We start from the raw sequence: 114,212 nt of genomic DNA on the forward strand, positions 1-114,212 counted from the left end.
CGGCATGGTCGCGTAACGGCCTCTTGTGAGATGCGTTGGAGCGGTCGCCGGCAGTGGAGGCATCCCCTGCATCGCCCGGCCGACTCGCCTCACAATGGTGGGGGCTCGCCGCGCCAGAGTCCACGCCGCAGCCGCCGATCGGCCGCCTCATCCTGCTTTTCCCCAAGCGACCCGCTTGGCTAGAGCTGCGGGATCACAGCTGCGGGATGACTTGGGCCCAGATCGCGATCATCCCGACGAACAGCGCGATCGACGTCAGTGCAGCGGCTTCTTCCACGAAAATCCTGAACATGGCTTGCTCCATCACCAGAACGTATGAAGAACATTGTTCTCATTTCGTTCCGGGGAGTCAAGCCGACTCAGGTGCTTCAAATTGAAATGGTTAACTCGCTGAATTCGCACAACAAAAAAGCCCCGGCGTAAGGCCGGGGCTTTCGATGATCGCCTCTCTCGAAGCGATCAGTCTCGGTACTTTGCTCAGTACTTCGCGATGATCGGGCCGCCGAACTTGTAGTTCAGGCGGACGAGACCCATGTCGACGTCCTGCTTGATGTGGTCGGTCTGGACGCCGGTGAAGGTGACATCCTTGCCCGACAGGAAGATGTGGTTGTACTCGACGCCAACCGACCAGTTTGGAGCGAAGCCGAACTCGAGGCCAGCACCGACGGTGCCGCCCCAACGGGTGTCGTTGACCGAAGCAAACGTCGCGCCGGCAGCGCGCAGCTCGTTCTTGGTGCCAACCACAGCCGCACCGCCCTTCGCGTAGAGCAGGACGTTGTTCCAGGCGTAACCGACCTGACCGGTGAGCAGACCGAACGAATCGATCTTCGAGCGATCGGTGAAGCCGGTCAGAGCGCTGAGATTATCGCCGGAGAAGTCAGCCCAGTTGCCCTGGCCTTCCAGACCGAACACCCACTGTGCCGACTGCCAGCGATAGCCGACCTGACCACCGACCGTGCCGCCCGTGGCGTTGTGGGAACCCTCGCCGCCAACCAGCGGAGCGGTCTGATTCCAGGTCGTGTGCGCGGAAGCGCCGCCGCCGTTGATACCGATGTAGAAGCCGCTCCAGTCATAGACGGTCGCGATCATCGCCGGCGCCTTGGTGTAGGGCCGCGCAGCGAGGTCAGCAGCCAGCGCCGGTGCAGTCGCGCTGATCGCGACGAGGCTCACAGCAGCGAGCAACATGTTCTTGTTCATATTAATCCCGTTCCAGTTTCGTCATTAGGCCCCCGGGCCATGGCGTCGTCATAACAGCGATCGTCGGAATTGCTGTAACCTCGACGCCACAGTTCACCTCAAAGGGCCGCGCTACATTAATGAAAGTTTAGCGAGGCGTGCGCGGAAACCCTTTGAAACAAGACTCTTCAGCAGTTCCAATGTCATCGACGCGACATGCACTGCGAACGCGCGAAACAACGTCGCGCGCACAATCCTGTGATCAGAATATTGAGGAATGCGCACTGCGTTTGCATTCCGCATTGTCGCCACATTCTCACGCGCGATCGCCACAGTCGCGTTCATGTTGGACGCAAGCGCTCCTGCGCACACGCCTCTCTTAGAGCCAGGGCGGAGCGCTCAACGACGGCGCGATATCGACGGCGCCCTCCTCGCCCCGCTGCGCCAGACCATCCCAGAGCAACAGAGCGGCCTCATCCAGCTCGAGATGCGGTTCGCGCGCCGCACGCCACGTGTCCCATGGCGAGATTTCCTTCTTGGCGAGCGCGAGCAGATCGCGCGCCAGGTTGACGCGCGCGAAGAACAGACCGGAGGTCGTGCCATGGCCGAGCTGCGCGGGATCGATCGCGCCGGTCCGGCATCGTTGCCACGCCTCGATACCGGTGATGAACGCCGTACGCGGCACATCGGTTGGCTCAAAATCGAATTTGAGAAGGTTGCGATGCGGCTCGTCGAGCTCCGCATCGACCAGGACCCAGCGTCGTTCATCCCGCGCCCAATACTCGCACACCCAGTGATCGTGATAGGGATGCCCTGTAAAGTAACTGCCGAAGCCGCAGCGGACGCGGGCTTGCACGCCGTGCTGGCGAAGAACGGCGCATAAGATCAACGCGAAATCCCGGCACGTCGCCAAGGCTCTCGACTCGCCCGGTCGCGCGATCGTCAGCGGTCTCGGGTCGATCGCCAGAAGTTGATCCAGACGTTTGGACACAGGCAGCGTGGCACGGCTTTGACCGGCGAACGCAGCAGGGTCGAAGCCCTGCCTCTCGATCCAGGCCTCATGGATCAGCAGTCCGTGCAGGATGCGACACAAGGCTGGGATATCCAGCGCGAGGCCGCCAATCAAACTGGCGTAAGCGCCGGGATCGGTAAGCGCACTGTGGCCGGCGTAATAGTTGGAAGTCGCAGGTTCACGCATCACGGGCCTGTCGGCGGCAAATCCATGCGCGGGCTCGTCAACGGAAGGGATCGATCCCCGCTTGTGACACAATAAGCTCGCGGCCTCCCAACATGCCACTAAAAGTTGTGACCAATCCGATCATCCTGTAACGTCGGCACGTATCTTTCACTGCGTCTGGTCCCGTCAGTTCATGCTTGCCCGCATTTTGCTCCTCGTGGCCGTGCTCTCGCTCCCCGGCACATCGCGTGCAGAACCGACACCGGCCGAGATCGCGGGGTTTGCCTCCAGGCTGACGATCTACCTTGCCAAGGGACCCCAGGACGCGTGCGGGCCGGGCTGCGATCGCTGGATCGCGATCGAGGGCCAGGTCGACAATGACGCGGCATCCCGCGTTCGCCGCTTCCTCGCCGGCGTCAAGGACACGCAGCGTCCGATCTATCTCCATTCGCCGGGCGGCAATGTGGAGCAGTCCTATGTCATCGGGCGGCTGCTGCGCGCCCGCAAGGCGGTCGCACGGGTCGGCCAGACCATCGCGACGGCCTGTGCAGCGGGCACGCAGGTGGACGCCGCATGCCTGAAGACGAAGAACGCAGCCGGCGAAGTCGAGGCCGAGCTGACCACCTACCATGCGATGTGCAACTCGGCCTGCGGTTACCTCTTCCTCGGCGCGACGTCGCGCGAGGTGGCCCCTGACGCTGCGCTGGCGGTCCATAACTCCAGGCTCGTCTTTGCCATTCACGGCCATCCGTCCCCGGAAGTGATCGCCGAGTTCAGGCGGCGTCGAACGGCAAGCGGCGACCGCGACCGCACCGCCTATGTTGCCGCGATGGGGATCAGCCGTGAGCTCGATGATCTGATCCGGACCGTGAAGTTCGAAAACCTGCACATGCTGACGCGCGCCGAACTGTATCGGTTCGGGATCGACACGCGACCGCTTGCCGAGACGATGTGGCGGCTGGAGAAGGGAGCCCGGCCTTACATCAGCAAGTTCGCGACGCTGAAGAACGACAACGGCCCGCCGTTCCGAACGATGGAATGGCGCCTGTATTGCAACAACAAGAATCGCGTGCCGCTGATGTTCGCGGCCGAGATCGATGAGGCCGCGGTCGGCAAACGCACGATCATGATGGCGGCGGACGCGGCTCCCAACGAGGAAGCCGGAGGATTATCGGTGCGGGCCGGCAAATACGAAATGTGGAGCGGCTCGCTCGATTTCGGCACGTTCAGGGCGATCATGGCGTCCCGCTCCCTGCATGTCCGGGAGACCCTGCGGCAGCCGGACGAAACGGCGGACACGACCAAGTTCGACATCGACATGACGGGCCTGGCAGCGGCATGGACGCAGCTCGAGGCAAATTGCCCACCGGCGACGGCCGCCCCGAAGAGCCCCTGGCCATCGGTGCCTCAATCAGGGCGCGGCAGCTAGGGTCGCAGGCGCGTCGATATCATCGACGGCCTGACGTGACGATCGCGGTCCTTTCGAGAGCGCGTCGCGCTCAGCCTGCGGCTGCGATCTTCGCGCGGAACGACTGCTGTCCCTCGACGATCTTGTCGATCAATGCATCGAGCGCCCAGAAGCGCTCGCGAATGTCGAAATCGACCGCCCGGCTCTCGATGCAGGAAAACGTGCCGAGCCGCTGATGATAGAGCTTGGCCAGTTTCGGATAGCCCATCGGCTCCGCCATCGCGGCCAACGCGAGATAGACTGACAGCTCATTCGCCAGCGACGGATGTTTCTGGTGCTGCGTCAGCAGCCATTTGTAGAGGTCGGGGTGGAAGTTCGTGAACACACCGGTGAATCCGGGAGCTCCCGACTTCATCGCGTCGAAGGCGATCGCGGCATTGGCGTTGACGATCCGGAGCGGCGAGCCGTTCGTCAGCTTGACCCGGCGCTGCACGGTCGGAAGGTCACACGAAACGTCCTTGAGAATTGCGAAGCGGCCGCTGTCGGCGCAAAAGGCCAGCTCATCGTCGGAGAGAAGCCGGCGGAACGGTGCCGGGCATTCATAAAGACCGAGGGTCATGTCCCTGGGCAGCCTGTCGAGCAGCCAGGCCACATTGTCGGTGAAATTCGCCCCCGCCAGATCGAGGGACGCGAGACGGTTGGTCACCAGCACCAGTCCATCGACGCCCGTCTTCGCGATCGACGTCAGCTCGGTGAGCTGGTCTTCCCTGGATTCGCTGATATGGCCGGACGCGATGACGGGAAGCCGGCCGGCAGCCGTCCTGGCGACGAACCGCGCCAGCTCGACGCGTTCGTCCAGCGTCAGGAACTGCATCTCGCTCGACTGGGCGACCGCGAACAATGCGTCGGCACCGTTGGCGATATACCACTCGATCAGCCTTTCGAGGCCGGAATAGTCGATCGTCTTCGCCTCGGTGAATGGCGTCAGCATCACGGGAATGATGCCCTTGAGAGCGATGGTCACAGGCTAGCTCCAAAGAGTGGCGAGCATGGCAGCGGTTTCGCTGCCCGCTCGCGAGTATAGATCAATGGCAAGGGGGAGTCCGCAGCGGCAACACGCGCTGCTGCGGACGCCAGACGTCATTCGCTGACGATCTTCTTGATGCGGTCGATCATCTCGTCGACGGCCTGTTCCGGCGGCACCTTGTCGAGCACCACACGGATCGTGGCTTTCGCCCAGACGTTCTCGTTGTTAACCGTGGTGAACTTATAGTTCCGCGTCATCTCGTAGCCGCCGACGCCGGCTGCGAACTGGTCGCGCAGGATCTTGCGGTGCTCGTCGCCGTTCCAGAACGCCGACTTCACGGCGGCGGTCTTCACCGGGAACCAGCGGCCCAGCGCGCCTTCGACGTACGGCTGGAGGTTTTCGTCCTGAAGCAGGAACTGCACGAACTCCTTGGCGCGCGCCTTGTTCTTCGCCTGCTGGAAGATCACGCCGACCACGACCGAACTGCGGGTGTGCATCGGCGTACCGTCCGGCTTGCTCGGCCAGGGCAGCGTCCGGATGCGCTCTTCGTAGTTCTTCTTGGCCTCGTCCCGCTGCTCGGCGGTCAGGGTCTGGTTGGTCGAGTCATCCAGCCACTTGCCGGGGATCGAGATGGTCGGGTTGAAGGTCATCACCGTCGTCTTGTTGTGGAAGGCGACGTTGTTGTCGGCATCCTTCCAGCTCGTCGCGGAGGACGGGACGCAGCCCTTCTTGTAGATATCGGTGTAGTCCCTCAGCGCGGCAACGAGACCGGCCTTCATCTTGGGATCGTCGAGCAGCAGCTTGCCGCTGTCGTCGACCATGACGACGTTGTAGGCCTCGGCGAAGGTCAGAAAGCCGATCAGGCTGTCGCTGCTGTCCACGCCCATCGGCAGACCGATGCCGTAGACGCGCTTGCCGCTCGCCTTGCGGACCGCTGGCTGCGCCTTGTCGCACCAGAATGACCAGAAGCCTTTCCAGTCCTTCGGGATGTCGCTTTCCTTGAGACCGCCCTCTTCGAGCATGTCTTTCCAGTAGTGCAGATGCAGCGTCGCCTGCTTGACCGGGAAGGCGTAGTAGCCCTTGCTCTTGGTCTGCTCGTTCTGGAGCATCACCGTCTCGAGTGCGGTCTTGTCGAACTGGTCCTTGAGCGGCGTCAGCACGGAGCTGAGGTCTTCGAGCTTGCCTTCGGCCGCCCATTTGCCGACGCTCTGGAAGTTGAAGGTGTCGGCATAGGCGACATCCGGCACCGTACCGGAATCGAGCGCAGCGACGGTCTTCGGAATGATGTCCTGCGTCGCATATTGCGACAGCTCGACCTTCACGCCGGTCTTGGCTTCGAATTTGTGGATCGCCTGCAGCAGCGCGTCCTCTTCGGCCGAGTAGAAGCCCTTGTTCCACCAGACCACGAGCTTCTCTTCGGCGTGGGCCGCCGGCGACGCCGCGAAGGAGCTCAGCAGAAGCGTCACTGCGACCGCGCAGCCGTTCAATGTTTTCGACAGACCAACCCGCATTCCCGCATGTCCTCCCGTGGCGCTTCCCTGCGAAACGCTCGTTACGCTTATGGCAATGAGCCGCGGCTTCTGTAAGCGCTTACATGCGGGGTGTCAATTTTGCCGAAAGAGCCGTTTTCCCCTGTCTTTCAATAAGATACTTCGGCTTTAGCTTCGTGCAGACCAGCCATCTCGCGAGCCCACCAGCGGGGCACCCTTCCCCGGCCGGAGATTACGCGCGCTCTTCGGGCCACCTGCCGGAACTGTCCCTCACCTGCAGCACGGGAACGACCTCTTCGGACTGCGGGCCAGCCTGGCGGCCGGCAACGACTGCGAGAAGCTGATTGGCGGCCAACGTGCCGATGGCCTGGTTGTCGACCTTCATGGTGGTCAGGCGCGGGGCGAAACGCGACGAGATCGCGAGATCGTCGAAGCCGGTGATCGAGAAATCCCTGGGCGCTGTCAGGCCAAGCGTGTTGGCGGCCATCAATGCGCCGAGCGCGATGTTGTCGTTACCGCAAACGATCGCCGTCGGTCGCGACTCCCGTTCCCGTGTCATCAAGTGCGAAAAACTCTCGGCGCCGAATTCCAGGGTCGACGGACCGATCAGCAAATTGTCGTCCGACAGTTGCAGACCCGCTGCCGCCAGCGCATCCCTCACGCCGGCAAGCCGTGCCGCGACACGATCGTTGTTCGCCACCGGCTGGAAGATGCCGGCGAAGCGGCGATGGCCGAGCGAGAGCAGATGATCCGCAATCCGGGTGAAGGCGGCGCGATTGTCGAACCCGATGCAGGGGTGCTCGGACAGCTTGCTGTAGGAGTATGTGACGACATAGGGAATGTCGCGCGCCTTCAGTGCCGCGAACAGCTCCGCGGGATGGTTCTCGCCGACGAGCGCGATCGCCTCCACGCCCCGCGCGAGCATGGCCTCCGCCTGCCGCAAGCCTTCGAGCGGGTCATAATTGGAGCAGCCCAGAAACAGCGTGAAGCCGGCATTGCTGAAGACGGCCTGCATCCCGCCGATCTGACGCGCGAAGATTTCGTTGTCCAGCGTCGGGATGATCGCGCCCATGATGTGCGTCCGGCTCGACGCCAGCGCCCTGCCCGCGGCATTGGGAATCCAGTTGAGCGCGCGCGCCGCCTCCTTCACGCGCTCCCGGATCGCTTCGGACACCTTGTCCGGCTCGTTGAACACCCGCGACACGGTGGCCGTCGAGACATTCGCAGCACTTGCAACCGCCTCGAGCTTGACCCGGCCGCTTCCCTCACGCGTTCGTTTCGTGCCCGTCACTATCCAAGCCCACCCCGGTGTATCCGATGACGAACCTACTCCGAAACTTCATCGTTTCGCAAAGCGGTTCACCCGACCCTATACCGGCGTGTAGATCACGAGCTTCAGCGCGGGATCATCATTGGCCTGAAAGCTGGTGTGCTCGAAATGCAGCACGCCCTTGGTCGGATGGGTCATGGTCTTGCGGCCCGACAAGGTGCCGTGCACCTCATGCGCGCCCCACCATTTGACGAATTCGGGACTGCCTTCGCGCAAGCGCGTCAGCAATTCCGCAAAGGCGGGATCGCCGGCCCAGACGTCGTGGGTGGCGCGAAACATCGCGACCATGCGCTTGGCCACATCGGCCCAGCCCGCGCCGTAGGATTTTCGCGTCTTCTTGTTGGTCATCATCTGGAGTAGCGTGTTGCGATCCCCTTCCGGCAGCCGGCCGAACGCGAAGATCTCCTCGGCGGCCGCGTTCCACGCCAGCACATCCCAGCGCCGCCCGGTGATGTAGGCCGGATGCGGCAGGCTTTCGACCAGGCGCAGAATGGGCGGCGTCACAATCTCACGGGTGAACGCGCCCCTCGCGCCGTCGCGCGCGAGATCCTTGAGGTGCGCATGCTCGGTCTTGCTCAGGCGCAGCGCGCGCGCCAGTGCATCGACCGTGGTGACCGACGGGCTGACGGTGCGCCCCTGCTCCAGACGGATGTACCAGTCGACACCGATGCCGGCGAGCTGGGCCACCTCCTCGCGGCGCAGCCCCGCGGTGCGCCGCCGCTGGCCCGCGGGAAGACCCACCGACTTCGGCGACAGCTTTTCGCGGCGGGAGCGGAGGAAATCGCCGAATTCGACGCGGCGTGGGTCGGCCATGGATGTGTCCCCGCGGATGGAGGGCTTATCGAGTACTAGGATAATACCAGGCCTTCCCGGCACGCGACAAGCGGTCCATATGCCCATCACCCCACAATGAGGTGACCACATGAAAGCTGCCGTGCTCAAATCCTTCGGATCCCCGCTCGCGATCGAGAACGTGCCCGACCCGGTGCTCGGCACCGGTGAGGTGATCGTCGATATCGTGTCCACCCGCGTGTTGTCCTATACGAACGAGGTGTTGAGCGGCGAGCGCAAATACGCCCTCGACCTGCCGGTGGTCCCAGGCGCCGGCGGCGTCGGCCGCGTGCGCGCGTTCGGACCGGACGCGACCAAGCTTGCCGTCGGCGACTGGGTGCTGTGCGATCCAACCGTGCGCTCGCGCGACGACGCAATTGCGCCCGACATCACGCTGCAGGGCGTGAGCGCGCGCGGCGACGGCGGCATGCGGCTGCAGAAATATTTTCGCCACGGCTCCTTTGCCGAGCAGATGCGGCTGCCGACTGAGAACGTGAAGCGGCTCGGCCGGGTCACGGACGCCGAAGCCGCACAATGGTGCGCGCTCAGCACCATGCTCGTGCCTTATGGCGGCTTCCTGGCCGCAAAACTCCAACCCGGCGAGACCGTGCTGGTGAGCGGCGCGACCGGCAATTTCGGTAGCGCCGCGGTGGCGGTGGCGCTGGCGATGGGCGCGGCCTGGGTCGTGGCGCCGGGGCGCAACGAGAAAATGCTCGCCGAGCTCGTGCGTCGCTACGGCGAGCGCGTCAAGCCGGTGAAGCTTTCGGGCAACGAGGCCGACGATCGCGAGAGCATGAAGCGCGCAGCACCCGGCCCGATCGATTGCGTGTTCGACATCATGCCCCCCTCGGTCTCGACGAATGTGGTGCGCGCCGCGATCATGACGGTGCGCCCCTACGGGCGCGTGGTGCTGATGGGCGGCGTCAACATGCAGGGCGGCCCGGGCCTGGAGCTGCCCTACAACTGGATCATGCGTGAATGCATCACCATCCACGGGGTCTGGATGTATCCGCCGGATGCAGCCATCCGCCTCATCGCGATGGTCCGCGCGGGGCTCCTGCGCCTCGATCAGTACGAGACGAAGGCCTTCGACCTCGACCACGCCAACGAGGCCGTCGCCTATGCCGCCGCCAACGCCGGCCCGTTCAACATGACGGTGATCAGGCCGTAACCGGCCTGCCCGCCGCGGCGATGCGCCGCCGCAGCGGGCGAGCCAAAACCAGGCTGGAGAATTGATCCCGTCGGGACTCTCGAGACCCGCTCTGCATGGCTGCGCTCTCTGGCGCGCTTCTAGCATCGTTTCGCATCATCAAGCGACAGAAAGCGAAATTGGCTTGGAGGTCGCGAAAGACGATCTACGAAGACAAGTCATGCAAGCAAGGCCGACACTATGAAGCCGACGACAGAAGGGGCAACGCGCGCATCGATCGGGATTGTTGCGGGTTCGGGCCCAGAGGCCGGAATCGATCTTTGGAGCAAGGTTCTTGCCCGCAACCAGACGCTTTTTGGCGGCGATTTCCGCGGAGACCTCGACGCCCCGCGCGTGGTGGTCTTGTCGGAGCCCACGCTGGGCCTGTCGATGGACCTCGAAGAAAACGAAGAAATCGTCTGGCACAGCCTGAAGCAGACGATCGCCGCGATAGCGGTCCAGGCGGATGCCTATACCATCGCCTGCAATACACTCAACTTATTCGCTCCGCGCATCCTTTCGCTCGGCCTGCCGGGAGAGTTCGTGTCATTCCAATCCGCGCTCTCCGCTTGGGTCGCACGCCACCGCGTCGAGCGCATAGCCCTTCTGGGTGCCGCCCCGGTCACGAGCCTTGGACCGTGGTCTGCCTACCAGTCGCTCCAGGACATCGTCGCGGTCGAGACCCCGTCCAACGCCGCGGAGCTGCACAATCTCATTCTCGACGTGAAACGTCTCGGAAGTCGCGATCCCTCGCTGCGGCCGCGCCTCCAGACCCTCGTCGAGGGGCTGAAATCGGATCATGTCATTCTTGCCTGCACCGAACTGCCGCTGATCTCGGATATCGAAACCGGCAAGAAACTCATCGACGTCACCGATCTTGTCGCGCGCGAGCTGGTTGACCGTTCGCTTGCGGGAAGGCGCGGCGTGCCTCGACCGGGAAGTGCCGTCGCAGGCTTCCAGGCATGATGTCGGGCACACCCAGCAGCACAGGCGGCTCGGCATCGACGAAGTTGGACCAAGATCGCCCAGCCGGGCTCTCGGACAAACGAAGCCCCCAAATCCTGCTCATTCATACGGGCGGAACGATTGCCATGCGCGGATCCGCCGACGGACTCGCACCCGCCGCCGGCGTCTTGGAGGACGCCGCCGCCGCGCTTGGACCGCCTGGGGCGCGCTTATCGATCTGCTCGTTCGACCCCCTTGTCGATAGCGCCGACATTGGCCACGAGCACTGGAACCGGATCATCTCACGTCTCGAAGACTGGTCGGGCGACGGCGCTGTCGTCACGCATGGCACGGACACGATGAGCTTCACGGGAGCTGCACTCAGTCAGTCTCTGGCGGGTGCACCCTTTCCGATTGTTCTGAGCGGTGCGATGCGCCCGCTCGGCACGGGCGGGGACGCTGAATCGAACCTCGAGCTCGCATTGCAATCCGCCCTCACCGCGCCTCCCGGTGTCTGGCTTGCCTTCGCCGGGCGCACGGTCGCTGCGACCGGACTGGTCAAGCGCCATTCCAGCGCACCGGACTCCTTTCGCGCCGTCACACCGCCGATCGGCGCTGCGCAGTTTCGCCCTCGACGTTTCGGCGATGTTCGCGTGGCGATCCTGACGATCTCACCCGGCATGCCCGCCAGCATGGTCTCGGCGGCGCTCGCGGAGCTCGACGGCGCGGTCCTGCGGCTGTTTGGACCGGGCACGATCGTGAGCAATGCCGCTCTCCTTGACGCTTTCGATGCTGCACTTCGAAGAGGATGTCGGTTGCGCGCAGTCAGCCAGTGCGAGCAAGGCGGCCTCGCACCTGGCGCCTACGCGGCCGGCGCGCCACTCTGGCGTCTCGGCGTGGAAAATGGCGACGCGGAAACGGCCGAGGCAGCGCTCGTCCGGCTTTGGCTGGAATTGTCGGAGGCGCGCCCGGAACAATAGTGACGGGCGGCAAACGCCTTGAAGTCGCAATCGGCGCCGGCGTCGCGAGCCGCGCCGGCTACGTCATGCATCGACCGGGTAAAACAGCGGCGCACTCGGCTGCATGGTGTTGTCGATCATGTCCCGTATCGAACGCGGGATCGTCGGCGCATCGGGCGCAAACAGCCCGCAATTCGTCAGCGCGGGCCGGACTTCGATCTCCGCGCCCAACCATTCGAACACCACACGGGAGCAGGCAATTCTGCGCTGGCTTCCGGACGACACCCCCATGATCAGCCCGGTCAACCGGGCGATCTTGTTGCGCCGCGAAGGAAACAGGATGGTCTGCGTGACCTCGTTGCCGGTCAGCGTCTCGTAGTCGATCAGAAATATCCGATCCTGGAGAAACAAGGCGGCGCCGGAATATCGGCACTTGTAGGCCGCGCCCCTCCGCTCCGGATCGGAGAAATGTTCGATACGCCGATAGTAGACCTGGTTTTGGTGCGTAAACAGGTGCGTGAGCCCGCGCAGGATCATTCCCGGCGAGCTCATCGAATAATAATAGACGTGATAGTAGCCGACATAACCGCGTAGCGCCGGAAGCGATGCCGCGCGCAGCCTGTCGATGCCATCCGCATAGGGTGGACGCGGCTTCGACGTCCGTCGCTTGAGCGCTATGATGCGCGCAAACTGCGCCGGTGCGAGATGGAATTCCGACGCCTCAACTCCAAAATAATCACACAAGCGATTGAGGATATTGGGCGACGGACGCGCCGCCGCGCGCAGATAGCGGTTGAACTGCGTACGGTTGATGTCGAGACGACGACAGACCTCCGAAACGGACGGTGCGTAGCTACAGGCCAGACGGAGATTCTCCGCAAAGGATCGCTGCATCTCGCTGGCGGAGTCCTCCGCCGATTTCGTAATGACTTTCGCCTGGACCATTCGCCCCTGACGCTATTTGATGCTCCAGAAGCATATTATGGAAACGCCGCCGAGGCGCAAGCGGAGGCCCCCATAATCCGTGATCCCCCAGGCGTCATCGCGCCGATCTGGATGCCCGACCGACGGGGATGACCCCGGCAACAGAGCAGTGGCCGCCGAACCCGCACCGTTCCTGATCGCGACGCACAACCGAAATGTCCTTTTTTTAAGCTGCAAATGCCGCTCTGATCGGCAGGACAATCGGACGTCCTCGAACGTTGGCAATCACTCGCCGCGCCACATCCCGAGCTAGCCCGCCGCGCTGGTCCAGCCGCGGGACAGACCGGGCCTCCGCCGACCCAACCTCGGAATCCCGGACCGATGGTCAAGGCCTTTGGCCCCGACCATACGTTTCTGGTGCTATCTGATGCTGCGTGAGCATAAGCAAACGTCATGATGACGCAAGCCGCCAAATAGCCAGCGTAAATCCCCCAATCGATGATCCCTTCCCAGGCGTGTTTGTTCCGATCTGGGTGAGCCGATCGGGCGCTCTCGAGAAGGGGGAAGTCACCATGACATTGATGAAGACTCTGGCTGCGGCCACCACCGGCCTGATGCTGCTTTCCTGCGCAGCGACCGCTCAAGACAAAGGTGCAATCAAGATCGTCACGCAGTCGCCTCTCTCGGGACAGCAATCCGTCGCCGGCGAAGGCATCATGCTTGGCGCCCAGCTGGCCGTCGCCCAGTTCGCCAAGCAACTGACCGACATGGGCTTCCAGCTCTCGCTCCAGCCGGAGAACGATCAGGCCACGCCGAACGTCGGCGTTGCCAACGCCAACCGGATCCTCAACGACCCCGCCGTGCTCGGCGTGGTCGGCCACTACAATTCCGGCGTGGCGATTCCATCCTCGGAAGTCTACGCCAAGGACAATCTCGCGATGGTCTCGCCGGCCAACACGAACCCGGCGATCACCGATCGCGAGACGACGCGCGCCATCGCGAACCGCATCTGCGGCCGCGACGATGTTCAAGGGCCGGCAGGCGCCAATTTCGCGACCGATACGTTGAAGGCGAAGAAAGTCTACATCATCAACGACAAGTCCGCCTATGGCTCCGGCATCGCCCAGACCTTTGAAGCGGCGATCCGGAAGAGCGGCGCCAACGTCATCCTGTCCACCGGCATGGACCAGAACGAGACCGACTTCTCTTCGATCCTCAATCGCGCCCGCGTCGACCAGCCCGATCTCGTCTACTACGGCGGCACCTACCCCCAGGGCGGCCTGATCATCAAGCAGATGCGGCAAAAGGGCCTCAAGGCCGCCTTCCTTGGTGGCGATGGCCTGGACAGCGGCGATCTGCAGAAAATCGCCGGGCCCGAGAATATGACCAACGCCTATTTTACGACGACGGCCTTGCCGCTCTCGCAAATGCCGGCCGCCGCCGCCTTCGCGCAGGCCTACAAGGCCAAGTTCAACAAGGATCCGGAGGTCTACTCGGCTTACGGATACGACAGCGCGCGCGTGGTCATCGAGGCAATCGTCGCCGCAGCCAAGGCCAAGGGTGGCGCGATGCCCAGTCGCGCGGCGGTGGCCGCGGCGGTTCGCGAGGTCAAGTTCGACGGTGTCACCGGCCCGGTCGCCTTCAACAATCGCGGTGACATCGCGAGCGCGAAATACGTCGTGATCGAAGCCGGCAAGTCGGCTGACGCCAACAAGATCGTCAAGGTCATCGACGTCGCAGCCCCCGGCGGGTCCTGAACCGCTGCGATCGCGCTTCATGGCGGCCGCGGCGCCCTGCGCTCCGCGGCCCGATAACCCCGATCCCTGCCTCACACCGGGCGCCCTCGCCGATTGCGCCTTCGGAAAGCTGCGACATGTCCTTTCAGCTGGTCCTCGAATTGCTTCCATCGACGCTGGCGGATGGACTCATCCTCGGTTTGCTCTATGCCACCATCGCGCTTGGTTACACGATGGTCTACGGCGTCCTCGGCCTGATCAATTTTGCCCACTCCGAGATTTTCATGGTGGGCGCCGTCGTCGCGGTCGAACTGCTCACCTATGTTCTGGCCGGCTCCCCGCTCCACCCCGTCATACAATTGGTGCTCGCCATGATTGTCGCGGCCGCTGTCTCGGCTGCACTCGCGGGCCTCGCGGAGCGCGTCGCCTACCGGCCCTTGCGGCGTTCGAATGCACCAAAGCTGGCTCCGCTGATCACGGCCATCGGCATCAGCCTTTTCCTGCAGGACGCCGTGCGGTTCGTCGAAAGCCTGTTCGGCCAGTTCATCCGGCCGTTCCCGTCGATGCCGTTCTTCGATATTCCGCTGCCGCTGACGCCCAATGACAGCGTTCCGATGAAATCGCTCGTCATCCTGATCGTCGCCGGAGCGATGCTGGCAGGGCTCCGATATACCGTCACCCATACGCGGCTCGGCAAGGCGATCCGCGCGGTCGCAACCGACCGCATGGCGGCCAGCCTGATGGGCATCGACGTCAACCGCATCGTCATGCTGACGTTTGTCATCGGCGGCGCGCTCGCCGGCGTCGCGGGAACGCTTTACGCGCTACAGTTCGGACGCGTGGATCCGTTCTCGGGATTCATCCCTGGCCTGAAAGCGTTCACCGCGGCGGTCCTTGGCGGCATCGGGTCAATTCCCGGCGCCATGGTTGGCGGCATCGTCCTCGGCTTGATCGAGATGTTGATCGGGACGTTCGTTCCCATCCTGACGAACAACGCCATAGGCACCGAATACAAGGATATTTTCGCCTTCGGCATCCTCATTCTCATCCTGATCTTCAAACCTACCGGCCTGCTCGGGCGTCCCTCCACGGAAAAGGTGTAGTTCATGGTCAGCCGCCCGTTTTCCAGATCTGCGTGGCTGATTGCCTATACGCTGGTCGTGACCCTGCTGTGTATTTTCGTCTTCACGGGCAACGGCCTGATGGACACGGTGGCGTTCGTCGCGTTGCTTGTCCCGCTCTTCCTGGCAAGCGACTTCGACAAGACCGATCCGCGCGTCGGTGGGCTCGTGCTGGCCTTCGTGTTGCTGTGTGCCCTGCCCGTCATCGGAATGCGCAACACCTTCTATCTCGACGTCGCCATTCAGGTCGGCATCTTTGCGGTCCTGGCGCTGGGGCTGAACATCGTGGTGGGTTTCGCCGGTCTATTGGATCTCGGCTTCGTCGCATTCTTCGCGGTCGGCGCCTACCTCTGGGCCATTGTCAGCTCTCCCCACGGAGCCGCGTTGCTCGGCGCGGGATTCCCGCTGCAAGGTGATGCGTTCTTCGTCATCGTGATCGTCGCCATCTTTGTCGCGGCTGGCGCCGGCGCGTTGCTCGGATTGCCGGTGCTGAGGTTGAAAGGCGACTATCTCGCCATCGTCACGTTGGGCTTCGGCGAGGTCATCCGCGTTCTCGCCAACAACCTCGACAAGCCCGTGAACATCACCAATGGCCCGCAAGGGATCGCCGGGATCGCGCAACCACTCACCGAGGCCGCCCGCGTTCTCGCAACCGACACGGCGGTGGCCACCTTCAGATGGCAGGCACTGATCTATTACGCTGTCGTGCTCGCGCTGGTGCTCGTGGCCGTGCTCGCCAATCGCAGACTGGACAGCTCCAGTATCGGACGCTCGTGGGTCGCGATCCGCGAGGATGAGATCGCCGCGCAGGCCATGGGCGTTCCGCTGGTCAGGACCAAGCTGATCGCCTTTGCGACTGGAGCGGCCTTCGCGGGCACGATGGGCGTCCTCTTTGCCGCGAAGCAGACCTTCGTCAGCCCCGAAAGTTTTGATTTCAATCAGTCGATCGGCATTCTCGCAATGATCGTGCTGGGTGGGCTCGGCTCGATACGTGGCGTGATGATGGGGGCCGGGCTCGTCACGATCCTCAACCTGCAGATCCTCAAGTCGCTTTCGGCCGGATTAAACCACCTGCGCGCGACCGGATTTGAGATTTTCGGCTGGTCCTTCGCCAACCTGCCGACGCAGTTCGAACCCTCCAAATACGAACGGCTGATCTTCGGTCTCATTCTCATCGCCATGATGCTGTACCGGCCGCGCGGGCTGGTCCCTGCCGAACGGCGTCCCATTTCAGCAAGAGACGCCGGGAGAGCCTCGTGACCAGCAATCTGCTCCTGGATGTGACGAACCTGCGCAAATCGTTCGGCGGCCTGACCGCGGTCGATAACGTCACGCTCAAAGTCGCGCGCGGGTCGATCATCTCGGTGATCGGGCCGAACGGAGCCGGCAAGACCACGTTCTTCAATCTGATCACCGGGATCTACCGGCCGGACGTTGGCGTGGCGCTGCTCGACGGCGTTGACCTCGTCGGCCTCCGGCCCGATCAAGTCGCAGCCGCAGGCCTTGCGCGGACGTTTCAGAATATCCGCCTGTTCGCGGGAATGACGGCCCTCGAAAATGTCGTCGTCGCGAGATCGATGCATATGCGTTCGGGCTATTGGGGCGCCCTGTTCCGCACGCGCGCCTATGCAAATGAGGAGCATTCCGCGATTGCGGACGCCATTCAACTGCTTGGGTTCGTCGGCCTTGCCGACAAGGCGGACGTGCCCGCCGGCAGTCTTGCATATGGCGAGCAGCGCCGCCTTGAAATCGCCCGCGCGCTCGCCACGAGACCGAAGCTCCTGCTGCTCGACGAGCCGTCCGCCGGCATGAATCCGCAGGAAACGGAGGACGCCAAGGCGCTGATCCTGCGGATCCGTTCGGACCTCGGCATAGCTGTCGTGCTGATCGAGCACGACATGCGGCTGGTCATGACCGTTTCCGATCACATCGTCGTCCTCGACTACGGCAGCAAGATCGCGGAAGGCGGAGCAGACGATATCAGGACGCACCCCAAGGTGATCGAAGCCTATCTCGGACGCGGCGTTGCGGCGCGCACGGCCACATCGGAGAGCGGAAAGACGTCATGACGAATGCATCGGGATCGGCCGGACGGCCTCTGCTTGAGGTCAAGAATATCGACGTGTTCTACGGAGCAATCCACGCGATCCGCGATCTATCGGTGATCGTGAACGAAGGCGAAATCGTTACGCTCATCGGCAGCAACGGCGCTGGAAAGACGACAGCGCTTGGTGCGATCTCGCGCCTGCTGCCCATCCGCTCCGGCGAGGTCCTGTTGGATGGACGCTCCCTCGGATCGGTTCCGCCGCATGACGTCGTGCGCCTTGGGCTCGCCCATGTCCCGGAGCGGCGCCGCATCTTTGCCGATCTGACCGTGATCGAGAACCTCGAAATGGGCGCCTTCACGGTCAACTCGAAGGCCGATATCGCCAGCCGAATGGCCGAGATGCTCGAGCTGTTCCCGCGCCTTGCCGAGCGACGCAAGCAGTTCGGCGGTACGCTGTCGGGAGGTGAACAGCAAATGCTCGCCGTGGCCCGCGCGCTGATGCAGCGCCCGCGGATACTCCTGCTTGACGAGCCATCGATGGGACTTTCGCCGCTCTTCGTCGAGCGCATCTTCGATATCATCGAGACGATCAACAAAAGCGGGGTCACGATCCTGCTTGTGGAGCAAAACGCCCATATGGCCTTGGCAATCGCCGACCGCGGCTACGTGCTGAAGAACGGTACGATCGTCGATCAAGGCAGTGGTGCCAACCTCATGTCGGACGAGAGCATACAAGCGGCCTATCTCGGCGCGCACTGACACCCGAGACAATCGTCGCTACCGGTGCTTACAGGCGTTGACCTGGATCAAGGAAAGTCGCGACCTGCTCAGGACGCCGCCTTATGCGGTGCGAAACTAGCCACGCCGCGGCCTTTGTCGCAGCTCCCTATTGCTTGAGCTGCTTGATGAGGTCTTCGATCTCGCGATTGCCCTGCATCAGGCGTGAGAGCTGTTCGGCGTAGCCGACGGCAGATGCGGAATCCCCTCTCTCGCGACTCAGCGTGAGCGCCGCGGAAAGCATATCGCGATCGTTGGGATGCATCTGCAAACCGTTCCTGAGCACAGCAATCCGCAGCCTATCGACACCCCTCGGTTCAATCCCATTTTCACGTTCCGATTCCATCAGCGACTCCATCACCAGCTTCGGCGATGTGATCCCGCAGTTCGCCCTGCGCTGGAATGCCGGCGTCAACAACTACATGACCTACATCACGGGCGACATCCCGGTCGGGGCTTACCAGTCGGGACGCCTTGCCAATCTCGGGATCGGGCACGGCACGATCGATGCGGGCGGTGGCTATACCTATTTCAATCCGCAGACCGGACATGAGTTCTCCGGCGTGCTCGGCTTCACCTACAATTTCGAGAACCCGGACACGAAGTATCAAAGCGGCGTCGACATGCACTTCGACTGGGGCGCCTCGCAATTCCTGAGCAAGCAGGTCCAGGTCGGTTTGGTCGGCTACGTCTACAAGCAGCTCGGCTGCGATAGTGGCTCTGGCGATCGCGTCGGTTGTTTCCGCTCGCAGGTGGCTGGTATCGGCCCGCAGATCGGGTTCATTTTTCCGGTCGGTGACATGCAGGGCTATCTCAACTTCAAGGCCTATGGGGAATTTGCTGCCGAAGCCCGACCAGCGGGCTGGAACGCCTGGGTGACATTTGCAATCTCGCCGCCCGCGCCTCCGCTAGCGGTCACGCCGACGAAGCACGTGATCACAAAATAACCGGCTTCCAGCAAGCCGCGACGATTGATGATGCGCGACTTCCCGCTCGAACCGAAGATTTTGGTTCTTCGAACAATGAACCGGCCCGGCCCCGCACTGCAGCAGGCGGAGCGCTGGTTGATCTGAATCAACACTCGCCCGGAACACTGTGGCTCCCTGCAAACGACGTTTACCGAATGCAGGAGAGTGTAAGTGTTCTTCAATGCATCGCGCGTCCTCACGCTTGCCGCTGCGGCTTTCGCAATAACCGGCACTGCAACCGCCCAAACAGCTGCGCCGCAGATGACGATTGACGCGGGCACGCCCGAGGTGGTGCCATCGCTCTCCGTCCGCTATTCCAAGAGTGCCGCGCTGCAAAGTGCCCAACCGGTGCGGGCCGTAGTGCCACCGAATGCGATCGTCTTCGCCGGTGGCTGCAAGAGCAGCTTCGTCTGCCGGCAAGACCTATTCGATCGCAACAGCAGGAATAACCTGCGGTCCGATTGGCCCGCTCCGCCGGCTCAACCAGGTCAGTTCTGACGCGGCGCCTTTCGGTGCGGCGAAGCAGTTCAATTGCCAGTACTTGAAGGAGGTTGAGATGAAGATTGCGGCATTATCTGCAGCGTTTCTCGGAAGCCAATTGTTCGTGATACCCGTTTCCGATCGCGTCCCCGAACTGAAGGTCGAGGCGCAGTGCCAAGCCACCACCGCGACCGACAAGGCGATGGGTCTCTCGGAATCCCAGAGTTTTGCCGACTGCATGCGCGACGAAACGGACGCGCGGCAGCAACTCCAGACGCTCTGGACGGCGACCCCAGGGCCCGTTCGCGACAGTTGCCTGGGCGAAGCGACAGGCGAAGGAAGTCCGAGCTATGTCGATCTTCTCACCTGCATCCAGATGCGGCAAATCGCCAGTGCGACTCCGACGGACACGGCGCCGAAATTGCGAGGCGCTAGCAAGAACCGAAACAAGCAACAATAGCTCGCCAGGGTGGGAAGGCCGGCAGCTCCGTCAGCGCCGCCGGGGTTGCGCGTCGAACCACGCGGCGAGCGGTTGTGGGAGGCGCGGCGGTTGGGGCGGCGTTCCGATCGAGGTGGAACTCCCGCAGGGCCCATGCCGCGACGATGGCATCATCTCACTGTTTTGCCCGACGGGTCAAATCGATTCGCAAAATACGAAAACACCTTTGAGCCCGCGACCGGGCCGCGGGCTACTGTGCATGGGGTTGTTTTCGCGTTTTGTTATTCGAGCTCGACCACTTGGCCGTTCGACAGCGACACGCGCCGGTCCATCCGGCCGGCGAGTTCCATATTGTGGGTCGCGATCAGCATCGAGACCTTGGTCGCCTTCACCAACTGCATCAGCGCCTGGAACACGTGGTCGGCGGTGTGCGGATCGAGATTGCCGGTCGGCTCGTCGGCGAACAGCACGCGCGGTGCATTGGCGACCGCACGCGCAATCGCGACACGCTGCTGCTCGCCGCCCGACAGCTCCGCCGGACGATGGGTGATGCGGTCGCCGAGACCGAGATAGCCGAGGATCTCCTTGGCGCGTTTGACGCTCTCGGACTTCTTCAGGCCGCGGATCATCTGCGGCATCATCACGTTCTCGAGCGCCGAAAACTCCGGCAGCAGCCGGTGCGACTGGTAAACGAAGCCGATATCGGTGCGGCGCAGCTGGGTGCGCTCGATGTCGGGCAGTTGCGAGGTCGGCGCGCCGTTGACATAGACCTCGCCGGAATCGGGCGCCTCGAGCAGGCCGGCGATGTGCAGCAGCGTCGACTTGCCCGAGCCTGACGGCGCGACCAGCGCGACCGACTGGCCCGCCCACAGCGCGAGCTTGGCGTTGTCCAGGATAGTCAGCGCCGCCTCGCCCTGCAGGTACTGCCGCTTTATCTCGTGGAGATAGATGACCGGTACATCTTCCGCCCCCTGCTGCTGCTCCATCAGCCCCTCACTCGTACCGCAGCGCTTCGACCGGATCGAGGCGCGCGGCGCGCCACGACGGGTAGAGCGTCGCCAGGAACGACAGCGTCAGCGCCATGATGACGACGGCCGTGGTCTCGCCGACGTCGATCTCGGCGGGCAGTTTCGACAGGAAATAGAGCTCCGGCGAGAACAGCTCGGTAGAGGTCAGCCAGGACAGGAATTGCCGGATCGATTCGATGTTGAGGCAGATCACAAGGCCGACGAAGAAGCCGACCAGCGTGCCGACCACGCCGATGGAGGCGCCCGTGATCAGGAAGATCCGCATGATCGAGCCTTGTGAAGCGCCCATCGTGCGCAGGATCGCAATGTCGCTGCCCTTGTCCTTCACCAGCATGATCAGGCCGGAGACGATGTTCAGCGCCGCGACCAGGACGATCATGGTCAGGATCAGGAACATCACGTTGCGCTCGACCTGGAGCGCGTTGAAGAACGTCGAGTTGCGCTGCCGCCAGTCGACCAGGAACACCGGCCGGCCCGCGGCCTCCGTCACCGACTTGCGGAAGGCGTCGATCTTGTCGGGATTGGTGGTGAACACCTCGATCGAGGTGACATCGCTGCTGCGGTTGAAATAGGCCTGCGCTTCGGCGAGCGGCATGAAGACGAAGCCGAGATCGTATTCGGACATGCCGATCTCGAACACCGCGACGATCTTGTAGGGCTTGATGCGCGGCGTGGTGCCCATCGGCGTCACCGCGCCCTTCGGCGCCACCAAGGTCACGCTGTCGCCCGCATGCAGCGACAACTGGTCGGCGAGCCGCCGGCCGATCGCGACGCCCTGCCCGTCGTCAAAGCCCTCGAGCGAGCCCTGCTTGATGTTCTTGGCGATCGAGGTGAGGTTGTTCAGGTCGTCGGAGCGGATGCCGCGCACCAGCACGCCCGAGGCGTTCCAGGGCGAGGACGCCAGCGCTTGGCCGTCGACGACGGGGGCAGCGAGCCGGATGCCCTGGACCTGGCTGATGCGCTCGGCGACGTCCTTCCAGTCGGTCAGCGGCGATTCCAGCGGCTGGACCAGGATGTGGCCGTTCAGCCCCAGGATCTTGTCGAGCAGCTCTTTCCGGAAGCCGTTCATCACCGCCATCACGATGATCAGCGTGGCCACGCCGAGCATGATGCCGAGGAAGGAGAACCCGGCGATGACCGAAATGAATCCCTCCTTGCGCCGCGCCCGCAGATAGCGGGCCGACAGCATCCACTCGAAGGGTGCGAACGGCGCAGTTTGAACGGTTTCGGTCATGGTTTCATCCATCGCTCGATAATCCCATGATTCGGGGTCAATTGTGGCCGGATTGGCGGCCGGGATATCGGGCGATGAACAATATTCAGCCGACCAGCCTTATCAGCCCACGAGTCTTGCGACCGCGTCCGCTGGCGACATCGTCTCGCGGGAGCCGTCACTGCGCTTCTTGATCTCGACCTTGCCCTCGGCCAGCCCCTTCGGCCCGATCATGATCTGCCAGGGGATGCCAATCAGGTCGGCGGCCGCGAATTTTGCACCGGCGCGCTGGTCGGTGTCGTCATAGAGCACGTCGACGCCCTTGGCCTGGAGCTCGGCATAGAGCTTTTCGCAGGCCGCATCGACCGCGGCATCGCCCTGCTTCAGATTGAGGATCGACACGCGGAACGGCGCCACCGCCTCCGGCCATTTGATGCCGGCATCGTCATGGCAGGCCTCGATGATGGCGCCCAACAGGCGCGAGACGCCGACGCCGTAGGAGCCGCCATGGATCGGCACGTCCACGCCGTCCGGGCCCGCCACCATCGCCTTCATCGGCTCGGAATATTTCGTGCCGAAATAGAAGATCTGGCCGACCTCGATGCCGCGAGTGTTCACGCGCTTGTCCGCCGGCACTTCCTGCTCGAACCGCGCGGGATCGTGAACGTCCTCCGTCGCAGCATAGACCGAGGTCCACTGCTTGATGATCGGGGTCAGGTCGCCCTCATAGTCGACATCCTCGCCGGGCACCGGCAGGTCCAGCACGTCGCGATTGATGAACACGCCGGATTCGCCGGTTTCCGCGAGCACGATGAATTCGTGGCTGAGATCGCCGCCGATCGGGCCGGTCTCGGCGCGCATCGGGATCGCCTTCAGCCCCATCCGCGCAAAGGTGCGCAAATAGGCGACGAACATCTTGTTGTAAGCGACGCGCGCGGCGGCCTCGTTGAGATCGAAGGAATAGGCATCCTTCATCAGGAACTCGCGGCCGCGCATCACGCCGAAGCGCGGACGCTGCTCGTCGCGGAATTTCCATTGGATATGATAGAGATTCAGCGGCAGGTTCTTGTAGGACTTCACGTAAGCGCGGAAGATCTCGGTGATCATTTCCTCGTTGGTCGGCCCGTACAGCAGCTCGCGCTTGTGGCGATCGGCGATGCGCAGCATCTCCGGGCCGTAGGCATCATAGCGGCCGCTCTCGCGCCAGAGGTCGGCGAGCTGGAGCGTCGGCATCAACAGTTCCAGCGCGCCGGAACGGTCCTGCTCCTCGCGCACGATCTGCTCGATCTTCTTCAGCACCCGGAAGCCCAGCGGCAGCCAGGCATAGATGCCGGCCGCCTCCTGCCGGATCATGCCGGCGCGGAGCATCAGCCGATGCGAGACGATCTCCGCCTCTTTCGGATTTTCCTTCAGAATGGGCAGAAAGAACCGCGACAACCGCATGGGAATACTCTGGGAATCAGTGATGGCCCGCAGTGAAACCGGATTGGGAGCGAAAACACAAGGCCGGGAATGAGGAAAAGCCGCTAACGCGGCGGAATTCCTGTCATTTTTCCGTTGCCTTCAGGTTCGACATGAACCGTGTTCGCCTTAAGGCGGTGCGACCTCGAGATCGTCCTCGAGCGTGATCTTCTCGAAATCGGTCACCAGCGCGTCGATCCGCACATGCCAGCGGCCGGCGAAGGGCAGCTCGACCTTGCGGACGTGCCAATAGCCGTCAGGCCCGAGCTTGGCGTCGCGCTCCATCGGTTCGATGCCGCGCTCGGGCAGGCTAAGCGTCAGAGTAGCCTCCTTGGCCTTCAGCGGCGTCGCCTCGCCGGTCATGAGCTGGAGCACGAAATCGTCAACGCCGGCCTTGCCCGGCGACACCAGCACCTGGAACATGGCTTTGTCGGTGTGGATGTGGATTGCCAGTGGCGTCTCCGGCACCATGGTCCGCGGCGGCGGCGTGAAGCGCCAGCCGGCGACGACGGCGAAGATACCGAGCGCGGCCCCACATTCGAGCAGGATCGAACGCTTGAGCGCAACCGCCGCACCCTGGCCTTTCGCCAGCGCCGGCGTCAGCCGAGTGCGATTGAGCCCGGCGAGCGCCAGCAGGGACAAGACCAGCGCCAGCTTGACCGAGAGAATGAGCCCATAGCTGGTCTCGACCAGCGCAGAAAGCTTTTCCAGCTGGATGATCGCAAGCGTCAATCCGGTCAGCGCCAGCGCTGCGACCACCGGCATGGCGATGCGCGAGAAGCGGTTCAAGAGCGGCAGCACCGCCGGCGTCGGCTTCGACAGCAGCGCCGCGAGCGGTGCCAGCGCGCCGATCCAGAAGGCAACGGCGAGGCCATGGAGAAAGATCGCCGGCCGCGTTAACACCTCGGGCGACGCCGTTGCCGCGTGCCCGGTGATGGCAAGCGAAAGCCCGACGCCGGTGAACGCAATGACCGCAAGAGCGCGCGCATACCACGCGCGGCCCAGCGCCATCAACGCGAGCAGCATCGCCGCGATGGCGACAAGCAAGGCGGGGCCAGCGCTGGTCGCGAACGCGATTTTCCAGGGGGCCCCCGTCGTGATCGATGCCGGCGGCAGACCGAGGAGATCGAGCCCAAGCGCACCGAGAGAGACAATTGCACTCGGGAGGCCAACAAGGAGCGCCGCGCGGGGCACGCTCATGCCCGTCATCGACCACGAGATCCAGCGGGCAAAGAATACGCCGCCTACACCGACAAACAGTCCGAGATAGAGACCGATCCGCGACAGCCAGATCAGCGCGTTCAACCGGCCATCCTCATTGGCCGGAGGCTGCGTCGCCGTCGGCCTGCCGACCGAGAAGATCACCGATCCCGCGACGGGATGACCGTCCTGCGAGATTACCCGGTAGCTCACGACTGCGGTGCCCTGCGGCAGGTCCGGCGGCATCGTGATCGAAACGCCCTCGCCTGATGTCGTGACGGTTGCGTCGTCGCGAGCCCTCCCCGCGCCATCGATCAGCTGGATCGCACCGGGGGTCACCGCCTCGTTGAAGCGCAGCTCCACCGCCTTTGGCGCGCTCGCCAGGATGCTGCCACTCGCCGGCTCGACCGAGATCAGCGCCGCATGCGCCAACGCGCCGGTCGAAGTGCCGGCGACGACGAACAGCATCACGAGCGCAGCGAGACGACGCATTACGGCTTGGGCAGAAGCTTCACGCCTGGCGCCGGCGACTTGTCCTCGTGCGAACGCGCGGCCCCTTCGGCCGGAATTTCGATCCAGCGGCTGACGCCTTTCTCGCATTCCTGCACCACCGGGAAATACAGCGTGGTGTCAGGCTTCAAGCTGTCGGTGAGGAAGCTGCTGACGACGAACTCGTCGTAATTGTGGTCCGGCAACTTGCCGCCGGACCAGACCACTTCCTTCACGCCCGAAGTCAGCTTGTTGCCGTGATAGTCGTAGGCGCTGGCATACTGCCCCTCGACGACATCGACGTTCCAGCCGGCCTTCGGCATCGGCTTCACGGCGATGACGCCTTCCGGAATCTGCACACGGATCTTGACCGTCGGCGAGCCGGAGCAGCCATGCGGCACGGCGAAGACGGCCTTGTAGGACGCACCGACCGTGGCCTGCTTGCCTTCCAGATAGACGTGGGCCGCCGCAGGCGATGCGGCAAGCGCAGCCATCACGATCAGCCAGATTCGCTTCGACATGTTTAGCCTCTTCGACACCGTCACTTGATCAGGATCGGTGATTCCACGTTGACATGATCAGCCTCGGAGATCGCAATTCCGAGGCCCAGCATCCAGCGCCCCGGCGTCAATTGCGCGACCTTCACGCGCCAGCCGTCCTCGCCGTTGCGCCTAGCTTCGACCGGCGTGAGCTTCCGACCCGTCTGCGTGTCTACCAGTGTCACCGACACGGCCTTTGCCGTGAGCGGCGCCTCGTCCGTCGTTTCGAGTTGGATGGCAATCTCGACCGGACCGGCGCGACCGGGCGAGACCGTAACATTGGCCATCGCCTTCTCGGTATGCAGATGGGTAAAGAAACTGTCGTCGTCAGCCGCAACGGGTGTTGCCGCGGCCGACAACAATGCAGCCGCTCCGAGCACCAGGCTCGTGATGGTTCGACGCAGGGTCATCTGGGACTTGATCAGCTTCATCACATCTTCATTCCCGAATGATCGGGCATTTTCTTCATCATCATGCTTCCGCCACCGCCGGGAGCCTGCGCACCGACACCCTGGACGTCGAGCGACACCACGACCTTGCCGGCTTTCTCAAACTCGAGCGTGACCGGCACCTTCTCGCCCTCCTTGAACGCGCCCTTGAGATCCTGGAGCATCAGGTGATAGCCGCCCGGCGCGAGCTTCACGGTCTTGCCGGGCTCAATGACGAGCCCCTTGTCCAGCGGGCGCATCTTCATCACGCCATTGTCCATCGCCATCTCGTGGACCTCGGTCTTCCCGGCGATCTCTGCGGTCACTGCGACGAGCTTATCGGGCGCCGAGCCCTTGTTCTCGATGGTCAGGAAGCCGCCAGCGACCTTTGCGCCGCCAGGCGTCGCCCGGCTCCAGGCCTGGGAGATCACGAGATCGCCCGCCTTGACGTCGTCGGCGCGGACGGGAGCCGCGATGACAACGGCCGAGAACGCCGCAAGCGTGAAGATGCGTGAGAGTTTGTTCATATCGATTGCCTTTCTTGTCGCCATTCAGAGTCTACCACCCGTCAGAACGTGTACTTGCCGGCGAGAACGAAAGTTCGTCCCGGGAACGGATGGAACAGGATGTATTGCTCGTTGAAGAGATTATCGATGCCAAAGTCGAACGCGAAATTCTTCGTCGCGTTGTAGTGGATCTTCAAGTCCACAACGAAAAAGTTATCGAAGGCGCCGTAGACGTGCGGGATGATATCCGAATTATCCAACGTCGAATACTGCTTGCCGCTGTAGCGCGCCGCAACCGTATAGGCCCAGCTATCATTCGGCCGATAGGTGACGCCGAACTTGGCGCGCCAGTCAGGAACGAAAGGTACGCGCTTGCCGACGACGCTGGTCGGGCCCTTCCAGTTCGGATCAGAGATGATTCTGGAATCGACGTAAGTGACGCTGCCGAAGACTTGCAGTCCGCTTACCAGCACATTGTCCTTATCAGCCGACAATTCGACGCCCTGCATTCGGATCGCCGCGACGTTGCCAACCGCCGTCTGCACCGATTGCGCCCCGCTCGCGTCCGTCACCGTGGTTGATTGCGAGATAAGCGCATTGTTGGTCCGCTCGCCGAACACGGTGAGCCGCACCCGCCCATCGACCCAGCGCCGCTCGAGATTGAGCTCGCCGGTGAAATCCTGCTCTGGCGACAGCAGCGGATTAGCGAGATAGGTGACACCGCCGACGCTGATGTTCTGGTAGAGCTCGGTCACCGTCGGATAACGGTAGGCCTCACCGAAATTCGCGGTGACATTCCAGTCCTTGTTGGGATCGAACGACAACGATGCCTTCGGCGAGAAATTGGTCGAGGACAGGCCCGGCTGCCACGTCGGCACCGCGGACGTGATGACGCCGGCGCTGGTCGTCGTGGTGTTGAGATTGAAACCCTCGACCGCCTGCCAGCTCTCCAGCCGTCCACCGAGCGTCAACTTGACCATTGGCGTGATCTTCCAGGCATCCTGTACCCAGAGAGCTTCGGTGTGCGTCTCGCCAACACCGGTCGAATAGAGCTGGCCGTTGCCGGTCGAGGGCGCATTGAACCAGACGGTCGAGGCATAGACCGGGTTTTCAAGCCGGTAGCGGTCGCCGTGCAGGCCAAAACTGATCTCGTGCGGACCATCGATTCCGAACGGACGCCAGATGCCCTTGGCGTCAGCGTTCTGCCAGTTGGTGCCGTCCATCCGCGTCACCTTACCGTTCAACGAATAGCCAAGGCCCGGCGGCGCCACCACCGTAAAGGGATTGACCAGGGTATCCTCGAGATAGTTGTAACTCGAGGCCGCAAGATCGAAGTCGAACACGCCCTTGGTATCGCTCTTAAGCGAGACAGCGTTGCTCATATGGAGCTGATCCCAGGTGTACTTGCTGCTCGCAAAGCTGCCGATGCCGCCGAACGTCGGCAAGCCCGTTGCGGTCGATCTGAGATAGGTCTGCGGGTCGGAGGTCTGGTGATTGTTCCAGATGCCGAGCGAATACGTCGCCTGCACGAGCGGCGTAATGTCGTAGGCGAGCCGCAGATTGCCGGAGGTCTGCTGCGAATGCGCCAACGTGCCGGTGCCAACGACGTTGGCAGCGCCGCCCGTCTTGTTGAGCGCGGCAAAGCCGCCTGTCGTGCCAGCCGGGAACGTCGCATTGGTCGTGTACGTCAGCGGCTGCTGATAACTGTCGAGATGATTGGCGCTGACGAGCCAGGACAGCTTGCCGTCGCGATTGCCTGCAGCAGCGCTCGTCTGGCTGGTGACATAGGTGTCCTTGGTGCCGTATTGATTCCACGGCATCACCGAGACGGTTTCCTTGGCCACCGCAAAGGGCTTGTCCGGCATCTTGGACGTGATCAGCAGAACGCCGCCGATGGAATTGCCGGGATAGGCGGCCGCGAACGGACCGTTGAGGAAATCGACCCGCCCGATCGCTTCGGGCGAGATCAGATTCCATTTCGGCGAAGCGCCGGAGTTGTTGTTGCCGATCAGCGCCGAAATCAGCAGATCGTCATAATAGATCAGCGTCCGCGCACTCGAGTTCAGGCCCCAGCTTCGCGTCGCGAGCACCGCCTGATTGTCGCCGTCATTGCGCTTCCGCACGAACAGGCTCGGCATATATTTGACGGCGTCCTCGGGGTCCTTGAGGTTGATGGTCTCGTCGACCTGCTTTGCCGTGATGCTGAAGGACCGCTGCGGCAGTTGATAGCGGGCCACCGCCGCCGGCTGATCGAGCGACGCACGGGCGCTGCCCGCACCCTGCTCATTGGTTGCAGCCACCGAAGCCGGCTGTTCGGCCACCGGCTTTGCCGAATTCCTCCTGGCGCCTGCGGTTTGCATGGCCGGCTTGCGCGGCTTGGGTTTCACCGTCGCGGGCGCATCGACGGTCACCGCAGGCAGTTCTCTGGGGCTGCTCTGGGCGAAAACGCCGCTCGACGAGGCAAGCAGCGCGGCCTGAACGGCAACGAGGCTCACGCCGCAGCGGGCATGACGAGGTAACATGGGGACATTCCTGACGCCGGCTTTCTTTCCGGCCATTCGACAGCATCAATCGCCAACGGGTGAACCAAGGCGATCACGAGAGGTCGTCAGGAGAAGTGGGGAGGCCCCCGCGCCTGAGCGCTTGAGCCTTTATGGGCGGCGAGAGCGGACGCATCCGCCTCATGCCACACCACTCGCGCGGCGTGGCGCAAGGGAACGGAGAGCGTCGCGTGCGGCGGCGAATCGAAGGATGCGTTGGCCTGCGCCAGGCAACACAGCGCGCAGGCACCGGCATGCGCGGTCGGCGCTCCGTTCTGGTCGTTGGGTGTACCCTGCTCGCTGACGCTGTGGCAGATGACCCCCGCGCCAAGCGGATCGGCAACGGCCTGGCCGGCCGCCCAGCAGGCGGCGATCGGCGCCAGCACCTGCATCGCCAAAGCGAGCAGGACAACCGGTAAGAATTTTTGCAGCCGAGCGCGCATCCGCCGAACCATTCGTTCGTCTGCTAACTAAACACTGCGCCCGCTCCGAGTCGAGATCACATCGCCGCCTTGGTTGGGGAGGCGCAAACTCTCAAAAAATGTGATCAGCGGACCCCATTGAAGGCGGACCTCCAGCATTTGAGGCAGTTCGGCCACCCTCGCCGATCCGCAGATTTCTTATATTTGTCATATGCTTATGGGGTAAAAAGCCCGAACATTTCGTCAACTGCTCGAATTTTGAACAATCGTTGCCGAAAATGATGACAAGTGAGAAAAGTTGATCTAGCATCCCTCTTGCTCAGGCTAGCCGCGAGGTCAAAGTCTGGTGGTCCAAGTCTCGGGAGGAGCCCCTGGCGCGCAAAACGCAGCGTCGCCCCGCCAATCAAGATCAAATCTTAGAATCGGGGATAATAGGGTCGACACAATTTTTGAGCGGGGCTAGGGCCCCGCTCTTTTTTTGTCTTTCGCGGCTGATCGGCCGATGAGTGCTTCTCCCAACCTGATCGAGCAAAGTTTTGAGCTTGCAGCCTCGCGCTGCGCCGATCTCACGCCCCTCATCTATCAACGGCTGTTCAACGAACGTCCCGAAACGCGGGCGATGTTCCGTTCGCAGGGCAGCGAGTTGGTGATGGGATCAATGCTTGCCCTGACCATCGAGGCGATTCTCGACTTTGCCGGCGAGCGCCGTGGCCATTTCCGCCTGATCGCCTGCGAAGTCGTCTCGCACGACGGCTATGGCACGCCGCGCGAGCTGTTCATCGCCTTCTTCGCCGTCATCAGGGATACGCTGCGCGATCTGCTCGGCGACGAATGGTCAGCCGAGATGGCGCAGGCGTGGGACGCGCTGCTCGCCGAGATCGAGGTCTTCGCTGGCATCGCAGCGTAGCGCTTTGCGCTGCACCAACACGTGCCGCGACGATACCGACGTTGATTGTACGTTGAGTGGCATCAACTCTTGTGAGACACTTTCCGCCTCGGTAGCGCAATCAATGACGCGCCGACGATAAAATATATGGGAGCGAGCGATGTCCGGGACGAAAGATTTCTCGACGACGAGGCGCGATCTTCTTCAGGCGGCAGCAACCGCCGGCGCCGCGACTGCCATCCTCGGCAGCATGGGCATAAATCCAGCACTTGCAGCCGAAGTCGGACGATCCGAGAAGCCGCTGAAGGCGGCGTTCTCCAACGCAGGCCTCCAGGCGACCTGGTGCGCACAGGGCAAGCAGGCGGCGGAATTCTGGGGCAAGCTGTTCAATGTCGAGGTCACCTGGTTCGACGGCCAGCTCGACGCCGTGAAGCAGCGCGCGGCGATCGACAACATGGCCTCGCAGAAATGGGACTTCGTCGCCATCCAGGCCTTCGGTATCGGCACGCTCACCCAGCCCGTGCAGAAGATGATCGACGCCGGCACGCCTGTCATCGACATGGACACGCTGATTGCGCCGCTCGACCAGATCAACGTCCACTCCTTCCTCGCCCCCGACAACGAGTTCATGGGCGCCTCGGTGACGCAGGCGCTGTGCAACGCGATGGGCGGCAAGGGCAAGATCATCATGACCCAGGGCGCGCTCGGACACACCGGCGCGCAGGGCCGCGCCAAGGGCTTCAACAACGTCGTCAAGCAATTCCCCGGCATCGAGGTGCTCGACACCCAGCCGGCCGACTGGGACGTCTCCAAGACGGCACGGCTCTGGGAAACCTATTTGACCAAATATCCGCAGATCGACGCGGCGTTCTTCCACAATGACGACATGGCGCTCGCGGCCGCCAACATCATGAAGGCGCACAACCGCACCAATATCCTGATCGGCGGTGTGGACGCGATGCCGCCGGCAATCCAGGCGGTGAGCGAGGGCCGCATGTTCGCGACCGTCCGCAATCCGTCCTGCCGCATCCATGGCGGCGCGATCATCGCGGGCGTCGCGGCCGTCGCCGGTGGCGAGAAGAGCGGCCAGGGCATCCCCAAGAACGTCGTCACCGACGGTCCGGTCGTGACCAAGGCCAATGCCGCCGGCATGCAGTGGATGCAGGATCACTTCCTGATCTGAAATCCTCCAAGATCTGATCTTGCATGCCTGAGGGTCAACAGCCCATCCTGGAACTCCAGGGCATCACGAAGAGCTTCGGCGGCGTCGAAGCGCTTCGTGGTGTCGACTTCGCGCTTCTTCCCGGCGAGATCCATGGTCTTGTCGGCGAGAACGGCGCTGGCAAAAGCACGCTGATGAAGATCATCGCCGGCGTGCACACCGAATTCTCCGGCCGCTTCCTGGTCGACGGGGCGGAGACCCATTTCCGCTCGGCCCGCGATGCGCATGCGGCCGGCATCGCCATGGTGCATCAGGAGCTCTCTGTCGCGCCCGATCTGACGGTCGCGGAGAACGTCTTCCTCGGCAACCAGCCGACCAACCGCCTCGGCCTCGTGCAATGGCGGCGCATGGCGCGCGAGGCCGGCGAGCAGCTTTCGCGATTCGGCATCGACGTCGATCCGATGTCGCGGCTCGGCGATCTGCCGATCGGGCTGCAGCAGCTGATCGAGATCGCCCGCGTGCTGTTCTCCGGCGCCCGCATCGTCATTCTGGACGAGCCGACATCGGCCCTCTCCCCGCCGGAGGTCGAGCGGCTGTTTACGACGCTGCGGCGGCTGCGCGAGCAAGGCACCGCCATCGTCTTCATCTCGCATTTCATCGAGGACATTCTTCGCGTGTCCGATACGGTGACCGTGTTCCGCAACGGGCGGAAGGTCGCGGAAACGGCAAGCGCCGCGACCAGCAAGGGCGCGCTGATCGAGGCCATGATCGGCCGCGGCGGCGAAGCGCTCGAGCACAGCTACACGGACGATCTGATGCTGCCCAAGCCGAGCGACAGCTCGGTCGTGTTGAAGGTCGACCAACTGTCGCTGGCGCGCAGCCTCAACGACGTCTCCTTCGAGGCCCGCGCCGGCGAGGTGCTCGGCATCTACGGCTTCATGGGCTGCGGCCAGCAGGAGCTGTCCCGCATCCTGTTCGGCAAGCTGAAGCCGGACGCCGGAACGCTCGCCGTCGACGGCACGCAAAAATCCTTCGCGAGCACGGCGGCGGCGCGGCGCGCGGGCGTGGCGCTGGTGCCGGAAAGCCGGCGCGCCATGCTGTTTCACCAGGAGCCGGTCTTCAAGAACATCTCGATCAGCATCCTGGACCGCATCTCCTCGCTCTTGCTGAAGCCGGCGCAGGAGCGCGACATCGCGCAGCGCCAGGTCGAGCAGTTGCAGATCAGGCCGCCGGTGGTCGGCCTCGATCTCGGCATGCTCTCCGGCGGCAACCAGCAGAAGGTCGCGCTGGCGAAATGGCTCACCTATCCGCCCAAACTGCTGGTGCTGTGCGAGCCGACCCGCGGCATGGATGTCGGCGCCAAGAATGACGTCATCAACATCGTCCGCGACCTCCGCGCCAAGGGGCTCGCGATCATCGTGCTGTCGACCGAGCCGGAAACGGTGCTGTCGCTGGCCGACCGCATCCTCGTGCTCAAGCGCGGCGCGGTGGTGCGGGAATTCAAGAACGAGCCGGTCAGCAAAGACCGCCTGCTGGAGGCGGCGTGACGGAGAAGCACCATGGCGAGCAGTGAGACGGCACCAGCGGCGGGTCACCGCGCAAAGGGCCTTGCGCCCTTCCTGCGCTCGCAGATGCGCAACATCGCGCCGTTCCTGACGCTGATCTTCCTGTCCGCCTTCTTCGCCTTCGCCAGCCCCTCCTTCGCGACGATCGACAATCTCGGCAACATCCTGACGCAGGTGTCGGTGACCGGCATCATCGCCGTCGGCCTCACCTTCGTGATCCTCTGCGCCGAGATCGACCTGTCGATCGCCAGCATCGCCAATGTCACGGGCATCGCGGTCGCCTACTTCACGCTGCAGGAATCCTACGTCAACATTCCCAACATCCCCCTTCCCGGTGTCGCCGCGATCCTGCTGGCGCTGCTGCTCTGCGCGGCTCTCGGCCTCGTCAACGCGCTGGGGCTGACCGTGATCGGCATCCCCTCCTTCATCATGACGCTCGCCATGATGCAGATCGCGGCCGGCATCTCGGCGCTGCTGGTGCGCGGCCAGATCGCCTACAAGGTGCCGGGCCTGATCTCGACGCTCGGCTCCGGCTCGATCGGCGGCATCCCCTGGATCGTCATCGTCGCGGCCATCATGCTGCTCGGCGGGCACCTGGTGCTGACCTACACGCGCTTCGGCCGCTACGTCTACATGGTCGGGGGCAATCGCGAAGCGGCCGAATATTCCGGCCTCAACGTCAAGCTCATCCTCGGCGCCGTCATGGTGATCTCGGCGGTGTGCTCCGGCATCGGCGGCATGCTTGGCGTCGCCCATTTCGGCAGCGCGCAGCAGAACGAGTTCGACACCTATCTGCTCGACTCCATCGCCGCCGTCGTGGTCGGCGGCACCAGCCTGTTCGGCGGCCGCGGCGGCATCGGCAACACCATCGTCGGGCTGTTCGTTCTCGGTGTTCTCAATAACGGCCTCGACCACGTCAACATCGACAGCTTCCTGAAGATCCTGATCCGCGGCGTGATCCTGCTGGCGGCGCTGATCATCAACGTCTATGCGCAGCGCTTGCGAGATAAAGCGGCGGACTAGACGCCTTCAACGCAAAAGCGCGAAAACAACCCCATGCACAGTACGGATCATTGGGGACTTTCGCGTGGAGCAACCTGCGCCATTTCCGAAATTCAATTTGACACGTCGGGCAAAACAGGAGCACAATTCCATCATCGCGCCGATCGCGTGTCTCGGGAGCACTGAGCTCAAGCCGGGGACGAGCGGCTCTGTGGTTCGAGCCGCACGCGTCTCCTCAGGAGCTTGAATCACGGCTCGACGACCAAGCGGACAACACGCAGCCCCCAAGACCTCGCGCGCCCTCCGAGTTCGACGCGCCGTCTGGTGTGGGTACCCACCTGTTGTAGCCCGGCGGAGCAAAAAGCAGGTGCGGCGCCCCCCACGACAGGCGCGCCACGTCTGTCGTTCTGCTATAGTGTCATGATGACGATCGGGATTTCCGGACCCGAACGGAAGGCACCAGGGCGAGGCGCCGTGGTGGGATTCATCATCGCGGCCATCATCGCCGTAATCGGCCTGATCCTGCTCGCTCTCGCCGGCGACGTCCTGGTCGACTGGATGTGGTTCTCGTCGATCGGCTACAGGCAAATCTTCTGGACCACGATCGGCGCGAAAGCCGCCGTCTTCCTCGTTGTTTTCGCGGCGAGCGCCACCATCTTGTGGACAAACGCGCGCCTTGCACTTGGCCTCGCCGGGCGCCGACGCCGGTTGCCTGCCGCCTTCGCCCCGACGTTTGCGGCCGTCGTGACGCCGCCCGATCCGTTGGAATTCCTGCGCGAGCGGCTGCCCTGGCGCATTGTGATCGGCGCGGGCAGCGGCCTCTTCGCTCTGTTCGTCGCCTGGGGCGAAGTCGGCAGCTGGAGCACTCTGCTGCGCTTCATCTATCAGGTGCCCTACGGCACCAACGATCCCTTGTACGATAAGGATATCGGCTTCTACCTCTTCTCCCTGCCCGCCTTTGTGGCCGCGAAGAATTGGGCATTGCTGATGCTCTTCACGAGCGCACTGTTCGCCGGATCGATCTACTGGGTGTTTGGCGACATCGAAGACAGAGCCCAGCATATATCGCCGGCGGCGATCTCGCATGGTTCGGCGCTTCTCGGCCTCTTCTTTGGCGTGAAGGCGTTGTCCTACAGTCTCGACCGCTATCTCCTGCTGTACGGCGACAATGGCGTGGTGGTCGGTGCGGGCTTCACCGACGTCAATGTGGAGCTGCCGGTCCTGTGGCTGCTGATCGCACTTTCGATCGTCGCCGCCTTGGCGGCATGCGCGAACCTGTGGGTGCGAACCTACCGCCTTCCCACCGCCGCGATTGTGCTGCTGTTCGGCGGCGCCTTGCTGCTGTCGGGCATCGTCCCCGCGGTATTTCAGCGCTTCTACGTCGGGCCGAACGAGCTGGAATGGGAGCGACCCTACATCGAACGCAACATTGCCCTGACCCGCGAAGCCTACAATCTCAATCGGATCGTTCCGAAGCCGTTCCCTGCGGAACAGAACCTGACTTTCCGGACACTCGAGGCCAACAAGGCTACCATCGAAAATATAAGGCTGTGGGATTGGCAACCCTTGGCCGACACCTACGCGCAACTGCAGGAGATACGCACCTACTACAAACTGCGCGATCTCGATGTCGATCGCTACTGGTTAGGCGATACCTACCAAAGCGTGATGATCTCAGGCCGCGAGCTGAATTCCGCGCTGCTGCCATCCAACGCGCAAACCTGGGTCAACCGCCATATCCTGTTCACCCACGGCAATGGCGTGGTGATGAGTCCGGTCACCCAGAAGAGCGGTGAAGGACTTCCGCTGCTCTATCTGCACGACATTCCTCCGGTCGCGCACGGTGGTCCCGCCATTCATGAACCGCGCATCTATTACGGCCAGCAGACCGAGGACTACGTCATCGTCAAGGGAACCGTGCCGGAGTTCGATTATCCCAAGGGAAAGGACAATGTCTACGCGTCCTATGACGGCTCCGGCGGCGTGCCGCTGTCGGGCATGGTGCGGAGACTGATCTTCGCCCACCATTTCAACGATGTGAACCTGGTGCTGTCAGACTACATCGGCGACGACAGCCGGATCATGATCCGGCGCAACATCCAGAAGCGGGTCGGCACGATCGCCCCGTTCCTCGCGCTCGATCGCGATCCCTATCTGGTCGTCAGCGAGGGCCGGATGTTCTGGATGCAGGACGCCTACACGACGAGCGAATATTTTCCCTACGCACAGCCTGCGCCCGGCCTCAACCTCAACTATATCCGCAATTCGGTGAAGGTCGTGATCGACGCCTACAACGGCACCGTCGACTTTTACCTGATGGACCCGGCGGACCCGATCGCCGCGACCTATCGACGAATCTTCCCGGACCTGTTCAAGCCGTTCGCGGCCATGCCGTCCGATCTTCAGAAGCACATTCGCTATCCCGAAGACCTCTTCCTGATCCAGGCGCGGCTCTTCCAGACCTACCACATGGAAGCGGCCGATGTTTTCTATAACCGCGAGGACCTCTGGCAATTTCCGCGTCAGCCGGCCGGTGACGGCGTCTCTTCAATGGACGGCATCACCGCGATGGCCCCTTACTACATCATCATGCGGCTGCCCGGAGAGGCACAAGCCGAGTTCTTCATCATGATCCCGATGGTGCCGAGCCGTCGCGACAACATGATCGCATGGCTCGCCGCGCGCTGCGACGAGCCCGGCTACGGCAAGCTGGTCGTGTACGAATTTCCCAAGGAGAAGCTGGTCTACGGACCGTTCCAGATCGAGGCGCGAATTCATCAGAACACCGAGATCTCCCAACAGATATCGCTGTGGAACCAGATGGGGTCGCGGGTGATCCGGGGAAATCTGCTCGTGATCCCGATCGAGAATTCGATTCTCTACGTGTCGCCGCTGTATCTGCGGGCCGAGCAAGGACATTTGCCGGAGCTCAAGCGGGTGATTGCCGCCGATGGCGAGCATGTCGTCATGAGGGAAACACTTGCTGAGGCCCTGTCGGCACTCTTCGTGGACGACGGAGCTGCGTCGGCGCCGGCTGCGACCGCGGAATCGCCCGGCGATGAGGCCGCGGCAAGGCGCGCGCAGGAGGCGCTCGATCACTACAATCACGCCATGGAGCGGTTAAAATCCGGCGATTGGACAGGCTTTGGCAAAGAGATCGGCCTGATGCGCGGCATTTTGGAGGATATTCGCCGGCAATCGGGTAGCCGCTGATTGACCCATCAGCGGATTTTGGGCCATCCGTGCACTTGGAAACGCCCAAGAGTTGCAAAGTGTTGGACGCTCGTTGCAAGTCCAACCGCTGCATGCCAAGCTCTGCCACGAGGGGCGCCCTGCACCATCCATTTGCACGGCTTCGCGCGATAAAGTTTGCCGCGTTGCGAACATTGGCTCGACAACGGGGTGTTCCTCGATGAGCGAGGTCGTAGTAGCTTGAGACATTGTTCAATCAGGAGTGGATTTCATGGCTAAGGAAAAGGACGAGGGCGTTCCTCTCGCCAAGGATTTTGTTGCGGTTCGTGTCAACGTGACCTCGTCGCAACTGGACCAGGTCCTCTCGGCGCTCGGCATTGCAGCGAAGCATAGGGCCAGTTTTGCTGCCGGCAGCGTGTTCATCGTGCAGAAGAGGAAGCCTGCGGCGAAAAAGAAAGCGCAGCGGCGGCCAGTGAAGAAAAAGAAGTAGGCGTGACCGAAGTTGACAAGTGACTGGAAGCTTACGTCGGTTCTTAGACGCTCGGGATCGTTCAAACGGTCTCGATGGATCAAGCGCCCAGCCTTTGAGGGAGATGTTGGCGCGTTCAAGCTCCTCGCAAGTGAAGCGCCCATCTCCCTGGAACACCCATCCGGCAGGTCGATGGCGGTCCTGCCGGGTGACATTTTTGTTGCGACGCCCGGTCATCGCGAGTCGACCCGATGGGTGGTCGGTGGCGTTCCCAAGGAGGGCCTCCTTCCGGACAAGGAGTATTCGGTCCTGTCGAGCTGCGGCATTGTCGGCGAGTTGATCGGTTCGTCTTCGCAACGGAAAAGCCCGCTCGGCAAGGTCGAGTTTCTCGGAACGTTGGGATCGCAAAAGGCGAATATTCGGGATTTTTCGGCTATCAACGACGAAGAAGGCTCTGACAAGGGCGCAGAGCTCTATCTGATCGTGGGCACTTCCGCAGAAGTTGGAAAAACGACGGCCGGGCTCACAATCCTACGGTCGCTTCTTCATCAGGGTCATTCGAAGATCGCGGTCCTCAAGGCCACCGGTACCTCGTCCATCGTCGAGCTTTTAACCTACCGGGATTTCGGAGCTTACACGACGATGGATTGCGTCGACTTCGGCCTTCCCACGACGTATCCCTCCGAGAGAAGCGATATCGCGCCGGTATTTGATCGCGCCATCCGGCATATGCTCGGATTGCCCGCAGAAGCCGTGTTGATCGAGTGCGGCGGCGACATCCTGGGTGCAAACGTTCCTGTCTTCCTCGAACGTCTCAAGAAAGCGCGCCCCGTTGACAAGCTCGTGCTCGTCGCGCCGGATTCACTGGCGGCCTTTGGCGGCCTCCGTATCCTGGATAAGATGGGCTACGCGGTGGATCTGCTGACTGGCCCCTGTACCGACACGCCGACCCTGCTGGAAAGGACACAGAAACTGTGTGGGGTCAAAGCGATGAATATGCTGGGGCCACGTCCTTGATGGTGGGTTCGGGCTCACGCGCCAAGGCGCGACGATCATGCTTTAGTCACGCGCCTTCACGCGCGCGCTGACCGCCCAGAAATGTCTAAGTCGAGTTATGCGTACGCGATCGCAATGTTCCGAAAGCGAGTGCCTTAGACCATCATCGTCAGGATAATTCTTGACGATCTCATAGAGCACGTCGTCCTTGCCCACCCTGATCTCATATCTATCTCCAGATCGATCATGCCTCGACATCGGGTTCTTCGCCGCATCCTTGCGATAGGCCTCATCGACGAGCAGGAGCTTTGCGCCCGGCGCAAGTCGCGACAAGAATTGCGCGATGAACCTGCCCTGCTCCTGCTTCTTCAGATGTGACCACCAAAGCACCGCGATCCCGACTTCGAATTGGGTCTCGAATGCGGGCAGGCGGAATGCGTCCGCTGTTACGAACGAAACCTCCGAACCGAGGCGCCGTCCGGCTGCAACGGCCAATGTATTGGCATTGTAGTCAGTGGCGACGACCAGCCTGGCGGACCGGGAACATACCTGTGTCCAATAGCCCGTGCCTGCGGCTATCTCCAACACCGTCTTTCCGTTGACGTGCCGCGTGACCCATCTGCGCAGCCAGGCAAGGTCTGACTGACGCCGGCGCAGTTTGTAGATGTCATCGTACTCGAACGCTCGATGCTTGTAGTATGCCTTGAGCGCGCCCGAGCCTCTGCGGATCATGACTCCGCTCGATTTCAGCATAGGAATGCCTCAGCCCTCTGAATGATTCTCGGACAGGCACGGCGCGCCGATGACGGCCGTTATCTGCGCGAGAAGCTCTGAGGCCACCCTGAATTCCGACATCGATTGACCTTCGGTCAAGCCAGCCAAAGCTGGCAAAAGAACCTCGTACGCTGCGTCGACTCTTCCTTCGGCATGCCAGCATCTTGCCTGAGCGGTGGCGGCCCTCAACTCCCAGAGCCTTGCTCCCTGCTTCCTGGCTATCGCGATGGCTTCGGCGAGCCACAGATCTCTTTCGCCGACCTTTGCGGCGCAAACCAGAGCCCGCATTCGCATGATCTCGGACTTGCACCAAATCTCGCCCGTCTGCTCCACCAGGTGGAACGCTCTCTCCAGCAGCAAGGACGCCTCGGCACCCTGTCCCTGCTCGTGGTGCACTTCCGCGGCCGCCGCCATGAACAACGGGAGGATGACCGAGTGGCCAGCTTCGTGCAGCTCCGCAATATGGCTCCGCATGGCTTCCAGATGAGTTGTGGAGGGTTCCATCCGCGACAACGCCCACGAGTGGAAAAAGCCGCCTTCACGCGACCCGAGGAAGGTTTCGTGGTCCTTGTTGACTTCCAGAAGTCGTCCGGAAAGCGCTGCGCAGCCCTCCACGTCCCTCCACATGATACGCTGTACGCAGGCTCTCCTGACGGCGAGCACCAGCGTTATGACATGATTGAGCGATTCCGCATGCCTCACGCCTTTCATTGCCGTTTCGCATCCGGATTCAGGATAGCCCATCGCGGTCTGCGACATTCCGACTATCGTATACATGGACGCCTTCATGTCCCGACTGGCCAAATTGGCCTCAGGGCCATCCCGATCGACCTCGTAGTCGGTCAGTAATCTGGAGAGGACGTCGCAGGTCTCGCTGAATTCTCCGCGAATGAAATGAGCCAATCCGGCGGCCCGGAACGACATCATCCGCGACTGGGAGTCGGCCAGTCTTGCGTCCTGGTGAAGCTCTCTGATGTCAGCGGCGCATCGCGCCAGGCTGTCCGCATCGGAATGAGTAAAATAATGATTGATCAGACCATCATGGACTCTGAGGAGAGATATCGCATCACCGGTCTGAAGGCTCAGTTTGCGAGCTCGCTCATAGCAGGTGAGGACCTCCTCGCTGCCAGATCCACGCAGATCTATCAGTGCCCGCCCGAGCTGCAATTGCAAGAACAGCTCCCGTTCAGCACTCTGTGCCTCCGACGGAAGCAGGTCTTGCTGACGAAGCGCATTCTTCAAATGGCTGGCTTTCTCGGCCAGCGCGGAGCGACCGGATGCTTTTTCTGCAGCGAGCAAGTAGTACTTGATCGATCGGTCCGGCTCGCCGGCTTCTTCAAAATGAAACGCCAGTACCTCCGCGTTCGTAATCGGACTATGCTCAGCGGCTTTCTCCAACACTTCGGCAAGGCGTAGATGCAGCTGGCGTCTGCGAGTACGTAAAATGGAGTCATAAGCTGCGTTCTGAACCAGGGCGTGCTTGAACGAATAAGAGCTGTCTGGCACGCGCCCGCGACCATGCACGAGCCCCGCCGCAGTCAACTCGTCCAGCGCGGCAATCAGGGCGCCCTCATCCAGGTCACCGATGCTGTTGAGGACGTCGAACGAAAACTCTCGCCCGATCACCGAAGCAGTCTGGGCCACTTCCTTGGCACTCGGATAACGATCCAATCGCGCGGTCAAGGAGGCATGCAGCGAAGGAGGCACCAAGGACGTATATCCCGCACCACCCTTGAGCTGGTCCAGCTGGCTCTCCAAAACCGACTTGGTCAACTCCTCGATATGCAACGGCACGCCATCAGAGCGGGATATGATTTCATCGATGACTTCTGCCGGAAGGGCGTGCTCGCCGGATACGGCATCGACCAGCAACGCTGCATGCCGCCGATCAAACCCGGTCAAGATCAAGTCGGTGACCTGCGGACGGGTAATCCAGGGCGGCCGGAATTCCAGACGACTGCTGGCAATCAACATCAGGGGAAATTGATCGATTTCGTCGATCAACCTGTCGATCAGATCCAGCGTAACTTGATCCGCCCAATGCAGGTCTTCAAAGACAGCCAACCTGGCGGATTGAGACGCCTGCATTCTCAGCAGCCGAATGATCGACGCCAGGGTCATGTCCCTTTTCCTGCGCGCCGGCAAATCGGGCGGCAGTCCTGGCGTTGGCATCGCAATCGAAAGGAGGTCGCCGATCAGAAAAGCATCGGCTTCCGTAGCACCATATTCATCGAGGAGACGCGCCAGTTTCTCCGCCCTGACCGGCATGGAATCTCCGCCTTCGATCTTCGCTGCGAGCTCGATATGGCGGATGATCGGGTAAAGCGGTGCGTCCTGTTGGTGTGGTGAACATGAGAACTGCAGCGGCGGAAATCGATCTCCTTCCTGGCTCGCACGCTCAAGGACTGAAATGAGTCTGGATTTTCCGACGCCTGCTTCGCCGATCAAGAAACAGACCAGCCCCTGACCGGCGACGACCTGCTCCCATCGACGCAGAAGCAGGCCCTTTTCGTCTGCTCGGCCGATGAGCGGCGTCTCGCTTGAACGGAGCGCCTTGAAACGGCTCTCGATGACATTTTCCTTGGTCACCGCCCAAGCGGTGACCGGACCCTTCAGGCCTTTCAGATCCAAGGGGCCGACACGTCGGTACTGAAACATCTCACCGATAAGTCGACGCGTAGCCTCGTCGATAACCATCTCACCTGCCTCGGCGACGGCTTGTAGCCTGGCTGCGAGATTGGGAGTTTCTCCGACCGCAGTCTGGGAATCCCTATCCCCCTCCACGATGGCGCCGATAACGGCTATGCCCGTTGCGATTCCAACGCGACAATTAAGCGAACCGGGAGGTCCCGCAGGGCTGCTCAGATGATGAACGGCCTCAACCGCAAGCAAGCCGCTTCGCACGGCGCATTCGGCATCGTCCTCGTGTGCACTTGGATAGCCAAAATACGCAAGGATGCCATCGCCAATGTAGCGAGCGACGTATCCTCCGTTTTTCGAAACCAGGTTCGTGACACATTCGTGGTGAGCGGAGATCGCCTCTCGCAAATCTTCCGGATCGAGCCTCGTTCCAAGCGATGTCGACCCGACCAGGTCAACGAACATGACCGTCAGCCGGCGCCGCTCGACTTGGGGCTTTGCGACGGCTTCGGGAGCACCTGCTCCGCGATCTCCAGAAAATTCTTTGGCGCTCGTCTGACCGCATTCAGAGCAAAATCGCGCGCCCGCAGCGTTCTGGTGTCCGCATGAACCGCATTGCCACGAAAGTGGCATGCCGCAATCGCGGCAAAACTTCGAGCCAGCAGCAACACGCAACCCACAGCGGGAGCAGAGCATATCAACCTGCTAATCCGATCGGTAAAAGGCCTGACCCTTTCCAAAAGTCTAGATTCCAGCAGACCTGCTGTCACGTGTCAGGAGAAGCGTACGGAGACAATTATGCAATTATTACGCCTCGGCAGCACCGCGTACTAAGGCGCGGGCTGGGCTTGCGCTCCGTCCGGGGGATGACCGCTTCCCTTCGAGACCACCGCCACCTGCCCCGCAATCTCCTCAGCTCGCCAGCACCGCACCGCGTGCCCATCCTGCCGCGTCTCCAGCACCGGCCCCGGCTCTCTCCGACACACCGCCTCCGCATACCGACATCGCGGGCTGAAGGCACATCCGTTCGGCGGATTGAGAGGATTGGGCAAGTCGCCGCCAGTCGTCGCCAGCGGTGCATGGTGCAAGGGATCGGGGATGGCCGCGATCAGCGCTTGCGTATAGGGGTGCGCCGGGCGTTCGAAAATTTCGCGCCAGTCGCCGTTCTCGACGATGCGGCCGAGATACATCACGGCGACCCGGTCGCTCATGTGCTCGACGACGCCGAGGTCGTGGCTGATCATGATGTAGGAGAGACCGAGCGTCTCCTTCAGCTCCAGCAGCAGATTGATGATCTGGGCCCGGATCGAGACGTCGAGCGCCGAGACCGGCTCGTCGCAGATGACGATCCTGGGGTTGAGGATCAGCGCGCGGGCGATGCCGATGCGCTGGCGCTGGCCGCCGGAGAATTCGTGGGGGTAGCGGTCGGCCTGTTCGGGTCGCAGCCCGACATGGCGCAGCATGGTCGCGACGCGGTCCTCGATCTCGCTTCTCGCGGTCACGCCATGCACGCGCAGGGGATCCTCCAGCGTGCGACGAACGGTCTGGCGCGGATTGAGGGAGGCGTAGGGATCCTGGAAGACGATCTGGACGGTCCGGGCGAGCGATTTGCGGTCGCCGGATTGCCTGTTGGTCACAACCTGCCCGTCCAGCACGATGCGGCCGCGCGTCGGGGTGAGGAGACCAAGGATCGACAGGGCGACCGTTGATTTGCCGGAGCCGGACTCGCCGACAAGGCCGAGGCATTCGCCGCGCTTCAGCTTGAGATCGACACCGTCGACGGCACGGAGCACCCGCCGGCCGCGGCCGAGCAGGCCGCCGCCAATCGGAAAATGAACCGCGAGATCCTCGACGCTGAGGATGAGATCGTCGTCCGCCCTTCCTTCGCCCGGTCTGCTCTGGGGTTCATGCATGGTGATGACACCTCACCAAACCGCCCGACTCCAGAACATCCGCCGCCGGCACGACGCTCCTGCAAATCTCGGTCGCGTTGGCGCAGCGCGGATTGAACCGGCAGCCATCAGGGAAGTTCGTGATGGCCGGGACGACGCCCGCGATCTCCTTGAGCCTGCTGCGGCCAAGTGCTGCGCGGCTGCCGAGCCGCGGCAGCGAGTCGACCAGGCCCCGCGTATAGGGATGCGAGGGCGCCCGGAAGATCTCGGCGGAGCCGCGCTCCTCGACGATGCGGCCGGCATACATCACGGCGACGCGGCGGCAGACATTGGCGACCAGGCCGAGATCGTGGCTGATCATCAGGATCGCCGTGCCGCGTTCGGCGCAGAGATTGCGCATGAGCTCGATGATTTCGGCCTGCACGGTCACGTCGAGCGCGGTGGTCGGCTCGTCCGCGATCAGGAGATCCGGACCGCAGGCCAGCGCAATGGCGATCATGACACGCTGGCGCATGCCGCCGGAGAGCTGGTGCGGGTAATCGTTCACGCGCCGCTCCGGCGCAGGCACGCGGACGCTGGCCAGCGCCTCGACCGCGAGCTGGTTGGCCTCCCGCCAGCTCTTGCCCTTGTGCAGCACGAACATCTCGGCGATCTGGCGTCCGACGGGCGAGACCGGGTTGAGCGCCGTCATCGGCTCCTGGAAGATCATGGCGATGCGATTGCCGCGCAGGTCGCGCTGGGCGGCCGCGGACAGGTGCTGGATCTCGCGCCCGTCAAACCGGATGACGCCGCTTCCGATCGACAAGGGCGGCCGCAGCAGGCCGATCAAGGCCAGCGCCGTGATGCTCTTGCCGCAGCCGGACTCGCCGACCAGGCCAAAAGTCTCGCCGCGATCGATGCGGAACGAAATGCTCTCGGCCGCCGCAACGCGTTTCGTTCCATCGTCGAGATCGATGCGGAGATCCTCGACTTCGATCAGGGGCGCGCCGGTCATGTGCGCCGGCTCCGCGACTGGGGATCGAGAATGTCGCGCAGGCCGTCGCCGACCAGATTCAAGCCGAGCACCGTCAGGAAGATGGCCAGCCCCGGGAAGATCGAAAGCCACGGCGCCGTCGTGATCTGGTCGCGGGCATCCGACAGCATGCTGCCCCAGCTCGGAAACGGCGGCCGAACGCCGAGCCCAAGGAACGACAAGGCGGCCTCGGAGAGAACCGCGCTACCCATGCCGAGCGTGCCGATGACGACGATCGGTCCCAGCATGTTCGGCAGCAACTGCGTGATCATGATGCGGAGATCGCCGTAGCCGAGCACGGTGGCGGCCTGCACATAGCCCTGGCTTCGAAGCGACAGTGCCGAGGCCCGCGCGATCCGGCAGGTGAAGGACCAGTTGGTGAGGCCGAGCGCAATCAGGAGACTGGTCAGGCCGGGGCCAAGCACCGCCATGATGGCCAGCGCGAAGATCAGCGAGGGGATCGCCAGCATGACGTTGGTCAGGGCGTTGACGACATCGTCCCACCAGCCGCCCCAATAGCCGGCGCTGAGGCCCAGCGCGACGCCGATGACGCTGTTGATGAGCTGCGAGACGATGCCGACCGTCAGTGAGACGCGGGCGCCGTAGACGACGCGGGAATAGATGTCGCGGCCCTGGTCGTCGGTGCCGAACCACCAGGTCCAGCTCGGCGGCTCCTCCGCATTCATGAGGTTGGCGTCCAGGACCGGATCGGTGTGCGCCAGCCAGGGCGCGAGCACGCCGACCAGGATGGCGAGCGCAAACAACGCGCCGCCAATGATGAGGTTGGCGCGCAGCTTCATGCGTATCTGATCCTGGGATCGATCACGCCGTAGAGCAGATCGATCAGCAAATTGATCGCGAGGAAGGCCAGCACGACCACGAGAATGGAGCCCTGGACGGCGGGAATGTCGCGCTGCAGGACGCTGTCGACCAGCAGCGAGCCGATACCCGGCCAGGAGAACAGCTTCTCGACGACGACCGCCTGCCCCATCAGCCCGCCGAATTGCAGGCCGACGGTGGTGAGAATGATGACGAGCGCGTTGCGCATGACGTGCCACTTCACCACGCGCGTCTCGCTCATTCCCTTTGAGCGCGCGGTGCGGACGAAATCAGCCGTCATGATCTCGAGGACGGCGGCGCGCGTGGTCCGGGCAAACAGCGCCATCGGCGAGACGCCGAGCGTCAAGGCCGGCAGCAGCAGATATTTCAGGCTGCCATCGCCGTAGCCGAAACTCGGCAGCCAGCCGAGCTTCAACGCAAAGACGTACATGATCACCAATCCGAGCCAGAATTTGGCGATGGAAAGGCCGGACACCGCCACGACCATTGCGAGCGTGTCGACGAGACCGCCCGGCCGCAATGCGGCGACGAAACCGAGCGGCACGCCGAGCAGAACCGCAAATGCCATGGCCGTGAAGATCAGCTGCAACGTCGGCCAGGCCCGCTTGGCAATCATCGATGTCACCGGCTCGCGCGTCCGGAACGAGGTGCCGAAATCACCGGTCGCCAGCTTGGCGATGTAATTGCCGAAGCGCACATAGACGGGATCGTTCAGGCCGAGCTGCTGCTTCAGGCGCAGCTCGACCTGGGGATCGACGTCGTCGCTCATGGTCGAGGCGATGCTGCCGGGAACGACGCTGAACAGCACGAAGACCAGCAGCACGACGGCCAGCACGGTCGGAATGGTCTGCAGGAGGCGACGGATCAGGAAGGAGAGCATCGGCACTTTCTTCCCTCCCTTCATCGCTCATGGCGATGAAGGGAGCACGAGAACGCGTGTTACTTTGCCGGCGAGGTCTCGTCGACCCAGAGCTCCTCGACGTTCTGATGGGTCAGCTCCGTCGCATTGAGCTGAACGCCGTGGAGCCAGGGCTGCACCGCCATGACGGCCTTGTTGTAGTTGAAGAACCAGACCGGCGCCTCCTCGTAGAGCAGCGCGTTGGCCTTTTGCAGCAGCTGGGTGCGCTTGGATGAATCGTCGGCCTGCCCTGCCTCATCCATGATCTTGTCGAACTCGGGGTTCTTGAAGATCATGTAGTTGCAGGCCGATTGCGGCGTCGACGAATGGAAGCATTTCAGCGCGGCCTGGGGGTCCGGGCCGGTCTGTTGCGAGTAGATGTAGGCCTGGTAGTCGCCGGTGCGGACCACCTCCGACAGCACCGCAGCCTCGACCTGCTTGACCTTCACCTTGATGCCGACCTTGTCCAGCATCGGAATGACGGCCGAGACGATCGGCAGGCCCCAGCTTTCGTTCTGGCTGGTGGTCCATTCGAATTCGAAGCCGGAGGCGTAGCCGGCGTCAGCGAGCAGCTGTTTGGCCTTGGCGGGATCGTAAGCGTACGGCTTCATCGTCTTGTCGTAGGCGGTCGAGGTCAGCGGCAGCCAGCTGGTGGCGCGATAGGCCTTGCCCTTGACCAGCTTGCTGATGATCAAATCGGTATCGATCGCGTAGTTGATCGCCTGCCGGACGCGCTTGTCGGAGAACGGCTTGAAGTTGGGGTTCATGCCCATGTAACGCGTGAAGACCTCGGCGACCTCGGCGATGGTGCCCTTGAGATTGGGGTCGGTCTGATAGGCGACATATTGCGCCGGCCCGAGCACGGAGGTGTCGATCTCCTTGTTGCGGAAGGCGACGTCGCGGGCCGCCGCCTCGCCCATGATCGAGACGATCAGCTTGTCGGCGTAGGGCTTGCCGGGCTTGTAGAACTTGTCCCACCGCTCCATCACGATGCGCGAGCCCGGCACGTGCTCGACGAACTTGAACGGGCCGAGGCCGATCGGATGCTGGATGAAGCTGTCCTTGGCGGCCTCGTCGGCGGGGTAGATCGAGGTCAGCGCCGTGAAGAAGTAGAAGCCGGGCTCGACCTTCTCGGTCAGCTTCATCTCCACCGTGAAATCGTCGATCTTCTTCAGGCCGGAGATTTCCTTCGCCTGCCCTTTCTCGACCGCGGCCGCGCCCTCGATGACGCGAACATAGCGCGCACCGGGATAGGCCTTGGTGCCGTCCATGATGCGGTTGAACGACCAGATCACGTCGTCAGCCGTCATCTTGCGGCCGTTGTGGAAATAGGCGTCGTCGCGGAGCTTGAAGGTCTGAACGAGCCCACCGCTGGAGACGATGACCTCCTTCGCGAGTTCAGGGACCGGTTTTCCTTCCGCGGAGTCCCAGATGTAGAGCGAGCGATGCAGGCCCTTGGCGTAGATCTCGTCCTGGGCGCGCTGGGTGGTGTGAATGTCGAGGCTGGTGAAGCTCGAGCCGTAAGGCGCGGTCATGCGGATGGTTCCGCCCTTGCGCGGTGTCTGGGCCTCTGCCGGGGCGGCGAGCGCCAGTCCCAGGCCCGCGACGATCGCCAACATCCTGAACATCATATGTCCCCCAATGCAGGTATTCCGATCAGGGATTTGATCATTCACAGCCTGTCGAACGCAAGCTTCGTTTTGCGTCCCCGGCGATGCAAGCCGCCGATTGACGCGGTGCGTCATCGCGCAATGGGAACCGTGAACATTTTTCGCAATCGACGCGACCAAGCTCAGGATCGTTATCTGAGCCCCAGGGATCGCGGAAAAAATGAAACGCCGAATGCTAGGTATCCTGCTCGCCGGCAGTCTGGTCGCCGCGACAGCGGCGATGGCGATCCCTGTTACGCCGGATCCGGGCCCCGCTGACGGCATCGACGTCGGCTGGTATCGCAGCACGGGCCTGGACACGGCCGTCGACCAGACCTGGTGGGCGACCAGGAACCGCTGCATCCCGGACACTCTCGGCGAACGCCTGATCTGCGGCGCTCTCGGGTATTTGGCGCGGGCCGCAGGCCGGACCTTCGAGGCCAAAATGTCCGACGACGCTGGTCTGCCGCTGCCGGCCGGCTGGGACCTGATGACCACGAAGAACGCGTCCTTCATCAGGTCGGCGCATGTCGAGACGCCGCTCGATCTCGCAGCCGTGCTCGACTTCTATCGCGCCTCGCTCGGACAGCGCGGCTGGACCGAGACGAACGGCGCGGTGATCGCGCCCGACAGGGCCGAGATCGCCTTCACGACATCAGACGGACCGGCGACGCTCCGGCTCGTCCGCCAGGACAACAAGACCATCGCCGACCTTTCCCTGCGCAAGCGGTGGAGCGTGACGGCCGGCATCGCGCCAAAACCGGGGCAAGTGAAATTGATGCTCGGCAACGAGACGGATAAAGCGGCAGTTATCACCGTCAATGAGCGAACCGTCAGGCTGGTGGCGCACGCGGGAGAAAAACTGACCCACACCGACGATGCGGCGAGCGAAAAGTCCGATATCCCAAAGCTCGATCTGCCGCCAGGCAAGCACAAGATCACTGTCAAGGCCGAGGGCAGCGCTGCGCGGAGCCGGGAGCTCGAGATCGCAGCCAACGAGACCTGGGGCCTGCTGGTCGGCCCGGATGGCGCGCCGCTGCCGATACGGCTGTATTGAGCCTCCGTCAGCCCGACAGCTCCGGCTGCCAATCCCCCAGCTTCCGCGCAGCCCCCGTGATGTCGGCGATGGTTCGAAACGCCACCGCCTCCACCATCATCCCGCGCGCGAGCCGCACGGCGCGGGCCTCGCTCACCGCCCGCACCTTCGGATCCTCGATCAGCTCGAAATCGATGTTGTGGGCAAGGCCGAAGATGCGGCGGATGGTTTTGGCGGCGGCGAATCCGACCGTGTCGGTGAACAGGCGCTGCATGTAGGCCTGCCGCTCGGCCTCGAGGCGCATCGCGCCCTTCTCGCCGGCAAAGAGCGAGACCGGATAGGCATCGCCGCGGGCTTCCGACCGCCAGAGATCGAGGAATTTTCGCGAAAACTCATTCCAGACCTGGTCGACCGTCTCCAGCACCCAGCCCTCGAATTCGCGGCGCTCGCCCGGCCTGCGCTCGTGGCCGGCAGAGGCGAAATAGGCCATCAGCAGATTGGCCAGCACCGCGCCGACGTCAAAACCCATCGGGCCGTAGAAAGCGAATTCCGGGTCGATCACCCGCGTCTCCGACGCCGTCACCATGATCGAGCCGGTGTGGAGATCGCCATGCAGCAGCGCTTCCGGGCTCGCCATGAATTTCAGCTTCAGCCGGGAGATCGCGACATGCAGCTCCATGTCCTCGCGCAAGGACGCGGCCAGGCCGTCGAGATACGGCGCCGTCCAGCGGTTCTGCTCGGCGATGCGATAGGGATCGGTGAAGATCAGATCCTCGGTGATCTTGCACAGCGCATGATTGCCGGCGAAGGCGGCGATGGCCTCCTTCTTCTCCGCGGCCGTGAGCGCGAGGTCGGAGGTGTGGAACAGCGTCCGCGCCATGAACGTCGTGATGTCATCGACGAAGCGCGGATAGGACGTCGCAGCCACCAGCCCCTTGCGCATGATGATATGGGGCTCGAGCAGCTCCATCACCGTGAGTGCCAGCGTCTCGTTGTGGTGCAGCAAGGCCGGCACGAGGCCGGGCGCGAGCTGGGCCTGCCGGGACAGCGCGAGATATTCGTAATGGGCCCGTGACAGCGGCAGCGGCCAGCTCTCGCCGACCAGGCGAACGTAAGGCAGCGCCTGCTTCACGGCGATGCCGCCGCTGGCGCCTTTCACGATGAAGACGAGGTTGAGATTGCCGTCGCCGACCTCGGTGATCCCCCAGGACGCCGGAGCGCCGCCAAGCAGTGCCGCGATGTCAGGCAGGCCCGCGAGATAGTCCCGCAAGGCCGCTTCCTGAAGAATCCGGTAATCCCCCGCCTGCCCTTGCGCCATGACGATCCCATCCCATGCTCGATGGCCGGATCGTTACTCCCGCTCCAGGAAGCTCGAGCCGATCTCGGCCTTTCTTTTGATCGGATCGTAATCGCAATAGACGTTGTCCGCCACCAGCGTATAGCTGGCGCTAACGGTGTATTTATCGAGCTTGACCGAGTTCAGACCGATCACCGAGGTGCTTTTGCCGCCGTTCCATTTGAACGGCGTCGAGCTCTTGGCCTGCTCGCAGGCCATCACGGCTTCGTTGAACACGTAGCCCTCGACGAACGCCTTCAGCGTTCGCGCCTGCACGGCGATCTTCCATTCGACATAGCCAATGGCACCGAGACCGGCGACGATCAGCACCAGAAGCGCGACGACGATCCTCTGAAAAGTCATTCGTTCCCCCAACAACGACGCAACGCGAAAAATCCGGCAAAATCGCTAAAACGGCATCCCCATCAACTTCGACAGCCGTTCGATCGAGAGATAGCCGGCCTGATAGGCCGCGACCCCGATGCCGTAGATGATGGCCGAGATGATCGTGGTCCAGATCAGCTTGCGCTTCATGCCGGTCAGAACAGGTGCGCCGGGGTCGGTGCCGGGCGCACCGACGCCGTCCTCGTGCTGGCTGCGCACGCCGAACGGCAGCGTCAGGAACAGCGCGATCCACCAGATGACGAAGTAGATCGCGAGCGCGGTTGAGATCTGGATGGCCATGGGCGGTCTTACGCCTGCTCGATTTCGACCAGCGCGCCGGAAAAGTCCTTCGGGTGCAGGAACAGCACCGGCTTGCCGTGGGCGCCGATCTTCGGCACGCCGTCGCCGAGGACGCGGGCGCCCTCCTTCACCAGGGTGTCGCGCGAGGCGATGATGTCGACGACCTCGTAGCAGATGTGGTGGATGCCGCCGTCGGCATTGCGCTCGAGAAACTTCGCGATCGGCGAGGCCTCGCCGAGCGGCTCGATGAATTCGATCTTGGTGTTGGGGAGCGTCGCAAACACGGTGATGACGCCATGCTCGGGCAGCGGCACGGCTTCCGAGATCTGCGCCCCGAACGCCGCGCCGTAGATTTTTGCGGACTTGACGGCATCCCTGGTCGCGATCGCGACGTGGTTGAGGCGACCCAGCATGTTTTCTTCTCCCTCAGCGCATGATCCGAAGACCACGCTTAGTCTACACTGTCAGGACGTGGACCAGACAGGGGGGCTTTTTGCCCCAATGTTCGTTGATGACGGCCCGGACGGCGCGTCGCACCGATTCCGCCAGCGCATCCGGATCCCAGCGGCGCGCCTTCGGCAGGCCCTCGATGGTGGACATCACGGCGTCGAAGACGATGTCGTCGAACGGCTCCCCCGCCCGGTTCTTCTCGGGGATGCCGATCAGATCGACCTCGGGCTCGTCGACAAGCTCGCCCTGCGCGGTCATGGCGATGGCGACGAAGGCGCAGCCGGAGAACGCCATGCGGCGGCGCTCGACCACGGCGCGGGACTTGGAATCCTCCAGGATGGTGCCGTCCTTGTAGAGCCGGCCCGACGGCACCTCGCCGACCACGCCGGGATCGCCGGGACCGAGCTTGACCATATCGCCATTGCGGACCACCAGCACGCGCGGCACGCCGGCGGCGCGCGCGAGTTTTGCGTGCTCGTTCAGGTGCAGCGCCTCGCCATGGACGGGGATCAGGAGCTGCGGCTTCACCCAGGAGATCATGTCGCGCAGCTCGTCGCGGCGGGGATGGCCGGAGACGTGGACCAGATGATCGCGGTCGGTGAGGACCTCGACGCCCTGCAGCACCAGATTGTTGATGATCGAGCCGACGGCCTTCTCGTTGCCGGGAATGGTGCGCGAGGAGAAGATCACGCTGTCGCCGCGGTTCAGCGTGATCTCGGGATGGTCGTCATTCGCGATGCGGGCCAGCGCCGCGCGGGACTCGCCCTGGCTGCCGGTGCAGAGCGCCAGCACCTTGTCCTGCGGCAGATGGCCGTAGACCTCGGGCGAGCGGAAATTCTGGACGCCATCGAGATAGCCGGTCTCGCGCGCGACCTGCACCACGCGCTCCATGGCGCGGCCGACCACCACGACCTCGCGGTCGGCGGCCTTCGCGGCATCGGCGACGGCCTTGATGCGGGCGACGTTGGAGGCGAAGGTCGTGACCGCGACGCGGCCCTTGGCCGCCTTCACCAGGTCGATGATGGTGCGGGCGACCTCGGCTTCGGACGGCGAGCGGCCATCGCGCACCGCGTTGGTGGAATCGCCGATGAGAGCGAGCACGCCCTCCTCGCCGAGCTCGCGCAGCCGCTTTTCATCGGTCGGACGACCCAGCGTCGGGGTCGGATCGATCTTCCAGTCGCCGGTGTGCAGCACCACGCCGGCCTCGGTGTGGATCGCCAGCGCATGCGCTTCCGGAATCGAATGCGCGACCGGGATGAACTCGACGTTGAAGGGACCGACATCGATGCGCCCGCCTGACGGGACCACGGTGACGGGGATCACGGGCGCGTTGCGCTCGGCGGCGCATTTGGCCTCGAACAGCGCCGCGCTGAACTGCGTCGCATAGATCGGGCATTTCAGCCGCGGCCAGAGATCGATGATGGCGCCGAAATGGTCCTCATGGGCGTGGGTCAGCACGAGGCCCATCAGGTTCTTGCGTTCCTTCTCCAGGAAGCCGATGTCCGGCATGATCAGATCGATGCCGGGCAGATGCTCCTCGTCGCCGAAGGAGACGCCGAGATCGACCGCCAGCCAGGCACGCTGGTGACGGTTGCCGAGGCCGTAGATCGACAGGTTCATGCCGATCTCGCCGACGCCGCCGAGCGGCGCAAAAACCAGTTCGTCGGGTCTCGCCATCACGCAGCTCCCACCGAACGGACTGGGCCAAAAAACACCTCGCCCGCGGCGATCGGCACGCGACGGCCCTCCGCGGTGCGGACGATCAGGCAGCCGGTGTCGTCGATCGTGTCAAAAATACCTTCCAGCACCTTGGTTCCCGTGTGGATCGCGATCGGCTCGCCAAGGCGCGCGGCGCGCTCCAGCCAGAGCTTTCGGATCTCGGCAAAGCCACGGCCATTGTCCCAGATGCCGCGGAACTCCACCCAAGCGTCCGACAGCGCCGAGAACAGCTCTTCCGCGCTGATCTGGACGCCGAGGGCTGCCAGCGACACCGCCGGCGTCGGCGTGCCCTCGGGCGCCGCCACGATGTTGGTGCCGATGCCTGTGACGATGGCCAGGCGATCGCCGACGGCTTCGGCCTCCAGCCCGATGCCGACCAGCTTCTTGCCGTTGGCAAGGACGTCGTTCGGCCATTTCAGGGCGTATCGGGGACGGTCGGGGCCGAGCCGCAGCGCAGCCTCGAGGCTGACTTTCTCCAGCGCAGCCTCCTCGGCCAGCCCCGCGGCAAAACCGATCGTGGCAGCCACCGCCGGCGCGATGTCGAGGACTTCGAGGACGCTGGCTGCCAGATTGCCCTTCGGCGCGATCCAGGGCCGCTGACGGCGGCCGCGGCCGGCCGTCTGCTCATCCGTGACGAACCAGATCGGGCCGCGCTCGCCGGCGCGAGCCGCTTCGATGGCATCGGTATTGGTCGAGCCGGTCCGCTCCAGGGCTGCGAGCTTGTAGCCCGCCGCGATTGCGCGAGGACCGAGCGCGAACCCCATCCTAGAACAGCGATTTTGCGGCGGCGGAGGCGACGTTCACCACCGGACCCGCGAACAGCGCGAACAGAATTGTGAACAGGCCCGCAACCGCCAGCACCGTCTTGACCTCGGCGCGCATCGGATCGATCTGGCCGGCCGGTTCATCAAAGTACATCGTCTTGACGATGGTGAGATAATAGTAAGCGCCCACCACGCTGGAGAGCACGCCGATCACGGCGAGCGTGAACAAATTCGCCTTGATGGCGGCGACGAAGACGTACCATTTGGCGAAGAAGCCGGCGAGCGGCGGAATGCCCGCGAGCGAGAACAGCAGCATCGCGAACATGAAGGCGAGCAGCGGGTTGGTGCGTGACAGGCCTGCGAAGTCGCTGATCTTCTCGACGGCCTGGCCATTGCGCTTCATGGCGAGGATGACCGAGAACGAGCCGAGCGTCATCGCGACATAGATCACGATGTACATCAGCACGCCCTGCGCACCCTCGACCGTGCCGGAGGCAAGGCCGACCAGGGCAAAGCCCATATGGCCGATCGAGGAGTACGCCATCAGGCGCTTGATGTTGCTCTGGCCGATCGCAGCGAACGAGCCCAGCGCCATCGAGGCGATCGCCACGAACACCAGGATCTGCTGCCACTGCGAGACGATGCCCGGGAATGCGGTCAGCGTGACACGGGTGAACACGGCGAGTGCTGCCACCTTCGGCGCGGAGGCGAAGAAGGCGGTGACCGGCGTCGGGGCGCCTTCGTACACGTCGGGCGTCCACATGTGGAACGGCACGGCCGAGACCTTGAAGCAGAGGCCGGCGAGCAGGAACACCAGGCCGAACACGAGGCCGACATTCGCGGCGGTCGCAGCCGTAGCGATGCCGGCGAAGCTGACGGTGCCGGTGAAGCCGTACACCAGCGAGGAGCCATACAGCAGCATGCCCGAGGACAGCGCGCCCAGCACAAAGTACTTCAGGCCGGCTTCGGTCGACTTGGCATTGTCGCGGTTCGAGGCCGCCACGACGTAGAGCGCGAGCGACATCAATTCGAGGCCGAGATAGAGCGAAATCAGGTCACCGGCCGAGATCAGCACCATCATGCCGAGCGTCGAGAGCAGCACCAGGATCGCGTATTCGAAGATGCGGCGCGACGGATCCGACAGGAACTCGGTCGACAGCACCAGCGTCACCGCCGAGCCGATCAGGGCCAGGATCTTCATGAAGCGGGCGAAATCGTCGACGATGAAGCTGCCGCCGAACGTCACCTGCTTGCCGGCGGGCAGCATGTATTCGAGCACGCCGACCACGATCAGCAGCAGCACCGCGAGCGTGGTGACCGCGCTGGTGGTGCCCTGCCCGCGATAGGCGCCGAGCATCAGAAGCGCCATGGCGCCGATCGCGAGCACGATCTCGGGCAGCACCGGCGCCAGTTGATAACCTGCAGTCGTAAAGCTCATGGCGATATCCTGACCTGCCCGATCACCGGAGCAGTGCGGCGGCCTTCACGGCCGTCACAGCGGTGTTGTAATTATTGACGAGTTGCTGGACCGAGGCGGCCGACATGTCGAGCACCGGCTTCGGATAGACGCCGAACAGGATCGTCAGCGCGATCAGCGGGAACAGCGTCACGCATTCACGCAGGGTGAGATCCTTCATGCTCATCAGCGTCGGCTTGACCAGCGCCCCGAACACGACCTTGCGGTAGAGCCACAGCGCGTAGCCGGCCGACAGGATCACGCCGAAGGTGGCGAAGAACGCGGTCGGGATCGAGACCTTGAAGGTGCCGAGCAGCGTCATGAACTCGCCGACGAAGCCGCTCGTGCCGGGCAGACCGACGTTCGCCATGGTGAAGATCATGAAGGTCAGCGCGTAGAGCGGCATCCGGTTGACGAGGCCGCCATAGGCCGCGATCTCACGGGTGTGCAGGCGGTCGTAGACCACGCCGACGCAGAGGAACAGCGCGCCGGAGACGATGCCGTGCGAGATCATCTGGAACATGCCGCCGGCGACGCCCTGCATGGTGCCGGCGAAGATGCCCATGGTGACGAAGCCCATATGCGCGACCGACGAGTACGCGATCAGCTTCTTCATGTCCTCCTGCATCAGCGCCACCAGCGAGGTGTAGATGATGGCAATCGCGGACATGGTGAAGATCAGCGGCGCGAAGTCGTGCGAGGCGAGCGGGAACATCGGCAGCGAGAAGCGCAGGAAGCCGTAGCCGCCCATCTTCAGCAGGATCGCGGCCAGAACCACGGAGCCCGCGGTCGGCGCCTCGACGTGCGCGTCAGGCAACCAGGTGTGCACCGGCCACATCGGCATCTTCACCGCAAACGAGGCGAAGAAGGCCAGCCACGCCCAGGTCTGCAACGACCGCGGCACGGCGGTATGCATCAGGGTCGGGATGTCGGTGGTGCCGCCGTTCCAGTACAGCGCCATGATGGCGAGCAGCATCAGCACCGAGCCGAGCAGCGTGTAGAGGAAGAACTTGAACGACGCGTAGACCCGGCGCGGACCGCCCCAGACGCCGATGATCAGGAACATCGGGATCAGGCCGCCTTCGAAGAACAGATAGAACAGCACGAGATCGAGCGCCGAGAAGGTGCCGATCATCAGCGTTTCCAGGATCAGGAACGCCATCATGTATTCGCGGACGCGGTTCGAAATCGCCTTCCAGCTCGCGATGATGCAGAACGGCATGATCGCGGTGGTGAGGATCACCAGCGGCAGCGAAATGCCGTCCACGCCCATGTGGTAGGTGATGCCGGTGGCGAGCCAGCTCGCCTTCTCGACAAACTGGAAGTCCGCATTCGACGGGTCGAAGCGCATGACCAGGAGCACCGACACCGCGAAGGTGATCAGCGTGGTCCACAGCGCGATCCAGCGCGAGTTGCGCCGGGCCGCCTCGTCATCACCGCGGCTCAGGTAAACGATCAGCGCGCCGACCAGCGGCAGGAACGTCGTGACCGAAAGGATGGGCCAGGTTGTCATTTACTGGCCTCCAAAGCCGAACATGAACCAGGTGATCAGGCCGGCGGCGCCGATCAGCATGGCGAATGCGTAGTGATAGAGATAGCCGGTCTGGATCTTCACGACGTTGCGGGTGATGTCCAGCACGCGGGCCGAAATGCCGTCGGGGCCGAAGCCGTCGATGATGAATCCGTCGCCCTTCTTCCAGAGCTGGTAGCCGATCCACTTCGCCGGACGGACGAAGATGAAATCGTAGAGCTCGTCGAAGTACCATTTGTTGAGCAGGAACTGGTACAGCATCGGCTGCGTGTTCGCGAGCTCGACCGGGAGGTACGGCTTGCGGATGTAGAAGGTGTAGGACACCAGGAAGCCGCCGACCATCATCACGAAGGGCAGCCAGCCCAACAGATGCGGCATGTGCTCCATATCCTCGAGGATATGCGGGTTCATCTTCACGGACTCGCGGAAGAACTCCTCCACGCCGTGAGGACCGGTGAACAGCTCCTTGAACGGGAAGCCGGCCAGCACCGAACCAACCGCCAGCACGCCGATCGGGATCAGCATCCAGATCGGGCTCTCATGCGCGGCCTCGTAGTGCTCCTGGTCGTGGGGCTCGCCGAAGAAGGTCTTGAACACCAGACGCCAGGAATAGAACGAGGTCAGGCCCGCGGCCACGATCGTCATCAGATAGGCGTAGGTCGAGAACGGGTTATGCGAGGCATAGGCCGCCTCGATGATCGCGTCCTTGGAGAAGTAGCCGGCGAACAACGGGAAGCCGGTCAGCGCCAGCGTGCCGACGGTCATCACCGCGAACGTGTACGGGATCTTCCTCCAGAGGCCACCCATGTTGCGGATGTCCTGCTTGTGGTGCATCGCGTAGATCACCGAGCCGGAGCCCAAGAACAGCAGCGCCTTGAAGAAGGCGTGCGTGAACAAATGGAACATGCCGACCGAATAGGCCCCTGCTCCCATCGCCACGAACATGTAGCCGAGCTGCGAACAGGTCGAGTACGCCACGATGCGCTTGATGTCGTTCTGGACGAGACCGATGGTCGCGGCGAAGAACGCCGTGGTGGCACCGAAGAACATCACGACGGCCTGGGCGTTCGGGGCGAGCTCGAACAGCGGCGATAGGCGCGCCACCATGAACACGCCGGCGGTGACCATGGTCGCGGCATGGATCAGCGCCGACACGGGCGTCGGGCCTTCCATCGCGTCCGGCAACCAGGTGTGCAGCAGGAACTGCGCCGATTTACCCATCGCGCCCATGAACAGCAGGAGACAGGTCAGCGTCAGCGCATCGGCATGCCAGCCGAGGAAGTCGATGGTCTTGCCGGTGAGGCCGGGAGCTGCATGGAAGATGGTCTCGAAATCGGTCGAGCTCGTCAGCATGAAGATCGAGAAGATGCCGAGCGCGAAGCCGAAATCGCCGACGCGGTTGACCACGAAGGCCTTGATGGCGGCGGCGTTCGCCGACGGCTTCTGGTACCAGAAGCCGATCAGCAGATAGCTCGCCAGACCCACGCCTTCCCAGCCGAAGAACAGCTGCACGAGGTTGTCCGCCGTCACCAGCATCAGCATGGCGAAGGTGAACAGCGAGAGATAGCCGAAGAAGCGCGGCCGGTACGGATCCTCGTCCATATAGCCGATGGAATAGAGGTGCACGAGCGAGGACACGGTCGTCACCACCACCAGCATCACGGCGGTGAGCGTGTCGACGCGTAGCGACCACCAGACCTCGAGCTCGCCGGAGAAGATCCAGGGCAGAATCTGGATCCGGGCGTCGTGGCCGTTGAAGCCGACGTCGACCAGCGTCATCCAGGACAGCGCGGCCGCCACGAACAGCAGTCCGGTCGTGATCAGCTCGGCGCCGCGCGAACCGGCGGCCGCCGGCTCGACCGGACCATGGCCGTGGTCGTCATGGGCGTGATCGTCGTGGCCATGATCGTCATGAGCCGCCGATGCGTGCGCATCGCCGTGACCGTGATCGCCGTGATGCTCGACCTCGTCGCCCGAGGGGTTGCGGGCATGCGCGCCGGCCAGGGCGATGAGCCCGGCCAGAATGGCGCCCAGCAGGGGCAGGAAAACGATTGCCTGAACCATGACTGCGCTCAGCCCTTCATCAGATTGACGTCCTCAACCGCGATCGAGCCACGGTTGCGGAAATAGACCACCAGGATGGCGAGACCGATCGCGGCTTCGGCGGCCGCAACGGTCAAGACCAGCAGCGCGAAGACCTGGCCGACGATGTCGCCGAGGAAGGTCGAGAATGCCACCAGGTTGACGTTGACCGAGAGCAGGATCAGCTCGATCGACATCAGGATGACGATGATGTTCTTGCGGTTCAGGAAGATGCCGAGGATGCCGAGCGTGAACAGGATCGCGCCGACCGCCAGATAATGTCCGAGCCCGATCGTCATTTCACCCACTCCGCCGCGTCGGCGTCCGAAAGCCCCTGCCCCGGTGCCACCTTGCGCATCGCCATCGCCATCTCCGGCGTGCGCGCGTTCTGAACGTTGATGTCCTGCCGCTTCACGCTCGCCTTGTGGCGCAGCGTCAGCACGATGGCGCCGATCATAGCGACCAGCAGCACCATGCCCGAGAGCTGGAAGTAGTGGACATACTTCGTATAGAGCACCAGGCCGAGCGCCTCGGTGTTCGACACGTTGGTCGGGATCGGCGCCGTGATGGTCTTGCTCACGGTCGGGTTGATGACCCAGGCGCCGACGGTCAGCAGCAGCTCGAACAGGAAGATGCCGCCGATCACGACACCCACCGGCAGGTACTGGATGAAGCCTTCGCGCAGCTCGAGGAAGTCGACGTCGAGCATCATGATGACGAACAGGAACAGCACCGCGACGGCGCCGACATAGACGACGATCAGGATCATCGCGAGGAATTCGGCGCCCATCAGCACGAACAGGCCGGAGGCGTTGACGAAGGCCAGGATCAGGTACAGCACGGAGTGAACGGGATTGCGCGAGACAATCACCATCACCGCCGAGGCGACGCAGACGCCGGCGAAGAGATAGAAGAACAGCGCAGGAAGGATCATGCTCTCATCTCACCGGTAAGGCGCATCGAGCTCGATCGCTTTCGCGATCTCGCGTTCCCAGCGGTCGCCATTGGCGAGCAGCTTGGCCTTGTCATAGAACAGTTCCTCGCGGGTCTCGGTCGCGAACTCGAAGTTCGGACCTTCGACGATGGCGTCGACCGGACAGGCCTCCTGGCAGAGGCCGCAATAAATGCACTTCACCATGTCGATGTCGTAGCGCACGGTACGGCGGGTGCCGTCGTTGCGGCGCGGACCGGCCTCGATGGTGATCGCCTGCGCCGGGCAGACCGCTTCGCACAGCTTGCAGGCGATGCAGCGCTCTTCACCGTTCGGATAGCGGCGCAGCGCATGCTCACCGCGGAAGCGCGGCGAGATCGGGCCCTTCTCGAACGGATAGTTCAGCGTCGGCTTCGGCTGGAAGAAATAGCGCATGGCGAGGAAGAACGCCGAGACGAATTCCGACAGCAGCAGCGAGCGTGCAGTGGCGTTGATGTTGATACCCATGACGGCCCTCACTTCGGCGCGATGCCGGCGAATTGCAGCACGCCCGCCACCACGACCACCATCACCAGCGAGAGCGGCAGGAACACCTTCCAGCCGAGGCGCATCAGTTGGTCGTAGCGGTAGCGCGGCACGATCGCCTTTGCCATCGCGAACAGGAAGAACATGAAGAAGAGTTTGAGCGCGAACCAGATGATCCCCGGCACCCAGTTGAAGGGCGGCAGATCCACCGGCGGCAGCCAGCCTCCGAGGAACAGGATGGTTGCCATCGCGCACATCGTGACGATCGCGACGTATTCGCCGAGCATGAACAGCAGATACGGCGTCGAGCCGTATTCGACCATGAAGCCGGCGACCAGCTCGGACTCGGCTTCGACGAGGTCGAAGGGCGGACGGTTGGTTTCCGCCAGCGCCGAGACGTAGAACACCACGAACATCGGGAACAGCGGCCAGACGTACCAGTTCAGGATGGTGAGCTGCGGCAGCCCGATCAGACTGGCGAGGCCGCGGACATGCTGGGCCTCGACCACGGCCGAGAGGTTCAGCGTGCCGGCGCAGAGCAGCACCGTGATGATGACGAAGCCGATCGAGACTTCATACGACACCATCTGCGCCGCCGAGCGCAGCGCGGCCAGGAACGGATACTTCGAGTTCGACGACCAGCCGGCCATGATGATGCCGTAGATCGACAGCGACGAGATCGCGAAGATGAAGAGGATGCCGACATTGATGTCGGAGATCACCCAGCCGAGATTGGTCGGGATCACCGCCCAGGCGGCGAGCGCGAGCACGCATGAGACCAGGGGCGCAAGAAGGAAGACGCCCTTGTTGGCGCCGGCCGGAATGATCGGCTCCTTCAGCACGAACTTCAACAAATCGGCGAAGGACTGGAACAGGCCCCAGGGCCCGACCACGTTCGGACCGCGGCGGATCTGCACCGCCGCCCAGATCTTGCGGTCGGCGAGCAGGATGTAGGCGATCGCGACCAGCAGGACCACGAGCACCAGCACGCTTTCCGCGATCATGATGATCAGCGGCCAGAGAAAGCCGGTCCAGAATGCGCTTGCGAAAAATTCCATCTGGCTCACTCCGCTGCGGTCAGCATCTGCCCGGAGGCAAGCCGCGAGCATTCCGCCATCACGGCCGACGCACGCGCGATTGGGTTGGTCAAATAGAAGTCCTCGATCGCAGCCTTGAACGGCGCCTTCTCGGGCGAACCGCCCTTCCCCGCGAGCTTCTTGATCTGGTCGGCTGCGCCCGCTTCGATCTGGTCGAGACGGATCAGGTGCGGCACGGCCTTGAAGAGCGCCTGGCGCAGCGCGGCAAGCGAGTCGTAGCCGAGCTTCTTGCCGAGCGCCTCGGAGAGCGCGCGGACGATCGCCCAGTCCTCGCGGGCTTCGCCCGGCGGGAACGCGGCGCGACCGGTCATCTGCACGCGGCCTTCGGTGTTGACGTAGATCGCGGACTTCTCGGTGTAGGCGGCCGCCGGCAGGATCACGTCGGCGCGGTGCGCGCCGCGGTCGCCATGGGTGCCGATGTACACGACGAAGGTACCGTCCGGCGCCTTGATCTCGTCGGCGCCGAGCAGGAACAGCAGGTCGAGCGTGCCGAAGGTCGTCATCTGCGCGGCGTTCAGCCCGCCCTGACCTGCGACGAAGCCGATGTCGAGCGCGCCGACGCGCGAAGCGGTCTCGTGCAGCACGCCGAAGCCGTTCCAGCCGTCCTTCACCGCGCCGACGTCGAGCGCGAGCTTGGCGGCGGCGGCGAGAATGGCGGCGCCGTCGTGACGCGAGGCCGCGCCCGCGCCGATCAGGATGATCGGGTTCTTGGCGTTCTTCAGCACGTCCATGAAGGAGTGCTTGCCGGCCGCGAGCTCACCGAGCGTTTCGGTGCCCGCACCGAGATGATCATAGTCGTAAGTGAGATCGGCCTTGGCGCCGATCACGCCGACCTTGAAGCCGCCGGCGCGCCAGCGCTTGCGGATGCGGGCGTTGAACACGGCCGCTTCCTTGCGCGGATTGGCGCCGACGATGAGCAGCGCATCCGCCTGCTCGACGCCCGCCAGCGTCGGGTTGAAGATGTAGGAGCCCCGGCCGAGCGCGGGATCGAAGGCGTCGCCGCCCTGCACCGCCAGATTGGCCGAACCGAATTTCGCCAGCAGATCCTTCACCGCGAACATCTCTTCGACGCCGGCGAGGTCGCCCGCAATCGCGCCGATGCGCTTGCCGTCGGTGCGGGCCGCCTTCGAAGCGATCGCCGCGAACGCTTCCTGCCAGCTCGCCGCACGCAGCTTGCCGGCTTCACGGATATAGGGCCGGTCGAGGCGCTGGGTGCGCAGGCCGTCGACGATGTGGCGGGTCTTGTCGGAGATCCACTCCTCGTTCACGGCCTCGTTGATGCGCGGCAGCACGCGCATGACTTCGCGGCCGCGGGTGTCGACGCGGATCGCGGAACCCACGCCGTCCATCACGTCGACCGACTGGGTCTTGCCGAGCTCCCACGGACGCGCCGCGAAGGCATAGGGCTTCGAGGTCAGCGCACCGACCGGGCAGATGTCGACGAGATTGCCCTGCAGTTCCGAGGTCAGCGCATGCTCGAGATAGGTCGTGATCTCCATGTCCTCGCCGCGACCGGTCGCGCCCATCTCGGGGGCGCCGGCAACTTCCGCCGAGAAGCGGACGCAACGCGTGCACTGGATGCAGCGGTTCATCGAGGTCTTGACCAGCGCACCGAGGTACTTGTCCTCGACCGCGCGCTTGTTCTCGGCGAAGCGGCTGGTGTCGACACCATAGCCCATCGCCTGGTCCTGCAGGTCGCACTCGCCGCCCTGATCGCAAATCGGGCAGTCCAGCGGATGGTTGATCAGAAGGAATTCCATCACGCCTTCGCGTGCCTTCTTCACCATCGGCGAACGCGTGGAGATTTCCGGCGGCTCTCCCTTCGGGCCCGGACGGCAGTCGCGCACGCCCCAGGCGCACGATGCGACCGGCTTCGGGCCACCCTTCACCTCGACGAGGCACATCCGGCAATTGCCGGCGATCGACAGGCGCTCGTGATAGCAGAAGCGCGGAATCTCGGCGCCGGCCGCCTCGCACGCCTGAAGCAGCGTGTACTCGGCCGGAACATCGATCTCTTTGCCGTCGATGATGAGCTTGGTCATTCTCTCTACTCCGCCGCGACCATGTTCACGGGATCGCGGACGCCGGCATCGTCGATGTCGGCCTTGTGCGAATACTGGTCGATACGCGCTTCGATCTCATGACGGAAATGCGCGATCAGGCCCTGGATCGGCCAGGCGGCTGCGTCGCCGAGCGCGCAGATGGTGTGGCCTTCGACCTGTTTTGTCACTTCGAGCAGCATGTCGATTTCGCGCTTGTGGGCGCGGCCGTCGGCCATGCGGGTGAGCACGCGCCACATCCAGCCGGTGCCCTCGCGGCACGGCGTGCACTGGCCGCAGCTCTCATGCTTGTAGAAATAGGAGATACGGGCGATCGAACGGATCAGGTCGGTCGACTTGTCCATCACGATCACGGCCGCGGTGCCGAGGCCCGAGCGCAGCTTGCTGAGGCTGTCGAAATCCATCGGCGTGTCGATGATCTGCTCCGCCGGCACCATGCGCACCGAGGAGCCGCCGGGGATCACGGCCTTGAGGTTGTCCCAGCCGCCGCGGATGCCGCCGCAATGCTTGTCGATCAGCTCACGGAACGGAATGCCCATGGCCTCTTCGACGTTGCAGGGCCGCTCGACATGGCCGGAGATGCAGAACAGCTTGGTGCCGACATTGTTCGGACGGCCGATGCCGGCGAACCAGGCGGCGCCACGGCGCAGGATGTCCGGCGCAACCGCGATGGACTCGACGTTGTTGACGGTGGTCGGGCAGCCGAACAGGCCGACGTTGGCCGGGAACGGCGGCTTCAGGCGCGGCTGGCCCTTCTTGCCCTCGAGGCTTTCGAGCAGCGCGGTCTCTTCACCGCAGATATAGGCGCCGGCGCCGTGCGCGACGTAGATGTCGAACGGCCAGCCGTTGACGTTGTCCTTGCCGACCAGCTTGGCGTCATAGGCCTGGTCGATCGCCGCCTGAAGATGCTCGCGCTCGCGGATGAACTCGCCGCGGACATAGATGTAGCAGGTGTGCGCGTTCATCGCGCAGCTGGCGATCAGGCAGCCCTCGATCAGGAGATGCGGATCGTGCCGCATGATCTCGCGATCCTTGCAGGTGCCGGGCTCGGACTCGTCGGCGTTGACGACGAGATAGCTCGGACGACCGTCGGTGGACTCCTTCGGCATGAAGGACCACTTCAACCCGGTCGGGAAGCCGGCGCCGCCGCGGCCGCGCAGGCCCGACGCCTTCATCTCGTTGATGATCCAGTCGCGGCCCTTGTCGATGATGTTCTTGGTACCATCCCAGGCGCCGCGGCGCCGCGCACCCTCGAGGCCCCAATCATGGAGGCCGTAGAGGTTCTTGAAGATGCGGTCCTTGTCCTCGAGCATATCAGTGCTTTCCGATCAACGATTGGCCTGCTTGTAGGCAAGCCCGGCGGCGCAGACGGCGAAGGTCAGCGCCCAGAGCAGACTGGTTTCCTGCGTCGCGTTCATCACGAAGCGCTGCAGCAGGAACATGAAGGCGGCCGCGAGCGCGGCATGCATGGCAACGAAGCCCCATTTATTCACGGCTTCGCTCCCCCGGTTCGTCGGAAGACCCATCAGGAGGTCTCCTTCAGCGTGGTCGGTCCGCCCGCCGGCGCGGAGAACTGGCGGCCGTTCTGCGGACCGGGCTTCGGCGGATTGCCCGAGGCGAAGCCATCGAGCACCTTGCCGAAGGTCTCCTTGGTCAGGTCCTCATAGGTGTCCTTGCCGATCAGCACCATCGGCGCGTTCACGCAGGCGCCGAGGCATTCGACCTCTTCCCAGCTGAAATTGCCGTCCTTGGAGAGATGGAAGGGATCGTGATGGATCCGGCTCTCGCAGACATGGATCAGGTCTTCGGCGCCGCGCAGGCGGCACGGCGTGGTGCCGCAGACCTGGACGTGGGCCTTCTTGCCGACCGGAGCGAGCTGGAACATCGTGTAGAAGGTCGCGACTTCGAGCACGCGGATATAGGGCATGTCGAGCAGGTCGGCGACGGCGCGGATCGCGGCTTCCGAGACCCAGCCCTCGTGCTGCTCCTGGACGCGCCAGAGGATGGCGATGACGGCCGAGGCCTGGCGTCCGGCCGGATATTTCGCGATCTGCTGCTTGGCGAAGGCAAGGTTCTCGTCCGTGAACGCAAAGCTCGCGGGCTGGACTTCCTTCGGTGCTAATCGGCGAACGGACATGTCTTATCTCTCACTGCATGCGGCGCGCGGTTTTCGCATTCAGGGCATTGATCCTGTCCTGCCAGAATGCGCTTGCGGTGCCGAAAACGTTGTAGCCGACGTGGGTCGAGACCTTGATGCGATCGAGGATCGACAGCTCGGTCACGGTCTCCAGCCGGTTGGTGCGCGGATCGAGCACGATCAGCTTCAAGGGCGTCTGCTCGAGGATGTAGCGCGACACCGCATGCGTGCGGTCACTGCCGTGCTCCTCGCACATGATGACGCTGTCGGTCTGGAGCAGCCGGGCGCCACCCTTGATCGCCTCGATCTCGACGCCTTCGACGTCGAGCTTGATCAGGTACTTGCCGGTGGCGGCGACCTTGCCGTCGTCGATGAGGTTATCCAGCGCCAGAACGGGCACGTCCTCGCCGCCATCCGACGGAGCGCCGGCGATGCTGAAGGCCTCGTGCTTGGTGCCCGACAGGCGCGCGGTGCCGCGCGCTGCGCCGATCGCGCACTTCAGGGTCTCGAAGCGGTTGCCGTTGACGCGGGCGTTGTTGGCAAGCTTCGGATAGTTCTGGCCCGACGGCTCGATCGCGATCGACTTGTGCGAGCCGAACGGCTTGCTCGAGACCAGCACCGACCAGTAGCCGTAATTGGCGCCGCAATCGAGCAGCGTGTAGTCGACGTCGATGGAGTCGGCGAACAGCAGCTCCAGCTCGTCCTCGTAGCAATAAGAACGGTTGAGCAGCTTGCTCCAGTAGCCGTCGCCGTACGGGAATTCGAACACGGCGTCCGGGTTGAGCTTGATCGCGATGTTGCGCTCGGGCAGCGTCTTCCGCAGCAAATTCGCGCAGGCGATATAGCCCATATGCGAGAAGTGCGAGGAGATCTTCGATCCCGTCACCAGCGCCAAGGCAGCCGTCCGCTCCCACAGGTTGGCCCCTTCAAGGGCCCCCGAGGCACGGTCAAACTGGATTGGCGCCTGAGCCATCACCGATCGACCTCTCCGAACACGATGTCGAGCGAGCCGAGAATGGCCGAGACGTCGGCGAGCAGATGGCCGCGGCAGATGTGGTCCATCGCCTGCAGATGCGCAAAGCCAGGCGCGCGGATCTTGCACTTGTAGGGCTTGTTGGTGCCGTCCGAGATCAGATAGACGCCGAACTCGCCCTTTGGCGCCTCGACCGCGGCATAGACCTCGCCTTCCGGCACGTGGACGCCTTCGGTGTAGAGCTTGAAGTGGTGGATCAGCGCTTCCATCGAGCGCTTCATCTCGCCACGGCGGGGCGGCGCGACCTTGTTGTCTTCGACGACGACGGCGCCCTTGCCGTCAGGCGCGTTCAGCTTCTGGATGCACTGCTTCATGATGCGCACGGACTGGCGCATCTCTTCCATGCGGATCAGGTAGCGGTCGTAGCAGTCGCCGTTCTTGCCGATCGGAATGTCGAAATCCATCTCGGCGTAGCACTCATAGGGCTGCGACTTGCGCAGGTCCCAGGCCGCGCCCGAGCCGCGCACCATCACGCCCGAAAAACCCCACTCCCAGGCTTCCTTCAGCGGCACCACGCCGATATCGACGTTGCGCTGCTTGAAGATGCGGTTGGCGGTGAGCAGGCGGTCGAGGTCGTCCACGACCTTCAGGAACGGATCGCACCAGGCTTCGATGTCGTCGACCAGCTTCTGCGGCAGGTCCTGATGCACGCCGCCGACGCGGAAGAAGGCTGCGTGCATACGGCTGCCCGAGGCGCGCTCGTAGAACACCATCAGCTTCTCGCGCTCTTCGAAACCCCACAGCGGCGGGGTCAGCGCGCCGACGTCCATCGCCTGCGTGGTGACGTTGAGAAGATGCGAGAGGATGCGGCCGATCTCGCAATAGAGCACGCGGATCAGCTGGCCACGGCGCGGCACCTCGATGCCGAGCAGCTTCTCGGCGGCGAGGCAGAAGGCGTGCTCCTGGTTCATCGGCGCGACGTAGTCGAGCCGGTCGAAATACGGGATCGCCTGCAGATAGGTCTTCTGCTCGATCAGTTTTTCGGTGCCGCGATGCAAGAGACCAATGTGCGGGTCGACGCGCGCGACGACCTCACCATCCAATTCAAGCACAAGACGAAGAACGCCGTGCGCCGCCGGATGCTGCGGTCCGAAATTGATCGTAAAGTTGCGAAGCTGTTCAGGTTGCTCGTTCATGATCAGGCCTTCGGTCCTGCCTTCTCGTCACCGGGAAGCGGATAGTCCGCCCCTTCCCATGGCGAGAGGAAATCGAACTTGCGGAATTCCTGGTTGAGCCGGACCGGCTCGTACACCACGCGCTTCTCCTGGTCGTCGTAGCGGACCTCGAGGAAGCCGGTGAGCGGGAAATCCTTGCGCAGCGGATGCCCCTCGAAACCGTAATCGGTGAGGATGCGGCGCATGTCGGGGTGACCGACGAAGAACACGCCGTAGAGGTCATAGGCCTCGCGCTCGAACCAGTCGGCGCCGAGGAACACCTCGATCAGCGACGGCACCTGCGTGGTCTCGTCGGCCTGGGCCTTGAGGCGGATACGCGTGTTCAGGGTCGGTGACAGGAAGTGATAGATCACGTCGAAGCGCTTCTCGCGCGACGGATAGTCGGCCGCCGTGATGTCGGTGAAGTTGACGAAACGGCAGTTCGGATCGTCGCGGAGGTACTTGACCACCTCAACGATCTTGCTGGCCTCGACATCAACCGTGAGTTGGTTGAAGGCCACCGAATGACCGATGGCGGCGCCCGGAAGCGCGCTCACGATCGTCTGCCCCAGGGCGTCGAGCTTGGCGTCGTCCATGACGTAAAACCTTAGCGTTCGATGGTGCCGGTGCGGCGGATCTTCTTCTGCAGCAGCAGCACGCCGTAGAGCAGAGCTTCCGCCGTGGGCGGGCAGCCCGGCACGTAGATGTCGATCGGCACGATGCGATCGCAGCCGCGCACGACCGAGTAGGAATAGTGATAGTAGCCGCCGCCGTTGGCGCAGGAGCCCATCGAGATGACGTAGCGCGGCTCGGGCATCTGGTCGTAGACCTTGCGCAAAGCCGGGGCCATCTTGTTGGTCAGCGTGCCCGCGACGATCATCACGTCGGACTGGCGCGGCGAGGCACGCGGCGCGAAGCCGAAGCGCTCGACGTCGTAACGCGGCATCGACACCTGCATCATCTCGACCGCGCAGCAGGCGAGACCGAAGGTCATCCACATCAGCGAGCCGGTACGGGCCCAGGTGATGAGGTCGTCGGTCGCGGCCACGAAGAAGCCCTTGTCGGACAGCTCGTGGTTGACCTCGAGGAAGAACGGATCATTGGCCCCGACCGGCTTGCCGGTCGACGGATCCAGGATGCCCTTGGGGGCCGGCGCGATCGCCGGGCCAGCGGACGGCACAGGGTTCAATCCCATTCGAGTGCCCCTTTCTTCCATTCATAGGCGAAACCGACTGTCAGCACGGCAAGGAACACCAGCATCGACCAGAAGCCGGTCGCGCCAAGCTTGCCGAACGCCACAGCCCAGGGAAACAGGAACGCCACTTCGAGGTCGAAGATGATGAAGAGGATGGCGACCAGATAGAAGCGGACGTCGAACTTCATGCGGGCGTCGTCGAAGGCGTTGAAACCGCACTCATACGCCGAGAGCTTTTCCGGGTCCGGCTGCTGGAACGCCACGATGAAGGGCGCGATCAGGAGCACCAGGCCGATGATGGCCGCTACCCCTATGAAGACGACGAGTGGAAGATAGTTCTGTAGAATGCCGCTCATTGACGAGCCCTTTTTCCCGCAGCCTCGGGACAGCCACGGATTCGTCCGATTTGGAATTATTCTGAGCCTTAGCGCAGTGCACCAATGGGCGCAAGACACGCTCTTTTTAGGCCCTTTGCTGCTCCCAGACCGGTGGAAATCCCGGAATCACCCCGCGGCTGGTATGGAGCAGATCGCCGAACCCGACAAGGGCGGCCATAGTTTTGCAGGGTACCAGGTTCGAGATTGGGGCGCACGGGCCGCGTCGGCTATCTGCCGCGCGTCGCCTGCGAAAATCGCACGTTTTTCTTGCTGCGGCGGCGCACCCAAACCCAGGCGACGACCGCAACGGGCGCCCCGACTGTCACCCAGGCGACATACTGGCCGACCGTTCCCCACAGCAACGCAGCCAGCAGGCCCATGATCGTCGCCGCGGCGAGCAGACCAGGTGCAGCAAAGACACGTATCCACAGGCGCGCGCGGTCAGAGGAGCCATGCATCACGACGGGACCGGGGCTCGTCTGGCGAATGCGTCGGCCTTGGCAGGGGCACGCTTGCGCCGCCGCGCCACCCAGAGATAGAGGCCGCTGCCGATCACAACGATGGTGAGCCCGTCGAGGGCAGCCCAGATCACCTTCAGCGGCATCCCGCCATAATCGCCGAAATGCAGCGGCTGCGAGATCAGGAGCGCCTGGAGATAGAGCGGCAGCGCGCGGGTATCGGCCACCTCCCCGGTTTCGCCGTCGAGCAGCACCGGCTTCAGAAGCCGTGCCGTCAGCACCGTGTCGCCGCGCATGAAGGCCGCGAAATGGTGCGAGGACGTGAACGGCGTGCCCGGGAACGCGATGAAGGCGACCTCCATGCCGGGCGCAGCCTGCATGGCGCGCGCGACGACGTCGTCGAGCGACGCGAGATGCGCAGGCGCCGGCTTCCCGGAATACGGCGCGACCATGCTGGCGAGCTCGGTCGCCTTCCACTGGTTGAGCATCAGCTCGGCCCAGGTGTTGACGACGCCGGTCAAGCCCACCACCAGCGCCCAGGCCACCGTCACCACGCCGATCAGATTGTGCCAGTCGAGCCAGCGGACGCGGCGCGCGGCACTGTCGCGGATGGTGGCAAAGCGCAGGCGGCGGGTGAACGGCCAGTACAGCACCACGCCGGAGACGATGGCTGTCGCAAACAGCAGCCCCATCGCGCCGAGGAACAGCTTCCCGGCCTGTCCAGCGAACATGTCGGTGTGCAGCTTGAGCACGATCAGCATCGGCCCGACGCCGACCGGCCCGAGCAGCTTGGCCGAAACCGCATCGAACGCACGTACGGTCGCGTTGTCGGGCGCACCGTCAGGGGCGCTGTTGGTGAAGGCCATCACCAGCCCGGGCTCGTCCTTGTCCCAGGACACATATTGCAGGACGCGGCCGGGATCGGCGGCGAGCGCGGCGTCGGCGACGACTTGGGGCGTCGCGCGCGCCGCGCTCGCATGAGCTTCGGGCTGGGGGGCGTAGCCCAGGAGCTCATCGATCTCGTGATGGAAGATCAGCGGCAGCCCGGTCAGGCAGAGCAGCAACAGGAACAACGTCGAGATCAGGCTGGTCCAGGTGTGGACCACGGACCAGAGCCTGACCGTGCGCGCCTTCACAAAGCCCTCCCCTTGCCGAGCCTTACCATTTGTACGAGACGCTGGCGGTGACGCGGCGGCGATCGCCGTAGAAGCAGGACGAGGCCGAGGCGCAGCTCGCGACGTAGATCTTGTCGGTCAGATTGAGCACGTTGATGGCGGTGCGCCAATTCTGCCATTCGTAGTTGACCGCGAGATCGCCGAGCACCACAGCGGGAACTTCCAGCGTGTTGGCGGTGTCCGCCCAGGACGAGCCGACATAACGCACGCCGCCGCCGAAACCAAAGCCCTCCAGCGGACCGTCTTTGAAGGTGTAGTCCGCCCAGCCCGAGATCAGCGTCTCTGGCGTATTGGTCGGCGTCTTGCCGATCAACGACGGATCGAGATCCTTGCTGTTGAAGAGATGGTAGGCAGTGAAGGCACCGATCAGCTTCAGCTCCTTGGTGGCGTTGGCCACCGCTTCGAGCTCGATGCCGCGCGAGGTCACCTCGCCCGTCTGGTTCTGCAGGAAATTGCCGGATGCGTCGGCGGTGACCGCCGTCGTCGGGACGTTCTGCCGCTTCAGGTCGAACACCGAAGCCGTGAAATAGCCGTCAAATCCCTTCGGAGCGACTTTCACGCCGATCTCGGCCTGCTGGCCTGTCTCCGGCAGGAACAGCTGGTTCGACGCATTGAGGCCGATGATCGGATTGTAGCTCGTGGCATACGAGACGTAAGGCGCGATGCCATTGTCGAAATTGTAGATCAGCCCGGCGCGCCCGCTGAACCTGCTGTCGTCGCGTTGGGCAATATTTGCTCCGGTGTCGCGGGCAGCCTGCGTCGTCTCCACCCAGTCATTGCGGCCGCTCAAGACCAGTGTGAAGTTACCGAGCTTCATTTGGTCCTGGACATAGGTGCCGGCCTGCTTCTGCGTGAGCAGGAAGTTGCGGAACGGCGCGCCCGTCAGCGGAATGTCGAGACCATAGGTGGGATTGAAGACGTTGATGGACGGCACAGTGCCGAAGTTGAACGCCTGGTAGTCGTCGATCTGATAGCCCTTCAGATCGACCCCGAACAGCATCGTGTGCTTCACGGGACCGGTGTCGAAGCGGTACTCCAGCTGGTTGTCGAGATTGGCCTGGTTGGCGGTGTTCTTCGCATACCAATTGTAGCGGCCCATCGTGGCCGTGTTGATATTGTCCCAGCCATTGCCGACGAAACCGCGATAGGTCAGGTCGATATGCGCGAACCGCGCATTCTGCCGGAACGTGAGGTCGTCGGTGAGATTGCGCTCGAACTGATAGCCGAGCATCTCCTGCTCGCGCGTGAACTTGTCGACATTGGGATCGCCGACGAAGAAACTGGTCGGGATCTTGCCGAACGGCGCATTGGTCACCGTGCCCTGATAGGGCAGGAAGTTGATGCCGCGGGTGTCCTGCTTCGAGGCCGACGCCAGCACCGTGAATGTCGTGTCGGCGTCCGGCTTCCAGGTGAAGGACGGCGCGATGAAGTAATTGTTGTCGGGCGTGAAATTGACCTGCGTGTTGCCGTTCTGGACCTGGCCGACGACGCGGTAAAACAGCTTGCCGTCCTGTGGCTGCGTCGCAACGGGACCGCCGACATCGAAACCGACATAGGCATTGCCGAAATTGTTGACGCCGGCCTCGATGTAGCGGACCGGCTCGGTCGGCGGCATCTTGCTGATGACGTTGACGATGCCGCTCGGGCTCGATCCGCCATAGAGCACGGCCGACGGACCGCGCAGCACCTCGACGCGCTCCATGTTCGGCGGCTGCAGCTTCCAGCTCGCATAGGACGTGTAGAACAGCTGCATGCCGTCGAGAAACAGCCCGACGTCGTCGGACTTGAAGCCGCGGATCAGCCACCAGTCGTTGCGGGTGTCGGCGCCAAAGGTGCCGGCGCGGACGCCGGCGGTGTAGCGCAGAACTTCGTCGAGCTTGTTCGGCTTCTGGTCGCGGATCTGGTCGGCGCCGATCACCGATACCGATTGCGGCGTCTCCATGATCGGCGTGTTGGTCTTGGTGCCGGACGAGCTGCGCCTGGCAACATAGCCCTGCACCGGACCACGCGGATTCTCGACGACGCCGACATTGCGTTGTTGTTGCGGTTTGCGGCTGTTCGCCGCCTGCACCTGGCTTTGCGTCCGGCGCGGCGCGCGGACGGCTGCGCGGCGGCGTTCCTGCGGTGCAGCCACGTTCACCGGCGGCAGGCTCTGCGCACCGCCTTGCGATGCGGATTGTGCGAGCGATGCCTGCGGCATCAAAACCAAAGCGGACACGGTCGCCAACACGGCCGACCGCAGCATTCCAAGACTGTTCAACGCGCCACCCCAATGTGCATTTGATCGTCATGCCGCCTGTCCCGGGACGGCATGCGTTGGGGTGACGCTTAGGGGAGCGCGTGCGGTTCCCCTAATTGAAAGGCTCTTAGAACATCTCTTAGAGACGCTCTTAGCTTGACTTTGGCCAATTTTGAACTCGTTCATGGGGTACGCGGACCCCTGAACATGGGATCGTTCTCGACGATTTCATGAGCGCTCGTGAGCATGAGTTTCATGCGCCCCATATTGCCAAACGTTGTCCAGCGCCCCTTCACGTTCGACCAGTAGAAGAGCTCGAAGCGATCGGTATCTGGAATGGGGCGCAGCCGTGCGACCGGATTTGAAGTCCGACGGTTGATAACTAAATAACCGCTACGGCTCTTTTCTATGTCGTGATGCGTGAACTGAGCAGCAATCTGGGCAAGCGTTGGGTCGGATTTTGCCATAGCGCTCAATGTGCTCGATCGGTGCCGCGCGGGCCAGAGTGGATCGGTTTGCCGATTCAATTTGTCGCAGCTGGACGAGGTTGCTGCGATTCAACATGCCGATTCTACCGATGGGATGCAACACGCCCGTCTTCTTCCCCGCTCTTGCGATCCGCTGCCGCCGCGTTTTGCGGCCCGGCTTGCAGTCTTCACCGATCTGTTCACGCGTCCTACCTGGCCGAATGTTCTGATGCTGCTCGCCGGCGTTATCCTGGCGCCCGGCCGGCGCACTGTCACGGCGGCGCTGCGCATCCTCGGGCGAGAGCGCGATCCCGATTTCTGTACTTTCCATCGCGTCCTCAACCGGGCGGCGTGGTCGTCGCGGGCCGCGGCAGGCCGCCTGCTGCTCCTGCTGATCAAGGTCTTCGTGGCGGCCGGCGAGCCAGTGGTGATCGGGCTCGATGACACCATCGAGCGACGCTGGGGACCCAAGATCAGCGCCCGCGGCATCTATCGCGACCCGGTGCGCTCCTCCAAGGGGCACTTCGTCAAAGCCAGCGGTCTGCGCTGGCTTTCCGCCATGTTGTTGGTGCGCGTGCCGTGGGCCGATCGCATCATGGCGCTGCCCTTCCTCACACTGCTCGCCCCCTCCAAACGCTTCTATGACGGCAAATCGCGCTCGCCCAAGACGCTGCTCGATTGGGCCCGCCAGGCTGCTTGGCAAATCCATCGTTGGCTGCCCGATCGATATATTGTCCTGGTCGCCGACAGCGCCTTTGCGGCCATCGAGTTCCTTGCCGCAGTGCGCAAGCATGTCTGCATTGTCACCCGCCTGCGCCTCGATGCCAACCTGTTCGAATTTCCCCGACCAAAGCGCAAAGGTCGTGGCCGCCCTCCAATCCGAGGTAAGCCCCACAAAAAACTCTCTGCCATCCTCAAGGATCGCAACGTGTCCTGGACGCGCTACCGGGTCAGTCTCTGGTACGGCCGAACCAATCGCATTGTCGAGATCGCAACCGGCACCGCGCTGTGGTATCGCGGCGGCGTTCCGCCGGTACCGATCCGCTGGCTTCTCGTCCGCGACCCAACCGGCGAGTTCGACCCGCAGGCCTTCCTGGCGACCGATCTCAACGCTCTTCCCCGCGACATCCTCGCCTGGTTCGTCAGTCGCTGGCAGGTCGAAGTCACCTTCGAGGAAGTTCGCGCTCACCTCGGTGTCGAGACCCAGCGCCAATGGTCGGACAAAGCCATTCTGCGCACTACCCCGATCTTGCTCGGCCTCTACTCCATCGTCACGCTATGGACCCACGACCTCGCCAAGGCACAAAAGCTCAAGCCCAGAACCGCGGCTTGGTATCCAAAAGCCGCGCTGACCTTTAGCGATGCGATCGCATCCGTCCGACGCCAAATATGGGCTCATCAGATTTCTTTCATGTCCCGGCCGCGCCGGAACAGTATAGAAATTCCGCGCCATATCTGGCGCCGGATGGAGAACGCGCTCGCCTACGCCGCATAAATCGGCCAAAGTCGAGCTTAGAAGCACTCGAATATTTCCGGAGATTGCTGCGCGATCAGCGCGAAACCTTCTCGGCTTCGAGCATCGCTTCCGCCGTCGCGGTGAGACGCTCGACCTGCGCGAGCAATGTCTCCAACTCGGCCTCGCTCAATTGCTCGAGCAGCATCCGGTTGCGCTCCTGCGCGCCTTCGACGATGGCGTCATGTGCCGCGAGCCCGGCAGGCGTCAGCGACACCAACACCTCGCGGCTGTCTTTCGGATTCGCCGACTTCGCGATCAGCTTGCGCGAGACCAGCTCGGCCAGCGCACGGCTGATCTGGCCCTTGTCCTGACCCACGGCCTCGGCGAGCCGGGCAACGCTCATCGGCGGTCGCCGGCCGAGCGAGGCGACCAGGCCGAACTCGACCGAGGATAGGCCTGCGAGGCGCTTGTAGCGCAGGATGGCGCCGCGCTTGAGCAGGTTGGCGAGCACCATCAGCCGTGATGACAGCATCACGGTGATCGGCGCCGGCGAGTGATTGTCGTCCGTCTCGGACGATTCACGCCCGTCCGTGCTCGATGTCTGGCTCATGATCCACCTCTGCCAAGAAAGCCAAGACGTGCCAAGCCTTGGTAGCGCAACCTCCCCAACCTGTTCCGAATGCGATTAAGACGCATTCTGGAAGATCGTTGACATTGTCATCGAATTATCTTTCACTGGGACAACACAAGGCGACCCGGCCACCAAGGCCTGCGGCGGGAGGAACAAGCATGACGATCACTCAGCGGGATCGCGATCTCGGCACGGCCTATGCGATGAAACCGGCGCACACCCGCACCGAGCTCACCTCGGTCGTGCGCGGCACGCCGATGGGCGAATTGCTCCGCCGCTATTGGCATCCGGTCGGACTCACCAGCGATGCCACCGACACGCCGAAGAAAGTGCGCGCGCTCGGTGAGGACCTCATCCTGTTTCGCGACAAGCACGGTCGCGTCGGCCTCCTCCACGCCCGCTGCTGCCACCGCGGCACGACGCTCTACTACGGCAAGGTCGAGGAGGACGGCATTCGCTGCTGCTATCACGGCTGGAAGTTCGACACCGAAGGCCATTGCCTTGAGCAGCCCTGCGAGCCCGACGGCGGCCAGTTCAAGGACAAGGTGCGCCAGCCCTGGTATCCGGTCGGGGAGCGCTACGGGTTGATCTTTGCCTATATGGGCCCGGCCGAGAAACGCCCGGTGCTGCCGCGCTACGAGTGCCTCGAAAACATGGACGACGGCGAGTTCGTCGAGGCCGACGATTCCTCGATCGGCGGCGGCGGGCCCGCGGTCATCCCCTGCAACTGGCTGCAGCATTTCGAGAACGTCGTCGATCCCTACCACGTGCCGGTGCTGCACGGCTCGTTCTCGGGGCCGCAATTCACCACCATGATGGCATCGATGCCGGAGGTGAAGTTCGACAAGACACCGCGCGGCATCGCCGTGCGCTCGATCCGCAAGCAGGACGACGGCCGTGTGTTCTACCGCGTCACCGAAGCCGCCCTCCCCACCTTGCGCGTGGTGCCGAACCCGCGCGTGGCGCAGTTCGCTCGCGTGGAATCGATCGGCTGGACGCTGCCGATCGACGACACGTCGTTCCGCATCTACGTCGCCGGCCGCGTCAAGAATTCCGGCGACATCGGCCGCATGCGCTCGAAGTTCAACGGGAAATTCTGGTGGGACATGACGGAACAGGAGCACCAGCAATTCCCCGGCGATTACGAGGCCCAGGTCGGCCAGGGTCCGGTCACGGTGCACTCCGAAGAGCACTTCGGCCAGAGCGATCGCGGCATCCTGATGATCCGGCGCATGCTCGGCGACCAGCTCGAAGCGCTGGAAGCGGGCCGCGACCCCATCGGTATCTCATTCGACGCAAGCGCGCCGCTGGTCGAGTTCGAAGCGGGGAACTACATTCGCGAAGGGTAGCCACTTCGCTCGAAAAAGCTCTCACGCAACCAGCTCCGATAAGGGCTGGACCCATAATGATAACAAAGACAAATTGGGGGAAGCGATGGTCGATGTGACGTCACAGGTGCCGGTGCAAACGGCCGCCGCGGCAAAGCCCGCGGCGCGGCGCTATTACGTGCTGGGTCTGCTCACCATCATCTACGCGCTGAACTTCCTCGACCGCACCATCTTCAACGTCCTGATCGAGCCGATCAAGAAAGAGTTCCAGCTCAGCGACACCATGATGGGCCTGCTCGCAGGCTTCGGCTTCGCGCTGTTCTATTCCCTGCTCGGCATTCCCATCGCGCGCGTCGCCGACCGGCTCAACCGTCGCAACATCGTGGCGCTGGCGTTCGCATTCTGGAGCGCGATGACAGCGCTATGCGGCATGGCCTCGAGCGTGACCGCACTGGCCTTTGCCAGGATCGGCGTCGGCATCGGCGAATCCGCCGGCTCCCCCGCCTCGCAGTCGATCGTCGCCGACCTCTTCGCCAAGAACGAGCGCCCGCGCGCGCTCGGCATCTACGCCATCGGCACCTATCTCGGCGTCTTCCTCGGCTATTTCGTCGGCGGCTACGTCAACCAGCACTATGGCTGGCGGATGGCCTTCTATGTCGCAGGCGTGCCCGGCATCCTGCTGGCGCTGATCCTGTGGCTGACGATCTCGGAGCCGAAGCGCGGCGCGATGCAGGAGAACTTCGTGCTCGAGCCGCTCGGGCCGACGCTGCGCTTCCTCGCCTCGCAGCAGAGCTTCGTCATCGTGCTGATCGGCTTCTGCCTCACCACCTACACGAATTATGCGACCGCGGCCTGGATCCCGCCGTTCCTGGCGCGCGTGCACCATCTGTCGAGCGCCGAGATCGGCACCTATGCCGGTACGTTCAAGGGGCTCGCCGGCATGGCCGGCACCCTGCTCGGCGGCTTTGTCGTGGCGCAAGTGAGCCGCCGCGACGACCGCTGGAAGCTGTGGGCGCCGGCGATCACCTCAGGCCTCGCCGGCCCCGTCTTTGCGCTCTGCATGCTGACGCAGGATTTCACGATGATGGTCGCGATGCTGGCGCTGACCTCGTTCCTGGTCGGCTTCCATCTCGGGCCGATCTTCGCGATCGCGCAGACGGTGGCCAAGCCCAGCATGCGCGCGCTCGCCTCCGCGCTGATCGCGCTGACCGCGACCTGCTTCGGCCAGGGCGTCGGTCCGCTCGCGGTCGGCGTGGTCAACGACGCGCTGAAGGGCAGCTACGGCGCCGACGCCGTGCGCTATTCCCTGCTCTCGGCCGCGGTCACGACCACGCTCGGCGCCCTGCTGTTCGTCTGGGCGGCGCGGACCATCCGCGCCGACATCAAGCGGGCGAGCTGACCCCTCTCAGGCGCTCATGAAGGCGAGCATGTCAGAGATGAGACGCTCGCCATGCGTCAGCGGCAGCGGGTGTGGCCCGCCCTCGTAGACAATCAGCTTGCTGCCCTTGATCAGCTTTGCGGTCTTGGCGCCCGTCAATGGCAGCGGTGCACTGGCGTCCTTGTCGCCATGGAGGATCAGCGTCGGGCGGTCGATCCTGGCGGCCGCCGCACGCAGATCGGCGAAGCTGATTGTCTTGCGGCATGCCAGCGCCACCGGCAGCGGCACGCTGAGCATCATCTCGCGGATCCAGGTCCGCGTGATCTCCGGCGTATCCGGGAGAAAGAACGGCGCTTCATTCGCCGCGATCCATTTCGCGAAGTCGCGTGCGACGGCCGCATTGTCGGCCTCGATCATCGCCTTGGGAACCGCATCCGGATTGTCCTCGGTTTTGACCAGGAATGGCGTCGTCGGCGCGACCAGCACCAGCCTTGCGATCCGGTCCGATCCGTATCGGGCGAGATAGTTCACCGCCTCGACCGTCCCCATGGAGAATCCGACCAGCGTCACATCGCGGAGGTCGCGCGCCTCGATCACGGCTGCGACGTCGTCGGTCAGCATGTCCAGATCATAGCCTGATGACGGCATCTCGGACCGGCCGTGCCCACGCCGGTCGGGCGCGATACAGCGGAAACCTTTTTCGTTGAGTGCCGCAATCTGGCTGCCCCAGGTGCTGGCGTCGAACGTCCAGGCCGTCAGCAGCAGCACCGGCTTTCCGTTGCCCCAGTCCTGCACGAACAGCTTTGTGCCGTCCGTGGCCGTCACGAAGGACGGCCGCGCGACCGGCTGGGCCGCGGCGGCTGGTGCGTTCCTGCCCGATGCCGCCGCGAGGGCGGTTCCAAACAACGTGGCTTCGAGGACGGTTCGACGGTTCATGGTGCTTCTCCCTTGCCGGATCGTTCCCGGCCGATGAGAGCCATCATGACGAAGGGATTTGGCCTCCGCGATTACGCGGCAGGTAAGAGCCCATCCGGCGTCCGGCCGGCCCTCCACGAAACCCGCCAAATGGCCGGATGAAACCATTTTGCGGAACCCGCGAAACGATCCGGAAACAGATGCTCCTTAAGACATCAGCCTACAGACGGCGCCAAAGCCCGTCGGGAGGCTTACGATGAACCACTCAATTCACTCTGCAGATCGGGGTACCCACCTGAAGATCGTGGTGGTGGCGCTGGTGGCCGGCATCGCAGTGGCCGCCTTCGGGATCGCAGCCCGCACCAACGCCGATTACAGCCAGACCGCCCAATCCACCCACGTGATCAAGGCCGGCAAGCCGGTGGCGATCACGAGCTCGGGCACGTCGACGGTCCGCTGATTGCGGGAAAAAGGTCTTTAAGATGCAATGGCCGCCTTGGGGCGGCCTTTTGCTTTTGGCCACTCCCCCAAGGTGCTCGTCGCGCAAACTTCCCTCCAGCAGATCAGATCGGCGCGGGCTTACGCGCAAACACACCATTGATTCGGAGCCCGGAGGCAGCCGTCCGGGCCGTAGCGATACGGTCCCGCCCCGTTCCAACAGGCGTTTGCTCCCCATCAACGCAACGTCCTTGACTTCACCATGTCCCCCCTTTAAGTCCCCCCTCGTTCCGCGCGGACACATACGCGTCACGCGGGAGTAGCTCAGTTGGTTAGAGCGCCGGCCTGTCACGCCGGAGGTCGCGGGTTCGAGCCCCGTCTCTCGCGCCATTTTTGGCGGAATATCAATCACTTAAATTAGGCCGATCCGGACCCTTCGATATCGAGGCGTCAGGCATACAGGCGCGCGGGTTGCCCCGCCGGTTACCGGCGTCATCAAGTCTCCGGTTTCAGAAACCGCTCCGTAGCCGCGTGCGGCAAAACTCGCCAAATCCGATCGCATCGGCGGCCATCGTGGTCGGCTCTGCGTGATCGGAAAGGTGCAGCACCGCGGAAAACACCCATGAATCGATCTGAGCGCCCGGCCGATGCGTATTACACGCCGCTTAGCGGTATCGACGTTAGCAATCCAGCCATTTACCAGCGGGACATCTGGCAGCCGTTATTCGCCCGTCTGCGGCGCGAAGCGCCGGTCCACTACTGCGCCGAAAGCCGCTATGGTCCGTACTGGTCGGTTTCGAGCTACAACGACATCATGGCCGTCGAGCTCGACCATGCGACTTATTCCTCGCAACTCGGCGCCGGGTTCCAGATTGCGGACATACCGGCCGATATGAACCGCCGCAGCTTTATCCGCATGGATCCGCCGCGCCATACGGCGCAACGCAAGGCGGTCGCTCCGGTGGCGGCGCCCAAAAATCTCGCAAGCTACGAGATCTCCATAAGGGAGCGCACCCGCGCCGTGCTCGACGCGCTGCCCCGCAACGAGAGCTTCGATTGGGTGGACAAGGTGTCGATCGAGCTCACCACCATGATGCTGGCAACGCTGTTCGATTTTCCCTGGCAAGAGCGGCGCAAGCTGACCTATTGGTCGGATGTTGCCGTCTGCGATATCAATGCGCCCGATGCACTCGTGCACTCAGAGGAAGCACGCTCCGCCGAGCTGATGCGGATGGCCGACACCTTCAAAGGCCTGTGGCAAGAGCGCGCCAAGGCGCCGCCGCGGCTCGACTTGATCTCGTTGATGGCGCACAACGCGGAAACGCGCGACCTCCCCGCGATGGAATTTGTCGGCAACCTGACCCTGCTCATCGTCGGTGGCAATGACACGACGCGCAACTCCATGTCGGGCGGCTTGCTGGCTCTGTCGGAGAACCCCGATCAGCTTGCAAAGCTAAAGGCCAATCCCGGGCTCGTCCCTGGTCTGGTCGCCGAGACGATCCGCTATCAAACGCCCGTCATACACATGCGCCGGACAGCGACGCGCGATTGCGAGCTTGCCGGCCAGCGCATCCGCCGAGGCGACAAGGTCATCATGTGGTATGTTTCCGGCAACCGCGACGAGAGCGTGATCGACCGCCCGGAGTATTTCATCATCGATCGAGCCAAGCCGCGCCAGCACCTCTCCTACGGCGCGGGTATTCATCGCTGTGTCGGAGACCGGCTGGCGGATCTGCAACTCCGGATACTCTGGGAAGAAATCCTGGCCCGCGACCTCGACATCGAGGTGTTGGGACCGCCGCGGCGGCTGCACTCCAACTTCATCCGCGGCATCCGGGAGCTGCCAGTTCGGATCAATGGATGAGTCGCCTGTTGGCCCATCGATACGCCGAGTACAAGATCACGAGCCTACTCAAAGCTCAGAGGGCTGTTCTGTTCGCTTGAGCACATCAGCAACACGCACCGGCGCGGAACCGGTTCTGGCGACTCGTTGTCGCACCGCTGTAGCGACCAAGTGTGGTCACGATGAATAGCCGCCTGACCGGCACCGCCGCCTTGTGCTTCGCCTGCTGCGCTTCCTCGCCCTCGCCCTCAACACTATCGACGATTGCTCGAGCGTGTCACCGCAGTTGTAGCCCTGCGTGAAAGCCTCGAGGAACGAACGGCAATCGACCGCGATCTCGTTCAGCCCTGCGACGATTTCTCCCAGTCGCGTTGACACAGAATTCGCTCATTGAGGACGTCGGATATCTCAATGAAGGACGACCTACATCGGAACATGTTGCCGTTGGTGCGAAGACGTTCGCGGTCTGCGCCTGACGGCATGAGGACAATTTCGAGTGTGATGCCGGCAGTGTTGTCCTTGGTCCAAGTACCGCTTGTAGGACCAGTCAAGGAGCTGTCATGAAAGCGTCGGAAGTCATTTCGAGATTGCAGGCCGTCGTCAACAACCGCGGCGATCTTGAAGTATTCATCGGGCACCACAAGGGCTTGATCCGGGACATTCACTTCTGCCGCGATGAAGAGATGCTGGAAGGCGATTTCATCACGATTGCGACGGAAAGCTTTATCATTCAGCGGACCGTGCTTGACGATCCAGCCTAAGAATTATGGCCCCGATATATACAGCCTCGAACCAAGTTCGGATCGGAAGTGAGTGGGAGATCCGGCCGGCACACGAAAGTCGCTCAGCTATCTCGTGCACGAATATGCACTTCTGAACATTCCCCGATGCCCTCCCGAAAACCAAACATTGGTTGGTGCGGGAACATCTGCTCCAACAGACAATGCCTCACCGGGGCTGGCTGCATATTTCACGTCGATTTTTTCACCCGGTTCATTTGACCACGCGGGCCGCATCTGCCCCCAGCTGCGGCCTTCGCATTCGGTACGAAGGATTGACCCTATGCCCAACGAACATTGCCTGATCGTCCACGCAGCTGGAAGACAGCTGGATCCGCTGCGCGGAGAGGCTTCGCGCATCGCCAAAGGGAAACTCATCAACTGGTGGACCGATCGCGCCGAAGTCGGCACGCGGTTTTGTTTTGAAGATCTCGCGGCGAAAGAAGCCTTTGCGCTAACCTGCGACGACTTTGGCATTCGCTGCCGAGACGGCTAGTCCAAAACAAATCCGCCGGCACGCCGGAGGTCGCGGGTTCGAACCCCGTCCCCCGCACCATTTTGGCAACATTTTCAAAAACTTATCTGAACATCCTCAGCCAGAGTGACGATGCCTGTGTCGAAACTCGCCCCTTGCGCTCGTCCGGAGCCGGCAGAAACGTGCGGATTCGTCTGAACAAGCACGCGAAAACCCCGCTCCCGTCGGCCGGCATAGTCAGTCCCAGCCCGAATCGTCTAGGCCTGCGGGAACTTGGCAGTTGGGAGCCCGGCAAGCTTCCGAGACACCCCCGAGGAGGCCAGACATGGCGAAAAAGGATTCGACGAAGAAGGATTCGGCGAAGAAGGCAGCGGCTCCAGCCACGATCACGCTCAAGCATCTGGCCGCCGACATCGCGGAAAGCCAGGACCTCTCAAAGAAGCATGCCGAGGCCGTCCTCACCGACATGGTCGACCTGATCACCAAGCACCTGAAGAAGGGCGACCGCGTCCGCATCGTCGGGCTCGGCATCCTCCAGGTCCGCAAGCGAGCCGCCCGCACCGGCCGCAATCCCGCTACCGGCGAGGCGATCCACATCAAGGCCAGCAAGAAGGTCGCGTTCCGGCCGGTCAAGGAACTGAAAGAGGCGATCTAGCCGGTCATTTTTCGTTAAGCCTGATCCGCCGTCCTTCGGCCGCAACGCGGCCCGCTTTTCTGGTATACCGGCTGCTTCCCTGCTCCCAAAAGCTCCCGTGGTTTGACCAGACATGTCCCTGACCTTCGCGCATACTGTGACCGAGCGCTTTCTGCGCTACGTCACCATCGACACCCAGTCCGATCCGAATTCCCCGGCCTCGCCATCGACCGAGAAGCAAAAGGATCTCGGCCGCGTTCTCGTCACCGAGCTGAAGGCCATGGGCGTCACGGACGCCCATCTCGACGATTACGGCTATGTCTACGGAACGATCCCGGCCAACACCGACAAGAAGGTGCCGGTGATCTGCTTCTGCTCGCACATGGACACCTCGCCCGACGTCACCGGAAAGGATGTGAAGCCGCAAGTCGTGAAGAACTATCGCGGCGGCGACATCACCTTGCCCGGCGATACGACCCAGGTGATCCGCTTCACTGAACATCCCGCGCTGAAGAACCAGATCGGCAACGACATCATCACCACCGATGGCACCACGCTGCTCGGGGCCGACAACAAGGCCGGCGTCGCCGAGATCATGGATGCCGCGCATTTCTTCATCAACAATCCGGATGTGAAGCACGGCACCATCAAGATCCTGTTCACGCCGGATGAAGAGATCGGCCGCGGCGTCGACAATGTCGACATCAAGAAGCTCGGCGCCGATTTCGGCTACACCATGGACGGCGAGAGCGCAGGCTCAGTCGAGGACGAAACATTCTCGGCCGACGGCGCCACCATCACCATCACCGGCGTCAGCGCCCATCCCGGCTATGCCAAGGGCAAGATGGAGCACGCCATCAAGATCGCGGCCGCCATCGTCGAGCGTCTGCCCAAGGAAGGTTGCTCGCCCGAGACGACATCGGGCAAGCAAGGCTTCCTGCATCCTGTCGGCATCGAGGGGGCACTGGAACAGGCGACCCTGGCCTTCATCGTACGCGACTTCACCGAGGAAGGGCTGAAGGAGAAAGAGGTCCTGCTCGAGGACATCGTCAAGGACGTGATGAAGGATTTCCCGCGCTCGAGCTACAAGTTCGAGGTGCGGGAGCAGTACCGCAACATGAAGCAGGTGATCGACCGTCACCCGCACATCCTCGAATACGCCATCGAGGCGATCCGCCGCGCCGGCTTGCGTCCGATGCGCACCGCGATCCGCGGCGGCACCGACGGTTCGCGCCTCTCCTTCATGGGCCTGCCCTGCCCCAACATCTTCGCCGGCGAGCACGCGTTTCATTCACGGCTGGAATGGGTGAGCCGGCAGGATATGGAGAAGGCGGTGCAGACCATCGTGCACCTGGCCATGATCTGGGAGGAGAAGGCGTAAGCCTTCTCCGCTACGGCACTGGCATCCCGCGCCGACCGCGGTGGAAACGGTTCGAGCTCGCCATCCAGTTCGGCAACGGCTCGCCGTCGCGGTGCCGCCCGCCGGCAACGGCTGCAGCCCAGGCGACCGCGGCACCGATCAGGGCCGCCGCCGCAATCGAGAAGGCGACGATCACCGAATTGCGCCGGGCGCGGTTGATCGCCGTATGCGCGTCGACGATCGATGCATCCACCCGCTTCTCGGCGTCCGCCGCAGACAGTCCCGTCAGCGCCGTGACCTGCTGTGCCAGATAGTTGCGATCATCGAGCACGACGCCACTATGGCTCGACGACGTCATCAGGATGCGCCCGGCCTCCGCGCGGGCTTCCCGCATGTCGGCGGGAGGCCGCCGCGGTGCGCGGAACAGCTTGTCGAGCTCGTAGCTGAGCAGCGGCTCGGCGGATGATGCATTGCCGCTCGCGCTGCGCACCGGCGAGCGTTCGAGCGCGGCCGCCCCGATGATCGCCAGCAGCGTTGCGCCGATCAGCACGGCCATCGCCCAGGATGTCAGCCCATGAAGCCCGTCGCGCCGCTCACCGTCATCTTCGATCTTTGCCAGACCAGGGGCTGGCCGTGCCGTCCGGCCGGCGATGTAGCCGCCGAAGCCGAAGCTGATGATCGCCTGAATGATCAGATAGAGCCCCGACAGCAGTGCCAGCGCCGCCGACGCATCGCGCCAGGTCGGCGAGGCCGAGCTGACACCAAGCCCGATCGCGACGCCAAAGCTGACCAGGATGAACGACATCGCGCCCGACGCGAAAGCGCCGGCGATGACGGAGCTCCACTGGATGCTCCGGCTTTCCTCGGCGGCGACGAGGCCGCCCTCCATCACGTCTTCCCGCACGAGAGTTTCGATCGCCATAGCAGCTCTCTCAGCGCAGGCCGAAGAACGACAGGATCGCCATGATCACGACGATCAAGCCGATCAGATAGATCAGTCCGTCCATAGTCCCATCCTCCTCAATTGCTCCGAGGCGCTAATGAGGGGGACGGGAGAACGTTCCTAATTTTGCACCGGACTACGGAACGAACCGCTGGGATGCGGATTGTCGCTGCGAGTCCCAAAGGATGAGATTGTCAGCACAAGAGGCCTCAGCCCGTCAGTCGCGGGCTGAGGCCCTTTCGTCTAGGCTCGTGCGACATCGAGTTCCCCACACGTAACAATGTTGCGGGTCGACATCGTTGCAGCTGCCATGGTACCGCAGCCGGACCGGGGACCAGAGTCATCTCGTGATCGCGACATACAGAGCCAGTCGATCAAGCCACCCGCGCCGCTGGCGCGGGCTGGTGGCTGTGCTCGTTGCGGTGATGTACCTGCTGTCGGGTGCGCTGCATGGCGCGCACGACATCGATGTGACGAGCCCCGCCGGCGGTTCGGAGATCGCCTCGATCCTCGATGACGGCCCAGCCGGTCATGGCGATCACAAGGCCATCGGCAGTCATCACTGCCACGGCTGCTTCTCGGTGGCCGTCATGCAGCCCGCGCAGTCCGAAACCGCGACCGACATCGTTGCCGCACCGGTCGTGCAGCGCGCACCTGCACTGACCGGCATTGCGCCCGATACCGACTCCCCGCCCCCCAAACATCTGACCTGAACTGATCAGCCGGGCGCTGCATGCGCCCACGATGCTTTTGTTCACAGGTCACCTTCATGTCTTGCAGACGAACTGCCGCGCGCCTTGCGTGCGCGATGGCGATTTTGGTCAGCCCCTGGCTGACCCAACACGCCCACGCCCAGACGCTGACGATGCGCGCCGCGCTGTCGCGCGCGCTGGCCGCGAGCCCGCGCCTGACGGCGGCGGAGCGCGATGTCGGCATCGCCACGGGCCAGCGCATCCAGGCCGGTGCCCTGCTCAATCCGGAACTGTCCTATGAGCAGGACAATTCGTTCGGCTCCGGCATCTATCGCGGCACCAAATCGGCCGAGACCACGCTCCAGATCAGCCAGGCTTTTGAACTGTTCGGCAAGCGCGACGCTCGGATCGCGGCTGGCGTCGCCGGCATCGAGGTCGCGGCGATCCAGCGCAAGGCGATCAGGCTGGAGGTGCTGTCGGAGACGGCGATTGCCTTCCTCGGCGTGCTCGGCGCGCAACGGCGCATTCAGATCCTGGACGAGCAGATTGCAGCGATCGACAAGCTCACGCCGCTGTTGCGCCGCCGCGTCGAGGCCGGCGCCTCCTCGCCGGCCGAGACCGGCCGTGCCGAGGTCGCGTCCGCCCTGGTCAAGGCCGACCGCGAGCGCTTCAAGGCGACGCTGGCAAGCGCCCGGCGCGAGCTGGCGGTGCTGATGGGCGATCCCGCCGCGAAATTCGGCGAGGTCTCCGGCCGGCTCGACACCATGGGCAAGCCACCGACGTTCCAGTCGGTCGTCGCCGCGATCGATGCCAATCCGCAGCTGGTGCGCTGGACCGCGGTCTATGCGCAACGAAACGCCGAGCTGTTGATGGCGCGGCTGAGACCCTACCCTGACGTGCGGATCGCGGCCGGCTGGCGCCATTTCAACGAGACCAATGACGATGCCGTGCGCCTCTCCGTCTCGGTGCCCATCCCCGTGTTCGACCAGAACCAGGGCAACATCCTCTCGGCGCAGGAGAGCCTCGCCAAGACCCGCGCCGAGCGCGAGGCCAACCGCAACACGCTGATCGTAATCGCGGGCCGCGCTTACGACTCGCTGCAGGGCTCGCTGCGCGAACTCGCGGTGCTGCGCGAGACCGCGATCCCGAAGGCGACTGAAGCCTCCGAGGCGATCTCGCAAGGCTACGGCCAGGGCCGCTTCAGCCTGCTCGAAGTGCTCGACGCCCAGGCCAGTGTCGCCCAGGCGCGCTTGCGCGAACAGGAGGCGCTGCAGAACTTCCATGCCGGCGTTGCGACCATCGAAGGCCTCGTCGGCAATCCCTTTGCGCTGGCCCGGGAGAGCGCACGATGAAGACGTCGTCCACCATCTTTGTCGCCATCCTTGCCGCCGCGCTCGGTGCGTACGGCTATTCGCGGCTCGGACCGTCCAAGGTCGCGCACACCGACCATGCCGAGCATTCCGAACAGAAGAAGCCGAGCGACCATGTCGAGCAGGACGAGCATGGCGCCGACCGCATCCGCATCTCCGACGTCAAGCTCGCCGCAGCCGGCGTGATCCTGGCGGAAGCCGCAAGCGCCACGTTGACCGATACGCTCTCCTTCAACGGCATCTTGCGCGCCAACCAGGAGGCCGTCGTGCAAGTCACGCCGCGCTTTCCGGGCCTCGCAAAATCGATCCAGAAACGCATCGGCGACAAGGTCGGCAAGGACGATTTGCTCGCCAGCATCGAGAGCAACCAGAGCCTCACCGTCTACGAGCTGAAGGCACCGATCGCCGGCACCATCATCGAACGGCAGATCTCGCTCGGCGAATACGCCTCCGAGCAGAAGCCGGCCTTCGTCGTCGCCGACCTCTCGACCATCTGGGTCGATCTCTCGATCTATCGGCAGGACCTCAAGCGTGTCCGCCTCAAGGACGAGGTGCTGATCGATCCCGACGACGGCCGCGGCGAGATCAAGGGCACGATCTCCTACATCGCACCCGTGGGCTCGAGCGAGACCCAGACCGCGCTCGCCCGCGTGGTGCTGCAAAATCCCGACGGGCGCTTGCGCCCTGGACTGTTCGTCACCGCGCGGCTGATCCTCGCCGCCCGCAACGTCGCGGTGGCCGTGCGCCGCAGCGCGATCCAGACATTGGAAAACAGGACCATCGTGTTCGTCCGCGAGGACAGCGACAAGATCGAAGCGCGCCCGGTGGAGCTTGGGGATTCCGATCCGCAATTCATCGAGATCAAGGCGGGCCTCACAGCCGGCGAGCACTACGTCGCCGAAAACAGCTTTGTCGTGAAGGCCGAGATGGGCAAGGGCGAGGCCGAACATGATTGAGCGCCTGATCGCCGTCTCGCTGAAGCATCGCTGGCTCGTGCTCCTGCTCGCACTCGGGGCCACAGCCTTCGGCGCCTGGAATTTCCAGCGGCTTCCGATCGATGCCGTGCCGGATATCACCAACGTCCAGGTCCAGATCAACACCCGCGCGCCCGGCTATTCGCCGCTGGAGACCGAGCAGCGCATCACCTTCCCGGTCGAGACCGCGATGGGTGGCCTGCCCAAGCTCGACTATACGCGCTCGCTGTCGCGCTATGGCCTCAGCCAGGTGACGGTGGTCTTCAAGGACGGCACCGACATCTATTTTGCCCGTCAGCTGGTCGGCGAGCGCATCCAGCAGGTGAAGGACCAGCTCCCGGCCGGCGTCGAGGTCGCGATGGGCCCGGTCTCGACCGGGCTCGGCGAGATCTTCATGTACACTGTCGAGGCGAAGGCCGGCGCGAAGACCCAGGGCGGCCACGACTATTCGCTGACGGATTTGCGCACCGTGCAGGACTGGATCATCCGGCCGCAGCTTCGCAACGTGCCGGGGGTCATCGAGGTCAACACCATCGGCGGCTTCGAGCGGCAGTTTCACGTGCTGCCGGACCCCGGCAAGCTGATGGCCTACCGCCTCGGCTTCCGCGACGTCATGGCGGCGCTCGCGGCCAACAATGCCAATGTCGGCGCCGGCTATATCGAGCGCAACGGCGAGCAATATCTGGTTCGCTCCCCGGGCCAGGTCGGCAATATCAGTGAGATCCGGGACATCGTCATCGGCTCGCGCGGCGGCAATCCGGTCAGGATCAGGGACGTCGCCGTCGTGACCGAAGGCCGCGACCTGCGCACGGGCGCAGCGACGCGTGACGGCGAGGAGACCGTGCTCGGCACCGCCATGCTGCTGATCGGCGAGAACAGCCGCGCGGTGGCGACCGGCGTCGCCGCCCGTCTTGCGGACATCGCCAAATCGCTGCCCGAGGGCGTGGTCACGCGCACCGTCTACGACCGCACCCATCTGGTCGAAGCAACCATCCGCACGGTCGAGAACAATCTTCTCGAAGGCGCGGCGCTGGTGGTGGCCGTGCTGTTCCTGATCCTCGGCAACATCCGCGCCGCGCTCGTGGTGGCCTGCGTCATTCCGCTGTCCATGGCCATGACGGTCACCGGCATGGTCGAGACCAGGGTGAGTGCCAATTTGATGAGCCTCGGCGCGATCGACTTCGGCATCATCGTCGACGGCGCCGTGATCATTGTCGAGAATTGCCTGCGCATGCTCGCCGAGGCGCAACGCGAGAAAGGCGGGCTGCTCTCCACCTCCGAACGGCTGCGCACGATCCTGCGCGGATCGAGCGAGGTCATCAAGCCGAGCCTGTTCGGAACGCTGATCATCGCCGTGGTCTATCTGCCCGTCCTGACGCTGACCGGCGTCGAGGGCAAGATGTTCACGCCGATGGCGCTGACCGTGCTGATGGCGCTGGGCGCCGCCGCGCTGTTCTCCATCACCTTCGTGCCGGCGGCGGTGGCGATCTTCGTGACCGGAAAAGTGTCCGAGCACGAGAACCTGTTCATGCGGATGGCCAAACGGGCCTATCTTCCCCTACTCCGCCTCGCCATCGACAATCGCGTCGCGGTTGCCGTCGTGGCCGCCGTGATCGTCGTCGCAAGTGGCGTCGCCGCCTCGCGCATGGGCGGCGAGTTCATCCCGAGCCTTGACGAAGGCGATGTCGCACTGGCCTCGATCCGGATTCCCGGCACCAGCCTGACGCAGTCGCTGGACCTGCAAAAGGCGCTGGAAAAGCGCGTCACGCAGGTTCCTGAAGTGAAGGAGTTCTTCACCCGCATCGGAACGGCGGAGGTCGCGACCGACCCGATGTCGCCGGCGCAGACCGACGGCTACATCATGCTCAAGCCGCGCGCTGAATGGCCGGATCCGCTCAAGCCGAAATCCGAGGTGGTCGAGGCTATCGACAAGGCTGCCGACGACATTCCCGGCAGCGCCTATGAAATCTCCCAGCCCGTTCAGCTCCGCGTCAACGAACTGATCTCCGGCGTGCGCAGCGATGTCGGCATCAAGGTGTTTGGTGACGACCTCGACATCCTGCAGGGCGCCGCCAAACAGGTGGAGGCCGCGATCCGCGGCATTCGCGGCGCCAGCGACGTCAAGATCGAGCAGGTCTCCGGCCTGCCGATCCTCACCGTCAAGCTCGATCGCCAGGCGCTGGCCCGCTATGGCCTCAGCATCGGCGAGGTGCAGGGCATCGTCGAGATCGCGGTCGGTGGCAAGTCGGCCGGCAAACTGTTCGAGGGCGACCGGCGCTTCGAGATCGTGGTGCGCCTGCCGGAGCACCTGCGCGGCAATCTCGATGCGATCAGGGCGATTCCGATCCCGCTGCCGCCGAGCGAGGAAGCCCCATCCAGCACCGCCATTCGAACCGCGCTGTCCGCTTCTCCCCTCGCCCAGATGCGCTATGTGCCGCTTTCGTCGGTTGCCACCGTCGATGCGACGCCCGGCCCCAATCAAATCAGCCGCGAGAACGGCAAGCGCCGCGTGGTTGTCATGGCCAATGTTCGCGGGCGCGATTTGCGATCCTTCGTCGCCGAGGCACAAGCCGCCGTCGCGGAGAAGGTCAAGCTGCCGCCGGGCTACTGGATCGGCTGGGGTGGCCAGTTCGAGCAGCTGGTCTCGGCGACCAAGCGGCTGACCATCGTCGTGCCGGTGGCGCTCGCGCTGGTGTTCCTGCTGCTGTTCATGGGCATGGGATCGGCGGCGGACGCGGCGCTGGTGTTCTCCGGCGTGCCGCTGGCCCTCACCGGCGGCGTCGCCGCGCTGCTGCTGCGCGGGATCCCGCTCTCGATCAGCGCCGGCGTCGGCTTCATCGCACTGTCGGGCGTCGCCGTGCTCAACGGCCTCGTCATCATCGCCTTCATCGAGCGTCTCCGCAGCGAGGGGCGCCCGATCGCCGAGGCCGTGCGCGAGGGCGCGCTGACGCGGCTGCGTCCGGTGCTGATGACCGCGGTGGTGGCCTCGCTCGGCTTCGTGCCGATGGCGCTTGCGACCGGCGCTGGCGCCGAAGTGCAGCGGCCGCTCGCGACCGTCGTGATCGGCGGCATCATCTCCTCGACGGTGCTGACGCTGCTCGTGCTGCCGGCGCTCTACGTACTGTTCCGGCGTGACGCGACGGGCGAAACGCCTACAATGGCGCCTGATTTGGCGATTTCCCGGGAGCGCTAGGTTTGGGCAGCCACGACCATCACGGTCATCACCACCACGATCATGCCGGCCATTCGCATGATCATGGTCACGACCACAGCCATGATCATGGTCTTGGCCATGCGCATGTCCATGCGCCCGCCAATTTCGGCAAGGCGTTCGCGATCGGCATCACGCTCAACACCGCGCTGGTCGTGGCCGAGGCCATTTACGGCTATCTCGGCAACTCCACCGCCCTGCTTGCGGACGCCGGCCACAATCTGTCCGACGTGCTCGGCCTCATCGTGGCCTGGGGCGCCTCGATCGCGGCGCGGCGCGCGCCGAGCGGCCGCTTCACCTATGGCTTCCGCGCCTCCACCATTCTGGCGGCGCTGGCGAACGCCGTGTTCCTGCTGGTCGCCACCGGCGCGATCGGCTGGGAAGCGATCCTGCGGCTGCGCGAGCCCGCGCCGGTCGCGGGCGTCACCGTGATGGTGGTCGCCGGCATCGGCATCCTCATCAACGGCTTCACCGCCTTGCTGTTCGCCAGCGGCCGCAAGGACGACATCAACATCGAAGGCGCGTACCTGCACATGGCCGCCGACGCCGCGGTCTCGCTCGGCGTCGTGATCTCGGCGGCGCTGATCATCTGGACCGGCTGGCTCTGGCTCGACCCCGTCACCAGCCTCGTCATCTGCGCCAGCATCCTGTGGGGCACGACCAGCCTGCTGCGCGGCTCCATCGACATGTCGATGGCGGCGGCGCCGAAGGGCACCGACCTCGTTGCGATCAAAGCATTCCTGCTCGCGCGCCCGGGTGTCTCGGCGATCCACGATCTCCACGTCTGGCCGATCTCGACCACCGAGACCGCGCTGACCTGCCATCTCGTCATGCCCGCAGGCACCGTCGATGCGTTCCTGATGGAGACCGCGCAGCTGCTGAAGACCAGCTTCCGCATCGGCCACACCACGCTCCAGGTCGAGACGCACCCGGACAATGGCTGCGCGCTGGCGCCGGACGATGTGGTGTAGGGTCTGCGTCGGGCGCCAAACTCCGCTGTCGTCCCGGACAAGCGAAGCGCAGATCCGGGACCCCCGCGCGAGCGCTTGCGCTCGTCGCGAGAACCACAGGAAGCGGTTTTACGAAGACTCGGAGTTGTCAGCTCGCGCCACAACCACTCCCTGTGGTTATGGGTCCCGGCGTTCGCCGGGACGACACCGAGTGTGTGGCGACGCCTACTCTGCCTTCGCCGTCACGATCCAGATCGCACCCGGAAGTGCGACGCTCTGCCCCTTCAGGAACGGCGCAAGCGTCTCGCGGATCGAGGCCTTCGCCGCCGCGTACGTCTCCGGCGGATGGCCTTGCAGCGCGCGGCTGGCGGGGCCGATCTGGAGCGAGCCATCGACGGCGGCATCGAGCCCACCGCCGATGGCGATGTCCATCGGAAGGTTATGCGGCTCCATCGCCACGTCGACGAAGCCGGCGCCTTTCAGGATGCGCGTCACGCGTTCCTCCGAGGCGAAGGCGAACGGGCCCGGCTCTTCCGGCCCGACCGGCGGCATTTTGGGAACGTGTTTGTAGACCGCCATCAGCGGCGCCATCATCCACGGATTTTCCTTCGGCTCGCGCCAGCAGACGAAGGCGAGCCGCCCTGTCGGTTTCAGCGCGCGGTGGAGGTTGGTGAAGGACGCAATCGGATCGGCAAAGAACATCACGCCAAAGCGTGAGGCGAGCAGATCAAAGCTCGCCGGCTCGAACGGATGCACCGTTGCATCCGCCAGCACGAAATCCAGCGGCAAGCCCTTCGGTGCAAACGCACGGGCCTGCGACAGCATCGGATCGGAGACGTCGAGGCCGAGCGCAAAGCCATTTGGCGCGACAGCTTTCGCGAATGCAAAGGTCGTCGCCCCCGAACCGCAGCCGACATCGAGAACGCGTTCGCCCGGCTTCGGCTTCGCGCGGTCGATCAGCACATCGGCGATCGGTCCGAGCAGGCTCTCCTGCGCTGAGTGCCGGTCGGCCCAGCGCTGGCCGCTCGGGCCGTTCCAATAGGCAATCTGGTCGGCGTTTTGCTCGTGTCCGCTGGGCTGTTCCATTGGGGCCTCTGTCATTTTTGCAGGCGGGTGATACCACGCCGGAGGCCCATCAAGCGGTCAAATGAGCGCGGTTTGGCATGCGGCCGCCTCTTGCTCCGACACCCACGGGGGCGCTAAAGAGGCGCCGTGGGGCGGTTAGCTCAGCTGGTTAGAGCATCTCGTTTACACCGAGAGGGTCCGCGGTTCGAATCCGTGACCGCCCACCAGCCTTCGCTCGCTTCGCGAGCTTCGGCTCGGCAAGGCAGCCATTGACCTTATTGGCGCGAAGCGAGCGAAGGCTGCCGCGCCGAAGCCCAACGGGCGAAGGCGGGCTTTGAGCGGCAAGCTACGGCCAAGCAAAGCCCCCTCAATCTCCCGGCCGGCCCGGCAGCAGCGGCACCGCATCGATCCATACCGCGGCCGACTGGCACCAGATCTGCCTGACGGGTCGCAATTTGTCGCGCTGGCGGATAGATCCCCAGCGGATGCCCCAATCGTCGGCCTGGTCGCCCTCGCCGCTGGTGAACAGCGGGGAACCGCAATCGGCACAGAAGTGCTGGAAGCGCGTCCGGCCGTTGTCGCCGCGCTTGCCGTAGACCTTCGGCGTGCCGGCGGTGAGCTTCACGTCGGCGGCGGTGTAGATCGCGGTCACCCGGAATGGCGACCCCGTCAGGGTCTGGCAGTCGCGGCAATGACAAACCGAGACCGCCTCGGGGTCGACCTCGGCCTCGAAGGTGATCTGCCCGCAATGACAGTGACCATCGACCTGCATCGCATTCCCCTTCCCCAAAACAAAAACGGCGCCCGAAGGCGCCGTTTTATCATCTTTTCGAATTGCGATCTCAGTGCGCGGTCAGGCCGCCGGCGGCTTCGTCGCCATCGGGCTTCACCGTCACCTTGGTGTCCTCTTCCCAGACGATCGGCACGGGCTTCTTCACCAGTGCCTTGGCGATGACGTCGTCGAGACGGGAGACCGGGATGATCTCCATGCCGCCCTTGATCGCATCGGAAATCTCCGTGAGATCCTTGGCGTTGTCCTCGGGGATCAGCACCGTCTTGATGCCGCCGCGGGCCGCGGCCAACAGCTTCTCCTTCAGACCGCCGATCGGCAGCACGCGGCCGCGCAGCGTGATCTCGCCGGTCATCGCGACATCGTGGCGGACCGGAATGCCGGTCATGACCGAGATGATCGCGGTGGCCATCGCCACGCCCGCCGACGGACCGTCCTTCGGCGTCGCGCCTTCCGGCACGTGCACGTGGATGTCGCGCCGGTCGAACAGCGGCGGCTCGATGCCGTAGGTGATCGCACGGGAGCGGACGTAGGACGCCGCCGCCGAGATCGATTCCTTCATGACGTCGCGCAGGTTGCCCGTGACCGTCATCTTGCCCTTGCCGGGCATCATGACGCCTTCGATGGTCAGCAGCTCGCCGCCGACATCGGTCCAGGCAAGGCCGGTGACGATACCGACCTGCGGCTCGCTCTCGATCTCGCCGAAGCGGTACTTCGGCACGCCGAGCAACTCTTCCAGAGTCTTCTCGGTGACCTTGACCGACTTCTTCTTGGAGATCATCAGCTCCTTCACCGCCTTGCGGGCCAGTGTGGAGAGCTCACGCTCCAGGTTACGCACACCCGCTTCGCGGGTGTAGCGGCGAATCAGAAGCAGCAGCGCGTCGTCGTCGATCGAGAACTCCTTGGAGTCCAGGCCATGCTTGGACACCGCGGTCGGGATCAGATGCTTGCGCGCGATCTCGACCTTCTCGTTCTCGGTGTAACCCGCGATCCGGATGATCTCCATGCGGTCCATCAGCGGGCCGGGAATATTGAGCGTATTCGCGGTCGTGATGAACATGACGTTCGACAGATCGTAGTCGACCTCCAGATAGTGGTCGGCAAACGTCCCGTTCTGCTCGGGGTCGAGAACCTCAAGCAAGGCCGAGGACGGATCGCCGCGGAAATCGGCGCCCATCTTGTCGATCTCGTCCAGCAGGAACAGCGGATTGGACGACTTCGCCTTCCGCATCGACTGGATGATTTTGCCGGGCATCGAGCCGATATAGGTGCGGCGGTGACCGCGGATCTCGGCCTCATCACGCACGCCGCCGAGCGACACGCGCACAAACTCGCGGCCGGTCGCCTTCGCGATCGACTTGCCGAGCGAGGTCTTGCCGACGCCGGGAGGTCCGACGAGGCACAGGATCGGGCCCGTCAGCTTGTTGGCGCGCGACTGCACCGCGAGATACTCGACGATACGTTCCTTGACCTTCTCGAGCCCGTAGTGATCGGAGTCCAGAATGGCCTGCGCCGATTCCAGATCCTTCTTCACCTTGGACTTCTTGTTCCACGGGATCGACAGCAGCCAATCCAGATAGTTGCGCACGACGGTCGCTTCCGCGGACATCGGCGACATCTGGCGCAGCTTCTTCAATTCATGCTGCGCCTTCTCGCGCGCTTCCTTGGAGAGCTTGGTCTTGGAGATCTTCTCTTCGAGATCGGCGAGCTCGTCGCGACCATCGTCGTCGCCGAGTTCCTTCTGGATCGCCTTCATCTGCTCGTTGAGATAATACTCGCGCTGGGTCTTCTCCATTTGTCGTTTGACCCGAGAACGAATCCGCTTCTCGACCTGCAGCACCGAGATCTCGCTCTCCATCAGGCCGAGCACCTTCTCCAGGCGCGTGGTAACGGACAGCGTCTCCAGGATGCCCTGGCGATCCGCGATCTTGACAGCAAGATGAGAAGCAACGGTGTCGGCGAGCTTGGCGAAGTCGGTGATCGCCTGCACGACGCCGACGACCTCGGCCGAGATCTTCTTGTTGAGCTTCACGTAGCTCTCGAAGTCGGACACGACCGAACGCGCCAAGGCTTCCGCCTCGACCGACTTCGCATCGGTGTCGGCGAGCGCGACGGCGGTGGCTTCGTAATAGTCGGCGCGATCGGTGTACTTCTGCACGCGCGCACGCTCGAGCCCTTCGACCAACACCTTCACGGTGCCGTCGGGAAGCTTCAAGAGCTGCAGCACGCTTGCGAGCGTACCGGTCTCGTAAATGGCATCGGGCGCCGGATCATCGTCGGACGCGTTCTTCTGCGTCGCGAGCATGATCAGCGCGTCGTTCTTCATCACCTCTTCGAGCGCGCGGATCGACTTCTCGCGACCGACGAAGAGCGGAACGATCATGTGCGGGAAGACGACGATATCGCGCAGCGGCAACACGGGATAAGCGTGCGTCTCACCATGGACAATGGTTGGCCGGGGTTTTGGATTAGTCATGGCCTTTTCCTTTTGCTTTGCCCCCTCGCACGCAGCCCGCTTCTCTTATGCGCAACCGCCACAAGGTGCCGAGGTGATCCACAAAACCAGCCTACCATTTGAAGGTTGGACCGGGCTTGCCGGATCGGAACTGAGGCGAATCTTGAACAGAATTCTCGCTCGCCGCCGACATTAGGTGGCTATCGACCCGGGGGGTGTCAAGTCATTGAAAAACACGCGCCATCAGGCGCTTACGCACTAGGGTAAGCGACGCAACACCGGCTGCGGAAAGCATTCCGCAGCCGCTACTATGAAAGACGTTTGGAGCGTTCCAGCGCCGCAAAATCAGGCGCTGGCGTTCTCGACGGCACGATCGGACCGATCGGCGTAGATGTAGAGCGGACGCGCCGTTCCTTCCACGACTTCGCGGGAAATCACGACTTCTTCCACACCTTCCAGGCCCGGCAGGTCGAACATCGTCTCGAGCAGGATCGCTTCGAGGATCGAACGCAGACCACGCGCGCCGGTCTTGCGCTCGATCGCCTTGCGGGCAACCGCGCCAAGCGCCTCGTCGGCGAAGGTCAGCTCGATGTTCTCCATCTCGAACAGCCGCTGGTACTGCTTCACCAGCGCGTTCTTCGGCTCGGTCAGGATCTTCTTCAGCGAGGTCTCGTCCAGATCCTCGAGCGTCGCCACGACCGGCAGACGGCCGACGAACTCAGGGATGAGGCCGTACTTCAAGAGATCCTCAGGCTCGACGTGACGGAAGATCTCGCCGGTGCGGCGGTCTTCCGGCGCCATCACCTGGGCGGCGAAACCGATCGAGGTCGACCGACCGCGCGCAGAGATGATCTTCTCGAGGCCAGCGAACGCACCGCCGCAGATGAACAGGATGTTGGTGGTATCCACCTGCAGGAATTCCTGCTGGGGATGCTTGCGGCCGCCCTGCGGCGGGACCGAAGCCACCGTGCCTTCCATGATCTTCAGCAGCGCCTGCTGCACGCCCTCACCCGACACGTCGCGCGTGATCGAGGGATTGTCGGACTTGCGGCTGATCTTGTCGATTTCGTCGATGTAGACGATGCCGCGCTGGGCGCGCTCGACATTGTAGTCGGCGGCCTGGAGCAGCTTCAGGATGATGTTCTCGACGTCCTCACCGACATAGCCGGCTTCGGTCAGCGTCGTCGCATCCGCCATCGTGAACGGCACGTCCAGGATGCGCGCGAGCGTCTGCGCGAGCAGCGTCTTGCCCGAACCGGTCGGACCGATCAGCAGGATGTTCGACTTCGCGAGCTCGACGTCGTTGTGCTTGGTCTGGTGGTTGAGGCGCTTGTAGTGGTTGTGCACCGCGACCGACAGGACCTTCTTCGCATGGCTCTGACCGATGACGTAATCGTCGAGAACCTTGCAGATTTCCTTCGGCGTCGGAATCCCGTCGCGCGACTTGACCAGCGAGGATTTGTTTTCCTCGCGGATGATGTCCATGCAGAGCTCGACGCACTCATCGCAAATGAAGACCGTGGGACCCGCGATCAGTTTGCGGACTTCGTGCTGGCTCTTGCCGCAGAACGAGCAATATAGCGTGTTCTTGGAGTCGCTCGTGCCGACCTTACTCATTCATGTCTCCGTCCGCGGTTCGATCCCGTCCGCTCGATCGTCCCATCCCGAAACGTTGGCGGGTAAGGGATTCAAATAGAGCAAATTCCGTACCAAAAAAGACCCTACGCGTTACATCCCGTGCGAATCACGGTCACTCGATTCTCCGCGATCATAGCCGATCAATCGTAGCCAACCATGCTGTCACCCGACTATCAAGAATTCGCTAATCGGGGGCTCGCTGGCTACCCGTGACAATACCGTGATTTCACGTCTTGGCACGGGCGAAGTGACCGAAATCACCCCAGCGTTGCTGGATTACCACGAAAAAACGAGCACGAAAGCGGAACTTTCTGCCTGCCGCAGGGCGCAAAACTGGATTTTGCGCCCGTGCCAACGCGTCCTTAACGTGAACACGGTGCTGACGATCCCCGCTCACTCCGGGGATCGCTGTTGCGGTCCCGCGAGTGCTACGGGGTCTTCGCTGCTGCGGCCTCTTCGGCGCGCTTGTCGATGACCTTGTCGACCAGACCAAACTCCTTGGCGTCGTTGGCGGTCAGGAACTTGTCGCGTTCCAGCGCGTCCTCGATCGTCTTGTAGGTCTGGCCGGTGTGCTTCACGTAGATCTCGTTGAGTCGCTTCTTCAGGTTCAGGATTTCCTGAGCGTGCAGCATGATGTCGGTGGCCTGGCCCTGGAAGCCGCCGGAGGGCTGATGCACCATGATGCGCGCGTTCGGCAGCGAGAAGCGCATGTCCTTCTCACCGGCGCAGAGCAGCAGCGAGCCCATCGAAGCGGCCTGGCCCGTGCACAGCGTCGAAACCGGCGGACGGATGAACTGCATGGTGTCGTAGATCGCAAGGCCCGACGTCACCACGCCACCCGGCGAGTTGATGTACATCGAGATTTCCTTCTTCGGATTTTCCGCTTCGAGGAACAGGAGCTGCGCGACGATCAGCGTCGACATGCCGTCCTCGACCGGTCCGGTCACGAAGATGATGCGCTCTTTCAGCAGGCGCGAGAAAATGTCGTAGGCGCGCTCGCCACGGTTGGTCTGCTCGACCACCATGGGCACGAGGTTCATGTAGGTTTCAACCGGATCGCGCATGAGTCACCTAGGTTTTCGGAGGACGCCGCCACTCTTGCCGGAAGGCCGATGGACGTCCCGTGATGCAGGAAGTTGGTAGAACAGGAACGCTTGCAAGTAGAACGCTTGGGTACAGGGTGCACCGACAGATATAGCCCAATTCGCGCGAGACAAGTGCGGAACGAATTAAGGCTTAATCTACCGGGCACTTGAAGCTGATTCTCGCAAAAAGGCCCAGCCGGCCATCTGGCTAGCTGGGTCCCTTCGCCGATCATCCTTAATAGAAGACTGTCTCAACGCCTTCAGGCTGCAGTCTTTTCCTCGTCGTCCTTGTACAGATCCTCGCGCGAGACCTTCTTCTCGGTCACGTTGGCGAGCTCGAGGATGAAGTCGACGACCTTGTCCTCGTAGATCGGTGCGCGAAGCTGGGCCAGCGCCTGGGCATTGCTGCGGTAATAGTCCCAGACTTCCTTCTCGCGGCCCGGCATCGAGCGCGCACGCTCGATCACGGCACGGCCGACCTCGTCGTCGGTCACGGTGATCTTGTTCTTCTCGCCGATCTCGGAGAGCACGAGACCGAGACGCACGCGGCGGTCGGCGATCTTGCGGTACTCCTCCTTGGCCTTGTCCTCGGTGGTATCCTCGTCGGCAAAGGTCTTGCCGGCGGAATCCATCTCGGCCTTGACCGAGTTCCACATCAGATTGAACTCCTCGTCGACGAGCGAGGGCGGCGCCTCGAAGCGATGCGCCTCGTCGAGACGGTCGAGCAGCGCGCGCTTGACGCGCTGGCGCGTCGCACCGGCGTATTCGGCAACCAACCGCTCGCGCGCGGCTTCCTTGAGCTTGTCCAGCGATTCCAGGCCGAGCGTCTTGGCGAACTCGTCGTCGATGGTGAGATCCTGCGGTGCCTCGATCAGCGTCGCGGTGGTCTCGAACTCGGCCGGCTGGCCGGCGAGCTTCTCGCTCATGTAGTTCTTGGGGAACGACACCTTCAGCGTGCGCGTCTCGTTCGCGCCGATGCCGATCAGCTGCTCCTCGAAGCCCGGGATGAAGGTGTTGGATCCGATCGCAACCTGGATGCCCTCGCCGGTGCCGCCCTCGAAGGCCTCGCCGTTGATGGTGCCCTTGAAGTTGATGGTGACGCGGTCGCCGGAGGCAGCCTTGGCGCCCTCACCCTTGTCGGCATAGCCGCGGTTGGTGTCGGCGATGCGCTTGATCGCCTCGTCGACGTCCGAATCGGACACGTCAGCGACGGGCTTCTCGACCTGGAAGGTCTTGAAGTCGGCGAGCGCGATCGCGGGCACCACTTCGATTGCGACCGTGTAGGTCAGGTCGGACTTGCCCGACAGCAGCTCCTCGACCTCGGCCTGTTCGGTCGGCATGGTGATCTTCGGCTCGGTCGCGAGCTTGAAGCCGCGCTCGGAGAACAGCTGGGTGTTGGTGTCGCGGATGGTCTGGTCGATGGTCTCGGCCATCACCGAACGGCCATAGACCTTCTTGAGGTGGCCGACCGGCACCTTGCCGGGACGGAAGCCGTTGAGGCGAACCTTGTCCTTGAGGTCGACGAGCTTGGCACCAGCCTTGGCGTCGAGATCAGACGCGGGAACGCTGATCTTGAACTCGTGCTTCAAGCCTTCCGAGAGGGTTTCTGTGACCTGCATGGCGTCCAATCTTCTTCCCGTTCGGTCCCGGCACGCTTCCCGCGTCGGGACGCTGTCATTAATCGATCCGGCGCGAGGCAAACGCCTCAACACCGGTGGTTCATCGAGCCCGGCTCCATGCGGAAAAACATCCGCGCGGAGCGAGGCCCCTCAGTAATCCGTGCAAACGCTGAAAGCGCTTGGTGCGGGCGGAGGGACTCGAACCCCCACAACTTTCGTCACTGGAACCTAAATCCAGCGCGTCTACCAGTTCCGCCACGCCCGCGTAAATTTGCATCAAGACCGGCCGCGATGCCGCGGGCGGCCGGGCTTATAGCATGTGCCCGATTGTTCGCAGCAAAAAAATGGCCTGATGGAGGCACTCTCCAAGTAGGCACGATGGCTGGACTTATCCAGCGCGGCATGGTCCGGATCGCGCCTATGACACCGCGGATTTTTGACCTGAACCGGCGCGAGGTTTTGGCCGGAATTGGCACCTCCCTGGGGGCCTCGGCCGCCGGCCTGATGGCCGGCGGTGCGGGCCCGCTTCCGACCGCCCAGGTCGCCCTTCAGGCAAGGCCGGCCACGCTGGCTCTGAGGCCGGGTCAGCCGGCTACACCGATCTGGGAGCTGGCCGCCGCAAGCCACATCGGGAATGTGCGTTTCAAGCGCGGCGACCGCTGCGAGGTGGTGTTTCGGAACGACCTGCCTGTGCCGCTTGCCCCAGCCTGGTACGGCCTCGATGGCACCCCCGTACCGGACCCGTTGGCGGGACGGGCGCCCACCGCACCGGGCTCGACCGAAACATCAATTATTTCAATACCAAACGCGGGAACCTTGCTGGCCAACTTCCGTCTCTTTGAGGACCGCCTGAACCAGCCGGTACGCCCGCTCCCGATCATCGCCGCGGAGACGAGCCCCGTCGCCACCGACCGCGACGAGGTCCTGCTGATCGAGGAATGGCGCGTGAAGCCGGACGGCACCGCGCTTCCGCCGGGCCGGAATCCCAAGGACACTACCCCGCTCTACACGCTGAACGGACGCACTTCATTCGAACTCTCAGCCTCAGCGGGCGAACGGCTGCGGCTGCGCTTCATCAACGGCTCGCAACGCTCTGTTCTGGCAATCAAATTGGAAAGCCACGAGGTCCAGGTGATGGCGCTGGACGGTCAACCGGCCGAGCCCTTCCCGGCCCGCAACGGCGCCCTGGTGCTCGCCCCCGGCGCGCGCGCCGATGCCTTTGTGGATGCGGCCACATCGGCCGCGTTGGTGCTGCATGACGGCAACGAGGCGCGCCCGATCGGGCGCCTCGCCGTTTCCGGCAAACTGGAACGGCGCACCCCGCTCCCCGCGCCGCAGCCGCTGCCTTCGAACGACCTTCCCGAAAAACTCGATCTGAGGGGCGCCCTGCGGTTCGATGTCGCGCTCGGCCCCGTCGACGCCGGCTGGGCCCGGACGGCCAATTTCTCCACTGCCTCGGCGCCTGCCTTCCGCGCCAAGACCGGCCGGACCGTCGTGCTGGCGGTGAAGAACTCCGGCCCTGCGACCACCGTCTTCCACCTGCACGGCCACCATTTCCGCCTGCTCGACCGGCTCGACGACGGCTGGAAGCCCTACTGGCTCGACACGCTCGCCATCGAGCCCGGCCAGACCCAGCGCATCGCCTTCGCCGCGACCTCGCCGGGACGATGGCTGATCGAATCCGTCGTCACCGATTGGGCCGCGCCGCGGCTGGTGCGGTGGTATGGGGTGGAGTGAGCTAGGCGCGCTCCCAGACGTAGCGGGCGTCCGGCTCCCTCTCCTCGTTACGCGCCCCGTCGGTCGCCTCGACCATCCTAAACCCGCGCGCCTCATAGAAGCGGCGCGCCGGAGCGTTGCGCTGGAAGGTCCAGAGCTCGAGCCGCTCGCTGGCGCCCTTGGCGATGTCGAGCAGTTCCGTGCCGATGCCGCGTCCATGGAAAGCGGGAAGCACGTAGAGCTGCTCGATCCAGCCGTCACGGAAGGCGATGATCCCGCTCAGCTCATCGCCGTCGAAGCGTCCCCACACGCGGCAAGTCGGAAGGATTCGCTCGCGATAGAACCAGTGATCCTCGTCGGGCGTATGCAGCCCGGTGAGCCACGGCATCGCTTGGTCAAACGCGGCCCGATGGACCCGCGCCGCCGCGCCCATGTCGGGGAGCGCGAGCGGCCGAAGCATCAGTATTCGATCCCGAGCGCGCCGTAGATCCGCCGATGCACGGCCGGCAGCGTCTCGGTGAGGTCTTCGGCGATCAGTCCGGGCCCCGCTTCGCTTGCCGCCTCACCATGCATCCAGACGCCGATGCTGGCGGCCTCGAACGCCGGCACACCCTGCGCCAGGAGACCCGAGATGATGCCGGCGAGCACGTCGCCGGCGCCGGCGGTGGCGAGCCAGGGCGGCGCGTTGGCGGCGATGGTGGCGCGGCCGTCCGGGGCGGCGATCGTGGTGTCGGGGCCCTTCAGGAGCACGACGGCGCCGGAGCGTTCCGCGGCAGCGCGCACCCGCTCGAGCTTCGAGCGACCCGGAGTCTTGTTGCTGAGGTCGGAAAACAGCCGCGGAAACTCGCCCTCATGCGGCGTCAGCACCACCTCGGCCTCAGCCGCGGACTTGATCGATTCAAACAGCCGCTCGGGATTGGCGGCAAAGCTCGTCAACGCATCCGCGTCGAGCACTACATGGCGCTGCGCCGAGATCGCGGTGTGAACCATGTCGCAGGTGCGCGCACCGACGCCGGCGCCGGGACCGATCATGCAGGTATTGTAGCGTTTGTCGGCGAGCAGCTCGCCGAACTCAACCACGGCGTCGACGGGACGCACCATCACGGCGGTCAGTGCGGCCGCATTGATCGCGAGCGCATCGCGCGGGGTCGCGAGCGTCACGAGGCCAGCGCCGGCCCGCAAGGCGCCGCGGGCGGCGAGCCGCGCAGCCCCGGTCGCGGCCGCATCGCCGGAGAGCGCCAGCACATGGCCACGCGCGTATTTATGGCCGTCGATGCGCGGTACCGGAAAGGCGGCGCCCCAGAAATCCGGATCGTTCTCGAACAGCTGCGGTGCGATCTCGTCGAGCACCTGCGCGTCGATGCCGATGTCGGCGACGCGCACGCGGCCGCAATGCATGCGACCCGGCAGCAGCAAATGCGCGGGCTTCTTGCGAAAGAACGTGACGGTCTCGGCGGCATTCACCGCGACGCCCAGCACGGCCGCGCTGGTGCCGTTGATGCCGCTCGGCAGATCGACCGCCAGCACCGGCGCGCCATTGGCATTGATCGCCTCGATCATCGCGCGTGCCTCGCCGTCGACGGGACGGCTGAGGCCCGCGCCGAACAGCGCATCGATGATCAGCGCCGGCTTTCCGATCGCCTGCGGATTAAACGGCAGCACCGGCTGCTTCCAGCCGCGCGCGGCGGAGGCTGCGTCGCCCTGCAGCTGATCGCGCTCGCACATCAGGATGATGGAGACCTCGCGCCCCTGCGCGGCGAGCTCCGCGGCTGCGACAAAACCGTCACCGCCATTGTTGCCGGGGCCGGCAACGATCAGGATTGGCCCCTCCTCCACCAGTGCGTTGGCGGCCTCCGCGACCGCCTGGCCCGCGCTCAGCATCAGCTTGAAGCCGGGCGTGCCGGCAGTGATGCTGAGTTGATCAGCGCGCTGCATTTCGGCGGTGGTTAGAACTTCCATGCCACTTCCCTGGTCCAAACGCCTTTTCAACAGGCACGTTTCATGCCGATCCAGGCAACGGAACAACGATCTGCACAGATATTGAACCGTTTGCCTATTTCGTAGTCTGCGGTATTTTGAGCCGGTCGGCTCCACCTATCAGAGATGCTCGTTAAAAGGCTGATAACGCTCCAGTAATCAGGGCATTTGCAACTTGGCATAGACCCTGCTTTCGAGGAAGTCGCTTCGGTTCGTCGTGCTCACTGGCATTTTCTGGGTGTGGCCGGCCGTTGTTGCCGGGCTGGTCAGGTCCCGGCATAGCGAAGACAAGATCGTGCGTTAAGAAAAGCGCATCCTGACGAAGACGTTGCTATTAGATCGAAAGGCCGGGAGGCGCGCAGTGAAGAAAATCGAAGCCATCATCAAGCCGTTCAAGCTCGACGAGGTGAAGGAAGCGCTTCAGGAAGTCGGCCTCCAGGGCATCACCGTGACCGAGGCCAAGGGCTTTGGCCGGCAGAAGGGCCACGCCGAACTCTACCGCGGCGCAGAATACATCGTCGACTTCCTGCCCAAGGTGAAGATCGAGATCGTGATCGGCGACGACCTGGTCGAGCGCGCGATCGACGCGATCCGCCGTGCCGCGCAAACCGGGCGCATCGGCGACGGCAAGATCTTCGTCTCCAATATCGAAGAGGCGATCCGCATCCGAACCGGCGAATCCGGGCTGGACGCTATCTGAGCCGGGTGCTATCCCGAATTTTGCGACACTCTGAAAGAAAAAAGGCTGCTTCGGCGGCCTGATTTCGTTTGTGCGGTTGCGCCAACTCGCCGAAAGCGAGAACGAATCTGCTCATCTGGAAACCGACCCGCAGAGCCAAAAGGGGTATGCATGAAGACCGCCAAAGACGTCCTGAAATCGATCAAGGACAACGACGTCAAGTACGTCGACCTGCGCTTCACCGATCCGCGCGGCAAGTGGCAGCACGTGACGTTCGACGTCAGCATGATCGATGAGGACATTTTCGCCGAAGGAACGATGTTCGACGGCTCCTCGATCGCCGGTTGGAAGGCGATCAACGAGTCCGATATGTGCCTGATGCCCGATCCGGTGACCGCGACGATCGATCCGTTCTTCGCCGAAACCACCATGGTCATCACCTGCGACGTGCTCGAACCGACCACCGGCGAGCCCTACAACCGCGACCCCCGCGGCATCGCCAAGAAGGCCGAGGCCATGGTGAAGTCGATGGGCGTGGGCGACAGCGTGTTCGTCGGCCCCGAAGCCGAGTTCTTCGTGTTCGACGACGTCCGCTTCTCGTCGGGCCCCTACAACACCGGCTTCCGCGTCGATTCCTCGGAGCTGCCGACCAACTCCGACACCGAATATGAAGGCGGCAATCTCGGCCACCGCATCCGCACCAAGGGCGGCTACTTCCCCGTCCCGCCGCAGGACTCGGTGCAGGACATGCGCTCCGAAATGCTCGGCGCCATGGCCAAGATGGGCGTGAAGGTCGAGAAGCATCACCACGAGGTCGCTTCCGCCCAGCACGAGCTCGGCATGAAGTTCGACACGCTGACGCTGATGGCCGACCACATGCAGATCTACAAGTACTGCATCCACCAGGTCGCCCACATCTACGGCAAGACCGCCACCTTCATGCCGAAGCCCGTCTATGGCGACAACGGCTCGGGCATGCATGTGCACCAGTCGATCTGGAAGGACGGCAAGCCGGTGTTCGCCGGCAACAAGTACGCCGACCTGTCGGAGACCTGCCTCCACTACATCGGTGGCATCATCAAGCACGCCAAGGCGATCAACGCCTTCACCAACCCGTCGACCAACTCCTACAAGCGTCTGGTCCCGGGCTATGAGGCGCCCGTGCTGCTCGCCTACTCCGCGCGCAACCGCTCGGCCTCCTGCCGCATCCCCTACACCGCTTCGCCGAAGGCCAAGCGCGTCGAGGTGCGTTTCCCCGATCCGCTCGCCAATCCCTATCTCGGCTTCGCCGCGATGCTGATGGCCGGCCTCGACGGCATCAAGAACAAGATCGATCCGGGTCCGGCGATGGACAAGGACCTCTACGACCTGCCGAAGGAAGAGCTGAAGCAGATCCCGACCGTGTGCGGTTCGCTCCGCGAGGCGCTGGAAAACCTCGACAAGGACCGCGGCTTCCTCAAGGCCGGCGGCGTGTTCGACGACGACTTCATCGACGCTTACATCGAGCTGAAGATGACCGAAGTCGCCCGCTTCGAAATGACCCCGCACCCGGTCGAGTTCGACATGTACTATTCGGGCTAAGCGGCTCGAACTTTCGCAACAGGCAAAAGGCGCTCCGAAAGGGGCGCCTTTCTTGTTTGGGGCAGTCATCGTTCACAGCACTAGCTGTGTTTCAATTGCCTTCGAGCTAAGGTTGTCCTAGAGGCTGGAGGCGAGAGATAATCTCCCCAACGGACAACGTCGGATTGCGGGCAGCGCGGGAGAGTCCAGAAGAAATTGCGACCAGCTATGATTAATATTCCCGAACGGCAAATCAGAGCCGTCTATGACGATCAGACGATACGGGTCTACCAGGCCTATAGCGACGAGATTGCGGACACCGCCCTGGCAAAGGGCACGTTCGTTTCTCCGCCCTTCAAGATCAGCCGTATGACTTGGATAAAGCCGTCGTTTCTCTGGATGATGTATCGCAGCGGCTGGAGCTACAAGGACGCGGGCCAGCGGCGGATTCTAGCGATCGACATCAGCCGCGAGGGATTCCACTGGGCCCTGGACAATAGTTGTCCCAGCAAACCCGCCCCCTCCATGAATGAGGCGGATTGGAATAGGCTGAAGACCAATTCGCCCGTACGCATTCAGTGGGACCCGGAGCGCGATCTCCATCTTCGAGCGCTGCCCCATCGCGCCATCCAGATCGGACTCGGCGAAGCGGCCGTGCCCCTCTATGTCGGACAATGGATTCGGAACATCACCGACGTGACCGACCTTGCTCGCACGATTCATGATCTGGTGAAGAACAATAGACTGGACGAGGCCGGCGCCAGACTGCCGCCCGAGCGCGTCTACAACGTCATCGTACCGTAGAGACGAGCTTTGCGGTGCGGAGCCATCAACTTTCGTTCTGCATCTGACTCCACTTCGTTCTCAAAGAACGAATCGGAATCGAAAAAATCGGCGCGCAGCAATTCCTACTGATTGGTTTATTCCGCCGGAGATATTGCGAGCGCAGTTCGCCCGTTACTCACTTGTCCGGAAAATTCACCCCGATCTCCGACACCACCGGCGCCCACTTCAACAGCGTCGCGTTGTCGGAGAGGACCTTCACGCCGTCGCCGAGCAGCGACTTGGGCGCGGCCGCATTCCTGTCGAAACGCACCGTCACCGTGCAGCCACCCTGCATCGGACGGCCGAGTGCGCCACCCTTCCAGTCAGTGACGAAGCCACCGTAATCCCACTCGAAGCCGGCCACCAGGAACGGCCTGCCGTTGGCCTTCTGCACGTCGGAAAGACTCGATCCGATCGTGATGCCACTGACGTTCCATTTGCTCGTCCTGGCGGTGTCGCGCAGCATCAGGCCGGAAACGCGCTTCGATTTGTCTTCCGCGAAGGCGACTTCGAGCCGCTGGTCACTCGCCTTCGGAAACAACACCAGCCCCTTGTAAGTCTCACCTTCCGCGCCCGACAGATCCTGCATCACCGCCTCCTTGCCGTAGCGTTGCATGAGGCTTTTGGCTGTGTCGTCCGGCGCGATCGGCGATGCACACGTGACCGGGCCCTCGGTCGGCGCGGCGGGTTGGGCGATGGCGGGGAATGCGAGCAGGATCGAGACAACAACGATCGATCGACAAATCATCGTGCGCAATTCCAGTTTGAAAAAATTCAAAGCAACAAAATAGCACGCGGCAGAGTGTCTGGCTCTGCTGCGTTCGCGGTGCCTGCGGCCAAAAGATCGGCCTACGCCGCCGCCTTCTGCTTCGCCACCATCGCTTCGCCAAACGCCTCGAACAGCTTGCGGTTGATGGGATTCCGCTGCGGGTCGTATTCGGCGTGCCACTGCACACCGAGCGCGAAGGTCGGCGCTTCCGCGATGCGGATCGCCTCGATGGTGCCGTCCTCGGCGATACCTTCGATCAGCACCCGCTTGCCGGGATCGAGGATGCCCTGCCCGTGCAGCGAATTGACCCGGATCTTCTCGCAGCCGAGCAGCTTTGCGAACGCACCGCCCGGCGTGAGGTCGACGTCGTGACGGTCGGCGAACACGACGGTCGGATCGGGATGGATCTCGCCATTCTCGAGCCTGGGCATGCGGTGGTTCATGCGGCCGGGAATCTCGCGGATCTCGGGGTGCAGCGAACCGCCGAAGGCGACGTTCATCTCCTGCAAGCCGCGACAGATGCCGAACAACGGAATGCCGCGGGCGACACAGGCGATCGAGAGCGCCAGCGCGACCTCGTCGCGATGGATGTCGTAGGGCTCGTGCTTCTCGCAGGGGTCGACGTTGAAGCGGGTCGGGTGCACGTTGGCGCGGGCCCCGGTGAGCACGATGCCGTCGACGGCGTCGAGCAGTGCGGCGATATCGGTGATGTCGGGCGACCCCGCGAACATCACCGGCAAGCCGCCGGAGACCTCGGCCACGGCGCGCAAATTGCGCTCACCGACCATCTGGACCTGAAATCGATTTTCGACGCGATGGGCGTTCCCGATCACACCGACGACCGGCTTTCTCATCTCCCGTTCCGACCTCCCGCGAAAAAGATTCTCCAAACATGCCCCTCGGATGGAACAAATTCAACAGAAGGGTTCGCGGGACGGCAATGCAATTTTTCGCGCAAATGCGCCCCTTCGGGGCACCCCGGCGGACCCAAGGCGTTGGCCCTGGGGTCCGAGGGCGCTTCAATCCGGCGCATTGGCCCGGCTTGATCCCCAGCCGGATTTCACCAAAGAGTGCGTCGCAGCTACGCCGAAGTGTTGGCCACGCCGAATTGGCCACTCCGGAAAGGACAAGAAGTGACCGTCTCCAGAGATGACCAACCCAAAACCCGCTCCGATCTCGCCTGGGCGATCACAGTCGGCGGCATCGGGGTCGTGCTGTTCACGGCGATGCTGGTCTTCACCTGGTACTTTGCCGCCACCCTGCTCCTGATCTTCACCGGCATGCTGCTCGGCGTCGGCCTCAACGCGCTGACCAATGCGCTCGGTCGCCGCGTTCAGCTGCCGCATGCGGCGCGGCTCGCGATCGTCTGCATCGTGCTGGCGGCATTGCTCGCAGGCGTCGCCTATCTCGGCGGCGCAACCATCGCCGAGCAGGCCTCGGTGCTCAGCAACACCATCAAGTCGCAGATATCGCATGTCAGGTCGTTCCTGGAGAACCACGGCATCGACACCAGCGTCTTCGATCTCGGCAATGCCAGCTCCGCCGCCTCGTCCTCTGGTGACACGGTGCCGGCCGCGAACCAGACCTCACACGGCCCATTGCCGGGCGCGGGCGCACTTGCCTCCAGCGGCGGGGCGATCGTCAGCCAGACCTTCAAGCTGCTGTTCGGTGCGATCAGCGCCGTCGGCAACATCTTTATCGTGCTGTTCCTGGGATTGGCCTTCGCCGCGCAGCCCGGCGTCTATCACGACGGGCTGCTGTTTCTCGTCCCGGCCAGGCATCGCATCCGCGCGACGCTCATCGTCGACCGCATCGGCGAGACGCTGGAGCGCTGGCTGATCGCACAGATCATCGTGATGATCGCGGTTGGCGTGGTGACCTGGATCGGGCTTGCCATCATCGGCATCCCCGGCTCGTTCATCCTGGGAATCCAGGCCGGCCTGCTTGCGTTCATCCCGACCGTCGGCGCCATCATCGCCGGTGTCGTCGTGGTGCTGGCGAGCCTCGCCTCGGGCTGGATTCCGGCGCTGTCGGCGCTGATCCTGTTCCTCGGCGTCCATGCGATGGAGAGCTACGTGCTGACGCCGATCCTGCAGCGCCAGGCGCTGGACATCCCGCCGGCCACGCTGTTTGCGTTCCAGATCCTGCTCGGCGTCGTCTTCGGAATCTGGGGCCTGGCGCTGGCGCTGCCACTCGTCGCCATCGCCAAGGTCATGATCGACCATTTCAAGACGTACGAGGCGCCGCCTCTCGCAGAGGCAGCGTAAAGCAAGCTCAGGTCGTCAGCACGGTCTCGGTGTGCTCGACCTCCGGGGGCGAGGCAAAGTACTGACCGACCAGCCCGCGCCATTCCGTGAAATTCTCGGAGCCGCGGAAATCCACCGTGTGGTTCTCCAGCGTCGCCCATTTCACCATCAAGCGGTAGCGCTGCGGCTTCTCGATCGATTTGTGCAGCTCGAACCCGTGAAAGCCCTTGGAGCGGCCGAAGGCGGCCTTGGCCTTGGCGACGGCGGCCTCAAAATCCTTCTCGCTGCCCGGCTTGACGTCGATTTGCGCGATCTCGGTGATCATCGGTTTCCACCCTTTTTGTTTGGCGGCCGTGTCTACCGCAGCCGGGGCCAAAGAAAAAGGCGCCGAAACGGCGCCCTGCCCGGTCGAAAATGCGGCGCTCTCAGGCAAACAGCAGCGCGGTGCCGAGGACGATCAGCGTACAACCGATGAACAATGCGACCGGCCAATAGCCGCGGTCCTGCGTGTAGCGCCCCTGGGCACGGCGCTCGGCGATCAGCGCGGTCTCGTATTCGTCCGCGGTCGAGAACAGGCAGGCGAAGCCGCCGCGAGCCGACGCCGCAGCAGCTTCGAGCGACATCAGGGCAGCTTGCGGGTTCTGTCGACGGATCGATTCCATACCTGCAATGGTAGGAACCGAATGGTAAACAGGGGATTACCGCGCGACCCTTTCGCCTCAGGCCGTCGCCGGCTGTGTCTTGGATACACCGATCCGCGCGGCGCTCTGGCGGCGCCAGTTCTCCAGCGACAACGGCAGCTCCTCCGCAGCCTCGACGCGGTTACGGCCGCCGCGCTTGGCCTGGTAGAGCGCGGTGTCGGCCGAGGCCAGCAGCACCTCGAGCTCGGTGCCGGCGGGGCCGCCGGCCACGCCGATGCTGACGGTGGTGTCGACCGGGCCTTCATCGACCGCGATGCCGGACGTCTCGAATGCTTCGCGCACGCGCTCGGCGACCAGCACACCCTCCTCCAGCGCGCAAGGCAGCAGCGCTGCGAACTCCTCGCCGCCGATACGGCCCGACAGGTCCGAGATGCGGAGATTGTTGACGACCACGGTCGAGAACAGCTTCAGCATCTCGTCACCGGCAGGATGGCCGAAGCGGTCGTTGATCGACTTGAAATGGTCGATGTCGAAGATCATCACGGTGACGGGCCGGCCGCCCTTGGCCTCGCGCTCGATCATGCGCGCGCAGGCTTCCGAGAAGCCGCGGCGGTTGAGCATGCCGGTCAGCGGATCGGTCGACGCAGCGGTGCGGTGCGCAGTCACCGTGCGCTCGGACACCAGCATGAAGATCACGAACACGGTGCCGACGGCATAGAGCACGAGCTCGACCGCGAACACGGTGACCCAGACGCTGTGGGAGAAGCCGGCATCGTTCGGACGCAGGAAGCTGCCGAGCAGGATGGGCAGCATCAGCACGCAGCCGTGCATCACCGGCACGACGAAAGCCGGCCAGCGCCGTTGCAGGCTCTTGCGCCGCTCGACCCAGAGCTCGCTCGCGGTCAGCGCCGCATAGACGGAGACGATACCGGCGCCGATGATCATGCGCAGCATCGACGCCGCGGGATCGAGCAGCGTCACCGTCGCGATCCAGGCGAGCGCGCCGAGCACGAGACCGGGCCAGTTCGGCTTGCGGC

The 114,212-nt window shown here is 63.5% G+C and carries 105 protein-coding genes, 3 tRNA genes and 2 pseudogenes (2 of these 110 cut by a window edge); 42 read left to right on the plus strand and 68 right to left on the minus strand.

Annotated elements, in window-relative coordinates; all coding sequences use genetic code 11:
- The 3 genes from dnaE to NLM32_RS26705 all read right to left on the minus strand — a co-directional run.
- A protein-coding gene (gene dnaE, locus NLM32_RS26695) for a DNA polymerase III subunit alpha (protein ID WP_254131815.1) crosses the window boundary here: on the minus strand, window positions 1-6 show its beginning. 3,492 nt of this gene lie to the left of the window's left edge; the window shows 6 of its 3,498 coding nt (coding positions 1-6); its start codon is at window positions 4-6; its stop codon lies beyond the left edge, outside the window.
- Window positions 7-477: 471 nt separating this feature from the next.
- Window positions 478-1,197: an outer membrane protein gene (locus NLM32_RS26700; RefSeq protein ID WP_254131816.1), complete on the minus strand. Its 720-nt coding sequence runs from the start codon at window positions 1,195-1,197 to the stop codon at window positions 478-480.
- A 358-nt stretch (window positions 1,198-1,555) separates the two neighbouring features.
- The gene (locus tag NLM32_RS26705; RefSeq protein WP_254131817.1) at window positions 1,556-2,374 is read right to left on the minus strand and encodes a transglutaminase-like domain-containing protein; all 819 of its coding nucleotides are present in this window, start codon (window positions 2,372-2,374) and stop codon (window positions 1,556-1,558) included.
- A gap of 172 nt (window positions 2,375-2,546) precedes the next feature.
- Between NLM32_RS26705 and NLM32_RS26710 the strand changes: the two genes are divergently transcribed.
- Entirely contained in the window at window positions 2,547-3,782 is a 1,236-nt protein-coding gene (locus NLM32_RS26710; RefSeq protein WP_254131818.1) for a hypothetical protein, read from the plus strand.
- Window positions 3,783-3,852: 70 nt separating this feature from the next.
- Here NLM32_RS26710 and NLM32_RS26715 read toward each other — a convergent pair whose 3' ends face one another.
- From NLM32_RS26715 to NLM32_RS26730, 4 genes are all read right to left on the minus strand, one after another.
- The gene (locus tag NLM32_RS26715) at window positions 3,853-4,785 is read right to left on the minus strand and encodes a dihydrodipicolinate synthase family protein (RefSeq protein ID WP_254131819.1); all 933 of its coding nucleotides are present in this window, start codon (window positions 4,783-4,785) and stop codon (window positions 3,853-3,855) included.
- A 116-nt stretch (window positions 4,786-4,901) separates the two neighbouring features.
- Complete coding sequence (locus tag NLM32_RS26720; protein WP_254131820.1) at window positions 4,902-6,299, minus strand: ABC transporter substrate-binding protein; 1,398 nt, start codon at window positions 6,297-6,299, stop codon at window positions 4,902-4,904.
- A gap of 211 nt (window positions 6,300-6,510) precedes the next feature.
- Window positions 6,511-7,569 (minus strand): substrate-binding domain-containing protein, encoded by a 1,059-nt coding sequence (locus NLM32_RS26725; RefSeq protein ID WP_254131821.1) that lies wholly within the window; start codon window positions 7,567-7,569, stop codon window positions 6,511-6,513.
- A 78-nt stretch (window positions 7,570-7,647) separates the two neighbouring features.
- A complete protein-coding gene (locus NLM32_RS26730; RefSeq protein ID WP_254131822.1) occupies window positions 7,648-8,421 on the minus strand; it encodes a helix-turn-helix transcriptional regulator in 774 nt (257 codons plus the stop codon).
- Window positions 8,422-8,530: 109 nt separating this feature from the next.
- On the opposite strand from NLM32_RS26730, the gene NLM32_RS26735 reads away from it, so the two are divergent.
- The 3 genes from NLM32_RS26735 to NLM32_RS26745 all read left to right on the plus strand — a co-directional run bounded on the left by NLM32_RS26735 (window position 8,531) and on the right by NLM32_RS26745 (window position 11,553).
- On the plus strand, window positions 8,531-9,610 hold the full coding sequence (locus tag NLM32_RS26735; protein ID WP_254131823.1) for a zinc-binding alcohol dehydrogenase family protein: 1,080 nt from the start codon (window positions 8,531-8,533) through the stop codon (window positions 9,608-9,610).
- Between the two features lie 219 nt (window positions 9,611-9,829).
- Window positions 9,830-10,594 (plus strand): aspartate/glutamate racemase family protein, encoded by a 765-nt coding sequence (locus NLM32_RS26740; protein WP_254131824.1) that lies wholly within the window; start codon window positions 9,830-9,832, stop codon window positions 10,592-10,594.
- Complete coding sequence (locus NLM32_RS26745; protein ID WP_254131825.1) at window positions 10,591-11,553, plus strand: asparaginase; 963 nt, start codon at window positions 10,591-10,593, stop codon at window positions 11,551-11,553. Before NLM32_RS26740 ends, NLM32_RS26745 begins: the two co-directional genes overlap by 4 nt.
- Before the next feature lie 63 nt (window positions 11,554-11,616).
- Here NLM32_RS26745 and NLM32_RS26750 read toward each other — a convergent pair whose 3' ends face one another.
- On the minus strand, window positions 11,617-12,477 hold the full coding sequence (locus NLM32_RS26750) for a helix-turn-helix domain-containing protein (RefSeq protein ID WP_254131826.1): 861 nt from the start codon (window positions 12,475-12,477) through the stop codon (window positions 11,617-11,619).
- Between the two features lie 551 nt (window positions 12,478-13,028).
- On the opposite strand from NLM32_RS26750, the gene NLM32_RS26755 reads away from it, so the two are divergent.
- The 5 genes from NLM32_RS26755 (at window position 13,029) to NLM32_RS26775 (ending at window position 18,119) form a co-directional block, all read left to right on the plus strand.
- The gene (locus tag NLM32_RS26755; protein WP_254131827.1) at window positions 13,029-14,213 is read left to right on the plus strand and encodes a branched-chain amino acid ABC transporter substrate-binding protein; all 1,185 of its coding nucleotides are present in this window, start codon (window positions 13,029-13,031) and stop codon (window positions 14,211-14,213) included.
- A 116-nt stretch (window positions 14,214-14,329) separates the two neighbouring features.
- The gene (locus NLM32_RS26760; protein ID WP_254131828.1) at window positions 14,330-15,295 is read left to right on the plus strand and encodes a branched-chain amino acid ABC transporter permease; all 966 of its coding nucleotides are present in this window, start codon (window positions 14,330-14,332) and stop codon (window positions 15,293-15,295) included.
- 3 nt (window positions 15,296-15,298) lie between these two features.
- Window positions 15,299-16,573 (plus strand): branched-chain amino acid ABC transporter permease, encoded by a 1,275-nt coding sequence (locus tag NLM32_RS26765; RefSeq protein ID WP_254131829.1) that lies wholly within the window; start codon window positions 15,299-15,301, stop codon window positions 16,571-16,573.
- Window positions 16,570-17,382, plus strand: coding sequence for an ABC transporter ATP-binding protein (locus tag NLM32_RS26770; protein WP_254131830.1), 813 nt, complete (start codon window positions 16,570-16,572; stop codon window positions 17,380-17,382). The genes NLM32_RS26765 and NLM32_RS26770 overlap by 4 nt, the downstream gene beginning before the upstream one ends.
- Before the next feature lie 29 nt (window positions 17,383-17,411).
- Window positions 17,412-18,119: an ABC transporter ATP-binding protein gene (locus NLM32_RS26775; RefSeq protein WP_375143650.1), complete on the plus strand. Its 708-nt coding sequence runs from the start codon at window positions 17,412-17,414 to the stop codon at window positions 18,117-18,119.
- Window positions 18,120-18,246: 127 nt separating this feature from the next.
- Here NLM32_RS26775 and NLM32_RS26780 read toward each other — a convergent pair whose 3' ends face one another.
- Window positions 18,247-18,483: a hypothetical protein gene (locus NLM32_RS26780; protein ID WP_254135575.1), complete on the minus strand. Its 237-nt coding sequence runs from the start codon at window positions 18,481-18,483 to the stop codon at window positions 18,247-18,249.
- On the opposite strand from NLM32_RS26780, the pseudogene NLM32_RS26785 reads away from it, so the two are divergent.
- The 4 genes and pseudogenes from NLM32_RS26785 to NLM32_RS26800 form a co-directional block, all read left to right on the plus strand.
- Window positions 18,434-19,084: pseudogene (locus NLM32_RS26785) on the plus strand (transporter); the annotation flags it as partial. The gene NLM32_RS26780 and the pseudogene NLM32_RS26785 sit on opposite strands and share 50 nt — an antisense overlap.
- Window positions 19,085-19,276: 192 nt before the next feature.
- Window positions 19,277-19,603 carry a hypothetical protein gene (locus NLM32_RS26790; RefSeq protein WP_254131832.1) on the plus strand — a complete coding sequence of 109 codons (327 nt, stop codon included), beginning with the start codon at window positions 19,277-19,279 and terminating at the stop codon, window positions 19,601-19,603.
- 58 nt (window positions 19,604-19,661) lie between these two features.
- Window positions 19,662-20,045 carry a hypothetical protein gene (locus tag NLM32_RS26795; protein ID WP_254131833.1) on the plus strand — a complete coding sequence of 128 codons (384 nt, stop codon included), beginning with the start codon at window positions 19,662-19,664 and terminating at the stop codon, window positions 20,043-20,045.
- Between the two features lie 3 nt (window positions 20,046-20,048).
- A pseudogene (locus tag NLM32_RS26800) lies at window positions 20,049-20,254 on the plus strand (hypothetical protein); the annotation flags it as partial.
- 51 nt (window positions 20,255-20,305) lie between these two features.
- Here NLM32_RS26800 and NLM32_RS26805 read toward each other — a convergent pair.
- The 9 genes from NLM32_RS26805 to NLM32_RS26845 all read right to left on the minus strand — a co-directional run bounded on the left by NLM32_RS26805 (window position 20,306) and on the right by NLM32_RS26845 (window position 29,883).
- On the minus strand, window positions 20,306-21,010 hold the full coding sequence (locus NLM32_RS26805; protein ID WP_254131834.1) for an ABC transporter ATP-binding protein: 705 nt from the start codon (window positions 21,008-21,010) through the stop codon (window positions 20,306-20,308).
- A gap of 7 nt (window positions 21,011-21,017) precedes the next feature.
- A complete protein-coding gene (locus tag NLM32_RS26810) occupies window positions 21,018-22,298 on the minus strand; it encodes a lipoprotein-releasing ABC transporter permease subunit (protein ID WP_200467568.1) in 1,281 nt (426 codons plus the stop codon).
- Between the two features lie 90 nt (window positions 22,299-22,388).
- A complete protein-coding gene (gene proS, locus NLM32_RS26815) occupies window positions 22,389-23,708 on the minus strand; it encodes a proline--tRNA ligase (RefSeq protein ID WP_254131835.1) in 1,320 nt (439 codons plus the stop codon).
- Window positions 23,709-23,855: 147 nt separating this feature from the next.
- On the minus strand, window positions 23,856-25,418 hold the full coding sequence (locus NLM32_RS26820; RefSeq protein WP_254131836.1) for a CopD family protein: 1,563 nt from the start codon (window positions 25,416-25,418) through the stop codon (window positions 23,856-23,858).
- Window positions 25,418-25,936, minus strand: coding sequence for a YcnI family protein (locus NLM32_RS26825; protein ID WP_254131837.1), 519 nt, complete (start codon window positions 25,934-25,936; stop codon window positions 25,418-25,420). Before NLM32_RS26825 ends, NLM32_RS26820 begins: the two co-directional genes overlap by 1 nt.
- Window positions 25,937-25,956: 20 nt before the next feature.
- Window positions 25,957-26,385, minus strand: a complete 429-nt coding sequence (locus NLM32_RS26830; protein ID WP_254131838.1) for a hypothetical protein — start codon at window positions 26,383-26,385, stop codon at window positions 25,957-25,959.
- The gene (locus NLM32_RS26835; protein WP_254131839.1) at window positions 26,385-26,909 is read right to left on the minus strand and encodes a copper chaperone PCu(A)C; all 525 of its coding nucleotides are present in this window, start codon (window positions 26,907-26,909) and stop codon (window positions 26,385-26,387) included. The genes NLM32_RS26830 and NLM32_RS26835 overlap by 1 nt, the downstream gene beginning before the upstream one ends.
- 41 nt (window positions 26,910-26,950) lie before the next feature.
- Entirely contained in the window at window positions 26,951-29,410 is a 2,460-nt protein-coding gene (locus tag NLM32_RS26840; protein ID WP_254131840.1) for a TonB-dependent receptor, read from the minus strand.
- Between the two features lie 86 nt (window positions 29,411-29,496).
- Complete coding sequence (locus NLM32_RS26845) at window positions 29,497-29,883, minus strand: DUF2946 family protein (protein ID WP_254131841.1); 387 nt, start codon at window positions 29,881-29,883, stop codon at window positions 29,497-29,499.
- 469 nt (window positions 29,884-30,352) lie between these two features.
- Here NLM32_RS26845 and NLM32_RS26850 point away from each other — a divergent pair, with 469 nt between their 5' ends.
- From NLM32_RS26850 to NLM32_RS26880, 7 genes are all read left to right on the plus strand, one after another.
- Entirely contained in the window at window positions 30,353-30,757 is a 405-nt protein-coding gene (locus NLM32_RS26850; protein ID WP_254131842.1) for a globin, read from the plus strand.
- 139 nt (window positions 30,758-30,896) lie between these two features.
- Complete coding sequence (locus NLM32_RS26855; protein WP_148753658.1) at window positions 30,897-31,919, plus strand: sugar ABC transporter substrate-binding protein; 1,023 nt, start codon at window positions 30,897-30,899, stop codon at window positions 31,917-31,919.
- Between the two features lie 23 nt (window positions 31,920-31,942).
- The gene (locus NLM32_RS26860) at window positions 31,943-33,445 is read left to right on the plus strand and encodes a sugar ABC transporter ATP-binding protein (RefSeq protein ID WP_254131843.1); all 1,503 of its coding nucleotides are present in this window, start codon (window positions 31,943-31,945) and stop codon (window positions 33,443-33,445) included.
- A gap of 12 nt (window positions 33,446-33,457) precedes the next feature.
- Window positions 33,458-34,486 carry an ABC transporter permease gene (locus NLM32_RS26865; protein ID WP_254131844.1) on the plus strand — a complete coding sequence of 343 codons (1,029 nt, stop codon included), beginning with the start codon at window positions 33,458-33,460 and terminating at the stop codon, window positions 34,484-34,486.
- Window positions 34,487-34,888: 402 nt separating this feature from the next.
- Window positions 34,889-37,678 (plus strand): UPF0182 family protein, encoded by a 2,790-nt coding sequence (locus NLM32_RS26870; protein ID WP_254135430.1) that lies wholly within the window; start codon window positions 34,889-34,891, stop codon window positions 37,676-37,678.
- 250 nt (window positions 37,679-37,928) lie between these two features.
- The gene (locus NLM32_RS26875) at window positions 37,929-38,147 is read left to right on the plus strand and encodes a hypothetical protein (protein ID WP_254131845.1); all 219 of its coding nucleotides are present in this window, start codon (window positions 37,929-37,931) and stop codon (window positions 38,145-38,147) included.
- Window positions 38,148-38,318: 171 nt separating this feature from the next.
- Window positions 38,319-39,143, plus strand: coding sequence for a hypothetical protein (locus NLM32_RS26880; protein WP_254131846.1), 825 nt, complete (start codon window positions 38,319-38,321; stop codon window positions 39,141-39,143).
- 42 nt (window positions 39,144-39,185) lie between these two features.
- Here the strand turns inward: NLM32_RS26880 and NLM32_RS26885 are convergent, their stop codons facing one another.
- The 7 genes from NLM32_RS26885 to NLM32_RS26915 form a co-directional block, all read right to left on the minus strand.
- Complete coding sequence (locus tag NLM32_RS26885; RefSeq protein ID WP_254131847.1) at window positions 39,186-39,875, minus strand: class I SAM-dependent methyltransferase; 690 nt, start codon at window positions 39,873-39,875, stop codon at window positions 39,186-39,188.
- A 9-nt stretch (window positions 39,876-39,884) separates the two neighbouring features.
- Window positions 39,885-43,232 (minus strand): adenylate/guanylate cyclase domain-containing protein, encoded by a 3,348-nt coding sequence (locus NLM32_RS26890; RefSeq protein WP_309144861.1) that lies wholly within the window; start codon window positions 43,230-43,232, stop codon window positions 39,885-39,887.
- A gap of 134 nt (window positions 43,233-43,366) precedes the next feature.
- Complete coding sequence (locus NLM32_RS26895; RefSeq protein ID WP_254131849.1) at window positions 43,367-44,449, minus strand: ABC transporter ATP-binding protein; 1,083 nt, start codon at window positions 44,447-44,449, stop codon at window positions 43,367-43,369.
- The gene (locus NLM32_RS26900) at window positions 44,442-45,422 is read right to left on the minus strand and encodes an ABC transporter ATP-binding protein (RefSeq protein WP_254131850.1); all 981 of its coding nucleotides are present in this window, start codon (window positions 45,420-45,422) and stop codon (window positions 44,442-44,444) included. Before NLM32_RS26900 ends, NLM32_RS26895 begins: the two co-directional genes overlap by 8 nt.
- Entirely contained in the window at window positions 45,419-46,240 is an 822-nt protein-coding gene (locus NLM32_RS26905) for an ABC transporter permease (protein WP_254131851.1), read from the minus strand. Before NLM32_RS26905 ends, NLM32_RS26900 begins: the two co-directional genes overlap by 4 nt.
- Window positions 46,237-47,160, minus strand: a complete 924-nt coding sequence (locus tag NLM32_RS26910; protein ID WP_254135431.1) for an ABC transporter permease — start codon at window positions 47,158-47,160, stop codon at window positions 46,237-46,239. The genes NLM32_RS26905 and NLM32_RS26910 overlap by 4 nt, the downstream gene beginning before the upstream one ends.
- A gap of 59 nt (window positions 47,161-47,219) precedes the next feature.
- On the minus strand, window positions 47,220-48,809 hold the full coding sequence (locus NLM32_RS26915; protein WP_254131852.1) for an ABC transporter substrate-binding protein: 1,590 nt from the start codon (window positions 48,807-48,809) through the stop codon (window positions 47,220-47,222).
- A gap of 199 nt (window positions 48,810-49,008) precedes the next feature.
- On the opposite strand from NLM32_RS26915, the gene NLM32_RS26920 reads away from it, so the two are divergent.
- Complete coding sequence (locus NLM32_RS26920) at window positions 49,009-49,884, plus strand: hypothetical protein (RefSeq protein ID WP_254131853.1); 876 nt, start codon at window positions 49,009-49,011, stop codon at window positions 49,882-49,884.
- 7 nt (window positions 49,885-49,891) lie between these two features.
- Here NLM32_RS26920 and mtnK read toward each other — a convergent pair whose 3' ends face one another.
- From mtnK to NLM32_RS27050, 26 genes are all read right to left on the minus strand, one after another.
- Window positions 49,892-51,181 carry an S-methyl-5-thioribose kinase gene (gene mtnK, locus NLM32_RS26925; RefSeq protein ID WP_254131854.1) on the minus strand — a complete coding sequence of 430 codons (1,290 nt, stop codon included), beginning with the start codon at window positions 51,179-51,181 and terminating at the stop codon, window positions 49,892-49,894.
- A 33-nt stretch (window positions 51,182-51,214) separates the two neighbouring features.
- Window positions 51,215-51,562, minus strand: coding sequence for a hypothetical protein (locus tag NLM32_RS26930; protein WP_254131855.1), 348 nt, complete (start codon window positions 51,560-51,562; stop codon window positions 51,215-51,217).
- 45 nt (window positions 51,563-51,607) lie between these two features.
- Complete coding sequence (locus tag NLM32_RS26935) at window positions 51,608-51,883, minus strand: DUF1467 family protein (protein ID WP_254131856.1); 276 nt, start codon at window positions 51,881-51,883, stop codon at window positions 51,608-51,610.
- 8 nt (window positions 51,884-51,891) lie between these two features.
- Window positions 51,892-52,296, minus strand: a complete 405-nt coding sequence (gene mce, locus NLM32_RS26940) for a methylmalonyl-CoA epimerase (protein ID WP_254131857.1) — start codon at window positions 52,294-52,296, stop codon at window positions 51,892-51,894.
- A gap of 43 nt (window positions 52,297-52,339) precedes the next feature.
- Window positions 52,340-54,010 carry a ribonuclease J gene (locus NLM32_RS26945; protein WP_254131858.1) on the minus strand — a complete coding sequence of 557 codons (1,671 nt, stop codon included), beginning with the start codon at window positions 54,008-54,010 and terminating at the stop codon, window positions 52,340-52,342.
- Window positions 54,010-54,816, minus strand: a complete 807-nt coding sequence (locus NLM32_RS26950) for a biotin--[acetyl-CoA-carboxylase] ligase (RefSeq protein WP_254131859.1) — start codon at window positions 54,814-54,816, stop codon at window positions 54,010-54,012. The genes NLM32_RS26945 and NLM32_RS26950 overlap by 1 nt, the downstream gene beginning before the upstream one ends.
- 1 nt (window position 54,817) lies before the next feature.
- Complete coding sequence (gene nuoN / locus NLM32_RS26955; protein ID WP_254131860.1) at window positions 54,818-56,254, minus strand: NADH-quinone oxidoreductase subunit NuoN; 1,437 nt, start codon at window positions 56,252-56,254, stop codon at window positions 54,818-54,820.
- 22 nt (window positions 56,255-56,276) lie between these two features.
- Window positions 56,277-57,785 (minus strand): NADH-quinone oxidoreductase subunit M, encoded by a 1,509-nt coding sequence (locus NLM32_RS26960; protein ID WP_254131861.1) that lies wholly within the window; start codon window positions 57,783-57,785, stop codon window positions 56,277-56,279.
- Window positions 57,786-59,867, minus strand: a complete 2,082-nt coding sequence (gene nuoL, locus NLM32_RS26965) for an NADH-quinone oxidoreductase subunit L (RefSeq protein ID WP_254131862.1) — start codon at window positions 59,865-59,867, stop codon at window positions 57,786-57,788. It abuts the gene before it with no gap.
- Between the two features lie 8 nt (window positions 59,868-59,875).
- Entirely contained in the window at window positions 59,876-60,184 is a 309-nt protein-coding gene (gene nuoK, locus NLM32_RS26970) for an NADH-quinone oxidoreductase subunit NuoK (protein ID WP_008136131.1), read from the minus strand.
- Window positions 60,181-60,819: an NADH-quinone oxidoreductase subunit J gene (locus NLM32_RS26975; protein ID WP_254131863.1), complete on the minus strand. Its 639-nt coding sequence runs from the start codon at window positions 60,817-60,819 to the stop codon at window positions 60,181-60,183. Before NLM32_RS26975 ends, nuoK begins: the two co-directional genes overlap by 4 nt.
- A gap of 9 nt (window positions 60,820-60,828) precedes the next feature.
- Window positions 60,829-61,317: an NADH-quinone oxidoreductase subunit NuoI gene (gene nuoI, locus NLM32_RS26980; RefSeq protein WP_026232873.1), complete on the minus strand. Its 489-nt coding sequence runs from the start codon at window positions 61,315-61,317 to the stop codon at window positions 60,829-60,831.
- Window positions 61,318-61,331: 14 nt separating this feature from the next.
- On the minus strand, window positions 61,332-62,399 hold the full coding sequence (gene nuoH, locus NLM32_RS26985; protein WP_254131864.1) for an NADH-quinone oxidoreductase subunit NuoH: 1,068 nt from the start codon (window positions 62,397-62,399) through the stop codon (window positions 61,332-61,334).
- Window positions 62,400-62,404: 5 nt separating this feature from the next.
- The gene (gene nuoG, locus NLM32_RS26990; protein WP_254131865.1) at window positions 62,405-64,480 is read right to left on the minus strand and encodes an NADH-quinone oxidoreductase subunit NuoG; all 2,076 of its coding nucleotides are present in this window, start codon (window positions 64,478-64,480) and stop codon (window positions 62,405-62,407) included.
- Window positions 64,481-64,485: 5 nt separating this feature from the next.
- Window positions 64,486-65,811, minus strand: coding sequence for an NADH-quinone oxidoreductase subunit NuoF (gene nuoF, locus NLM32_RS26995; protein WP_254131866.1), 1,326 nt, complete (start codon window positions 65,809-65,811; stop codon window positions 64,486-64,488).
- A 15-nt stretch (window positions 65,812-65,826) separates the two neighbouring features.
- Window positions 65,827-66,024, minus strand: a complete 198-nt coding sequence (locus tag NLM32_RS27000; RefSeq protein ID WP_254131867.1) for a hypothetical protein — start codon at window positions 66,022-66,024, stop codon at window positions 65,827-65,829.
- Complete coding sequence (gene nuoE, locus NLM32_RS27005; protein ID WP_027529885.1) at window positions 66,024-66,635, minus strand: NADH-quinone oxidoreductase subunit NuoE; 612 nt, start codon at window positions 66,633-66,635, stop codon at window positions 66,024-66,026. Before nuoE ends, NLM32_RS27000 begins: the two co-directional genes overlap by 1 nt.
- Window positions 66,636-66,645: 10 nt before the next feature.
- The gene (locus NLM32_RS27010) at window positions 66,646-67,608 is read right to left on the minus strand and encodes an FkbM family methyltransferase (RefSeq protein WP_254131868.1); all 963 of its coding nucleotides are present in this window, start codon (window positions 67,606-67,608) and stop codon (window positions 66,646-66,648) included.
- Entirely contained in the window at window positions 67,608-68,804 is a 1,197-nt protein-coding gene (locus NLM32_RS27015) for an NADH-quinone oxidoreductase subunit D (RefSeq protein ID WP_254131869.1), read from the minus strand. The genes NLM32_RS27010 and NLM32_RS27015 overlap by 1 nt, the downstream gene beginning before the upstream one ends.
- A 2-nt stretch (window positions 68,805-68,806) precedes the next feature.
- Window positions 68,807-69,418, minus strand: coding sequence for an NADH-quinone oxidoreductase subunit C (locus tag NLM32_RS27020; RefSeq protein ID WP_254131870.1), 612 nt, complete (start codon window positions 69,416-69,418; stop codon window positions 68,807-68,809).
- An 11-nt stretch (window positions 69,419-69,429) separates the two neighbouring features.
- Window positions 69,430-70,011, minus strand: coding sequence for an NADH-quinone oxidoreductase subunit B family protein (locus tag NLM32_RS27025; protein ID WP_194468525.1), 582 nt, complete (start codon window positions 70,009-70,011; stop codon window positions 69,430-69,432).
- Window positions 70,008-70,373, minus strand: coding sequence for an NADH-quinone oxidoreductase subunit A (locus tag NLM32_RS27030; protein ID WP_092290902.1), 366 nt, complete (start codon window positions 70,371-70,373; stop codon window positions 70,008-70,010). Before NLM32_RS27030 ends, NLM32_RS27025 begins: the two co-directional genes overlap by 4 nt.
- A gap of 248 nt (window positions 70,374-70,621) precedes the next feature.
- Window positions 70,622-70,852, minus strand: coding sequence for a hypothetical protein (locus tag NLM32_RS27035; protein ID WP_254131871.1), 231 nt, complete (start codon window positions 70,850-70,852; stop codon window positions 70,622-70,624).
- Window positions 70,852-71,988: a PepSY domain-containing protein gene (locus NLM32_RS27040; protein ID WP_254131872.1), complete on the minus strand. Its 1,137-nt coding sequence runs from the start codon at window positions 71,986-71,988 to the stop codon at window positions 70,852-70,854. The genes NLM32_RS27035 and NLM32_RS27040 overlap by 1 nt, the downstream gene beginning before the upstream one ends.
- 22 nt (window positions 71,989-72,010) lie before the next feature.
- Window positions 72,011-74,272 carry a TonB-dependent siderophore receptor gene (locus tag NLM32_RS27045; RefSeq protein WP_254135432.1) on the minus strand — a complete coding sequence of 754 codons (2,262 nt, stop codon included), beginning with the start codon at window positions 74,270-74,272 and terminating at the stop codon, window positions 72,011-72,013.
- A gap of 176 nt (window positions 74,273-74,448) precedes the next feature.
- Entirely contained in the window at window positions 74,449-74,733 is a 285-nt protein-coding gene (locus NLM32_RS27050; protein ID WP_254106310.1) for a hypothetical protein, read from the minus strand.
- A gap of 115 nt (window positions 74,734-74,848) precedes the next feature.
- Here NLM32_RS27050 and NLM32_RS27055 point away from each other — a divergent pair, with 115 nt between their 5' ends.
- Complete coding sequence (locus NLM32_RS27055; protein WP_254128549.1) at window positions 74,849-76,228, plus strand: transposase; 1,380 nt, start codon at window positions 74,849-74,851, stop codon at window positions 76,226-76,228.
- 55 nt (window positions 76,229-76,283) lie between these two features.
- On the opposite strand, the gene NLM32_RS27060 is transcribed toward NLM32_RS27055, so the two are convergent.
- The gene (locus NLM32_RS27060) at window positions 76,284-76,799 is read right to left on the minus strand and encodes a MarR family winged helix-turn-helix transcriptional regulator (RefSeq protein ID WP_254131873.1); all 516 of its coding nucleotides are present in this window, start codon (window positions 76,797-76,799) and stop codon (window positions 76,284-76,286) included.
- 179 nt (window positions 76,800-76,978) lie between these two features.
- Here NLM32_RS27060 and NLM32_RS27065 point away from each other — a divergent pair, with 179 nt between their 5' ends.
- Entirely contained in the window at window positions 76,979-78,169 is a 1,191-nt protein-coding gene (locus tag NLM32_RS27065; protein ID WP_254131874.1) for an aromatic ring-hydroxylating dioxygenase subunit alpha, read from the plus strand.
- A gap of 85 nt (window positions 78,170-78,254) precedes the next feature.
- Entirely contained in the window at window positions 78,255-79,547 is a 1,293-nt protein-coding gene (locus tag NLM32_RS27070; protein ID WP_254131875.1) for an MFS transporter, read from the plus strand.
- A gap of 6 nt (window positions 79,548-79,553) precedes the next feature.
- Here NLM32_RS27070 and NLM32_RS27075 read toward each other — a convergent pair whose 3' ends face one another.
- Window positions 79,554-80,462 (minus strand): alpha/beta fold hydrolase, encoded by a 909-nt coding sequence (locus NLM32_RS27075; protein ID WP_254131876.1) that lies wholly within the window; start codon window positions 80,460-80,462, stop codon window positions 79,554-79,556.
- A gap of 235 nt (window positions 80,463-80,697) precedes the next feature.
- Here NLM32_RS27075 and NLM32_RS27080 point away from each other — a divergent pair, with 235 nt between their 5' ends.
- The 7 genes from NLM32_RS27080 (at window position 80,698) to pepT (ending at window position 85,991) form a co-directional block, all read left to right on the plus strand.
- A complete protein-coding gene (locus NLM32_RS27080; protein ID WP_148773714.1) occupies window positions 80,698-80,901 on the plus strand; it encodes a hypothetical protein in 204 nt (67 codons plus the stop codon).
- A 291-nt stretch (window positions 80,902-81,192) separates the two neighbouring features.
- Window positions 81,193-81,269, plus strand: a tRNA-Asp gene (locus NLM32_RS27085).
- Between the two features lie 232 nt (window positions 81,270-81,501).
- On the plus strand, window positions 81,502-82,743 hold the full coding sequence (locus tag NLM32_RS27090; RefSeq protein WP_254131877.1) for a cytochrome P450: 1,242 nt from the start codon (window positions 81,502-81,504) through the stop codon (window positions 82,741-82,743).
- A 539-nt stretch (window positions 82,744-83,282) separates the two neighbouring features.
- The gene (locus tag NLM32_RS27095; protein ID WP_254131878.1) at window positions 83,283-83,483 is read left to right on the plus strand and encodes a hypothetical protein; all 201 of its coding nucleotides are present in this window, start codon (window positions 83,283-83,285) and stop codon (window positions 83,481-83,483) included.
- 301 nt (window positions 83,484-83,784) lie between these two features.
- Window positions 83,785-83,997, plus strand: coding sequence for a hypothetical protein (locus NLM32_RS27100; RefSeq protein WP_254131879.1), 213 nt, complete (start codon window positions 83,785-83,787; stop codon window positions 83,995-83,997).
- Window positions 83,998-84,301: 304 nt separating this feature from the next.
- The gene (locus tag NLM32_RS27105) at window positions 84,302-84,631 is read left to right on the plus strand and encodes an HU family DNA-binding protein (RefSeq protein ID WP_254131880.1); all 330 of its coding nucleotides are present in this window, start codon (window positions 84,302-84,304) and stop codon (window positions 84,629-84,631) included.
- A 112-nt stretch (window positions 84,632-84,743) separates the two neighbouring features.
- Complete coding sequence (gene pepT, locus NLM32_RS27110) at window positions 84,744-85,991, plus strand: peptidase T (protein WP_254131881.1); 1,248 nt, start codon at window positions 84,744-84,746, stop codon at window positions 85,989-85,991.
- A 10-nt stretch (window positions 85,992-86,001) separates the two neighbouring features.
- Here the strand turns inward: pepT and NLM32_RS27115 are convergent, their stop codons facing one another.
- Complete coding sequence (locus NLM32_RS27115) at window positions 86,002-86,892, minus strand: hypothetical protein (RefSeq protein ID WP_254131882.1); 891 nt, start codon at window positions 86,890-86,892, stop codon at window positions 86,002-86,004.
- 425 nt (window positions 86,893-87,317) lie between these two features.
- On the opposite strand from NLM32_RS27115, the gene NLM32_RS27120 reads away from it, so the two are divergent.
- The 5 genes from NLM32_RS27120 to NLM32_RS27140 are packed head-to-tail and all read left to right on the plus strand — an operon-like array spanning window position 87,318 to window position 94,131.
- Window positions 87,318-87,626, plus strand: coding sequence for a hypothetical protein (locus NLM32_RS27120; RefSeq protein WP_254131883.1), 309 nt, complete (start codon window positions 87,318-87,320; stop codon window positions 87,624-87,626).
- A 56-nt stretch (window positions 87,627-87,682) separates the two neighbouring features.
- Complete coding sequence (gene ihpA / locus NLM32_RS27125) at window positions 87,683-88,957, plus strand: divalent metal ion exporter subunit IhpA (RefSeq protein WP_254131884.1); 1,275 nt, start codon at window positions 87,683-87,685, stop codon at window positions 88,955-88,957.
- Window positions 88,954-89,931 (plus strand): divalent metal ion exporter adaptor subunit IhpB, encoded by a 978-nt coding sequence (gene ihpB / locus NLM32_RS27130; protein WP_254131885.1) that lies wholly within the window; start codon window positions 88,954-88,956, stop codon window positions 89,929-89,931. Before ihpA ends, ihpB begins: the two co-directional genes overlap by 4 nt.
- Entirely contained in the window at window positions 89,924-93,142 is a 3,219-nt protein-coding gene (locus NLM32_RS27135) for an efflux RND transporter permease subunit (RefSeq protein WP_254131886.1), read from the plus strand. Before ihpB ends, NLM32_RS27135 begins: the two co-directional genes overlap by 8 nt.
- Window positions 93,143-93,144: 2 nt before the next feature.
- The gene (locus NLM32_RS27140; protein ID WP_254131887.1) at window positions 93,145-94,131 is read left to right on the plus strand and encodes a cation diffusion facilitator family transporter; all 987 of its coding nucleotides are present in this window, start codon (window positions 93,145-93,147) and stop codon (window positions 94,129-94,131) included.
- Window positions 94,132-94,335: 204 nt separating this feature from the next.
- On the opposite strand, the gene NLM32_RS27145 is transcribed toward NLM32_RS27140, so the two are convergent.
- Entirely contained in the window at window positions 94,336-95,196 is an 861-nt protein-coding gene (locus NLM32_RS27145) for a class I SAM-dependent methyltransferase (RefSeq protein WP_254131888.1), read from the minus strand.
- A gap of 129 nt (window positions 95,197-95,325) precedes the next feature.
- Here NLM32_RS27145 and NLM32_RS27150 point away from each other — a divergent pair.
- Window positions 95,326-95,402: transfer RNA gene (locus tag NLM32_RS27150), tRNA-Val, on the plus strand.
- Window positions 95,403-95,542: 140 nt separating this feature from the next.
- Here the strand turns inward: NLM32_RS27150 and NLM32_RS27155 are convergent.
- From NLM32_RS27155 to NLM32_RS27180, 6 genes are all read right to left on the minus strand, one after another.
- Entirely contained in the window at window positions 95,543-95,947 is a 405-nt protein-coding gene (locus NLM32_RS27155) for a GFA family protein (RefSeq protein WP_254131889.1), read from the minus strand.
- Between the two features lie 70 nt (window positions 95,948-96,017).
- Complete coding sequence (lon, locus tag NLM32_RS27160) at window positions 96,018-98,441, minus strand: endopeptidase La (RefSeq protein WP_254131890.1); 2,424 nt, start codon at window positions 98,439-98,441, stop codon at window positions 96,018-96,020.
- A gap of 324 nt (window positions 98,442-98,765) precedes the next feature.
- Complete coding sequence (gene clpX, locus NLM32_RS27165; protein ID WP_018320118.1) at window positions 98,766-100,037, minus strand: ATP-dependent Clp protease ATP-binding subunit ClpX; 1,272 nt, start codon at window positions 100,035-100,037, stop codon at window positions 98,766-98,768.
- A 449-nt stretch (window positions 100,038-100,486) separates the two neighbouring features.
- On the minus strand, window positions 100,487-101,122 hold the full coding sequence (locus tag NLM32_RS27170; RefSeq protein WP_254120080.1) for an ATP-dependent Clp protease proteolytic subunit: 636 nt from the start codon (window positions 101,120-101,122) through the stop codon (window positions 100,487-100,489).
- 281 nt (window positions 101,123-101,403) lie between these two features.
- Window positions 101,404-102,762, minus strand: coding sequence for a trigger factor (gene tig / locus NLM32_RS27175; RefSeq protein WP_254131891.1), 1,359 nt, complete (start codon window positions 102,760-102,762; stop codon window positions 101,404-101,406).
- 180 nt (window positions 102,763-102,942) lie between these two features.
- A tRNA-Leu gene (locus NLM32_RS27180) sits at window positions 102,943-103,027 on the minus strand.
- Between the two features lie 155 nt (window positions 103,028-103,182).
- On the opposite strand from NLM32_RS27180, the gene NLM32_RS27185 reads away from it, so the two are divergent.
- Window positions 103,183-104,499, plus strand: a complete 1,317-nt coding sequence (locus NLM32_RS27185) for a multicopper oxidase family protein (protein ID WP_254131892.1) — start codon at window positions 103,183-103,185, stop codon at window positions 104,497-104,499.
- A gap of 1 nt (window position 104,500) precedes the next feature.
- Here the strand turns inward: NLM32_RS27185 and NLM32_RS27190 are convergent, their stop codons facing one another.
- Together NLM32_RS27190 and NLM32_RS27195 are read right to left on the minus strand one after the other, a co-directional pair.
- Window positions 104,501-104,938, minus strand: coding sequence for a GNAT family N-acetyltransferase (locus NLM32_RS27190; RefSeq protein ID WP_254131893.1), 438 nt, complete (start codon window positions 104,936-104,938; stop codon window positions 104,501-104,503).
- Entirely contained in the window at window positions 104,938-106,437 is a 1,500-nt protein-coding gene (locus NLM32_RS27195; protein ID WP_254131894.1) for an NAD(P)H-hydrate dehydratase, read from the minus strand. The genes NLM32_RS27190 and NLM32_RS27195 overlap by 1 nt, the downstream gene beginning before the upstream one ends.
- Before the next feature lie 379 nt (window positions 106,438-106,816).
- Here NLM32_RS27195 and NLM32_RS27200 point away from each other — a divergent pair, with 379 nt between their 5' ends.
- The 3 genes from NLM32_RS27200 to NLM32_RS27210 all read left to right on the plus strand — a co-directional run bounded on the left by NLM32_RS27200 (window position 106,817) and on the right by NLM32_RS27210 (window position 109,498).
- Entirely contained in the window at window positions 106,817-107,155 is a 339-nt protein-coding gene (locus NLM32_RS27200; RefSeq protein WP_007603495.1) for a P-II family nitrogen regulator, read from the plus strand.
- Between the two features lie 150 nt (window positions 107,156-107,305).
- Complete coding sequence (gene glnA / locus NLM32_RS27205; protein WP_092228756.1) at window positions 107,306-108,715, plus strand: type I glutamate--ammonia ligase; 1,410 nt, start codon at window positions 107,306-107,308, stop codon at window positions 108,713-108,715.
- Window positions 108,716-108,922: 207 nt separating this feature from the next.
- A complete protein-coding gene (locus tag NLM32_RS27210; protein ID WP_254131895.1) occupies window positions 108,923-109,498 on the plus strand; it encodes a DUF4291 domain-containing protein in 576 nt (191 codons plus the stop codon).
- Between the two features lie 157 nt (window positions 109,499-109,655).
- Here the strand turns inward: NLM32_RS27210 and NLM32_RS27215 are convergent, their stop codons facing one another.
- Together NLM32_RS27215 and NLM32_RS27220 are read right to left on the minus strand one after the other, a co-directional pair.
- Window positions 109,656-110,267, minus strand: a complete 612-nt coding sequence (locus tag NLM32_RS27215) for a hypothetical protein (RefSeq protein ID WP_254131896.1) — start codon at window positions 110,265-110,267, stop codon at window positions 109,656-109,658.
- 101 nt (window positions 110,268-110,368) lie between these two features.
- Complete coding sequence (locus tag NLM32_RS27220) at window positions 110,369-111,142, minus strand: gamma-glutamyl-gamma-aminobutyrate hydrolase family protein (RefSeq protein WP_254131897.1); 774 nt, start codon at window positions 111,140-111,142, stop codon at window positions 110,369-110,371.
- 279 nt (window positions 111,143-111,421) lie between these two features.
- Between NLM32_RS27220 and NLM32_RS27225 the strand changes: the two genes are divergently transcribed.
- Window positions 111,422-112,555: an AI-2E family transporter gene (locus NLM32_RS27225; RefSeq protein ID WP_254131898.1), complete on the plus strand. Its 1,134-nt coding sequence runs from the start codon at window positions 111,422-111,424 to the stop codon at window positions 112,553-112,555.
- 7 nt (window positions 112,556-112,562) lie between these two features.
- On the opposite strand, the gene NLM32_RS27230 is transcribed toward NLM32_RS27225, so the two are convergent.
- The 3 genes from NLM32_RS27230 to NLM32_RS27240 all read right to left on the minus strand — a co-directional run.
- Window positions 112,563-112,859: an antibiotic biosynthesis monooxygenase gene (locus NLM32_RS27230; RefSeq protein WP_035673823.1), complete on the minus strand. Its 297-nt coding sequence runs from the start codon at window positions 112,857-112,859 to the stop codon at window positions 112,563-112,565.
- 100 nt (window positions 112,860-112,959) lie between these two features.
- Entirely contained in the window at window positions 112,960-113,196 is a 237-nt protein-coding gene (locus NLM32_RS27235) for a hypothetical protein (protein ID WP_254131899.1), read from the minus strand.
- Window positions 113,197-113,253: 57 nt separating this feature from the next.
- A protein-coding gene (locus tag NLM32_RS27240; protein ID WP_254131900.1) for a GGDEF domain-containing protein crosses the window boundary here: on the minus strand, window positions 113,254-114,212 show its 3' portion. 262 nt of this gene lie beyond the right edge of the window; only the last 959 of its 1,221 coding nucleotides appear in the window; its start codon lies off the right edge, out of view; the stop codon is at window positions 113,254-113,256.

Source organism: Bradyrhizobium sp. CCGUVB14, from assembly GCF_024199935.1.
Taxonomy (GTDB): domain Bacteria; phylum Pseudomonadota; class Alphaproteobacteria; order Rhizobiales; family Xanthobacteraceae; genus Bradyrhizobium.

Excerpts from the sequence above, each read along its gene's own strand:
- NLM32_RS27185 (WP_254131892.1), top strand. The coding sequence starts at position 103,183 with ATGACACCGCGGATTTTTGACCTGAACCGGCGCGAGGTTTTGGCCGGA.
- NLM32_RS26975 (WP_254131863.1), bottom strand. The coding sequence starts at position 60,819 with ATGATCCTTCCTGCGCTGTTCTTCTATCTCTTCGCCGGCGTCTGCGTC.
- NLM32_RS27015 (WP_254131869.1), bottom strand. The coding sequence starts at position 68,804 with ATGAACGAGCAACCTGAACAGCTTCGCAACTTTACGATCAATTTCGGA.
- NLM32_RS27115 (WP_254131882.1), bottom strand. The coding sequence starts at position 86,892 with ATGGCGATCGAAACTCTCGTGCGGGAAGACGTGATGGAGGGCGGCCTC.
- NLM32_RS26855 (WP_148753658.1), top strand. The coding sequence starts at position 30,897 with ATGTCCGGGACGAAAGATTTCTCGACGACGAGGCGCGATCTTCTTCAG.
- NLM32_RS26890 (WP_309144861.1), bottom strand. The coding sequence starts at position 43,232 with ATGCTCTGCTCCCGCTGTGGGTTGCGTGTTGCTGCTGGCTCGAAGTTT.
- NLM32_RS26915 (WP_254131852.1), bottom strand. The coding sequence starts at position 48,809 with ATGATGTTCAGGATGTTGGCGATCGTCGCGGGCCTGGGACTGGCGCTC.
- nuoF (WP_254131866.1), bottom strand. The coding sequence starts at position 65,811 with ATGCTCGAGGACAAGGACCGCATCTTCAAGAACCTCTACGGCCTCCAT.
- NLM32_RS27095 (WP_254131878.1), top strand. The coding sequence starts at position 83,283 with ATGAAAGCGTCGGAAGTCATTTCGAGATTGCAGGCCGTCGTCAACAAC.
- NLM32_RS27045 (WP_254135432.1), bottom strand. The coding sequence starts at position 74,272 with ATGCTGCGGTCGGCCGTGTTGGCGACCGTGTCCGCTTTGGTTTTGATG.
- NLM32_RS27145 (WP_254131888.1), bottom strand. The coding sequence starts at position 95,196 with ATGGAACAGCCCAGCGGACACGAGCAAAACGCCGACCAGATTGCCTAT.
- NLM32_RS27105 (WP_254131880.1), top strand. The coding sequence starts at position 84,302 with ATGGCGAAAAAGGATTCGACGAAGAAGGATTCGGCGAAGAAGGCAGCG.
- NLM32_RS27155 (WP_254131889.1), bottom strand. The coding sequence starts at position 95,947 with ATGCAGGTCGATGGTCACTGTCATTGCGGGCAGATCACCTTCGAGGCC.
- lon (WP_254131890.1), bottom strand. The coding sequence starts at position 98,441 with ATGACTAATCCAAAACCCCGGCCAACCATTGTCCATGGTGAGACGCAC.
- NLM32_RS26745 (WP_254131825.1), top strand. The coding sequence starts at position 10,591 with ATGATGTCGGGCACACCCAGCAGCACAGGCGGCTCGGCATCGACGAAG.
- nuoK (WP_008136131.1), bottom strand. The coding sequence starts at position 60,184 with ATGACGATCGGGCTCGGACATTATCTGGCGGTCGGCGCGATCCTGTTC.
- NLM32_RS27090 (WP_254131877.1), top strand. The coding sequence starts at position 81,502 with ATGAATCGATCTGAGCGCCCGGCCGATGCGTATTACACGCCGCTTAGC.
- NLM32_RS26830 (WP_254131838.1), bottom strand. The coding sequence starts at position 26,385 with ATGAAGCTGATCAAGTCCCAGATGACCCTGCGTCGAACCATCACGAGC.
- NLM32_RS27075 (WP_254131876.1), bottom strand. The coding sequence starts at position 80,462 with ATGAACCGTCGAACCGTCCTCGAAGCCACGTTGTTTGGAACCGCCCTC.
- NLM32_RS27000 (WP_254131867.1), bottom strand. The coding sequence starts at position 66,024 with ATGGGTCTTCCGACGAACCGGGGGAGCGAAGCCGTGAATAAATGGGGC.
- NLM32_RS26705 (WP_254131817.1), bottom strand. The coding sequence starts at position 2,374 with ATGCGTGAACCTGCGACTTCCAACTATTACGCCGGCCACAGTGCGCTT.
- NLM32_RS27230 (WP_035673823.1), bottom strand. The coding sequence starts at position 112,859 with ATGATCACCGAGATCGCGCAAATCGACGTCAAGCCGGGCAGCGAGAAG.
- NLM32_RS26880 (WP_254131846.1), top strand. The coding sequence starts at position 38,319 with ATGGCGGTCCTGCCGGGTGACATTTTTGTTGCGACGCCCGGTCATCGC.
- NLM32_RS26730 (WP_254131822.1), bottom strand. The coding sequence starts at position 8,421 with ATGGCCGACCCACGCCGCGTCGAATTCGGCGATTTCCTCCGCTCCCGC.
- NLM32_RS26895 (WP_254131849.1), bottom strand. The coding sequence starts at position 44,449 with ATGCATGAACCCCAGAGCAGACCGGGCGAAGGAAGGGCGGACGACGAT.
- NLM32_RS27195 (WP_254131894.1), bottom strand. The coding sequence starts at position 106,437 with ATGGAAGTTCTAACCACCGCCGAAATGCAGCGCGCTGATCAACTCAGC.
- NLM32_RS27035 (WP_254131871.1), bottom strand. The coding sequence starts at position 70,852 with ATGCATGGCTCCTCTGACCGCGCGCGCCTGTGGATACGTGTCTTTGCT.
- nuoE (WP_027529885.1), bottom strand. The coding sequence starts at position 66,635 with ATGTCCGTTCGCCGATTAGCACCGAAGGAAGTCCAGCCCGCGAGCTTT.
- NLM32_RS27080 (WP_148773714.1), top strand. The coding sequence starts at position 80,698 with ATGAACCACTCAATTCACTCTGCAGATCGGGGTACCCACCTGAAGATC.
- proS (WP_254131835.1), bottom strand. The coding sequence starts at position 23,708 with ATGCGGTTGTCGCGGTTCTTTCTGCCCATTCTGAAGGAAAATCCGAAA.
- NLM32_RS26950 (WP_254131859.1), bottom strand. The coding sequence starts at position 54,816 with ATGGGGTTCGCGCTCGGTCCTCGCGCAATCGCGGCGGGCTACAAGCTC.
- pepT (WP_254131881.1), top strand. The coding sequence starts at position 84,744 with ATGTCCCTGACCTTCGCGCATACTGTGACCGAGCGCTTTCTGCGCTAC.
- NLM32_RS26765 (WP_254131829.1), top strand. The coding sequence starts at position 15,299 with ATGGTCAGCCGCCCGTTTTCCAGATCTGCGTGGCTGATTGCCTATACG.
- mce (WP_254131857.1), bottom strand. The coding sequence starts at position 52,296 with ATGCTGGGTCGCCTCAACCACGTCGCGATCGCGACCAGGGATGCCGTC.
- NLM32_RS27170 (WP_254120080.1), bottom strand. The coding sequence starts at position 101,122 with ATGCGCGATCCGGTTGAAACCTACATGAACCTCGTGCCCATGGTGGTC.
- NLM32_RS26825 (WP_254131837.1), bottom strand. The coding sequence starts at position 25,936 with ATGTCGAAGCGAATCTGGCTGATCGTGATGGCTGCGCTTGCCGCATCG.
- mtnK (WP_254131854.1), bottom strand. The coding sequence starts at position 51,181 with ATGGCGCAAGGGCAGGCGGGGGATTACCGGATTCTTCAGGAAGCGGCC.
- NLM32_RS26710 (WP_254131818.1), top strand. The coding sequence starts at position 2,547 with ATGCTTGCCCGCATTTTGCTCCTCGTGGCCGTGCTCTCGCTCCCCGGC.
- NLM32_RS26920 (WP_254131853.1), top strand. The coding sequence starts at position 49,009 with ATGAAACGCCGAATGCTAGGTATCCTGCTCGCCGGCAGTCTGGTCGCC.
- NLM32_RS26945 (WP_254131858.1), bottom strand. The coding sequence starts at position 54,010 with ATGGCGAGACCCGACGAACTGGTTTTTGCGCCGCTCGGCGGCGTCGGC.
- NLM32_RS26780 (WP_254135575.1), bottom strand. The coding sequence starts at position 18,483 with ATGGAATCGGAACGTGAAAATGGGATTGAACCGAGGGGTGTCGATAGG.
- NLM32_RS27030 (WP_092290902.1), bottom strand. The coding sequence starts at position 70,373 with ATGAGCGGCATTCTACAGAACTATCTTCCACTCGTCGTCTTCATAGGG.
- NLM32_RS26865 (WP_254131844.1), top strand. The coding sequence starts at position 33,458 with ATGGCGAGCAGTGAGACGGCACCAGCGGCGGGTCACCGCGCAAAGGGC.
- NLM32_RS26720 (WP_254131820.1), bottom strand. The coding sequence starts at position 6,299 with ATGCGGGTTGGTCTGTCGAAAACATTGAACGGCTGCGCGGTCGCAGTG.
- ihpB (WP_254131885.1), top strand. The coding sequence starts at position 88,954 with ATGAAGACGTCGTCCACCATCTTTGTCGCCATCCTTGCCGCCGCGCTC.
- NLM32_RS26900 (WP_254131850.1), bottom strand. The coding sequence starts at position 45,422 with ATGACCGGCGCGCCCCTGATCGAAGTCGAGGATCTCCGCATCGATCTC.
- NLM32_RS26760 (WP_254131828.1), top strand. The coding sequence starts at position 14,330 with ATGTCCTTTCAGCTGGTCCTCGAATTGCTTCCATCGACGCTGGCGGAT.
- NLM32_RS26850 (WP_254131842.1), top strand. The coding sequence starts at position 30,353 with ATGAGTGCTTCTCCCAACCTGATCGAGCAAAGTTTTGAGCTTGCAGCC.
- NLM32_RS26820 (WP_254131836.1), bottom strand. The coding sequence starts at position 25,418 with ATGCGTCGTCTCGCTGCGCTCGTGATGCTGTTCGTCGTCGCCGGCACT.
- tig (WP_254131891.1), bottom strand. The coding sequence starts at position 102,762 with ATGCAGGTCACAGAAACCCTCTCGGAAGGCTTGAAGCACGAGTTCAAG.
- NLM32_RS26905 (WP_254131851.1), bottom strand. The coding sequence starts at position 46,240 with ATGAAGCTGCGCGCCAACCTCATCATTGGCGGCGCGTTGTTTGCGCTC.
- NLM32_RS26700 (WP_254131816.1), bottom strand. The coding sequence starts at position 1,197 with ATGAACAAGAACATGTTGCTCGCTGCTGTGAGCCTCGTCGCGATCAGC.
- NLM32_RS26910 (WP_254135431.1), bottom strand. The coding sequence starts at position 47,160 with ATGCTCTCCTTCCTGATCCGTCGCCTCCTGCAGACCATTCCGACCGTG.
- NLM32_RS26750 (WP_254131826.1), bottom strand. The coding sequence starts at position 12,477 with ATGGTCCAGGCGAAAGTCATTACGAAATCGGCGGAGGACTCCGCCAGC.
- NLM32_RS26805 (WP_254131834.1), bottom strand. The coding sequence starts at position 21,010 with ATGGAGCAGCAGCAGGGGGCGGAAGATGTACCGGTCATCTATCTCCAC.
- NLM32_RS26875 (WP_254131845.1), top strand. The coding sequence starts at position 37,929 with ATGGCTAAGGAAAAGGACGAGGGCGTTCCTCTCGCCAAGGATTTTGTT.
- NLM32_RS26870 (WP_254135430.1), top strand. The coding sequence starts at position 34,889 with ATGACGATCGGGATTTCCGGACCCGAACGGAAGGCACCAGGGCGAGGC.
- glnA (WP_092228756.1), top strand. The coding sequence starts at position 107,306 with ATGAAGACCGCCAAAGACGTCCTGAAATCGATCAAGGACAACGACGTC.
- NLM32_RS26835 (WP_254131839.1), bottom strand. The coding sequence starts at position 26,909 with ATGAACAAACTCTCACGCATCTTCACGCTTGCGGCGTTCTCGGCCGTT.
- NLM32_RS27190 (WP_254131893.1), bottom strand. The coding sequence starts at position 104,938 with ATGCTTCGGCCGCTCGCGCTCCCCGACATGGGCGCGGCGGCGCGGGTC.
- nuoN (WP_254131860.1), bottom strand. The coding sequence starts at position 56,254 with ATGAGCTTTACGACTGCAGGTTATCAACTGGCGCCGGTGCTGCCCGAG.
- NLM32_RS27070 (WP_254131875.1), top strand. The coding sequence starts at position 78,255 with ATGGTCGATGTGACGTCACAGGTGCCGGTGCAAACGGCCGCCGCGGCA.
- NLM32_RS26930 (WP_254131855.1), bottom strand. The coding sequence starts at position 51,562 with ATGACTTTTCAGAGGATCGTCGTCGCGCTTCTGGTGCTGATCGTCGCC.
- NLM32_RS27010 (WP_254131868.1), bottom strand. The coding sequence starts at position 67,608 with ATGGCTCAGGCGCCAATCCAGTTTGACCGTGCCTCGGGGGCCCTTGAA.
- nuoG (WP_254131865.1), bottom strand. The coding sequence starts at position 64,480 with ATGACCAAGCTCATCATCGACGGCAAAGAGATCGATGTTCCGGCCGAG.
- NLM32_RS26755 (WP_254131827.1), top strand. The coding sequence starts at position 13,029 with ATGACATTGATGAAGACTCTGGCTGCGGCCACCACCGGCCTGATGCTG.
- nuoL (WP_254131862.1), bottom strand. The coding sequence starts at position 59,867 with ATGGTTCAGGCAATCGTTTTCCTGCCCCTGCTGGGCGCCATTCTGGCC.
- NLM32_RS26840 (WP_254131840.1), bottom strand. The coding sequence starts at position 29,410 with ATGTTACCTCGTCATGCCCGCTGCGGCGTGAGCCTCGTTGCCGTTCAG.
- NLM32_RS26735 (WP_254131823.1), top strand. The coding sequence starts at position 8,531 with ATGAAAGCTGCCGTGCTCAAATCCTTCGGATCCCCGCTCGCGATCGAG.
- nuoH (WP_254131864.1), bottom strand. The coding sequence starts at position 62,399 with ATGGAATTTTTCGCAAGCGCATTCTGGACCGGCTTTCTCTGGCCGCTG.
- NLM32_RS27235 (WP_254131899.1), bottom strand. The coding sequence starts at position 113,196 with ATGGAATCGATCCGTCGACAGAACCCGCAAGCTGCCCTGATGTCGCTC.
- NLM32_RS27055 (WP_254128549.1), top strand. The coding sequence starts at position 74,849 with ATGCAACACGCCCGTCTTCTTCCCCGCTCTTGCGATCCGCTGCCGCCG.
- NLM32_RS27215 (WP_254131896.1), bottom strand. The coding sequence starts at position 110,267 with ATGATTTGTCGATCGATCGTTGTTGTCTCGATCCTGCTCGCATTCCCC.
- clpX (WP_018320118.1), bottom strand. The coding sequence starts at position 100,037 with ATGAGTAAGGTCGGCACGAGCGACTCCAAGAACACGCTATATTGCTCG.
- NLM32_RS27100 (WP_254131879.1), top strand. The coding sequence starts at position 83,785 with ATGCCCAACGAACATTGCCTGATCGTCCACGCAGCTGGAAGACAGCTG.
- NLM32_RS26845 (WP_254131841.1), bottom strand. The coding sequence starts at position 29,883 with ATGGTTCGGCGGATGCGCGCTCGGCTGCAAAAATTCTTACCGGTTGTC.
- NLM32_RS26795 (WP_254131833.1), top strand. The coding sequence starts at position 19,662 with ATGAAGATTGCGGCATTATCTGCAGCGTTTCTCGGAAGCCAATTGTTC.
- NLM32_RS26740 (WP_254131824.1), top strand. The coding sequence starts at position 9,830 with ATGAAGCCGACGACAGAAGGGGCAACGCGCGCATCGATCGGGATTGTT.
- ihpA (WP_254131884.1), top strand. The coding sequence starts at position 87,683 with ATGTCTTGCAGACGAACTGCCGCGCGCCTTGCGTGCGCGATGGCGATT.
- NLM32_RS27065 (WP_254131874.1), top strand. The coding sequence starts at position 76,979 with ATGACGATCACTCAGCGGGATCGCGATCTCGGCACGGCCTATGCGATG.
- NLM32_RS26810 (WP_200467568.1), bottom strand. The coding sequence starts at position 22,298 with ATGGATGAAACCATGACCGAAACCGTTCAAACTGCGCCGTTCGCACCC.
- NLM32_RS27020 (WP_254131870.1), bottom strand. The coding sequence starts at position 69,418 with ATGGACGACGCCAAGCTCGACGCCCTGGGGCAGACGATCGTGAGCGCG.
- NLM32_RS26885 (WP_254131847.1), bottom strand. The coding sequence starts at position 39,875 with ATGCTGAAATCGAGCGGAGTCATGATCCGCAGAGGCTCGGGCGCGCTC.
- NLM32_RS26960 (WP_254131861.1), bottom strand. The coding sequence starts at position 57,785 with ATGACAACCTGGCCCATCCTTTCGGTCACGACGTTCCTGCCGCTGGTC.
- NLM32_RS27135 (WP_254131886.1), top strand. The coding sequence starts at position 89,924 with ATGATTGAGCGCCTGATCGCCGTCTCGCTGAAGCATCGCTGGCTCGTG.
- NLM32_RS27050 (WP_254106310.1), bottom strand. The coding sequence starts at position 74,733 with ATGGCAAAATCCGACCCAACGCTTGCCCAGATTGCTGCTCAGTTCACG.
- NLM32_RS26935 (WP_254131856.1), bottom strand. The coding sequence starts at position 51,883 with ATGGCCATCCAGATCTCAACCGCGCTCGCGATCTACTTCGTCATCTGG.
- NLM32_RS27060 (WP_254131873.1), bottom strand. The coding sequence starts at position 76,799 with ATGAGCCAGACATCGAGCACGGACGGGCGTGAATCGTCCGAGACGGAC.
- NLM32_RS26860 (WP_254131843.1), top strand. The coding sequence starts at position 31,943 with ATGCCTGAGGGTCAACAGCCCATCCTGGAACTCCAGGGCATCACGAAG.
- NLM32_RS27220 (WP_254131897.1), bottom strand. The coding sequence starts at position 111,142 with ATGAGAAAGCCGGTCGTCGGTGTGATCGGGAACGCCCATCGCGTCGAA.
- NLM32_RS27210 (WP_254131895.1), top strand. The coding sequence starts at position 108,923 with ATGATTAATATTCCCGAACGGCAAATCAGAGCCGTCTATGACGATCAG.